The organism is Pseudomonas kitaguniensis, assembly GCF_049199985.1.
Lineage (GTDB): Bacteria > Pseudomonadota > Gammaproteobacteria > Pseudomonadales > Pseudomonadaceae > Aquipseudomonas > Aquipseudomonas kitaguniensis.
In genome coordinates, this window is record NZ_JBLZPT010000003.1 from 135,107 (window position 1) to 245,738 (window position 110,632).

106 protein-coding genes and 1 tRNA gene (1 of these 107 only partly in view) are annotated in these 110,632 nt (G+C 59.2%); 66 read left to right on the forward strand and 41 right to left on the reverse strand.

Features of this window, described 5'->3' with window-relative positions; translation table 11 throughout:
• The 17 genes from fabD to ACOZK9_RS06125 all read left to right on the forward strand — a co-directional run.
• Nucleotides 1-646 carry the 3' portion of an ACP S-malonyltransferase gene (fabD, locus tag ACOZK9_RS06045; protein WP_058412351.1) on the forward strand. 293 nt of this gene lie to the left of the window's left edge, so only the last 646 of its 939 coding nucleotides appear in the window; its start codon lies beyond the left edge, outside the window; it ends in the stop codon at nt 644-646.
• Between the two features lie 45 nt (nt 647-691).
• Nucleotides 692-1,435, forward strand: a complete 744-nt coding sequence (gene fabG, locus ACOZK9_RS06050; protein WP_058412350.1) for a 3-oxoacyl-ACP reductase FabG — start codon at nt 692-694, stop codon at nt 1,433-1,435.
• 192 nt (nt 1,436-1,627) lie between these two features.
• Nucleotides 1,628-1,864: an acyl carrier protein gene (gene acpP / locus ACOZK9_RS06055; RefSeq protein ID WP_058412349.1), complete on the forward strand. Its 237-nt coding sequence runs from the start codon at nt 1,628-1,630 to the stop codon at nt 1,862-1,864.
• A 144-nt stretch (nt 1,865-2,008) separates the two neighbouring features.
• Complete coding sequence (gene fabF / locus ACOZK9_RS06060; RefSeq protein WP_058412348.1) at nt 2,009-3,253, forward strand: beta-ketoacyl-ACP synthase II; 1,245 nt, start codon at nt 2,009-2,011, stop codon at nt 3,251-3,253.
• A complete protein-coding gene (gene pabC / locus ACOZK9_RS06065) occupies nt 3,253-4,068 on the forward strand; it encodes an aminodeoxychorismate lyase (RefSeq protein ID WP_122251027.1) in 816 nt (271 codons plus the stop codon). The genes fabF and pabC overlap by 1 nt, the downstream gene beginning before the upstream one ends.
• A 1-nt stretch (nt 4,069) precedes the next feature.
• On the forward strand, nt 4,070-5,251 hold the full coding sequence (gene mltG / locus ACOZK9_RS06070) for an endolytic transglycosylase MltG (RefSeq protein WP_421555448.1): 1,182 nt from the start codon (nt 4,070-4,072) through the stop codon (nt 5,249-5,251).
• A 19-nt stretch (nt 5,252-5,270) separates the two neighbouring features.
• Nucleotides 5,271-5,903, forward strand: coding sequence for a dTMP kinase (gene tmk / locus ACOZK9_RS06075; RefSeq protein WP_421555449.1), 633 nt, complete (start codon nt 5,271-5,273; stop codon nt 5,901-5,903).
• Nucleotides 5,896-6,885 carry a DNA polymerase III subunit delta' gene (locus tag ACOZK9_RS06080; protein WP_421555450.1) on the forward strand — a complete coding sequence of 330 codons (990 nt, stop codon included), beginning with the start codon at nt 5,896-5,898 and terminating at the stop codon, nt 6,883-6,885. The genes tmk and ACOZK9_RS06080 overlap by 8 nt, the downstream gene beginning before the upstream one ends.
• 62 nt (nt 6,886-6,947) lie before the next feature.
• Nucleotides 6,948-7,733 (forward strand): TatD family hydrolase, encoded by a 786-nt coding sequence (locus ACOZK9_RS06085; RefSeq protein ID WP_421555451.1) that lies wholly within the window; start codon nt 6,948-6,950, stop codon nt 7,731-7,733.
• 455 nt (nt 7,734-8,188) lie between these two features.
• Nucleotides 8,189-8,857, forward strand: coding sequence for a TetR/AcrR family transcriptional regulator (locus ACOZK9_RS06090; protein WP_122251023.1), 669 nt, complete (start codon nt 8,189-8,191; stop codon nt 8,855-8,857).
• Between the two features lie 139 nt (nt 8,858-8,996).
• Nucleotides 8,997-9,965: a GTP 3',8-cyclase MoaA gene (locus ACOZK9_RS06095; RefSeq protein WP_152746897.1), complete on the forward strand. Its 969-nt coding sequence runs from the start codon at nt 8,997-8,999 to the stop codon at nt 9,963-9,965.
• Between the two features lie 371 nt (nt 9,966-10,336).
• Nucleotides 10,337-10,942 carry a DUF4823 domain-containing protein gene (locus tag ACOZK9_RS06100; RefSeq protein ID WP_058412340.1) on the forward strand — a complete coding sequence of 202 codons (606 nt, stop codon included), beginning with the start codon at nt 10,337-10,339 and terminating at the stop codon, nt 10,940-10,942.
• Between the two features lie 14 nt (nt 10,943-10,956).
• Nucleotides 10,957-11,517 carry a DUF1285 domain-containing protein gene (locus tag ACOZK9_RS06105; protein ID WP_152750346.1) on the forward strand — a complete coding sequence of 187 codons (561 nt, stop codon included), beginning with the start codon at nt 10,957-10,959 and terminating at the stop codon, nt 11,515-11,517.
• A gap of 70 nt (nt 11,518-11,587) precedes the next feature.
• Entirely contained in the window at nt 11,588-12,301 is a 714-nt protein-coding gene (locus tag ACOZK9_RS06110; RefSeq protein ID WP_058412338.1) for a GntR family transcriptional regulator, read from the forward strand.
• Nucleotides 12,298-13,299, forward strand: coding sequence for an ADP-ribosylglycohydrolase family protein (locus ACOZK9_RS06115; RefSeq protein WP_152750348.1), 1,002 nt, complete (start codon nt 12,298-12,300; stop codon nt 13,297-13,299). The genes ACOZK9_RS06110 and ACOZK9_RS06115 overlap by 4 nt, the downstream gene beginning before the upstream one ends.
• A 59-nt stretch (nt 13,300-13,358) precedes the next feature.
• Nucleotides 13,359-14,825, forward strand: coding sequence for a purine-cytosine permease family protein (locus ACOZK9_RS06120; protein ID WP_152747925.1), 1,467 nt, complete (start codon nt 13,359-13,361; stop codon nt 14,823-14,825).
• Nucleotides 14,818-15,735 (forward strand): PfkB family carbohydrate kinase, encoded by a 918-nt coding sequence (locus ACOZK9_RS06125; RefSeq protein WP_152750350.1) that lies wholly within the window; start codon nt 14,818-14,820, stop codon nt 15,733-15,735. The genes ACOZK9_RS06120 and ACOZK9_RS06125 overlap by 8 nt, the downstream gene beginning before the upstream one ends.
• A gap of 99 nt (nt 15,736-15,834) precedes the next feature.
• On the opposite strand, the gene ACOZK9_RS06130 is transcribed toward ACOZK9_RS06125, so the two are convergent.
• Nucleotides 15,835-16,101, reverse strand: coding sequence for a hypothetical protein (locus tag ACOZK9_RS06130; RefSeq protein ID WP_058412334.1), 267 nt, complete (start codon nt 16,099-16,101; stop codon nt 15,835-15,837).
• A 51-nt stretch (nt 16,102-16,152) separates the two neighbouring features.
• On the reverse strand, nt 16,153-16,482 hold the full coding sequence (locus ACOZK9_RS06135; RefSeq protein WP_099240786.1) for a hypothetical protein: 330 nt from the start codon (nt 16,480-16,482) through the stop codon (nt 16,153-16,155).
• 220 nt (nt 16,483-16,702) lie between these two features.
• Here ACOZK9_RS06135 and ACOZK9_RS06140 point away from each other — a divergent pair, with 220 nt between their 5' ends.
• The 6 genes from ACOZK9_RS06140 to ACOZK9_RS06165 all read left to right on the forward strand — a co-directional run bounded on the left by ACOZK9_RS06140 (nt 16,703) and on the right by ACOZK9_RS06165 (nt 22,747).
• Nucleotides 16,703-17,182, forward strand: a complete 480-nt coding sequence (locus tag ACOZK9_RS06140; protein WP_058412332.1) for a GNAT family N-acetyltransferase — start codon at nt 16,703-16,705, stop codon at nt 17,180-17,182.
• Between the two features lie 263 nt (nt 17,183-17,445).
• Nucleotides 17,446-18,267, forward strand: a complete 822-nt coding sequence (locus ACOZK9_RS06145) for an SDR family oxidoreductase (protein WP_421555452.1) — start codon at nt 17,446-17,448, stop codon at nt 18,265-18,267.
• Between the two features lie 19 nt (nt 18,268-18,286).
• Nucleotides 18,287-19,282 carry a substrate-binding domain-containing protein gene (locus tag ACOZK9_RS06150; RefSeq protein ID WP_058412330.1) on the forward strand — a complete coding sequence of 332 codons (996 nt, stop codon included), beginning with the start codon at nt 18,287-18,289 and terminating at the stop codon, nt 19,280-19,282.
• The gene (araG, locus tag ACOZK9_RS06155; protein ID WP_058412329.1) at nt 19,279-20,778 is read left to right on the forward strand and encodes an L-arabinose ABC transporter ATP-binding protein AraG; all 1,500 of its coding nucleotides are present in this window, start codon (nt 19,279-19,281) and stop codon (nt 20,776-20,778) included. The genes ACOZK9_RS06150 and araG overlap by 4 nt, the downstream gene beginning before the upstream one ends.
• 17 nt (nt 20,779-20,795) lie before the next feature.
• Nucleotides 20,796-21,761, forward strand: coding sequence for an L-arabinose ABC transporter permease AraH (gene araH, locus ACOZK9_RS06160; RefSeq protein ID WP_058412362.1), 966 nt, complete (start codon nt 20,796-20,798; stop codon nt 21,759-21,761).
• 182 nt (nt 21,762-21,943) lie between these two features.
• Nucleotides 21,944-22,747, forward strand: coding sequence for an IclR family transcriptional regulator (locus ACOZK9_RS06165; RefSeq protein ID WP_421555453.1), 804 nt, complete (start codon nt 21,944-21,946; stop codon nt 22,745-22,747).
• Here ACOZK9_RS06165 and ACOZK9_RS06170 read toward each other — a convergent pair whose 3' ends face one another.
• The gene (locus tag ACOZK9_RS06170; RefSeq protein WP_058412327.1) at nt 22,748-23,800 is read right to left on the reverse strand and encodes an NAD(P)-dependent alcohol dehydrogenase; all 1,053 of its coding nucleotides are present in this window, start codon (nt 23,798-23,800) and stop codon (nt 22,748-22,750) included. It lies immediately after the preceding gene.
• Between the two features lie 222 nt (nt 23,801-24,022).
• Between ACOZK9_RS06170 and ACOZK9_RS06175 the strand changes: the two genes are divergently transcribed.
• Nucleotides 24,023-24,913: an AraC family transcriptional regulator gene (locus ACOZK9_RS06175; RefSeq protein ID WP_058412326.1), complete on the forward strand. Its 891-nt coding sequence runs from the start codon at nt 24,023-24,025 to the stop codon at nt 24,911-24,913.
• 98 nt (nt 24,914-25,011) lie between these two features.
• Here the strand turns inward: ACOZK9_RS06175 and ACOZK9_RS06180 are convergent, their stop codons facing one another.
• From ACOZK9_RS06180 to ACOZK9_RS06190, 3 genes are all read right to left on the reverse strand, one after another.
• Nucleotides 25,012-26,193, reverse strand: a complete 1,182-nt coding sequence (locus tag ACOZK9_RS06180) for an MFS transporter (RefSeq protein ID WP_058412325.1) — start codon at nt 26,191-26,193, stop codon at nt 25,012-25,014.
• Nucleotides 26,172-27,242: a HesA/MoeB/ThiF family protein gene (locus ACOZK9_RS06185; RefSeq protein ID WP_082649005.1), complete on the reverse strand. Its 1,071-nt coding sequence runs from the start codon at nt 27,240-27,242 to the stop codon at nt 26,172-26,174. Before ACOZK9_RS06185 ends, ACOZK9_RS06180 begins: the two co-directional genes overlap by 22 nt.
• 460 nt (nt 27,243-27,702) lie before the next feature.
• Nucleotides 27,703-29,367: an electron transfer flavoprotein-ubiquinone oxidoreductase gene (locus tag ACOZK9_RS06190; protein ID WP_058412324.1), complete on the reverse strand. Its 1,665-nt coding sequence runs from the start codon at nt 29,365-29,367 to the stop codon at nt 27,703-27,705.
• Nucleotides 29,368-29,899: 532 nt separating this feature from the next.
• Between ACOZK9_RS06190 and ACOZK9_RS06195 the strand changes: the two genes are divergently transcribed.
• The 14 genes from ACOZK9_RS06195 (at nt 29,900) to ACOZK9_RS06260 (ending at nt 41,645) form a co-directional block, all read left to right on the forward strand.
• A complete protein-coding gene (locus tag ACOZK9_RS06195) occupies nt 29,900-30,649 on the forward strand; it encodes an electron transfer flavoprotein subunit beta/FixA family protein (RefSeq protein ID WP_058412323.1) in 750 nt (249 codons plus the stop codon).
• A 2-nt stretch (nt 30,650-30,651) separates the two neighbouring features.
• Nucleotides 30,652-31,581: an electron transfer flavoprotein subunit alpha/FixB family protein gene (locus ACOZK9_RS06200; protein ID WP_122250240.1), complete on the forward strand. Its 930-nt coding sequence runs from the start codon at nt 30,652-30,654 to the stop codon at nt 31,579-31,581.
• Nucleotides 31,582-31,663: 82 nt separating this feature from the next.
• Complete coding sequence (locus ACOZK9_RS06205) at nt 31,664-32,479, forward strand: substrate-binding periplasmic protein (protein ID WP_421555454.1); 816 nt, start codon at nt 31,664-31,666, stop codon at nt 32,477-32,479.
• A 9-nt stretch (nt 32,480-32,488) separates the two neighbouring features.
• Entirely contained in the window at nt 32,489-32,851 is a 363-nt protein-coding gene (locus tag ACOZK9_RS06210; protein WP_058412320.1) for a DUF4398 domain-containing protein, read from the forward strand.
• A complete protein-coding gene (locus ACOZK9_RS06215) occupies nt 32,848-33,663 on the forward strand; it encodes an OmpA family protein (RefSeq protein ID WP_058412319.1) in 816 nt (271 codons plus the stop codon). Before ACOZK9_RS06210 ends, ACOZK9_RS06215 begins: the two co-directional genes overlap by 4 nt.
• A 389-nt stretch (nt 33,664-34,052) precedes the next feature.
• Nucleotides 34,053-35,495 (forward strand): aminotransferase-like domain-containing protein, encoded by a 1,443-nt coding sequence (locus ACOZK9_RS06220; RefSeq protein ID WP_058412318.1) that lies wholly within the window; start codon nt 34,053-34,055, stop codon nt 35,493-35,495.
• Between the two features lie 117 nt (nt 35,496-35,612).
• Nucleotides 35,613-36,104, forward strand: coding sequence for a translation initiation factor 2 (locus ACOZK9_RS06225; RefSeq protein ID WP_421555455.1), 492 nt, complete (start codon nt 35,613-35,615; stop codon nt 36,102-36,104).
• A gap of 159 nt (nt 36,105-36,263) precedes the next feature.
• Nucleotides 36,264-36,518, forward strand: a complete 255-nt coding sequence (locus ACOZK9_RS06230) for a YkgJ family cysteine cluster protein (RefSeq protein WP_058412316.1) — start codon at nt 36,264-36,266, stop codon at nt 36,516-36,518.
• A 41-nt stretch (nt 36,519-36,559) separates the two neighbouring features.
• Nucleotides 36,560-37,165, forward strand: coding sequence for an START domain-containing protein (locus ACOZK9_RS06235; RefSeq protein ID WP_058412315.1), 606 nt, complete (start codon nt 36,560-36,562; stop codon nt 37,163-37,165).
• A 103-nt stretch (nt 37,166-37,268) separates the two neighbouring features.
• Nucleotides 37,269-37,505 (forward strand): hypothetical protein, encoded by a 237-nt coding sequence (locus ACOZK9_RS06240; protein WP_058412314.1) that lies wholly within the window; start codon nt 37,269-37,271, stop codon nt 37,503-37,505.
• Between the two features lie 213 nt (nt 37,506-37,718).
• Nucleotides 37,719-38,060 carry a ribonuclease E inhibitor RraB gene (locus ACOZK9_RS06245; protein ID WP_003193463.1) on the forward strand — a complete coding sequence of 114 codons (342 nt, stop codon included), beginning with the start codon at nt 37,719-37,721 and terminating at the stop codon, nt 38,058-38,060.
• Nucleotides 38,061-38,480: 420 nt separating this feature from the next.
• A complete protein-coding gene (locus tag ACOZK9_RS06250) occupies nt 38,481-39,890 on the forward strand; it encodes a circularly permuted type 2 ATP-grasp protein (protein ID WP_058412313.1) in 1,410 nt (469 codons plus the stop codon).
• A gap of 4 nt (nt 39,891-39,894) precedes the next feature.
• Nucleotides 39,895-40,845 (forward strand): alpha-E domain-containing protein, encoded by a 951-nt coding sequence (locus tag ACOZK9_RS06255; RefSeq protein WP_058412312.1) that lies wholly within the window; start codon nt 39,895-39,897, stop codon nt 40,843-40,845.
• Entirely contained in the window at nt 40,842-41,645 is an 804-nt protein-coding gene (locus ACOZK9_RS06260) for a transglutaminase family protein (protein ID WP_421555456.1), read from the forward strand. The genes ACOZK9_RS06255 and ACOZK9_RS06260 overlap by 4 nt, the downstream gene beginning before the upstream one ends.
• 103 nt (nt 41,646-41,748) lie before the next feature.
• Here ACOZK9_RS06260 and ACOZK9_RS06265 read toward each other — a convergent pair whose 3' ends face one another.
• Nucleotides 41,749-42,555: a c-type cytochrome gene (locus ACOZK9_RS06265; protein ID WP_421555457.1), complete on the reverse strand. Its 807-nt coding sequence runs from the start codon at nt 42,553-42,555 to the stop codon at nt 41,749-41,751.
• A gap of 712 nt (nt 42,556-43,267) precedes the next feature.
• Here ACOZK9_RS06265 and ACOZK9_RS06270 point away from each other — a divergent pair.
• Nucleotides 43,268-44,011, forward strand: a complete 744-nt coding sequence (locus ACOZK9_RS06270) for an amidotransferase (protein WP_421555458.1) — start codon at nt 43,268-43,270, stop codon at nt 44,009-44,011.
• Here the strand turns inward: ACOZK9_RS06270 and ACOZK9_RS06275 are convergent.
• The 3 genes from ACOZK9_RS06275 to ACOZK9_RS06285 form a co-directional block, all read right to left on the reverse strand.
• Complete coding sequence (locus tag ACOZK9_RS06275) at nt 43,989-44,960, reverse strand: magnesium and cobalt transport protein CorA (protein ID WP_421555459.1); 972 nt, start codon at nt 44,958-44,960, stop codon at nt 43,989-43,991. The genes ACOZK9_RS06270 and ACOZK9_RS06275 overlap by 23 nt on opposite strands.
• Before the next feature lie 100 nt (nt 44,961-45,060).
• Nucleotides 45,061-45,783 (reverse strand): lysophospholipid acyltransferase family protein, encoded by a 723-nt coding sequence (locus tag ACOZK9_RS06280; protein ID WP_058412308.1) that lies wholly within the window; start codon nt 45,781-45,783, stop codon nt 45,061-45,063.
• 214 nt (nt 45,784-45,997) lie between these two features.
• Nucleotides 45,998-46,690, reverse strand: coding sequence for a crotonase/enoyl-CoA hydratase family protein (locus ACOZK9_RS06285; RefSeq protein WP_421555460.1), 693 nt, complete (start codon nt 46,688-46,690; stop codon nt 45,998-46,000).
• Nucleotides 46,691-47,026: 336 nt separating this feature from the next.
• Here ACOZK9_RS06285 and ACOZK9_RS06290 point away from each other — a divergent pair.
• Nucleotides 47,027-47,116: transfer RNA gene (locus tag ACOZK9_RS06290), tRNA-Ser, on the forward strand.
• A gap of 543 nt (nt 47,117-47,659) precedes the next feature.
• A complete protein-coding gene (locus ACOZK9_RS06295) occupies nt 47,660-49,363 on the forward strand; it encodes an ATP-dependent nuclease (protein WP_421555461.1) in 1,704 nt (567 codons plus the stop codon).
• A gap of 113 nt (nt 49,364-49,476) precedes the next feature.
• On the opposite strand, the gene ACOZK9_RS06300 is transcribed toward ACOZK9_RS06295, so the two are convergent.
• Nucleotides 49,477-50,640, reverse strand: a complete 1,164-nt coding sequence (locus ACOZK9_RS06300) for an Arm DNA-binding domain-containing protein (RefSeq protein ID WP_421555462.1) — start codon at nt 50,638-50,640, stop codon at nt 49,477-49,479.
• A gap of 256 nt (nt 50,641-50,896) precedes the next feature.
• Between ACOZK9_RS06300 and ACOZK9_RS06305 the strand changes: the two genes are divergently transcribed.
• Nucleotides 50,897-51,136: a hypothetical protein gene (locus ACOZK9_RS06305; RefSeq protein WP_058412305.1), complete on the forward strand. Its 240-nt coding sequence runs from the start codon at nt 50,897-50,899 to the stop codon at nt 51,134-51,136.
• A gap of 167 nt (nt 51,137-51,303) precedes the next feature.
• On the opposite strand, the gene ACOZK9_RS06310 is transcribed toward ACOZK9_RS06305, so the two are convergent.
• From ACOZK9_RS06310 to ACOZK9_RS06340, 7 genes are all read right to left on the reverse strand, one after another.
• Complete coding sequence (locus ACOZK9_RS06310) at nt 51,304-51,573, reverse strand: hypothetical protein (RefSeq protein ID WP_058412304.1); 270 nt, start codon at nt 51,571-51,573, stop codon at nt 51,304-51,306.
• Between the two features lie 333 nt (nt 51,574-51,906).
• The gene (locus ACOZK9_RS06315; protein WP_152748836.1) at nt 51,907-52,947 is read right to left on the reverse strand and encodes a DMT family transporter; all 1,041 of its coding nucleotides are present in this window, start codon (nt 52,945-52,947) and stop codon (nt 51,907-51,909) included.
• A gap of 68 nt (nt 52,948-53,015) precedes the next feature.
• Nucleotides 53,016-53,351, reverse strand: coding sequence for a hypothetical protein (locus ACOZK9_RS06320; protein ID WP_058412301.1), 336 nt, complete (start codon nt 53,349-53,351; stop codon nt 53,016-53,018).
• Between the two features lie 101 nt (nt 53,352-53,452).
• On the reverse strand, nt 53,453-53,806 hold the full coding sequence (locus ACOZK9_RS06325) for a gamma-glutamylcyclotransferase family protein (protein ID WP_122249715.1): 354 nt from the start codon (nt 53,804-53,806) through the stop codon (nt 53,453-53,455).
• 17 nt (nt 53,807-53,823) lie between these two features.
• Nucleotides 53,824-54,483 carry a M24 family metallopeptidase gene (locus ACOZK9_RS06330; RefSeq protein WP_172979618.1) on the reverse strand — a complete coding sequence of 220 codons (660 nt, stop codon included), beginning with the start codon at nt 54,481-54,483 and terminating at the stop codon, nt 53,824-53,826.
• Between the two features lie 165 nt (nt 54,484-54,648).
• The gene (locus ACOZK9_RS06335) at nt 54,649-55,227 is read right to left on the reverse strand and encodes a DUF4337 domain-containing protein (protein WP_058412298.1); all 579 of its coding nucleotides are present in this window, start codon (nt 55,225-55,227) and stop codon (nt 54,649-54,651) included.
• A 70-nt stretch (nt 55,228-55,297) separates the two neighbouring features.
• Nucleotides 55,298-55,654 carry a DUF2784 domain-containing protein gene (locus tag ACOZK9_RS06340; protein WP_122249716.1) on the reverse strand — a complete coding sequence of 119 codons (357 nt, stop codon included), beginning with the start codon at nt 55,652-55,654 and terminating at the stop codon, nt 55,298-55,300.
• Nucleotides 55,655-55,763: 109 nt separating this feature from the next.
• Here ACOZK9_RS06340 and ACOZK9_RS06345 point away from each other — a divergent pair, with 109 nt between their 5' ends.
• Nucleotides 55,764-56,453 carry an HAD-IA family hydrolase gene (locus ACOZK9_RS06345; RefSeq protein WP_058412296.1) on the forward strand — a complete coding sequence of 230 codons (690 nt, stop codon included), beginning with the start codon at nt 55,764-55,766 and terminating at the stop codon, nt 56,451-56,453.
• A gap of 44 nt (nt 56,454-56,497) precedes the next feature.
• Here ACOZK9_RS06345 and ACOZK9_RS06350 read toward each other — a convergent pair whose 3' ends face one another.
• Nucleotides 56,498-57,244 (reverse strand): 3-oxoacyl-ACP reductase family protein, encoded by a 747-nt coding sequence (locus ACOZK9_RS06350; RefSeq protein WP_421555463.1) that lies wholly within the window; start codon nt 57,242-57,244, stop codon nt 56,498-56,500.
• Nucleotides 57,245-57,357: 113 nt separating this feature from the next.
• Between ACOZK9_RS06350 and ACOZK9_RS06355 the strand changes: the two genes are divergently transcribed.
• Nucleotides 57,358-58,281, forward strand: coding sequence for a LysR family transcriptional regulator (locus ACOZK9_RS06355; RefSeq protein ID WP_421555464.1), 924 nt, complete (start codon nt 57,358-57,360; stop codon nt 58,279-58,281).
• A gap of 104 nt (nt 58,282-58,385) precedes the next feature.
• On the opposite strand, the gene ACOZK9_RS06360 is transcribed toward ACOZK9_RS06355, so the two are convergent.
• The 8 genes from ACOZK9_RS06360 to rloA all read right to left on the reverse strand — a co-directional run bounded on the left by ACOZK9_RS06360 (nt 58,386) and on the right by rloA (nt 65,416).
• Nucleotides 58,386-59,102: an aspartate/glutamate racemase family protein gene (locus tag ACOZK9_RS06360; protein WP_058412295.1), complete on the reverse strand. Its 717-nt coding sequence runs from the start codon at nt 59,100-59,102 to the stop codon at nt 58,386-58,388.
• Between the two features lie 31 nt (nt 59,103-59,133).
• Nucleotides 59,134-59,868, reverse strand: a complete 735-nt coding sequence (locus tag ACOZK9_RS06365; RefSeq protein ID WP_058412294.1) for a phosphoadenylyl-sulfate reductase — start codon at nt 59,866-59,868, stop codon at nt 59,134-59,136.
• Between the two features lie 164 nt (nt 59,869-60,032).
• Entirely contained in the window at nt 60,033-60,389 is a 357-nt protein-coding gene (locus ACOZK9_RS06370) for a helix-turn-helix domain-containing protein (RefSeq protein ID WP_058412293.1), read from the reverse strand.
• Complete coding sequence (locus ACOZK9_RS06375; RefSeq protein WP_058412292.1) at nt 60,389-60,691, reverse strand: type II toxin-antitoxin system HigB family toxin; 303 nt, start codon at nt 60,689-60,691, stop codon at nt 60,389-60,391. The genes ACOZK9_RS06370 and ACOZK9_RS06375 overlap by 1 nt, the downstream gene beginning before the upstream one ends.
• A gap of 221 nt (nt 60,692-60,912) precedes the next feature.
• Nucleotides 60,913-62,256, reverse strand: a complete 1,344-nt coding sequence (gene pabB, locus ACOZK9_RS06380) for an aminodeoxychorismate synthase component I (RefSeq protein WP_152745682.1) — start codon at nt 62,254-62,256, stop codon at nt 60,913-60,915.
• 90 nt (nt 62,257-62,346) lie between these two features.
• Complete coding sequence (locus ACOZK9_RS06385) at nt 62,347-63,333, reverse strand: alpha-L-glutamate ligase-like protein (RefSeq protein WP_058412290.1); 987 nt, start codon at nt 63,331-63,333, stop codon at nt 62,347-62,349.
• Nucleotides 63,333-64,865: an osmotic stress tolerance membrane protein RloB gene (gene rloB, locus ACOZK9_RS06390; RefSeq protein WP_058412289.1), complete on the reverse strand. Its 1,533-nt coding sequence runs from the start codon at nt 64,863-64,865 to the stop codon at nt 63,333-63,335. The genes ACOZK9_RS06385 and rloB overlap by 1 nt, the downstream gene beginning before the upstream one ends.
• Nucleotides 64,866-64,870: 5 nt before the next feature.
• Entirely contained in the window at nt 64,871-65,416 is a 546-nt protein-coding gene (gene rloA, locus ACOZK9_RS06395; protein ID WP_099240710.1) for a retropepsin-like aspartic peptidase RloA, read from the reverse strand.
• Nucleotides 65,417-65,685: 269 nt separating this feature from the next.
• On the opposite strand from rloA, the gene ACOZK9_RS06400 reads away from it, so the two are divergent.
• The 6 genes from ACOZK9_RS06400 (at nt 65,686) to prpD (ending at nt 74,098) form a co-directional block, all read left to right on the forward strand.
• Nucleotides 65,686-66,399, forward strand: coding sequence for a GntR family transcriptional regulator (locus tag ACOZK9_RS06400; RefSeq protein WP_421555465.1), 714 nt, complete (start codon nt 65,686-65,688; stop codon nt 66,397-66,399).
• Complete coding sequence (gene prpB, locus ACOZK9_RS06405; RefSeq protein WP_058412286.1) at nt 66,396-67,289, forward strand: methylisocitrate lyase; 894 nt, start codon at nt 66,396-66,398, stop codon at nt 67,287-67,289. The genes ACOZK9_RS06400 and prpB overlap by 4 nt, the downstream gene beginning before the upstream one ends.
• A 51-nt stretch (nt 67,290-67,340) precedes the next feature.
• On the forward strand, nt 67,341-68,468 hold the full coding sequence (gene prpC / locus ACOZK9_RS06410; RefSeq protein ID WP_152745678.1) for a bifunctional 2-methylcitrate synthase/citrate synthase: 1,128 nt from the start codon (nt 67,341-67,343) through the stop codon (nt 68,466-68,468).
• 123 nt (nt 68,469-68,591) lie between these two features.
• Nucleotides 68,592-71,186 (forward strand): Fe/S-dependent 2-methylisocitrate dehydratase AcnD, encoded by a 2,595-nt coding sequence (gene acnD, locus ACOZK9_RS06415; protein ID WP_421555466.1) that lies wholly within the window; start codon nt 68,592-68,594, stop codon nt 71,184-71,186.
• A gap of 11 nt (nt 71,187-71,197) precedes the next feature.
• Nucleotides 71,198-72,388 (forward strand): 2-methylaconitate cis-trans isomerase PrpF, encoded by a 1,191-nt coding sequence (gene prpF / locus ACOZK9_RS06420; protein ID WP_421555467.1) that lies wholly within the window; start codon nt 71,198-71,200, stop codon nt 72,386-72,388.
• Between the two features lie 225 nt (nt 72,389-72,613).
• Nucleotides 72,614-74,098, forward strand: a complete 1,485-nt coding sequence (gene prpD / locus ACOZK9_RS06425; protein ID WP_421555468.1) for a 2-methylcitrate dehydratase — start codon at nt 72,614-72,616, stop codon at nt 74,096-74,098.
• A gap of 103 nt (nt 74,099-74,201) precedes the next feature.
• On the opposite strand, the gene ACOZK9_RS06430 is transcribed toward prpD, so the two are convergent.
• Together ACOZK9_RS06430 and ACOZK9_RS06435 are read right to left on the reverse strand one after the other, a co-directional pair.
• Nucleotides 74,202-75,524: an ABC transporter ATP-binding protein gene (locus ACOZK9_RS06430; RefSeq protein WP_122249723.1), complete on the reverse strand. Its 1,323-nt coding sequence runs from the start codon at nt 75,522-75,524 to the stop codon at nt 74,202-74,204.
• Between the two features lie 14 nt (nt 75,525-75,538).
• Nucleotides 75,539-77,284, reverse strand: coding sequence for an ABC transporter permease (locus ACOZK9_RS06435; protein WP_122249724.1), 1,746 nt, complete (start codon nt 77,282-77,284; stop codon nt 75,539-75,541).
• A 358-nt stretch (nt 77,285-77,642) separates the two neighbouring features.
• Between ACOZK9_RS06435 and ACOZK9_RS06440 the strand changes: the two genes are divergently transcribed.
• Nucleotides 77,643-78,590 carry a hypothetical protein gene (locus ACOZK9_RS06440; protein ID WP_421555469.1) on the forward strand — a complete coding sequence of 316 codons (948 nt, stop codon included), beginning with the start codon at nt 77,643-77,645 and terminating at the stop codon, nt 78,588-78,590.
• Nucleotides 78,591-78,644: 54 nt separating this feature from the next.
• On the opposite strand, the gene ACOZK9_RS06445 is transcribed toward ACOZK9_RS06440, so the two are convergent.
• From ACOZK9_RS06445 to ACOZK9_RS06465, 5 genes are read right to left on the reverse strand one after another with little or no spacing between them, the layout of a single operon-like run.
• Nucleotides 78,645-79,370 (reverse strand): alanyl-tRNA editing protein, encoded by a 726-nt coding sequence (locus ACOZK9_RS06445; protein ID WP_421555511.1) that lies wholly within the window; start codon nt 79,368-79,370, stop codon nt 78,645-78,647.
• An 8-nt stretch (nt 79,371-79,378) separates the two neighbouring features.
• Entirely contained in the window at nt 79,379-80,371 is a 993-nt protein-coding gene (locus ACOZK9_RS06450; RefSeq protein WP_421555470.1) for a serine O-acetyltransferase, read from the reverse strand.
• 37 nt (nt 80,372-80,408) lie between these two features.
• Nucleotides 80,409-81,323, reverse strand: a complete 915-nt coding sequence (locus ACOZK9_RS06455; RefSeq protein WP_122249726.1) for a PLP-dependent cysteine synthase family protein — start codon at nt 81,321-81,323, stop codon at nt 80,409-80,411.
• Between the two features lie 14 nt (nt 81,324-81,337).
• Nucleotides 81,338-83,200 (reverse strand): molybdopterin-synthase adenylyltransferase MoeB, encoded by a 1,863-nt coding sequence (moeB, locus tag ACOZK9_RS06460; protein WP_421555471.1) that lies wholly within the window; start codon nt 83,198-83,200, stop codon nt 81,338-81,340.
• A 23-nt stretch (nt 83,201-83,223) separates the two neighbouring features.
• The gene (locus tag ACOZK9_RS06465; protein ID WP_161936694.1) at nt 83,224-84,117 is read right to left on the reverse strand and encodes a DMT family transporter; all 894 of its coding nucleotides are present in this window, start codon (nt 84,115-84,117) and stop codon (nt 83,224-83,226) included.
• Between the two features lie 160 nt (nt 84,118-84,277).
• On the opposite strand from ACOZK9_RS06465, the gene ACOZK9_RS06470 reads away from it, so the two are divergent.
• Complete coding sequence (locus ACOZK9_RS06470) at nt 84,278-85,702, forward strand: aminotransferase-like domain-containing protein (protein ID WP_152745666.1); 1,425 nt, start codon at nt 84,278-84,280, stop codon at nt 85,700-85,702.
• Between the two features lie 109 nt (nt 85,703-85,811).
• On the opposite strand, the gene ppsR is transcribed toward ACOZK9_RS06470, so the two are convergent.
• Entirely contained in the window at nt 85,812-86,630 is an 819-nt protein-coding gene (gene ppsR / locus ACOZK9_RS06475) for a posphoenolpyruvate synthetase regulatory kinase/phosphorylase PpsR (RefSeq protein WP_058412273.1), read from the reverse strand.
• 178 nt (nt 86,631-86,808) lie between these two features.
• Here ppsR and ppsA point away from each other — a divergent pair, with 178 nt between their 5' ends.
• The 8 genes from ppsA to ACOZK9_RS06515 all read left to right on the forward strand — a co-directional run bounded on the left by ppsA (nt 86,809) and on the right by ACOZK9_RS06515 (nt 94,950).
• Nucleotides 86,809-89,184 (forward strand): phosphoenolpyruvate synthase, encoded by a 2,376-nt coding sequence (gene ppsA / locus ACOZK9_RS06480; protein WP_421555472.1) that lies wholly within the window; start codon nt 86,809-86,811, stop codon nt 89,182-89,184.
• Between the two features lie 106 nt (nt 89,185-89,290).
• The gene (locus ACOZK9_RS06485) at nt 89,291-90,280 is read left to right on the forward strand and encodes an alpha/beta fold hydrolase (protein WP_421555473.1); all 990 of its coding nucleotides are present in this window, start codon (nt 89,291-89,293) and stop codon (nt 90,278-90,280) included.
• 230 nt (nt 90,281-90,510) lie between these two features.
• Nucleotides 90,511-91,002 carry a ribonuclease E activity regulator RraA gene (rraA, locus tag ACOZK9_RS06490; protein ID WP_058412270.1) on the forward strand — a complete coding sequence of 164 codons (492 nt, stop codon included), beginning with the start codon at nt 90,511-90,513 and terminating at the stop codon, nt 91,000-91,002.
• Nucleotides 91,003-91,029: 27 nt separating this feature from the next.
• Nucleotides 91,030-92,025 (forward strand): zinc transporter ZntB, encoded by a 996-nt coding sequence (locus ACOZK9_RS06495; RefSeq protein ID WP_058412269.1) that lies wholly within the window; start codon nt 91,030-91,032, stop codon nt 92,023-92,025.
• Between the two features lie 86 nt (nt 92,026-92,111).
• Nucleotides 92,112-92,357: a hypothetical protein gene (locus ACOZK9_RS06500; RefSeq protein ID WP_058412268.1), complete on the forward strand. Its 246-nt coding sequence runs from the start codon at nt 92,112-92,114 to the stop codon at nt 92,355-92,357.
• 2 nt (nt 92,358-92,359) lie between these two features.
• Nucleotides 92,360-93,184, forward strand: coding sequence for a mechanosensitive ion channel family protein (locus tag ACOZK9_RS06505; RefSeq protein WP_421555474.1), 825 nt, complete (start codon nt 92,360-92,362; stop codon nt 93,182-93,184).
• Between the two features lie 84 nt (nt 93,185-93,268).
• Nucleotides 93,269-93,859: an RNA polymerase sigma factor SigX gene (sigX, locus tag ACOZK9_RS06510; RefSeq protein WP_058412266.1), complete on the forward strand. Its 591-nt coding sequence runs from the start codon at nt 93,269-93,271 to the stop codon at nt 93,857-93,859.
• A 107-nt stretch (nt 93,860-93,966) separates the two neighbouring features.
• Nucleotides 93,967-94,950 (forward strand): OmpA family protein, encoded by a 984-nt coding sequence (locus ACOZK9_RS06515; RefSeq protein ID WP_058412265.1) that lies wholly within the window; start codon nt 93,967-93,969, stop codon nt 94,948-94,950.
• Between the two features lie 60 nt (nt 94,951-95,010).
• On the opposite strand, the gene cobA is transcribed toward ACOZK9_RS06515, so the two are convergent.
• From cobA to ACOZK9_RS06540, 5 genes are all read right to left on the reverse strand, one after another.
• Nucleotides 95,011-95,754 carry a uroporphyrinogen-III C-methyltransferase gene (cobA, locus tag ACOZK9_RS06520; RefSeq protein ID WP_058412264.1) on the reverse strand — a complete coding sequence of 248 codons (744 nt, stop codon included), beginning with the start codon at nt 95,752-95,754 and terminating at the stop codon, nt 95,011-95,013.
• A gap of 280 nt (nt 95,755-96,034) precedes the next feature.
• Nucleotides 96,035-97,705 carry a bifunctional protein-serine/threonine kinase/phosphatase gene (locus tag ACOZK9_RS06525; protein WP_421555475.1) on the reverse strand — a complete coding sequence of 557 codons (1,671 nt, stop codon included), beginning with the start codon at nt 97,703-97,705 and terminating at the stop codon, nt 96,035-96,037.
• Nucleotides 97,705-98,916 carry a nitrate/nitrite transporter gene (locus ACOZK9_RS06530; RefSeq protein ID WP_058412262.1) on the reverse strand — a complete coding sequence of 404 codons (1,212 nt, stop codon included), beginning with the start codon at nt 98,914-98,916 and terminating at the stop codon, nt 97,705-97,707. Before ACOZK9_RS06530 ends, ACOZK9_RS06525 begins: the two co-directional genes overlap by 1 nt.
• A gap of 221 nt (nt 98,917-99,137) precedes the next feature.
• A complete protein-coding gene (locus tag ACOZK9_RS06535) occupies nt 99,138-99,713 on the reverse strand; it encodes an ANTAR domain-containing response regulator (protein ID WP_152748845.1) in 576 nt (191 codons plus the stop codon).
• Between the two features lie 13 nt (nt 99,714-99,726).
• Nucleotides 99,727-100,953, reverse strand: coding sequence for a CmpA/NrtA family ABC transporter substrate-binding protein (locus tag ACOZK9_RS06540; protein ID WP_152748846.1), 1,227 nt, complete (start codon nt 100,951-100,953; stop codon nt 99,727-99,729).
• A gap of 246 nt (nt 100,954-101,199) precedes the next feature.
• Between ACOZK9_RS06540 and sctC the strand changes: the two genes are divergently transcribed.
• From sctC to ACOZK9_RS06560, 4 genes are all read left to right on the forward strand, one after another.
• Nucleotides 101,200-102,702 carry a type III secretion system outer membrane ring subunit SctC gene (gene sctC, locus ACOZK9_RS06545; protein ID WP_421555476.1) on the forward strand — a complete coding sequence of 501 codons (1,503 nt, stop codon included), beginning with the start codon at nt 101,200-101,202 and terminating at the stop codon, nt 102,700-102,702.
• 213 nt (nt 102,703-102,915) lie between these two features.
• A complete protein-coding gene (locus ACOZK9_RS06550; RefSeq protein WP_421555477.1) occupies nt 102,916-103,317 on the forward strand; it encodes a winged helix-turn-helix domain-containing protein in 402 nt (133 codons plus the stop codon).
• Nucleotides 103,310-103,765 carry a transglycosylase SLT domain-containing protein gene (locus ACOZK9_RS06555; RefSeq protein WP_058412258.1) on the forward strand — a complete coding sequence of 152 codons (456 nt, stop codon included), beginning with the start codon at nt 103,310-103,312 and terminating at the stop codon, nt 103,763-103,765. The genes ACOZK9_RS06550 and ACOZK9_RS06555 overlap by 8 nt, the downstream gene beginning before the upstream one ends.
• 86 nt (nt 103,766-103,851) lie before the next feature.
• Nucleotides 103,852-104,877 (forward strand): quinone-dependent dihydroorotate dehydrogenase, encoded by a 1,026-nt coding sequence (locus ACOZK9_RS06560; protein ID WP_152745660.1) that lies wholly within the window; start codon nt 103,852-103,854, stop codon nt 104,875-104,877.
• A gap of 132 nt (nt 104,878-105,009) precedes the next feature.
• Here ACOZK9_RS06560 and rmf read toward each other — a convergent pair whose 3' ends face one another.
• A complete protein-coding gene (gene rmf / locus ACOZK9_RS06565) occupies nt 105,010-105,225 on the reverse strand; it encodes a ribosome modulation factor (RefSeq protein WP_421555478.1) in 216 nt (71 codons plus the stop codon).
• Between the two features lie 529 nt (nt 105,226-105,754).
• On the opposite strand from rmf, the gene rlmKL reads away from it, so the two are divergent.
• Both rlmKL and ACOZK9_RS06575 read left to right on the forward strand, forming a co-directional pair.
• On the forward strand, nt 105,755-108,025 hold the full coding sequence (gene rlmKL, locus ACOZK9_RS06570; protein ID WP_058412256.1) for a bifunctional 23S rRNA (guanine(2069)-N(7))-methyltransferase RlmK/23S rRNA (guanine(2445)-N(2))-methyltransferase RlmL: 2,271 nt from the start codon (nt 105,755-105,757) through the stop codon (nt 108,023-108,025).
• A 138-nt stretch (nt 108,026-108,163) separates the two neighbouring features.
• Nucleotides 108,164-110,548, forward strand: a complete 2,385-nt coding sequence (locus ACOZK9_RS06575) for a sensor domain-containing diguanylate cyclase (protein ID WP_421555479.1) — start codon at nt 108,164-108,166, stop codon at nt 110,546-110,548.
• Nucleotides 110,549-110,632: the final 84 nt, after the last annotated feature.

A 110,632-nucleotide genomic window follows, 5' to 3' on the forward strand; every position in this document is an offset into this window, starting at 1 on the left:
CGCTCTGGTTGCAGCGGGCAGCCTGACCCTCGCTGAAGCGGTCAAGCTGGTCGAGCGCCGTGGTCAGTTGATGCAAGATGCGGTTCCGGCCGGGCAGGGCGGCATGGCCGCTATTCTCGGGCTGGACGACGCTGTGGTGATCGAAGCCTGTGCCGAAGCGGCGCAAGGTGAAGTGGTCAGCGCGGTGAACTTCAACTCGCCGGGCCAGGTGGTGATCGCCGGTGCCAAGGCTGCGGTTGAACGTGCCATCGAAGGCTGCAAGGCGCGTGGTGCAAAGCGCGCCTTGCCATTGCCGGTCAGCGTGCCGTCGCACTGTGAGCTGATGCGCCCGGCCGCCGAGCGGTTTGCCGAGTCGATTGCCGCCATCAACTGGCAGGCACCGCAGATCCCGCTGGTGCAGAACGTCAGCGCGGCCATTGCCGTCGACCTCGACACCCTCAAGCGCGACCTGCTGGAACAACTCTACAAGCCTGTGCGCTGGGTTGAGTCGGTTCAGGCGCTGGCCGCCAAGGGCGCTACCGAGCTGGTCGAGTGCGGCCCCGGCAAAGTCCTGGCTGGCCTGAACAAGCGCTGCGCCGACGGCGTATCGACTGCCAACCTGAATACCCCGGATGCCTTCGCTGCTGCTCGCGCGGCGCTGGTCTGAACTCTTAATCCTGAACCACGATCCCCGAACTTAGGAGAAGCCTGCATGAGTCTGCAAGGTAAAGTTGCACTGGTTACCGGCGCCAGCCGTGGCATTGGCCAGGCGATTGCCCTGGAACTGGGCCGTCAGGGTGCCGTTGTAATCGGCACCGCCACATCCGCCTCGGGTGCCGAGCGTATTGCCGCAACCTTGAAGGAAAACGGCGTTCAAGGCACCGGCCTCGAGCTGAACGTAACCAGCGACGAATCCGTTGCCGCTGTTTTGGCTGAAATCACTGCACAGTTCGGCGCACCGGCTATTCTGGTAAATAACGCCGGTATCACCCGCGATAACCTGATGATGCGCATGAAAGACGACGAGTGGTACGACGTGGTCGATACCAACTTGAACAGTCTGTTTCGCCTGTCCAAGGGCGTTTTGCGTGGCATGACCAAGGCGCGTTGGGGCCGAATTATCAATATTGGCTCCGTAGTGGGTGCCATGGGCAACGCAGGCCAAGTAAACTACGCTGCGGCCAAGGCCGGTCTGGAAGGTTTCAGCCGTGCATTGGCACGTGAAGTCGGTTCGCGTTCGATAACGGTCAACTCGGTGGCCCCTGGGTTCATCGACACCGATATGACCCGCGAGCTGCCGCAAGCACAGCGTGAAGCGTTGCTGACACAGATTCCGCTGGGCCGTCTGGGCCAGGCTCAAGAGATCGCGAATGTGGTCACTTTCCTGGCATCCGACGGTGCGGCATACGTGACTGGGGCTACAATCCCGGTTAACGGCGGGATGTACATGAGTTAAATTGTGACGGATCGCTTCAAAAAAATGTCATACGAGCTGTCTAAAATCCGTTATAAAGCTGCAACTTAATTTATAGGCAGGTGGTCGGCCGGGTACGCGGGTGAAGCTTTCAGTTGAAAAACTGAAAAGGCTTTCTATACACTTACCCACTGGCCAGCTGCCTGAATTTGTCCATTAGGAGTTAAACAAGGTATGAGCACCATCGAAGAGCGCGTCAAGAAAATCGTTGCCGAGCAACTGGGCGTTAAGGAAGAAGAAGTCAAAAACGATTCTTCCTTCGTAGAAGACCTGGGTGCCGATTCCCTTGACACCGTTGAGCTGGTGATGGCTCTGGAAGAGGAATTCGAGACCGAAATCCCGGACGAAGAAGCTGAAAAAATCACTACTGTTCAAGCTGCTATCGACTACGTTACTGCTCACCAGGCGTAATAGTTTGTAGTCGTCGCTTGTTGTTAGGGAAAACCGCACTGCTGTAACGGCGTGCGGTTTTTTCTTTAGCTCAGATGAAACTTTTGGTCTGATGAAGCGTGAGCGCTGAAGCGAAGTGTCGTCATCAAGAAAAAGGAGAGTGCTGTGTCGCGTAGACGCGTCGTAGTCACCGGTATGGGTATGCTGTCGCCACTGGGTACGGATGTGCCGAGCAGTTGGCAGGGCATTCTGGCTGGTCACAGTGGTATTGGTCTGATCGAACACACTGACCTTTCTGCCTATTCCACCCGTTTTGGCGGCTCGGTAAGGGGCTTCAATGTCGAGGAATACCTCTCGGTCAAAGAGTCCCGCAAACTCGACCTGTTCATTCAATACGGCCTGGCAGCCGGTTTTCAGGCGGTGCGTAATGCCGGCCTGGAGGTCACCGACGCCAACCGTGAGCGCATCGGCGTGGCCATGGGTTCGGGTATTGGCGGTTTGACCAATATCGAAGAAACCAGCCGCACGCTGCACGATTCCGGCCCCCGTCGAATTTCACCCTTCTTCGTGCCGGGCTCGATCATCAATATGATTTCCGGTTTCCTGTCCATCCATTTGGGGGCACAGGGGCCTAACTACGCCATTGCCACCGCCTGCACCACAGGCACGCATTGCATCGGCATGGCGGCGCGTAATATCGCCTACGACGAAGCGGACGTGATGATCGCCGGTGGCGCCGAAATGGCGGCCTGTGGTCTGGGTATGGGCGGCTTCGGCGCGTCCCGTGCACTGTCAACCCGCAACGACGAGCCAACCCGGGCCAGCCGTCCGTGGGACAAAGGCCGTGACGGTTTTGTGCTGTCCGACGGTGCCGGCGCCTTGGTACTCGAAGAGCTGGAGCACGCCAAAGCGCGTGGCGCCACTATCTACGCGGAACTGATCGGCTTCGGCATGAGTGGCGATGCTTACCACATGACCTCGCCACCGTCCGACGGTGCCGGTGCCGCGCGTTGCATTACCAACGCCCTGCGCGACGCCAAGGTCAACCCGGACCAGGTGCAGTACATCAACGCCCATGGCACGTCGACGCCGACCGGCGATTTGGCCGAAGCCGAAGCCATCAAGTCGGTGTTCGGCGAGCACGCCTACAAACTCGCAGTCAGCTCAACCAAGTCGATGACCGGTCACCTGTTGGGTGCAGCGGGCGCGGTCGAGGCGATCTTCAGCGTGATGGCCATCAAGGACCAGGTCGCTCCGCCGACCATCAACCTTGATGAACCGGACGAAGGCTGCGACCTGAACTTCGTGCCCCACGAAGCGCAGCCAATGCCGATCGACGTGGTTATCTCCAACTCGTTCGGGTTTGGCGGCACCAACGGTTCCCTGGTGTTCCGCCGGTTCGCCGAGTGATGCAAAGCTGGGTCGACGGTCAGCCAGCGGACAGCGTGCCCCTGAAAGATCGCGGCCTGGCGTACGGCGATGGCCTGTTTGAAACCATCGCCGTCAGGGCTGGGCAGCCTGTACTGCTCGACCGTCACCTGCAACGCCTCGACCAGGGTTGCAGGCGCCTCGCCTTGCTGGCGGATCACGCGTTGATCCGCGGCGAAGTGGTGGCCTATGCCGCCGCCTTGGGTGACGGTGTACTCAAGTTGATCCTCACCCGTGGCGACAGCCTGCGCGGTTATGGCATCAACCCCGGCGCCCCGGTGCGCCGTATCTTGCAGGGCAATCCGCCGGCACCTTATCCCGAAACACATGCAACCGACGGCATTCGCCTGTTTGCGTGCGCTACACGCTTGGCCGAGCAGCCGTTGCTGGCCGGTCTGAAACACCTCAACCGCCTCGAACAAGTGATCGCCCGCGCCGAATGGCAAGATGCTGAACACGCCGAAGGTTTAATGCTGGATATGTCCGGGCGTGTCATCGAAGGCGTGTTCAGCAATCTGTTTGTTGTGCGCAATGGCTTGTTACTGACCGCTGATCTGAATCGTTGCGGGGTTGCTGGCGTCATGCGCGCGGAAATTCTGGCTCAAGCGCAGGCGCTGGGCATCCCGCAGGCTGTGGTCGATATTAGCCTTGAGCAGTTGCAGCAGGCCGACGAGGTCTTTGTGTGCAACAGCGTTTATGGCATTTGGCCGGTGCGTGGCTACGCTGCGATGAGCTGGCCGGTTGGGCCGCTCACCCGTAAACTGCAGGGCATTGTTCGCGCGCTATTGGATATTTGAGTTGATACGAAAACTGGTTTTACTGCTGCAGATTGCCTTGGTTTCCGCAGGCCTGGTGCTCGGCTTCTCGGCCTGGAAGCTCAATTCTGCCTTGAAGCAGCCCTTGAACCTGCCCCAGGAACAACTGCTCGACGTGCCTGCCGGGTCGACCCCGACCGGCACCTTCAATCGTCTTGAAGCGGACGGCGTGCTCGACGATGCCTTCTGGTTGCGCCTTTACTGGCGCTTCAACCTCGACGGTCAGCCGTTGCACAGCGGTGAATACCGCATGACGCCAGGCCTTACCGCCGAAGGTTTGATTGGCCTGTGGCAACGCGGCGAAGTGGTGCAATACAGCCTGACGCTGGTAGAGGGCTGGAACTTCCGTCAAGTGCGCTCAGCGCTGGCCAAGCATGAAAAAATCGTGCAAACCCTCAGCGGCCTGAGCGACAGCGAAGTCATGGACAAACTCGGTCACCCCGGCGTGTTCCCTGAAGGGCGCTTCTTCCCTGACACTTACCGCTTCGTGCGCGGCATGACCGACGTCGACTTCCTGAAAAAAGCCTACAACCGCCTGGACGATGTGCTGGCCCAGGAGTGGAGCAAGCGCGCTGCCGATGCGCCGTACACCGACCCTTACCAAGCGCTGATCATGGCCTCCCTGGTGGAGAAAGAGACCGGTGTGCCGGAGGAACGTGGTCAGATTGCCGGCGTGTTCGTGCGCCGCCTGAAGATCGGCATGCTGCTGCAGACCGACCCCACGGTGATCTACGGCTTGGGCGAGCGCTACAACGGCAAGTTGACCCGCGCGCACCTCAAGGAAGCCAACCCTTACAACACCTACATGATTGCCGGCCTGCCGCCTACACCGATTGCCATGGTTGGCCGCGAGGCGATCCACGCAGCGTTGAACCCGGCGCCCGGCACTAGCCTGTATTTCGTCGCGCGTGGCGACGGCAGCCATATTTTCTCTGATGACCTGGATGCGCATAATGCCGCCGTGCGTGAGTTTCAACTCAAGCGCCGCGCGGATTACCGCTCCAGCCCGGCGCCGACAGCAAAGCCTGCGCAAGAGCCGGCGCCAGCTGCCGATGTGCCTGTTGACGCGCCCGCAGACAAACCTGTCGACGCACCGACCGATGCACCGGCTGAAACGCCTGCCGAACCTGCCCCGGACAGCAGCGCGCCGCAAAGCCCGCAATGACTCTGACTAAGGACTGCCCGTGACTGGCTTGTTTATAACCCTGGAAGGCCCGGAAGGCGCCGGCAAAAGCACCAACCGCGATTACCTGGCCGAGCGTTTGCGTTTGGACGGCATCGAAGTGGTGTTGACCCGTGAGCCCGGCGGTACGCCGTTGGCTGAACGCATCCGCGAGGTGTTGCTGGCGCCAGGTGAAGAGCCGATGAACCCGGACGCCGAGCTGCTCTTGGTGTTTGCCGCCCGTGCCCAGCATCTGGCCGAAGTGATTCGCCCGGCCCTGGCACGTGGTGCGGTGGTGATTTGCGACCGTTTTACCGATTCCACTTACGCTTATCAAGGCGGTGGCCGGGGCTTGTCGCTGGAACGCATCGCCACCCTGGAAACCTTCGTGCAGGGCGATTTGCGCCCCGACCTGACGCTGGTGTTCGACTTGCCGGTGGAAGTCGGCCTGGCCCGCGCGAGCGCCCGCGGTCGCCTCGACCGTTTTGAGCTCGAAGGCCAAAAATTCTTTTGCGCCGTGCGCAGCGCGTTTCTCGAACGTGCCAGGGCCGAACCTGCGCGTTATTACCTGCTCGACGCGGCCCAGCCCTTGGCGCAGGTGCAGCACGCCATTGATGCGCTGGTGCCAAACCTGTTGGAGCGCGCCCGTGGCTGAAGCCTATCCATGGCAGGCCAGCCTGTGGCAGCAATTGGCCGGGCGCGCCCAGCACGCGCATGCCTATTTGCTGCACGGGCCAATCGGTATCGGCAAACGCGCGTTGGCCGAGCGCCTGATGGCGAGCCTGTTGTGCCAGCGGCCGGTCGATCTGCAAGCCTGCGGAGCGTGTAAATCCTGCCTGTTGCTCAAAGCCGGCAGCCACCCCGACAACTATGTGCTGGAACCTGAGGAAGCCGACAAGGCGATCAAGGTCGACCAAGTGCGTGATCTCGTCAGCTTCGTGGTGCAGACCGCGCAGATGGGCGGGCGCAAGGTGGTTCTGATCGAGCCGGTGGAGGCAATGAACATTAACGCCGCCAACGCCTTGCTCAAAAGCCTGGAGGAGCCTTCGGGCGACACGGTCTTGTTGCTGGTGAGCCACCAGTCCAGCCGCTTGTTGCCGACTATTCGCAGCCGCTGCGTACAGCAAGCGTGCCCGTTGCCGAGTGAGGCGATGAGTTTGCAATGGCTGGCGCAGGCGCTACCTGAGTGTTCCAACGACGAACGCGTCGAGTTGCTGACACTGGCTGCCGGCTCACCGCTGGCCGCCGTGAAGCTGCAAGCCCAAGGCGTGCGCGAGCAACGGGCGCTGGTCGTGGACGGGGTCAAAAAGCTGCTCAAGCAAGAGCAGTCCGCCACGCAACTGGCTGAAACCGCCTGGAAAGATATTCCGTTGCTGCTGCTGTTCGACTGGTTCTGCGACTGGTCGAGCCTGATCCTGCGCTACCAGTTGACCCAGGACGAAAGCGGCCTGGGCCTGCCGGACATGCGCAAGGTGTTGCAGTACCTTGCGCAGAAGAGTGCACAAGACAAGGTGCTGAACATTCAGGACTGGATTTTGGCCCAGCGCCAGAAGGTGCTTGGCAAAGCCAACCTCAACCGCGTGCTGTTGCTTGAAGCGCTGCTGGTGCAGTGGGTCGGGCTGCTCGGCCGCCGTTAATTTTCGAGGCCTGCGGGTGTATCGTTGGCCACACACGTTGCGTAACTTAAGTCTGATTTCCTATGCTCGTAGATTCCCATTGCCACCTTGACCGTCTCGACCTTGCCCAGCATGGCGGTTCCCTTGACGCCGCGCTTGAGGCTGCCCGCCAGCGTGGGGTAGGGCACTTTCTGTGCATCGGCGTGAGCGCCGAGAACGCCGCTGACGTCAAAGCGCTGGCCGAGCGTTATGCCGACGTTGATTGCTCGGTGGGCATTCACCCGCTGGACCTCAAACCCGGTGAAGCGCCTGCGCTTGATTGGTTGTTGGGCGAACTCAACCACCCGCGCGTGGTAGCGATTGGCGAAACCGGCCTGGATTACCACTACGAGCCCGAAGCTGCCGAGCTGCAGCAAGCGTCCTTTCGCCTGCACCTGCAAGCCGCTCAGCACACCGGCAAACCGGTGATCGTGCACACCCGTGGCGCCCGTGCCGACACCTTGGCGCTGCTGCGCGAAGCCGCATTGCCGCAAGCCGGCGTGCTGCATTGCTTCACCGAAGATTGGGACATGGCCAAGGCCGCCCTGGACTTGGGGTTCTACATTTCGCTGTCGGGCATCGTCACCTTCCGCAACGCCGATGCCCTGCGCGACGTCGCGCGCCAAGTGCCGGCCGACCGCCTGCTGGTGGAAACCGACTCGCCTTACCTGGCGCCCATCCCGCATCGTGGCAAGCCCAACCTGCCCGAATACTTGCGCGACGTGGCGGACTACCTGGCGATGCTGCGCGGTGAGTCGTACGAGCGTTTTGCCCAACAGACCACCGAAAACTTCAAGCGCCTGTTCCCGCTGGCCCACGTCGGCGGTTAGCGGCGCCGGGGAATGTGCCAAACCACGCGCAAAAAAAACCCGGGTTCTGGGGGGGAATCCGGGTTAAGGCCTTTAGGAGTAAATAAAGGGTACGCAGTCCGTCGGTACCCAGGTCGACGCGTCACTTGGGGGGAGATGCCACGTCGACAGTTCAAGTATTGATCAGTATCCCATTCAGTCCAGCCGCATCTGATCGTTTTTTAAACAGATTTGGAATACGCGCGCTTCGCTTGAGTTCTCATTGAATGGGTGCACAGCGGTGGTTGTTGTGTATTGTTTCTGACTGACATCAATGAAATCGTTGGCGAGCGGAAAGTAAAACGCATAGCGGGTTCACATAGACGTTGCTCAGCGACCGTTCAGTCGGGATAATCCCGTGCATCGGGTAAATCGTATCGCCACGTATCCGTGGCCTGGCGCAACCCACCCTATTCAACTCTGCAGACCTCTTTCTCATGCACAAAGAACCCCGTAAGGTCCGTGAGTTTCGCCGCCGTGAGCAAGAAATTCTCGACACCGCGCTCAAGCTGTTCCTCGAACAAGGCGAAGACAGCGTCACCGTCGAGATGATCGCGGATGCCGTGGGCATCGGCAAAGGCACGATCTACAAGCACTTCAAATCCAAGGCCGAAATCTACCTGCGCCTGATGCTCGACTACGAGCGTGATTTGAACGAGCTGCTGCATTCGGCTGATGTCGATAAAGACAAGGAAGCGCTGTCACGGGCTTACTTCGAGTTCCGCATGCGTGACCCGCAGCGCTACCGCCTGTTCGACCGCCTGGAAGAAAAAGTGGTCAAGGGCAATCAAGTGCCGGAAATGGTCGAGGAGTTGCACAAGATTCGCGCCTCGAACTTCGAGCGTCTGACCCTGCTGATCAAAGGTCGTATCAGCGAAGGCAAGCTTGAAGATGTGCCGCCGTATTTCCACTACTGCGCCGCCTGGGCCTTGGTGCATGGCGCCGTGGCGCTGTACCACTCGCCGTTCTGGAGCAATGTGCTGGAAGATCAGGAGGGCTTCTTCCAGTTCCTGATGGACATCGGCGTGCGCATGGGCAACAAGCGCAAGCACAGCGCCGAGCTACCGGGGGCGGAGCCGAAAAACGTCGAAACCCCGGCTACTTAAGCGTTCTCCCACAGTGATGGCGCAATGATTTACTGCCAGTTGCTGTACCCCAGGAATATACTCAGGCAAGGATCTTGCTAAGAGCTGATTAATGAGTCAGCTTTTAGTGTGCCCGAACAATCCTCTGCCGGAGTGATCCATGATCGTTGATCGTCAAGGCAGGCGGTTCCGTAATTTGCGGATCAGCCTGACCTCAGCCTGCAATTACGCGTGTACTTACTGCGTGCCGGACGGCAAGCGGCTGGTGGCTGCCCAAGACGAACTCTCGGCCGATGCCATGGCCAGGGGCGTTGCGTACCTGATTGAAGCGGCCGGTATCGACCGCCTGCGCATTACCGGCGGCGAGCCGCTGGTCAGCCCCAAACTGGAAGCCTTTATGGGCGCGGTGGGGCAGATGGGCCTCAGTGATATTAGCCTGACCACCAATGGCCAACTGCTGGCGCGCAAACTGCCTTTGTTGGTGGAGGCGGGCATTCGGCGTATCAATGTGTCGCTCGACACGCTGGACGCAGATGCGTTTCGCCGTATTGCGCGGGGCGGCGATCTGGCCACGGTGCTTGACGGCATGGAGCAGGCGCGGGCGGCCGGGATAAAGATCAAGGTCAATATGGTGCCGTTGCGCGGGCAGAACCTTGATCAGGTGATGCCGCTGCTGGATTACTGCCTCGAACGTGGCTATGAGCTGCGCTTTATCGAGCTGATGCGTATGGGGCACTTGGCCAAAGACTCCAATGCGTTCTTGCAGCAATTCGTCAGTTTGCAGCAACTGCTGGGTTTGATTGGCGAACATCATGAGTATCTGCAGGCCGATGCGCCGGTGGACGCTACCGCTGTGCGCTACGAAGTGCCGGGCAAGGGTTTTTTTGGCGTGATTGCCAACGAGAGCGTGCCGTTCTGCCGTACCTGTTCACGGCTGCGGTTGTCCTCGACCGGTTGGCTGCATGGTTGTTTGTCGTCGAGCAATCGTCACTATGTCGGTGACTTGCTGGACAAACCACGCCATCAAGCGCTGCCGGCGTTGCAGGGTTTGCTGATGAAGGCGCTTGGCGACAAACAGGAAGTCGCGTTTTCGGGTGGGGCGACCGTCATGAAGATCATTGGCGGCTGAGCCGTTTCTGTGGGAGGCCCCACTGCATTCTTGATGTAGCGCTGTCGCGCAGCAAGCCTGCGTGCGGCCATCGTGGTTTAACGGGGCGCTTCTCAGATCAAAAGCAAGCGCACGGCGGCCTGAAAGCCGACCTGAGTGGTTGAAGCGGATCAAGGGCGGCTTTTGCATACACAGCAGATCTGCTTTTTTTTCTTTCTGTGGTAGGGGGCTTGCTCCCGATAGCAGTGTGTCAGTTGAAAAATACTTATCTGACACACCGCAATCGCGAGCACGCCCGCTCCCACATTTACGACGCGCACCTTTGGATGGCGCGGATTCTGCATCTCGTGCCCATTCGCCGGATTTCCGTCACCGGCTTCTGGAGGATTAGGATGCGTAGTCTGGTTTTGTTGCTGGCGTCATTGACGCTGAGTGGTTGCATGACCGTCAGCGATATGGCCGAAGGCACTCGCTATCAGATGAGTGACGCAGGCTTGCTGGACCACAGTGATACGCGCCGCACCGCCTCTGTTCGCATACAGCCGGATTCCTTTGTGTTTATCGCCCAAGGTGCCTTTGTGCCGCCGGGCAGCGCCTACCCGCGGCCTAACGTGGTGGCCGAAGAGGCCTTCAACGGCTTCGTCGAGTATTTCCCGATGGTACGCCGCGCCCGCAAGCCTGAAGGCCTGGAACAGGCAATGTCCGAAGCGCGTGGGGCAGGTGCGCATTACCTGCTGTATTGCCGCTTTGCGGCAGCTGATGACCGTATCGGCAACGCCGATGAGTGGACCGATCAACAGGCGCTGGACCGTGTTGGCCTGGACAGCGGGGTTATCCAGATCATGTTGATCGAGACCAGCACCCAGTATTTGATTGATACTGCACGTATTCGCAGTCGTGGCGGTTTACTGACGTTCCACGACAACAAGCCACAAGATCTGATTGCCCGGCCTTTGGCGCAGTACGCTCGGGGCTTGCTGGGCATGAGCGATCAGTAAGCCAGGAGCACCTCATGACCGATACCGCCAAGGCCAATGACCTATTGGCCCAACTGCCCAAAGGCAAGGGGCCGGCGCCGGTGCACTTGTGGAACCCGGACTTTTGCGGCCACATCGACATGCGCATTGCCCGCGACGGCACCTGGTTTTATCAGGGCACGCCGATCGGGCGTAAGCCGATGGTCAAGTTGTTCTCCAATATCATTCGCCGTGATGGCGATGAGTATTTCCTGGTTACTCCGGTGGAAAAAGTCGGTATCAGCGTCGATGACGCGCCGTTTGTCGCGCTGACGCTCGACGTTGAAGGGCAGGGCGAAAGCCAGGTATTGCGCTTCACCACCAACGTTGATGAGCAGGTCGAGGCTGGCCTGGAACACCCGCTGCGGGTGGTGATTGATCCTGTGACTGAGGAACCCGCGCCGTACCTGCGGGTGCGCAGCAACCTCGAAGCGCTTGTGCACCGCAACGCGTTTTACCAATTGGTCGAGCTGGCCGTCAGCCGCACGATCAACGGTCAGAACTGGCTGGGTGTATGGAGTGGCGGCGAATTTTTCCGCATTGGTCTGGAGCCCTGAGGCCGGTTTTTTCATCCTGCTGACATAATTCGCTTGCGCTGACCGGGCGCTTTCGGTTATCAGTTTGTACATGATTAGACAGGTTCGATTCGATAAAAAACAACGCGTCGTCGACGAGCTCATCCGCCGCATTGAAGGTGGGGTGATGGCCGACGGTTTCCTGCTGCCGGGCGAGCATCAGTTGGCCGAAGAGTTTGCGGTCAGCCGCGGCACCTTGCGCGAAGCCCTGGCGGAGCTCAAACGGCGCAACTACATCGCCACGCAGAGCGGCGTCGGCTCCATCGTCACCTTTGACGGCATCGTGCTCGACCAAAACAGCGGTTGGGCTCAGGCGCTGGCCGACACTGGCGCGCTGGTCACCACCGAGATCTTGCGCCTGGAGGCCGTCACCCGCCCCGACTTGCTCAGCCGCTTGGGCAGCGATCAATTCATCGCCCTCGACCGCCGCCGTCGTACCACCGATGGCACTGCGGTGTCGCTGGAACGCTCGCTGATGCCGGCTGGCGGTAACCTGGAAAGCCTGCCGCGGGTCGGCCTGATCGACAATTCCCTGACCATCACCCTGGCGGCCTACGGCTACGTGGGCGCCGACGGTGACCAATGGATCGGCGCCGAGCCCCTCAGCGCCGAAGACGCCGAGCTGCTCGGGCGGCCTGCCGGCACCGTGTTTCTCAAGGCCTCGCGTACCACGTACGACCGCCGCGAGCGCTTCATGGAGTACGTCGAAAGCTTGCTCGACCCTGTGCACTTTCGCCTGCACCTTCAGTTTGGAGCTTCAAAATGACCCCGAATACCCGCGCGCTCGGCGCCTTCTATGGCTTGGCGTTGGGCGATGCGTTGGGCATGCCTACCCAGTCCTTGAGCCGCGAGCAGGTCAGGGCACGCTTTGGCGCTATCACCGCGTTGGAAGACGCCCATGCCGACCAGCCCATTGCACCGAATATGCCGGCTGGCTCGATCACTGATGACACCGAGCAGGCAATCCTGGTCGGCCAATTGTTGGTGGACGGTCAGGGCACGATCGAACCGACGGTGCTCGCCCAACGCCTGATCGAGTGGGAAGCGCTGATGCGTGCCAAAGGCTCGCAGGACTTGTTGGGGCCATCGACCAAGCGCGCGATCGACATGATCCTCGCTGGCCACACCCCGGAGGAGTCCGGGCGCTACGGCACCACCAATGGCGCCGCCATGCGCATCACGCCGGTGGGGATCGCCGCTGATGTCAGCCACCCGGCGCAGTTTATCCAAGCGGTTATCCAGGCTTGCCAGGTCACGCATAACACCACGTTGGGCATCTCCAGCGCGGCGGCGGTGGCGGCCGTGGTGTCGGCCGGCATCAACGGCGTGGACCTGGGTGAAGCGCTGAACATCGGCACGCAGATCGCCCAGCAGGCGGAAAGCCATGGGCACTGGGTGGCGGGCGGGCGTATTTCGACCCGCATCAGTTGGGCGCGAACCTTGAGCGTCGGCAGCGGCGATGCCGCGCTGTTTGCCGACCTGCTGTACGAGCTGATTGGCACCTCCGTCGCGTCTCAGGAATCAGTGGTGGTGTCGTTTGCCCTCGCGCAGCAAGTGGCGGTCGGCGAGATGAATGCGTTCGAAAGCCTGTGCCTGGCTGCGAGCCTTGGCGGCGACACGGACACCATTGCCGCGATCCTCGGCGCTATGTTGGGCGCGTGTTTGGGCATGCAGTGCTGGCCGCAGGCGATGATTGAGCAGGTCAAGCACGTCAACCGCCTCGACTTGCAGCCACTGGTGCAGGGCTTGCTCCAATTGCGTTAAACAGAGCGCTTGATCGTTTTGCCACAACCACAACAATACAGGCACCAGGAGCACCCCTCATGAGTACCCCTTCTTCCGGCCAAAGCGCCGGGCAATTGGAAACACGCGGCATTGAGCCGGTCCCCGAAGGCGAGTGCAACGGCCATCCGCTGCAACTGTTCTGGGTGTGGTTTGCCGCCAACATCAGCATTCTCGGTTTGCCGCTCGGCGCCACCCTTGTCGCGTTTCGTGGCCTGGCCATCTGGCAGGCGATCATCGTTGCTGTCCTCGGCGCCGCCGGCTCTTTCGCGGTGGTCGGCATCATTTCCATCGCAGGCCGTCGCGGGCGCGCACCGAGCCTGACGTTATCGCGGGCCATATTCGGCGTGCGTGGCAATATCGGCCCGACGATTGTGTCGCTGATGTCGCGCCTCGGCTGGGAAACCGTCAACACCACGACGGCCGCCTTCGTGTTGCTGTCGCTGTGTTCGATTCTGTTCAACTCGCCGGTCGAGGCCAAAAGCGCTCCGATCCTGACGTTGCTGTTCATCGCGATCTTCGTGCTGCTGACGCTCTCGGTGTCGGGCCTGGGCCATGCCACGCTGCTGGTGATCCAGAAGTGGGCGACTTACGTGTTCGGCGCGTTGAACATTCTGGTCGGCGGCTTTCTCTGCGCCACCATCGACTGGAGCGCGGTGTTCAACGCCACCCCGGCACCTCTGAGTGCAATGATTATCGGCGTCGGCACCATGGCGGCCGGCACCGGTATCGGCTGGGCCAACGCCGGTGCCGACATGTCGCGCTACCAGCATCGCAGCGTCACCGCGGTGCGCCTGGTCGCGTCCGCCGCGTTCGGTGCGGGCATTCCGCTGGTGCTGTTGATCACCCTCGGCGGCTTGCTCTCGGTGGGCAACAACGACCTGGCGTCGGCCACCGACCCGATCATCGCGATACGCGACATGCTGCCGACGTGGATGGCCGTGCCGTACCTGATCACCGCGTTTGGCGGGTTGCTGCTGTCCAACAACCTGTCGGTTTACTCGGCGGGCCTCACCACGTTGACCCTCGGTTTGAAGGTCAAACGCGTGCACGCGGTGATCGTCGACATCGTGGCGATTTTTGCCGGTTCGATTTACTTCATGCTGATCGCCGACAGTTTCTACGGCCCGTTCATTACCTTCATCTCGCTGCTGGCGGTGCCGATTACCGCGTGGGTCGGGATTTTTGTGGTCGACCTGATTCACCGTCATTACTACAGCCCCACTGACCTGTTGGACGTCAGCCCAACCAGCGCCTATTGGTATCGCGGCGGCGTGGAATGGCGTGCGTTCGGCGCGTGGGCCGTGGCGATTGTGCTGGGTTTCAGCTTCACCACGCTTGGCACCACCGCTGAAAATATTTGGTTCGCCGGGCCGTTGGCTGACTCCTGGCTGGGCCATAACGGCTTGGGCTGGATTGTCACCTTCCTGGTGGCTGGCGGGATTTATGCGGTATTGGGCGGCGCGGCTGATCGCCGCCCCGCGTTGGTAGAGCGGCCTAATGTCTAGGTTACTGCACACCGGCCAGGTTATCGTCGACCTGGTGATGGCCCTCGACACGCTGCCTGCGACGGGCGGCGACGTACTCGCCAAATCCGCCAGTTTTGAAGTGGGCGGCGGTTTCAATGTCATGGCCGCCGCGCGGCGCAACGGCCTGCCCGTGGTGTATCTGGGCCGTCATGGCGAAGGGCGTTTCGGCGACTTGGCACGCGCGGCGATGCTGGCCGAAGGCGTTGAAATGGCCCAAGCGGCCAGTCAGGGCAAGGACACCGGCGTGTGCGTGGCGCTGACCGAAGCCAGCACCGAGCGCACGTTTATTTCGCATATCGGCGCGGAAGGCGATTTGAGCGCCGACGACTTGGCGCGCGTGGTGCCGCGCGCGGACGACTACGTGTACGTCAGCGGCTACAGCCTGATGCTCGAAAACAAGGCGCAGGCGTTGCTGGAGTGGTTGCTGGCGCTGCCGCGTGACATCTGTGTGGTGTTCGACCCGGGGCCAATGGTCAAGGCGGCGGATTCGGCGCTGATGCTGGCGTTGCTGCCGCGTATCGACATTTGGACCAGCAACGGGCCGGAAGCACTCGGGTTCACTGGCGCCAGTTCGCTGGCTGAGGCGCTGGTCGAGCTCAATCGTCACCTGCCTGCCGAGGCGTTGCTGTTGGTGCGCGATGGGGCGAATGGCTGTTGGGTGAGCCGCCATGGCAACGCCGAGCATGTGCCGGGGTTCAAAGTGAACGCCGTCGACAGCAATGGCGCAGGCGATGCGCACGCCGGGGTGTTTGTTGCCGGGTTGGCGAGTGGTTTACCGCCTGCTCAAGCGGCGCGCCGGGCGAATGCGGCGGCAGCGTTGGCGGTGACGCGATGGGGCCCGGCGACTTCACCAGGCACCCTCGAAGTCGACGCGTTACTCGCTCAATAGCTCAATAAACAAACACAAAAAAATGTGGGAGCAGGGCTCCCACATTGGTGTTGCAATGCCTGAAAGGCCGAGGTTGCTCGGCCTTTATCGGCACCTGGATCAGTGCGTACTCTGGCCTTCCAGCTTACGCGCCTCGTCCACGCCGGACGCGGTTAGCTTGATCGGCAAGTTCAACGCGTATTCACCGGCAGCATCGGTGGTCACATGCCCATCCTTGATAAGCCCGCGGTCCTGCAGAAACGCCAAGACACTGGCGACCTCTTTTTCGCCGCGGTAGTTGTCCAGCACCTCCTTGCCCAAACCATGCGGGTGGGCGTGCAACAGGCGGGTGAGGACTTCTTTTTCAAGGTTTCTATCGACGTTCATGCGTACCTCTTCACTGGGAAATGATCGGGTGTTGGTGCTGCAGTAGATGCCTTATGGCGCAGGCTGTTTAGGCGCGCCAGGGATGTTCGAGTCATCGCCTTTGTTAACTTTCGGGTCGTTGACCGCAGGGCCCATTTTGCCGTTGCCCACTGCTGGCGGGCTTTGACGACCGGCGTCGTGGCCTTGGGTGCGCGGGTCTGCGCCATTGGTGTTATCGATCACCGCGCCGCCATTGGTGTCCATGCCGGTGCCCATCGATTTTTGCGATTCGGACGTGGCAGGGTTAGTGGTGCCGGTCGACGAGGTCGCGGCGAAGGCGCTCAGCGAGGCAGCAGACAGCAGGCCGGTGAGGGCGAGGGCAGCAAATTTGGAATGCTTCATTGGGGTGTCTCCATATGATTAATGTCCTTACCCTTTATTGGTCAGCCCCCATTTGTGGTTGGTGCCTTGATGGCGACGAACGGTATTGGTGCACCTGTAAGATTTTGTGTGCCGAGTGCTGCGCGACCGGGCACAGCCAGCTCGCCAGGCTCAAATTGCACTGCAATCGGTGATGAATCCGCCTTAGTATGTGCGCTCTGAATTTGCCCAAGGCTCGCCCATGACCATCGAGATTCGCCCCGCCGTGCCCAGCGATGCTGCGCAGATCCTGACGTTTATCACCGAGCTTGCCGAGTACGAAAAGGCCCGCCATGAAGTGATTGCCAGTGTGGTGGATATTGAGCGCAGCCTGTTCAGCGAGGGCGCCACCGCGCATGGCCTGATCTGCTCGCGGGACGGCTTGCCGATTGGTTTTGCGGTGTTCTTTTTCAGCTATTCCACGTGGTTGGGCAGCAACTGCCTGTACCTCGAAGACCTGTACATCAACCCCGAGCAACGCGGCGGCGGGGCGGGCAAGAAGTTGCTGCGCCACTTGGCGAAAATCGCCTGCGACAACGGCTGTGGGCGTTTTGAGTGGAGCGTGCTCGACTGGAACGAACCAGCGATTGCCTTTTACAAATCCATCGGCGCCCAGCCGCAGGAAGAGTGGGTGCGCTACCGCATGGAAGGCAATGCGTTACGCGACTTCGCCGAAGGCTGAAGCCACGCGCCTGAGAACACCAAGATCAAGTGTTGAGCATCAACTGTGGGAGGGGGCTTGCTCCCGATAGCAGTGTGTCAGTCAGTACATTTTTGGCTGACCGACCGCTATCGGGAGCAAGCCCCCTCCCACAGTTTGGTCGGGGTTCTCGTTAGGTTTTTCTCATAATATGGGATGCAAATTTATATATTGAGATATTTCAAGGTCTGGGTTTATAGTCGGCTGCATCAGCACTCACTGCCAAAAATAAAACAGGTGAAGCGATGCAGCCCCAACCGTTGTTGTTACCCGCCGTGCCCGAGCCTACCTATGGCGAGCGGCTGAACAACAAAGTAGTGATCATCACCGGCGCTGCCCAAGGCATTGGCGAGGCGATTGTCGCTTGCTTCCAGGCCCAGCAGGCGCGCTTGGTGATCGCCGATATTCAGGGCGAAAAAGTCGAGAAAGTCGCCGCGCATTGGCGCGAACGCGGCGCCGACATCATTGCGCAAGCGGTCGATATCACCTCCAAAGAACAATGGCAGTCGCTGGTTAACCTGGCCATCGACCGGTTTGGCCGCGTGGACGTGCTGGTCAACTGCGCCGGGGTCAATGTGTTCTGCGACCCGTTGCAGATGACCGACGAAGACTGGCGCCGCTGCTTCGCTATCGACCTCGACGGCGCCTGGTTCGGTTGCCGCAGTGTGTTGCCACACATGATCGAGCAGGGCATCGGCAACATCATCAACATCGCCTCCACCCATTCCAGCCACATCATTCCCGGTTGCTTCCCGTACCCGGTGGCCAAACATGGCCTGCTCGGCCTGACGCGCGCCCTCGGCATCGAATACGCACCCAAGGGCATTCGCGTGAATGCCATCGCGCCGGGCTATATCGAAACCCAGCTGAATGTCGATTACTGGAACGGTTTTGCCGACCCGCACGCCGAGCGTCAGCGCGCCTTCGATTTGCACCCGCCCAAGCGCATCGGCCAGCCGATTGAGGTGGCGATGACGGCATTGTTTTTAGCCACCGACGAGGCGCCTTTTATCAACGCGACCTGCCTGATGATCGATGGCGGGCGCTCTGTGATGTACCACGACTAAAAACAACAAGAGGTGCCCCATGCTCGTAAAAAACGGGTTCAAGAAGACTCTCGGCGCGTTGGCGCTTGCGATGGCGTTCAGCGGGTTGGTATCTGCCGAAGAAGTCAAAATCGGTTTTCTGGTCAAGCAAGCCGAAGAACCGTGGTTCCAGACCGAATGGGCGTTCGCCGAAAAGGCCGGCAAGGACCAGGGCTTCAGCGTGATCAAAATCGCCGTGCCGGACGGCGAAAAAACCCTGTCCGCCATTGATACCCTCGCCGCGAATGGCGCCAAGGGCTTCGTGATTTGCCCGCCGGATGTGTCGCTCGGGCCTGCGATCATGGCCAAGGCCAAGCTCAACGGTTTGAAAGTGCTGGCGGTGGACGACCGCTTCGTCGACGCCAAAGGCAAGCCCATGGAAGACGTGCCTTACGTCGGCCTGGACGCCTACAAGATCGGCCAAAAACAGGGCGAGGCCATGGCCACCGAAGCCAAGCATCGCAACTGGGACTGGAAGGACACTTACGCCGTCATCAACACGTTTGACGAGCTGGAAACCGGCAAAAAGCGCACCGACGGTTCGGTAGAAGGTCTCAAGGCCGCAGGCTTGCCGGCGGATCACATCCTGTTCAGCGCGCAGAAAACCCTCGACGTGCCGGGCAGCATGGACGCCACCAACTCGGCGCTGGTGAAACTGCCGAGTGGCGCGAAAAACCTGATTATCGGCGGCATGAACGACAGCGCCGTACTCGGCGGCGTGCGCGCCACCGAAAGCGCAGGCTTCAAGGCGGCCAACGTGATCGGCGTCGGTATCAACGGCACCGATGCGATTGAGGAACTGAAGAAATCCGACACCGGCTTCTACGGCTCGATGCTGTTAAGCCCTGACGCGTCGGGCTACAAAACCGCCACCGCGATGTTCGAGTGGGTGACCAAGGGCGTCGAGCCCGCCAAGTTCACCGCGCTGGATAACGTGACCCTGATCACCCGCACCAACTTCAAGCAAGAGTTGAGCAAAATCGGTCTGTGGAAATGAGCGGCGCGGCCCTGCGTTTCAACGCCATCGGCAAAGAATTCCCCGGGGTTAAAGCCCTGGCGCAGATCAGCTTTGAAGCGCGGCCGCACGAAGTGCACGCGCTGATGGGCGAGAACGGCGCGGGCAAGTCGACCTTGCTGAAAATTCTCGGCGGCGCCTACATTCCGAGCAGTGGCACGGTGCAAATCGGCGAGCACACCATGGCCTTCAAGTGCGCCGCCGACAGCATCGCCAGCGGCGTCGCGGTGATCCACCAGGAGTTGCACCTGGTGCCGGAAATGACCGTGGCCGAGAACCTGTTTCTCGGGCATTTGCCTTCGCGCTTCGGCGTGGTCAACCGGGGGTTGCTGCGCCAGCAGGCGCTGGCCTGCCTCAAGGGCCTGGCCGATGAAATCGACCCTGAAGAGAAGCTTGGCCGCTTGTCACTCGGCCAACGCCAACTGGTGGAAATCGCCAAGGCGCTGTCGCGTGGCGCGCATGTGATTGCCTTTGATGAACCCACCAGCAGCTTGTCTGCGCGCGAAATCGACAGGCTGATGGCGATCATCACGCGGCTGCGCGATGAAGGCAAAGTGGTGCTCTACGTGTCGCACCGCATGGAAGAAGTGTTCCGCATCTGCAATGCCGTCACGGTGTTCAAGGACGGGCGCTACGTGCGCACCTTTGACGACATGAGCACGCTGACGCATGACCAGTTGGTGACCTGCATGGTCGGCCGCGACATTCAGGACATCTACGATTACCGCCCTCGCGAGCGCGGCGAGGTTGGGTTAAAGGTGGAGGGCTTGCTCGGCCCAGGCTTGCGCGAGCCGGTGAGTTTTCAGGTGCACAAAGGCGAGATTCTCGGCCTGTTCGGCTTGGTCGGAGCAGGGCGTACCGAGCTGTTTCGTTTGCTCAGCGGGTTGCAGCGCGCGAGCGCCGGGCAGTTGCAACTCTGTGGGCAGCCACTGCAACTGCGCTCACCGCGCGATGCGATTGCAGCGGGTGTGCTGCTGTGCCCCGAAGACCGCAAAAAAGAGGGGATTATTCCGCTGGCCAGCGTCGCCGAGAACATCAATATCAGTGCACGTGGCAGCCATTCCGCGTTTGGCTGGCTGTTGCGTGAGGGCTGGGAGAAGCGCAACGCCGACCAGCAAATTCAGGCGATGAAAGTCAAAACGCCGAACGCGCAACAAAAAATCATGTACCTGTCGGGCGGCAACCAGCAAAAGGCCATTCTCGGTCGCTGGCTGTCGATGCCGATGAAAGTGTTGCTGTTGGACGAACCCACGCGCGGCATCGACATCGGCGCCAAGTCGGAGATCTACCAAATCATTCATAACCTGGCGGCCAGTGGCATTGCGGTGATCGTGGTGTCCAGCGACTTGATGGAAGTGATGGGCATCTCCGACCGCATTCTGGTGATGAGTGAAGGCGCCCTGACCGGCGAGTTGAACCGCGATCAAGCGGATGAAGCACGGCTATTGCAATTGGCACTTCCGCGTACGCGGGCTTGAAGAATTCGAGGTGAATGATGTCGCAAATAAAAACTACAAAAAGCGTTTGGTCGGGTTTTAACCAGCGCAAGTTTCTTGATGATTGGGTGATGTTGCTCGCCGCGTTGGGCATCTTCGTGCTCAGCGCAGTGTTTATCGACAACTTCCTCTCACCGCTGAACATGCGCGGCCTTGGCCTGGCCATTTCAACGGTGGGAATCGCCGCCTGCACCATGTTGTTTTGCCTGGCGTCGGGGCACTTCGACTTGTCGGTAGGCTCGGTCATTGCCTGTTCCGGCGTAGTGGCGGGCATTGTGATTCGCGACACCGACAGCGTGGTGCTCGGCGTATCGGCAGCTTTGGCCATGGGCCTGGTAGTGGGCCTGATCAACGGCATCGTGATCGCCAAGCTGCGCATTAATGCGTTGATCGCGACCTTGGCGACCATGCAGATCGTACGCGGCCTGGCCTACATCTTCTCCAACGGCAAAGCCGTCGGCGTGATGGATGAGCGGTTCTTCGTGTTCGGCAACGGCCAACTGCTGGGCGTGCCGGTGCCGATTATCATCACCGTGCTGTGCTTCATGTTCTTTGGCTGGCTGCTCAACTACACCACCTACGGGCGCAACACCATGGCCATCGGCGGTAACCAGGAAGCGGCGTTGCTCGCCGGGGTGAATGTCGACCGCACCAAGATCATCATTTTTGCCGTGCACGGTTTGATCGGTGCCTTGGCCGGGGTGATCCTCGCCTCGCGCATGACCTCGGGCCAGCCGATGATAGGCCAGGGCTTTGAGCTGACGGTGATCTCGGCTTGCGTGCTCGGCGGGGTGTCGTTGAGCGGCGGCATCGGCATGATCCGCCATGTGATCGCCGGGGTGCTGATTCTGGCGATCATCGAGAACGCGATGAACCTGAAGAATATCGACACCTTTTACCAGTACGTGATCCGCGGTTCGATCCTGTTGCTGGCGGTGATCATCGACCGCATGAAGCAGCGCTAAAAAAGACACCACAGTCCCTTGTGGGAGGGGGCTTGCTCCCGATGGCGGTCTATCAGAGACAGATGTGCACACTGACACACCGCTATCGGGAGCAAGCCCCCTCCCACATTAGGATCTGCGCTGTATTGAGGTTCGGTATTTGCCATAATGGCGCCGTTTTCGTACTTCCCAATAGGCTCGATATGCAGGAAAACGCCCACACCCCCGTCAAAGACGCCGCGCCCACCGGCACCCAAACCCTGCTGCGTGGCCTGGGCGTGGTGCAAGCGGTGGCGGCGGGTGCGCGCGATCTGAAAGAGATTGCCCGGCGCATCGGCACCACCCGCAGCACCACCCACCGCTTGGCCAGTTGCCTGGTGGATGAGCGTTATTTGCGCGTGGTGCCGCAAGTCGGTTACCTGCTCGGGCCGAAGCTGATCGAGCTGGGGTTTCAGGCGCGCGATGAGTTGCCGCTGGTGACCTTGGCCATCCCGTATCTGGATGAGCTGTCAGGGCTGACCGGCGACACCATTCACTTGGCGATTCGCGAATACGACGACGTGCTCTACCTGCACAAAAATCCCGGCCGTAATGGCCCGGAAATGCGCTCGCGGGTTGGCCATCGCATGCCGCTGGCGCGTACCGGTATCGGCAAGGCGTTGCTGTTGGATGATTCGGTTGAGGAGTGGCAGCGGCTGTACGACGTCAGCCTGCCTGCGGGCGGAAAAAGCCTGCAGTGGCCGCAGCACCCGGAGCAATCGTGGGCGCAGTTCGAGCAGCGCATGCGCGAATACGCAGAGGGCGGGTATGCGTTCGATCTGGAAGACAACGAACCGTCGATCCGTTGTGTGGCGGCACCGGTGCGCGATGCCAGCCGGCGAATCGTCGCCGGCATCAGCATCGCCAGTACCGTGCCCTACATGCCGCTGAGCAAAATGGCCGAGCTGATCCCCGTGATCAAACAGGTCGCAGCTCGTCTGTCGGCGGAGTTGGGCGCGAAGGCCTGATCAGGCCTTCAAGGTCGCCATGTCGATGACAAAGCGGTACTTCACATCGCCGGCGATCATGCGGGTGTAAGCCTCGTTGATCTCGCGGATGTCGAGCATTTCGATGTCGCAGGTGATGCCGTGCTCGGCGCAGAAATCCAGGACTTCCTGGGTTTCAGCAATGCCACCGATCAGGGAGCCTGCCAACACTTTACGGCCCAATACCAGCTTGGCAGCGTTGACCGGCGGGTCTACCGGCTCGATCAAACCGACCAGAATATGCACGCCGTCAAAGCGCAGCACGTCGAGGTAGGGGTTCAGGTCGTGCTGCACCGGAATGGTGTCCAGCAGGAAGTCGAAATACCCGGCAGCGTCGCGCATTTGCTCGGCGTTGGTCGACACGATCACGTGATCGGCGCCCTGGCGCATGCCTTCTTCAGCCTTGCTCGCGGAGCGGGTGAACAGCGTGACTTCAGCGCCCATGGCCTTGGCAAACTTGATGCCCATGTGGCCCAGGCCACCCATGCCGAGGATGCCGACTTTATCACCAGGCTTCACGCCGTAGTGCTTGAGCGGCGAGTAAGTGGTGATGCCCGCGCACAGGATCGGCGCAGCGCTGGCCAGGTCGAGCTTGGCCGGGATCTTCACCACGAAGTGTTCGCTGACCACGATGCTGTCGGAGTAGCCGCCCATGGTGTTGCTGCCATCCACACGGTCCGGGGTGGCGTAGGTCATGGTCGGGCCTTCGAGGCAATATTGCTCGAGGTCCGCGTGGCAGGCGTCGCACGTGCGGCACGAGTCAACCATGCAGCCTACGCCGACCAGGTCGCCGATTTTGTGCGCGGTGACGTTGGCGCCGACGGCGGTAACTTTGCCGACAATTTCGTGGCCGGGCATCAGCGGGTATACAGCGATGCCCCACTCGTTGCGTGCCTGGTGAATGTCGGAGTGGCAAACGCCGCAGTACATGATTTCGATGGCCACGTCATCGGCGCGCGGGCTGCGGCGTTCGAACGACATGGGGGCGAGGGGAGTGGTAGCCGACTTGGCGGCATAACCGATGGCGGTATACATGGGGAAACCTCGCAAATGAAAATGATCACAGAGGCGGTGCATTCTCCGCGCCGAGGGTGGATGCGGCCATGGCGATTGCTCCGAGTCTCATGCCTAAAGCTCCGAAGGGCAGCCAAAAGTGTCAAGCCTTAAGCTGCAAGCTATACACTGAGCGCGCTCCTTGCAGCTTGAAGCTTTAAGCTTGCAGGCGCTGCGATTTGAAAACTTACGAGAACTGCTTTTATGTTGTTGACCCGCCATCTCGACGCCAACGCCACCCTGGTTTCCTTGGTCAAGGGGCTTACGCCTCGCGACGGGTTTTCCCCGACCAGCCTGCCGGGGGTGCAAGTTTTGCGCGCCAGTTGCAACGTCGCCCGTGGGCCGCAGATTTACGAACCCAGCCTGATGATCATCGCCCAAGGCAGTAAAGTGGCGTATTTGGGCCAGCGGACGTTGGAGTATGGCGCGGGGCATTACTTGATCCAGGCGATGCCGGTACCCTTTGAGTGCGAGACTTTTGCCATGCCTAATGCTCCGCTGTATGGCGTGGCGGTGGGGATTGACCGCGCGGTGCTGGGCGAATTGGTCATGGCGATGGGCATTCAGGCAGGCCCGCCGCCCGCCGCGCAAACCCTTGAATCGATGAGCTCGGTGGTGCTCGACAACGCCATGCGCGGCTGCGTGGAGCGGCTCTTGCAGTGCCTGCACGATCCGCTGGAAAGCCGGATCATGGGCCCGGCGCGGGTGCGCGAATTGTTGTTCACCGCCTTGCGCGGGCCACAGGCGGATGTGCTGCGTGCATTGGTGGAACAGCAGGGGCAGTTTTCGCGCATCGCCACCTCGTTGAATCACCTGCACGCGCATTACGCCGAGCCGCTGAACATCGAAACCCTCGCGGGTTATGCGCACATGAGTGCATCGACCTTTCACGAGCATTTCAAGCGCTGCACCTTATTGTCGCCGGTGCAGTACCTCAAGCGTTTGCGTTTGCTCAAGGCGCAGAAGTTGTTGTTGGCAGAAAGCATGAGCGTGGCGCAGGCGGCACACAGCGTCGGGTACCAGAGTACGTCGCAGTTCAGCCGCGAATACAAACGTTACTTCCTGCGCAACCCCGGCGAAGAGCGCGCTGCTTAGGTGCCGCCTGCCTAAACAGGGCCTGACCGCGCTGACGTATTTAGCCCGCTGGAAAGACCGTCTCGTGGCATTAAATGATGGGGTACCGCTGTTGCGCGCTATTGAACAGCTATTTCAGCCGGTTTTTTTTGATGAAATAGCCAGCGTACGCTACAAGCGCATACCGCCATCATTCCAATAAAAATCCAGGCGCCGCTGTTTTCCATAACATAGGCAATAATCGGCATGGTTATTAGCATCAAAAGTTTGCCGAAGGTTGATAGGATTGATAAATAGGTTGATCTTAAGTGTGAGGGTGAGCGTTGAATGATTGCGGCTAATCCTAAGGCGCTTAGTAAACTGACTGAAAAAAAGCAGGTTACCAAGTACGGGATGGATAAGAAGGTGTAGTCAGCGCTCAATATCATTAATGTGATTGATAGCGCTATAGACAGCAAAGCAATGCGATCTAAAGCTTCACTCTCATGCAGAGATTGCACGAGTTTACCCGAAAGCGCCTGTGCCATCAAAATGGCGAAAAATACAAACCCTAAAATCGTAGAGTGAGAAAAAATAGTCGATGTGTAGGTGACCAAGGGCTGCCAGAATTGTATTAAAGACTGTAGAGATACTCCATATGCCAGCACCCAAAGCACTAACAATCTATTGACCTTTGAGTCTTGCCCTAGCAGGCCTGATACCTCTGAAAAAAATACGCTTAGGGAGAGGGGTGAGGATTTCTGCGACTTCACATCTTTGGGCAGATACAGTGAAACTGTCCAGACTCCGAGCATTAGGCTGCCTGCGACGAACCATGCCAGACGTTCATTGAGGTTATACAAAAAAACGCCGCATAGTGAAAAAATACCCATGAAGAAAAATTGATTTTTCTGATAACTCGCTAGAATTTTCGCTGCTGTTGATCCAGGTTTTTCTCTCTGGCTTGCATCAAATAAATAGGCACTGAAGGTGCCTGAAATCAGGCCAAGTGAAAGCGCATTAAAGAATTCAGCCACGATAAAGCCCGTAAACGTGTGGCTCAATCCTGTCGTTATCAACCAGATCGCAGCACAAAATATACTGAGCGAAATCGAGAATTTTCGACTGTATCTATCCGACAGATATGACAGCGGTATGTCGATAAAAACAATAACCACTGCTTGAAAAGACTTGAGTAAACCAATCTCTGTTAGAGACACGCCTTTGCCCAGCAAGTAAATGACTGAAAACGCGCCTATCAGCATTCTCACGCATGCTGCCGCTATGCCTACGAAGTGAATCAGAAATATAGAGGTCGGCATGCTGTGCACTCAGCGTTTTGAGAGAAATCTTGAATTTCAACTTTCAATGTTTGGTCATGCAATCCAACTCTTTGATTAAATGATGGTAAGCTTTCGTATGTGCCTATTTTTCCGAGGAATTTAATAATATCGCTGGTTGCCAGTGCCGCACCGGCTGCGTTTACCGGTGGGAATGTTGCACTTTTGAACCGCGAATTTAAACGCGCTATTTTTTCGTTAAGTGCTGCTGTCGTTGAAGAAGTATCTGCTCCAAGCCCCATTCGAAGGGCGCCACACATGATGCAGCCACTTTTTCCTGGGATTACGAGGGGGCCGTAAGTAGAGATGTCATTAAGGTATCCCACGCTAATAAATGGAATGGTGTTTTTTATGCAGTAGGTGTTTATTGTGGAAAGTAGAGAAGCTGGCGAGTCTGCAGATATCACAAATAAGTCTCTGGCAGATAATTTGTCCAGATTGGAATGTTCGTCAATGAACATGTCTATTTCTACAATTTTACAAGTGGCGTTTCTTGCGCTAAGACTTTTTGAAAGTGCGGATGTCTTTTTTGCTCCGACATCCACTTCCTCAAACAGTATTTGACGAGTTAGGTTGCTCAGCTCCACGGTGTCGGCATCAACCAGGTGAATCTCGCCAACACCGCTTGTTACTAAAGCCGCGGAAATATGGTTGCCTATGCCTCCGCACCCGATAATAGAAACAGCTGCGTTTGCCAGGTTCCTGTTCGTGCTTGAAGGTGATGCACCTACGCTTTGATAATATAGTTCACTTCGGCTATAACGTCCTTCTTGCACGCTGTCATAGTACGGAACTATAAAATGATTCTCCAGCAGAAGTGAGAGTAACTCAGAGCAATTATTATCGAGACTTGTTTTTTGCATTTCTGCCAGCGACCGTGGTGAAGTCGCTTCGTCACAGAGCTCTAAAAGTTTTCTCCAGTCATCAGGGTCAGAAATTTTCTGCTGACGAGAACCTAAGCCAATTAGGCCGCCCTTTTTAAAGTTTTGAAATAGAACATGCTTTGCTAGAAGAAAATTCTTTTCGTGCATTTGATTCTTCCTTGTTAAAAACGACAGGGCAATTAGCCCTGTCGAATGACGCGCTTAATTAGTTAAATGGATTGATGCTGATCATTTTAGATCTCCTTATTAAATGTTTCGAATTGTTTCGGCATGTGAAATCTAGATGCGTATTGTTACGAATTTATTAATAAGAATTTAATATTTTATGGCGAATTTTTGACTCCAGTGGCGGGTTCCGCATTAAGTGCTTAACCACTGTGACGCCTTTTCCCAAGGTTGTGGGCGCGTTAGTAGGGAAGATGCTGTGGGCTTGAGAAGAAGTTTAGAGACGGGAAGAGGGCTGATGTTATGTGATGAGATGACTAGGTGATGTGAAATTGGCCGTTGTCGTCGCCTACTGATGAATCTAACAAAATGATCTGTATTTGATCGATGCAGGGCACAAAAAAAGGCTCCCATTCGGGAGCCTTTTGTTTAACCACCAGGCTTACATATTCGGGTAAGTCGGCCCGCCCGAGCCTTCCGGTGTTACCCACGTGATGTTCTGCGAAGGGTCCTTGATGTCACAGGTCTTGCAGTGCACGCAGTTCTGGGCGTTGATCTGGAAGCGCTTCTCGCCGTCTTCCTTGGTGACCACTTCATACACACCGGCCGGGCAGTAGCGCTGCGCCGGTTCATCATAAAGCGGCAAGTTGGTGCCGATCGGGATGCTCGGGTCTTTCAACTTCAAGTGGCACGGTTGCTCTTCTTCGTGGTTGGTGCCGGAGATGAACACCGAACTCAGCTTGTCGAAGCTCAGCTTGCCGTCAGGTTTGGGGTAGTTGATCTTCTGGCTGTCTTTGGCCAGCTTGAGGCACGCGTAATCCGGCTTGGTGTCGTGCAGAGTAAACGGCATTTTGCCGCCGAGGATGTTCTGGTCGAACCAGTTGAAACCACCGCCGATGATCGCGCCGAACTTGTGCACGGCCGGGCCGAAATTGCGGCTGGCGAACAGTTCTTCGTAGAGCCAGCTGGCTTTGAAGCTGTCGACGTAATGGGTCAGTTCATCACCGCCTTCGGAGTCTGCAAACAGGCGGTCGGCCACGGCGTCGGCGGCGAGCATGCCGGACTTCATCGCGGTGTGGCTGCCTTTGATCTTGGCGAAGTTCAGGGTGCCGAGGTCGCAACCGATCAGCGCGCCGCCGTTGAAGACCATCTTCGGCAGCGAGTTCAGGCCGCCTTTGCAGATGGCACGGGCGCCATAGCTGATGCGCTTGCCGCCTTCCAGGTATTGGGCCAGCACCGGGTGATGCTTGAGGCGCTGGAACTCATCGAACGGCGACAAAAAGGTGTTGCTGTAGGACAGGTCGACGATCAGGCCGACCACCACCTGGTTGTTTTCCAGGTGATACAGGAACGAGCCACCGGTGTTTTCGTTGCCCATGATGTCCAGCGGCCAACCGGCGGTGTGCACCACCAGGCCGGGTTGGTGCTTGGCTGGGTCGATTTCCCAGATTTCCTTCAGGCCGATGCCGTAGTGTTGGGCGTCTGCGTCGCTGGCGAGGTTGAAGCGCTCGATCAGTTGCTTGCCGATGTGCCCACGGCAACCTTCGGCAAACAGCGTGTACTTGCCGCGCAGTTCCATGCCGGGGGTGTACAGGCCTTCTTTTGGATTGCCTTCGCGGTCGACGCCGAGGTCGCCGGTGATGATCCCGCGCACCACGCCGTTCTCGTCGAACAAGGCTTCCTGGGCGGCGAAGCCCGGGTAAATTTCGACGCCGAGGTTCTCGGCCTGCTGGGCCAGCCAGCGGCACAGGTTGCCCAGGGAAATAATGTAGTTGCCTTCGTTGTGCATGGTCTTGGGCACAAAAAACTCAGGCACCTTGGTGGAGGCGTCAGCGCTGCGCAGTACATAAATGTCATCGCGCACCACGGGCGTGTTGAGCGGGGCGCCGAGTGCTTGCCAGTCCGGGAACAGTTCGTTCAGGGCGCGCGGTTCAAACACGGCACCGGAGAGGATGTGTGCGCCGACTTCGGAGCCTTTCTCGACCACGCAGACGCTGATTTCTTTACCGGCTTCGGCGGCCTTCTGCTTCAGTCGGCAGGCGGCAGACAGGCCTGCCGGGCCAGCGCCGACGATGACCACGTCGAATTCCATGTATTCGCGTTCCACAGGCTATCTCCTACTCAAGGCTCAACAGGCTTTTTTTCTAATGGGTGGAGGTTCGGTGTTGTGTCCGTCATCGCCGCATCCGGGGCAGGCGATGACCCACCTTTCTCTCTAGGTGGAGCATTATATCTACACCACTGCCAGCGTCCAATACAAACGTTTGTTTGAATTGGCCGCAGGCTAGGTAAATCAAAGCAACGCGGCTTATGACGGGCTATTTTGGCGTATTGACCAGAATAGGCGTTCCGGTCAATATACGGTCGGTTTTGCGCATACCGTAGGCATACCGCAGGTTTCAAGAGCACGTCCAAAAGCACGGCAATGGCAAAACAGGTCACGCGCGTTTAATTGATGGCGCGCAGTTTACACGCCGCGATAAAGAATGACCTCTCAGTCACCACTGACGAACGGTCATCACTTCCCGTGAGCAAGGCCACCCGCCGCGGTTTTTGGAGGTGCCCTTGTGTGCCGATGAGCATCAACCGCCAGGTTCGCCTAGGCGACTTTCTTTTCACCGGAGAGTAACGAGGAATCCATGAAGGTTCTTGTAGCTGTCAAACGCGTTGTCGATTACAACGTGAAAGTTCGCGTCAAGGCGGACAATTCCGGCGTCGACCTCGCTAACGTCAAGATGTCGATGAACCCTTTCTGCGAAATCGCTGTGGAAGAAGCCGTACGCCTGAAAGAGAAAGGCGTGGCGACTGAAATCGTCGTGGTTTCCATCGGCCCTGCCACTGCCCAAGAGCAGCTGCGTACCGCCTTGGCATTGGGCGCCGACCGCGCCATCCTGGTTGAGTCCGCTGAAGAACTGACCTCACTGGCCGTGGCCAAGTTGCTCAAAGCGGTTGTCGACAAGGAACAGCCTCAGCTGGTGATCCTTGGCAAACAAGCGATCGACAGCGACAACAACCAGACCGGCCAAATGCTGGCTGCACTGACCGGTTACGGCCAGGGCACCTTCGCGTCGAAAGTTGAAGTGAGCGGCGACAGCGTGGCGGTGACCCGTGAAATCGACGGCGGCGCGCAGACAGTTTCGCTGAAACTGCCGGCCATCGTCACCACCGACCTGCGTTTGAACGAGCCGCGCTATGCGTCCCTGCCAAACATCATGAAAGCCAAGAAGAAGCCTCTCGAAGTGCTGACTCCGGATGCTTTGGGCGTTTCCACCGCCTCCACCAACAAGACCGTAAAAGTTGAAGCGCCGGCTGCACGCAGCGCAGGCATCAAGGTCAAGTCGGTGGCTGAACTGGTCGAGAAACTGAAAAACGAAGCGAAGGTGATCTAATCATGACTATCCTCGTAATCGCCGAACACGATAACAAGGTGCTGGCCCCGGCCACCCTGAACACCGTGGCCGCTGCCGCTAAAATCGGCGGCGACATCCACGTGCTGGTTGCTGGCCAAAATGCTGGCGCCGTGGCTGACGCCGCTGCAAAAATTGCCGGCGTGAGCAAAGTACTGGCCGCCGACAACGCCGCCTACGCTCACCAGTTGCCGGAAAACGTTGCCCCGCTGGTAGCAGAGTTGGGTGCTGGCTACAGCCACATTCTGGCTGCCGCTACCTCCAACGGCAAAAACATCCTGCCGCGCGTTGCTGCGCAGTTGGACGTTGACCAGATCTCCGAGATCGTTTCGGTAGAAAGCGCCGACACGTTCAAGCGCCCGATCTACGCCGGTAACGCGATTGCCACCGTGCAATCGACTGCCGCGATCAAAGTCATCACCGTGCGTGCTACCGGTTTCGACCCGGTTGCCGCTGAAGGTGGTTCGGCTGCCGTTGAAGCGGTTTCCGCTGCCCACGACGCTGGCACTTCCAGCTTTGTCGGCGAAGAGCTGGCCAAGTCGGACCGCCCTGAGCTGACCGCTGCCAAGATCGTCGTTTCCGGCGGGCGTGGCATGCAGAACGGTGACAACTTCAAGCACCTGTACGCCCTGGCCGATAAGCTGGGCGCTGCGGTCGGCGCTTCGCGTGCTGCCGTCGACGCAGGTTTTGTACCCAACGACATGCAGGTCGGCCAGACCGGCAAAATCGTTGCGCCACAGCTGTACATCGCCGTCGGTATTTCCGGCGCGATCCAGCACTTGGCCGGCATGAAAGACTCCAAAGTGATCGTCGCGATCAACAAGGACGAAGAAGCCCCGATCTTCCAGGTAGCCGATTACGGCCTGGTGGCGGACTTGTTCGAAGCCGTTCCTGAGTTGGAGAAGCTGGTCTAATCCAGTCGCTTCACTTATAAAGAGCCCGGTCTTTGGACCGGGCTTTTTTTTGCACACTTTTTTGATTTCGGGAGAAACCGCCATGCAACTGCGCCCGTGGGCCGTACTGCTGGGCCTCACGCTGCTGCCAAGCGTTGCGCTGGCCGCCGGTAAATGTGAGCGCCTTGTAATCACCGGCAGCCCCGACGCGCCGCCGCTGTTGTGGCGTGACCCGCAAGACCCGACGCACCTGATCGGCGCCACTGCAGATGTTTTGCAACAAGTTGCCAGCGAGCTCGGGCTGAAAATCGACCTGCTTTACGGCGGCAAACGCTCCCTGGCGCTGGATGAAGTGCGCAGCGGGCGCATGGATATTCTCGCCGATGCGCCGCTGAACCTCGGCGAGCTGGACACCCTCGACTACATTCACCCGGCGCTGATGCAGATTGATTACCGGGTATGGACCCGCAAGGATTCGCCGCTGGCCTACACCACGGCCGACGACCTGCATGGGCATAAGGGCGCGGTCTCGGAGCGTGCCCGCTTGAGTGCCGATTTTGAAACCTTTGCCAGCCAGCAGCTCAGCCTGCAACGCCTGCCCAGCTTGACGCCGGCCTTTCAGAAACTGCTGCTGGGGGAGGTCGACTACGTACTGGCCGGGCGTTATTCCGGCATGGCCATGGCCCAGACGCTGGGCATGAGCAACGACCTGATCGCGCGCGACGTGCCGGTCGATCAGCCCGGTTTGTACCTGGCGATTTCGCACAACTCGGCCTGCAACGATCCGTGGCTGCGCGGACAGTTGGCGAAAAAGATGACAGAATTGCACGCGTCCGGTGTGGCGCAAGCGGCAACGCAGCGCAACCTCGAGCGCTGGAAGGCGCAATTGCAGCAACCCGTCGGCACCCCAGCAAAGTAAGGATTTACAGTGACTCTTCGACCTCTTTTCGCGGCCCTCGCCGTTGTCGCTCTGGCGGGATGTGCAGCCGATCCTGCGCCGAATGAACAAGTACGCCTGACCCAGCAAGCGCTGGAGCAAGCCAACGCGGTGGGTGCCAGCACCGACGAATCGCCTGAACTGAAGCTGGCCGAAGACAAGTTCGCCAAGGCCAAGGCCGACATGGCCGACCAATCCTACAAGCACGCGCGCATGCAGGCCGAACAAGCCGAGTTGGACGCGCGCCTCGCCGAAGCCCAAGTGCTGACCCGCAAGAGTCAGGAACAACTCAACGTGCTCAACACGCGCATCACTCGCCTGCGCAAGCAATTGCAGTTGGGAGAAGCGCAATGAGCCCGATCATGCGTGGTGTGAGCTGTGCTGTGCTGTTGGGCAGCGCGGCGTTGGGCGGTTGCGCCAGCCAGCCGAACAGTGAGCAAGCGTTGCAGCAGGCCGGCAGTGATTTCCAGAAGGTCAAGGAAGACGCTAACGTGCTGCGTTTCGCGCCCAAGGATGTGATTCGCGCCGGTGAGTCGCTGGCGCGTGCCGACCGGTTGTCGAGTTATTGGGGCAGCGGCGCCGACGTGGTGCATTACGCCTACCTGAGCCAGCGTTACAGTGCGATTGCCCGCGAACATACCCAGCAGGGCTTGAATGCAGAGCGCGGCACCCAGCTCGAACTGGAGCGTCAGCGCCTGCAACTGGCGCTGCGTGAAAACAAGCTGGCCAGTGTGCAACAGCAGGGCAAATGGCTCGAAGACCAAATCGCCAGCCTGACCACCACACAAACCGATCGCGGCCTGGTGATGACGCTGGGCGATGTGTTGTTCGACACCGGTGAAGCGCAGTTGCAAAACTCGGCCAACCGCACCGTGCTGAAAATCGTGCAGTTCCTGCAACTCAACCCCAAGCGCGTGGTGCGCATCGAGGGCTACACCGACAACACCGGTGGCGAGCAGGAAAACCTCAAACTGTCACGTGACCGCGCACAGTCTGTGGCCGACGTGCTGATGGACCTGGGTGTCGACGATAAGCGCATTCAGGTCGAAGGGTATGGCGACCAATACCCGGTAGAAGCCAACGCCTCCGAACGTGGCCGCGCGCAGAACCGCCGCGTCGAAATCGTCTTCTCCGACGCCAAAGGCCAGCTCGGCGCCGCCCGCTAGAAGCCCGCCCGTTACAAGCCCTGTGCAGGGATCATGCAGGGATCATGCAGGGCCTGTACAGGGCTTATGCAGGAAAAAATTCAGGGCCTGTGCAGGGCTCATGCAGGAAAAAAATTCAGGGCTGGTGCAGAAAAACTGTGGGAGGGGGCTTGCTCCCGATGGCGGTGGTTCAGCCAACATCTTGGGTGCCTGACACTCCGCCATCGGGAGCAAGCCCCCTCCCACAGGTCCCCTCGGTGTAGACCTGAAACGCTGTTCAACACCCTTGTAATTTTCTCTATCACTGCCGCCCGCGCTCGACTATTGTGGCAACTGTCCCCGTACACTTCTAAACTGTGCTGGTATGTTTCACACAAAAATAAAATGCCCGTGAAATCGAGTGCTGCGTCATGACCAATCTGTTGCTTTACCAACGTATCGCCCAGCAACTGGCTGAGGACATCCGGCGCGGTGTCTATCAACCCGGTGAACGTGTGCCTTCGGTACGCAAAATGAGCTCACAGCTCAACGTCAGCCATGCCACCGTGTTGCAGGCCTACGCCAACCTGGAAGACCAGGGGCTGATCCGGGCGCGGCCGCAATCGGGTTATTACGTGCACCAGACGCCTGCGCTCACGGCGCCCACGCCAGACATCGCGCGGGTCGAACGCCCGGGGTTGGTCACCCGCAGCAGCATCATTCAGCAAGTACTGGTCGAGTCGCGCCGCGAAGGCGTATTCCCATTGGGCGCCGCCGTGCCGAGTGTCGACTACCTGCCCGTGCGGGCGCTGCACCAGCAGTTGGCCAAGGTCACGCGGTTCCAGAGCCCACGGGCATTCAGTTACATGTTCAGCCCGGGGTTTGAACCACTGCGCCGCCAAGTGGCGATTCGCATGCGTGATGCCGGCGTCGTGGTAGACCCGTCTGAAGTGGTGATCACCCACGGCTGCGTCGATGCATTGCAGATGTCCTTGCGGGTACTGACCCGCCCTGGCGACTTGATCGCCGCCGAGTCTCCGACCTATTACGGCTTGCTGCAACTGGCCGACCTGTTGGGCCTCAAGGTCATTGAGATTCCCAGCGACCCGGCCACCGGCATGAGCCTTGAGGCCCTGCAACTGGCCGCCAACCAATGGTCGATCAAGGCCCTGGTATTGACCACGCGCCTGAGCAACCCGTTGGGCGCGACCATGCCCGAGGAGCGGCAGAAACAGTTGCTGCGCCTGGCCTCGGATTTCGATATCCAGATCGTCGAGGACGATATTTACGGCGAACTGATGTTTGAGCCGGGCCGCACCAAGGCCTTGAAAGCCTACGACCGCCTCGACCGGGTGATTTACTGCTCGAGTTTTTCCAAGACCTTGTCGCCCGGTGTGCGCATCGGCTGGATGATCGCCGGTAAATACCAGCAGGAAATCCAGCGGCTGCAGATGTTCAGCACCCATTCGGCGTGCAGCGTCACGCAGATGGGCGTCGCGGCTTACCTGGAGAACGGCGGTTACGACCGGCACCTGCGCCACATCCGCCAGGAATACCGCAAGAACCTCAGTGCTTTCCAACTGGCCGTGCAGCAGTACTTCCCCGAAGGTACACAAATGACCCGCCCCACCGGCGGCTTTATCTTGTGGGTCAGTTTGCCGGGGCGGGTCAATACTCAAGAACTGCACGTGCGCGCACTGCAACAAGGCATCAGCATTGCGCCGGGGGTGATTTTCAGTAACACCGAACAGTTCAACCACTGTATTCGCCTCAACTGCGGTACGCCGTGGAACCGCGAGGCGGAGCGCGCATTGATGACGTTGGGGATGCTGGCCAGCCAGCTCTGCCAGGAAACCGCAGCCACAGGCTTTTGACGCCCGGTTGAGGCGCACAACCGGGACACTGCCCAAGCGCCTGCTCAATCAACACGCTTGTCATGCCGCGCACAACAAGCGAGCATATGGCCTTCTGCCGTTAATGCTGTTGGCACTATGACCTCAATTTTTCGCGCTGCTGTGGTGGTTGGTTTACTAAGCCTGTGTAACGTCGGTACGGTGCTGGCGGCCGCTGCCGTGACTGAAAGCAAGCCTGCCGCGAGTGCCGGGCAGAAGGCCCCCGCGAAGAAACCCGCACCGGCCAAAAAGGCGCCCGAGACCAAAAAGAAAGCCACTGCGGTTAAAAAGCGCAAGCCGATAGCAAGCAAGTCCAAGTCGGCGCATGAAGTGGCCAAGACCAAGCTGCCACCGGCCCAGTTGGACCTGTCCCTGCCGTCGGATATGGTCAAGCATTTGCAACCCATCGGCACCATGCCCAAACCCAAAAGCGTGCCATTGCTGCCGCCGATGTTCGCCGAGAAGCCCTCCGACAACGGCGCGTTCCAGATCAATGGGCGCTTGTTGAGCAACGAGATGAAGCTGCAATTGCGCAGCGATGAGCGCCGTGATGTGGAAGGCGCTGCGCTGGATTTCGAATTCAAGCAATAAACTTCCGGCTAAACGTGACGCCTGCCACTGACCCTCTGTCGGAGACTGGTCAGTCACCTTGGTTTTTGCGAAAAACCCCTGTTGGACCATTTTAAAACGGCTGTTTTAGGGCGTACTCTAGCCCCGCCATCCTATTGAGTCGTCGAGGACCTGCTGGTCATGAAATGCCGTGAAGGCTGTGGCGCTTGCTGCATTGCCCCCTCTATCAGTTCGCCATTACCGGGAATGCCCATGGGCAAACCTGCGGGCGAACGCTGCCTGCACTTGTCGGTCGAACAGCTATGCCAGCTTTTCGGGCAACCGGAGCGGCCAGCGGTGTGCAGTGATTTCAAGGCCGACATTGAGGTCTGCGGCACCGATCAGCCCGATGCGATCCGGTTGATCGGCTGGTGGGAGCAGATGACGGCGGCTTGATGGGCTTTATTATCGGAACTTCAACAATAAGGAATACAACAATGGGTTCGCTGAAACGAATGGCTGTGCTGTGCGGTTTTACGCTGTTGTTCGCCGCCACCGCCCAGGCTGAAGATTGGCAAGTCGCCAAGGACGAAGACGGTATCAAAGTGTCCTTGAGCGAAATTGCCGGCTCCAAGTACAAAGCGTATCGCGGTGTGACCGTGATCAAGGCACCAATTGCAAAGATCCAGGCCCTGCAGGAAGACGTGGCCGCTGCCTGCTCCTGGATCCACGAATGCAAGTCGCAAAAACTGCTCAAGACCGAAGGCGACAAGAGCTGGACCTACACCCAGTTCAAGGCACCGTTCCCGGTGACCGACCGCGACTCGATCCTTGAGATCACCACCTCCAAGGGCGCCGATGGCAGCATCACGCGCACATTGCTCGAAGTGCCGACCTACCAGCCAGAGGTTAAAGGTTACGTGCGTGTTGCCCAGGTAGAGGGTTTTTGGAAGCTGGTGCCCAAAGGCGACAACCAGACCGAAGTGACCTATCAGGTGCACACCGAGCCAGGTGGCAGCGTGCCGTCGTGGCTGGCCAACAAGTTTGTGGTGGACGCACCGTTCAACACGCTGAAAGCCTTGAAGCAACACGCTGAAAAATAAGTCGCATTAATCAGGTGCCTCCTGACGTGAGTGGAACGTTTGCCAAACCCTCAAGGTCCAGATAGTTGTGAGCCCAAACACGGGTTTTATCGAGGAGGCACCGATGCAAAAGTGGCAGATTACCTTCGTTGATGATCACGGCGTACAGTCCGTAGAGCAGTTCACCTGCGATCAAAAGCCAACCCTCGAAGATGCGGCGCACATGATTCGCAACAAGCTGGTTCCGGTGGCTGCGGAGCTGGACCTCAATGACCTGGAAGGCCGTAAACCCGAGCCTACGGTCAAGATTCTTAAAGACCAGAACAGTATTCAGATCCTCGACATCTCACCTGCCGCCTGAACATTCCCTGTTTGCCGTTCAAGCGCCTCTGGTGGAGGTGCCAGGTTCACGCTACTCTGCAATTGAGATCAGCGAGTGATTCGCTAAGGTTTGGTCTTGTCAGCTACATGCTTGTTTTCCAGCGGTGATGTCATTGCCGTCGCACCCGCGCCAGTAGGGCGCGGGCTTCGGGAAGCACGGAAAGTCTATCCATCAGTTTGAGGAGGACGTTTCATGAGCACAGCCTATCAAGAAGACATCAGCACCAACGTTCTGCGCCGCATGAAAGAGGGCGGCTTCGACTTCTCACGTTTTCACCCCATCGAGTTCTACGCCATTTTCCCGGATGAGGAACGGGCGCGCAGGGCTGCGGGTCGATTTCGTGGAGAGTCCCTGAACGCCCAGGTCAGCGCGCGCGATGATGGCGCCTGGTACCTGGAACTGAGCAAAATCATGTTCGCAACCTACGACGGCATAGGAGACTTCGAGCAAGATTTTGAAGCGGTGGTCGAACCGCTGGGCGGGATTATCGAAGGATGGGGCGTCAAGCAAGAGGTGCGTGGGTTACCCATGTAATTCAACGCATGTTGTATGAAAACCGCAGCGTATCGGCTGACCTTCGGGTCGGCCGATTTTGTGTCTGGCGTAGCAAAAATATTCGGAACTTGCGGTGCCATTTTCTGCACCAAAAAAAAGCCACCCAAAGAGGGTGGCTGAAAGGGAAGAGCGTTGCGCTGAAGCCTCAGGACGCGTCCTGTTCAGCAGATGGTGGTGATTATCCGCAAGGGTCGTCGCGCAGTGAAATCAACTCTGACTATGCTGTTGATAGCCAAAGCTCGCATTGCAATGAAGCGCGCGGCGCAAGGGCGGGCATTCTGCGCACCAGGACGGTGCGAGCAGATCCCGGTGGTAATTCAACTAACTGATTTTTAAGTGTTTATGCCGCTGGCACGGGCCTTGCGATGGTTCTTGCGTCCGGGTGACAAGGAGTACGGCATGATCCGCACTTATTACGATGAAATGTACGACGGGGCAGGCCAGGTTCGGCCTCACTACCGCGAGTTCGCCCGCTGGTTGGCCGAAACCCCACCCGAACTGCTGGCACAGCGTCGGCGTGAGGCCGATTTACTGTTCCACCGCGCAGGCATCACCTTCACCCTCTACGGGGACGAGCAGGGCACCGAACGCCTGATTCCCTTCGACACCATCCCGCGCAGCATTCCGGCGAGTGAGTGGCGGGTGGTCGAACGTGGCTGTATTCAACGGGTCAAGGCGCTGAACCTGTTTCTCGCTGACCTGTACCACGATCAACGCATCATCAAGGCCGGGATCATTCCTGCCGAACAGGTGTTGGCCAACGAGCAATACCAATTGGCAATGCAGGGCTTGAACCTGCACCGCGGCCTGTATTCCCACGTCTCTGGGGTCGATCTGGTACGTGATGGTGACGGCACCTACTACGTGCTCGAAGACAACCTGCGTACACCGAGCGGCGTCAGCTACATGCTTGAAGACCGCAAGATGATGATGCGGCTGTTCCCCGAACTGTTCGCCGCCCAGCGCATTGCGCCGATCGACCACTACCCCAACCTGCTGCTCGACACCCTGAAAAGCTCCAGCCCGCTGGATAACCCCAGCGTGGTGGTGCTGACGCCGGGGCGTTTCAACAGCGCGTTTTTCGAACACGCGTTTCTGGCCCGCGAAATGGGTGTGGAACTGGTGGAAGGCGCCGACCTGTTCGTGCGCGATGACCGCGTGTTCATGCGCACCACTGACGGCCCCAAAGCGGTGGACGTGATCTACCGTCGCCTCGACGATGCGTTCCTCGACCCACTGGCGTTCAACCCGGATTCCATGCTCGGCGTGCCCGGCCTGCTCGCGGCGTATCGCTGCGGCAATGTGGTGCTGGCCAATGCGATTGGCACCGGGGTTGCGGACGACAAGTCGGTGTACCCGTTCGTCACCGAGATGATCCGTTTTTACCTGGACGAAGAGCCGATCCTGAAGAACGTTCCGACGTTTCAATGCCGTAAGCCCGACGAATTGTCCCACGTGCTGGCCAACCTGCCAGACCTGGTGGTCAAGGAAACCCAAGGCTCCGGCGGCTACGGCATGCTGGTGGGGCCTGCGTCTTCAAAGGCCGAAATCGAAGCCTTCCGCGCCCGCATCAAGGCCAAGCCGCATGCCTATATCGCGCAGCCGACCCTGTGTTTATCCACCTGCCCAACCTTTGTCGAAAACGGCATTGCGCCGCGCCACATCGACCTGCGCCCGTTCGTCTTGTCCGGCAAGGAAACCCGTGTGGTGCCTGGCGGCTTGACCCGCGTGGCTCTGCGCGAAGGTTCGCTGGTGGTCAACTCGTCCCAGGGCGGCGGCACCAAAGACACCTGGGTGGTCGAGGACTGATGACATGTTGAGTAGAACTGCCTCGGATTTGTACTGGATGTCGCGCTACCTGGAGCGCGCGGAAAACCTCGCGCGCATGCTCGATGTCAGCTATTCGCTGTCGCTGATGCCCCAGGATGGGCGCGGTGATGGCCTGCATGAATTGGCCATGCCGCTGTTGATCACCGGCACGCTGGAGGATTACCACGCGCGTCACGGTGAACTGCATGCCGAACGCCTGCTGCATTTTTTTGCGCTGGACGCGGCCAACCCGGCCAGCATCTACAGTTGCCTCGGCGCCGCGCGGGCCAGCGCGCATGCGGTGCGTGGGCGAATCACCGCCGACATGTGGGAAAACATCAACGCCACCTGGCTGGATATTCGCGAGATCGCCCAGCAAGGGCTTAGCCGTTATGGCATGAGCCGCTTCTGTGAGTGGGTCAAGGAGCGTTCGCACCTGTTCCGGGGCGCCACCTACGGCACCATCATGCGTAACGATGCCTTCCGTTTTATCCGTTTGGGCACGTTTATCGAGCGCGCCGACAACACCCTGCGCCTGCTCGACGCGCGCTACGAAATGGCTGGCGACCAAGCCGCAGCCGTCACCGATGGCACCGCCCACGCCTACTACCAGTGGAGCGCGTTGCTGCGCGCGTTGTCCTCGTTCGAGGCCTACACCGAGATTTATCGCGACGCCCCCGGCGCCCGGCAAGTGGCGGAACTACTGCTATTGCGCGCCGATGTGCCACGCTCGCTGCGCGCGTGCAGCGAGGAGATTGACCAGATCCTCGCCAGCCTGCCCGGCCTCAACGGCCGCCCGGCGCAGCGCCTGGCCGCCGAGATGGACGCACGCCTGCGCTTTACCGCCATCGACGAAATCCTCGAGGAAGGCCTGCACGCCTGGCTGACCGACTTCATCCCCTTGGTCCGCCAGTTGGGCGACGCCATCTACAGTTCCTACCTGGAGGCCGCATGAGACTCTCCATCAGCCACGAAACCACCTACCACTACGAAGACAAGGTGCGCGCGAGCATTCAATACCTGCGCCTCACGCCCCACGACAGCGAGCGCCAGCAAGTCATCAGTTGGCAGCTCGACCTGCCGCGCCCGGTGCGCGCGCAGGTCGACCCGTTCGGCAACATCCTGCATGTGCTGACCCTGGACGAACCCCACGATGCGATCATCATCGGCGCGCGTGGCCAAGTGGATATTGATGAGTTGCGCGAGGCCGAACACGAAAGCCAGTCGGCGTTCCCGTTCCTGCGCAGCACCCGCCTGACCGAGCCCGACGAGGCCCTGCGACGCTTCGCCGCGCAGCACTGCCATCAACGTCGCGACCGCACCGCGTTGATCGACTTGATGCATGCGCTCAACCAATCGATGGTCTACACGCCCGGCGCCACCGAAGTGGACACCTGCGCCGCCAAGGCCTTCGCCGGGCGTGCAGGCGTGTGCCAGGACCACACCCATGCGTTTTTGGCGTGCGCGCGCAGCTTGGGCATTCCTGCGCGGTATGTGTCGGGGTATTTGTACACCGAAGACAGCACCCATCTGGCCAGCCACGCCTGGGCCGAAGCCTGGTTGGATGACGCCTGGTACAGCTTTGACGTGACCAACCAACTGGCCCGGCCGGAACGGCATCTGAAACTGGCGGTGGGCCTGGATTATCTGGATGCGTGCCCGGTACGCGGCATGCGCCGTGGCGGCGGGCATGAACAGATGCACGCAAAGGTGTTCGTAGCGCCGACGCCGGTGGTATCAGTGCAGCAGCAGTAGGGCGCGGGTGCCGTGGGCAGCCGGCTTGCTGTGAAGCCCTGACGTGGTGTGAAAATCAGGCTTTTTGTGGCGAGCAAGCCCGCTCGCCACAGACTAGAACCTTTCAAGGCTGTTGCTTGCGCCCCGCCATGTGCTTCAAATACCCCAGCAACAAATCCAGCTCACCATCAGGCAGCACGCTGGCTGCGAACGCCGGCATTTTCGCCTGTGGCCACTGCCGCAGGCTTTGCGGGTCGCGGATATAGCGCTCGAGAAAGTCGCCACTGAAATACTCCGTGGGGTTATAGGGAATATTCAGGTCCGGCCCCACGTGCGCATCACCCGCACCATTCAGGCGGTGGCACGCCAGGCAGTTTTTCTGGAACACCAAAAACCCCTGGTTGACCGGATCATTCGCGGCCAACGTCGGGTCCGGCAGCAACGCCGGAAAGCGCTCTGCCACCGTCTTCAATTGCTTGATCCCCGCGATCTGGAACGGCCACTGTTCCGGGCCGATTCTGCCAGCCTGCGGATCGGTCCACACCAGATAGAACGGCCCGGCACTCGGCTTGCCCTCCGCCAGTGCCGGCCATGGGTTTGCCGGGTCTTCCACCGCCAACCAGGCACGCGCGCCGTGCGTTTGCAGCAGCGGCTCAGCCGTCAGTTCTGCCGCAAAACCGTCGGTTGCCATGGCCTGCAGATGATTGGCAGGCGTCAGGCCCGGTAACAGCGCCGCCAACGGCACTGCGCGATACGTCATATTGCGCTTGTAGGAAACGTCATCGGTGATCTGCACCGTTTGCACATCCGGGTGCGTGAGCAGGTCAGCGGTTTGCCAGGTCTTGCTGGTGTGGTCCAGCTCAATGGTCAATTGCGCGGCCCAAGCGGGCAGGGCCAGCAGGGCGGCGAACAAGGCGAGGATCAGTTTCAAGAGGGCGGCCCTTTCGACGTGGCGATGAGGCGAATGCCAGCCGAAATTTATACGTAAAAAGGCAGCCCCTGCAACAGGACCGCTATTCGCAATGTCCCGGCAGGTGCTACCAAAAGCTGCAGTCCCGGTGCACGGTGTGCACGGAATGTGAGGGGCGGGCCGTTAACCAATTATTTTGGTTAAGTTGGGCAAGATCAGAATCAGTGTGGTGGCGAAGAGAATAAGTCCCGCCTGACGTACTTTCGAATGTTTGAACATGGCTGACTGCCTTTTGTTGTTATTCCTGAGCGTCAAACGCGTGTCGGAGAATTCCAGTATCGCGATATGGCGTTGCACTTTTCTTACAGCTACTCCGGCAAAACCCGGCAGCAACTTCCTTACTGATTGAACCTTAGAGCCCTCGTTCTCCGCGCCTTAGATCCATTTCGTATCAACGGGTAAGTTTTTTCGCTAAAAAATGCATGAGGCCTATCGCCACATTGCCGCCAATGCCTCGGCTAGACAGCTAAAACGATTAATCAGCGGTTTCCGGTGGCTGCCTACCGTTCGTCCGAGTGATCAGGTCAACAGCAACCAGCGCCTTCGCCAATGAAACCGTGTCAATCGGGCCGTGGCGCCGTTTGCAAAGTGCATCCGCCGGGGTTGCGTTGGCAGGGTATTTCAAGGCAGGCTCTGAGCTGTTCATTATTCCAACCACTGTGTCAGGTATTTTATGTCGCTACGCGTCTGTATCCTGGAAACCGATATCCTGCGTCCAGGCTTGATCGATCAATACCAAGGGTATGGGCAGATGTTCAAAAGCCTGTTCTCCAAGCAGCCGATTGCCGCCGAATTTGTCATCTACAACGTGGTGCAGGGCGAATACCCGTCGGATGATGAAGTGTTTGATGCGTACCTGATCACCGGCAGCAAGGCCGATTCTTTCGGCACCGACCCGTGGATCCAGACCCTCAAGACCTACGTACTCGACCGCTATGCACGCGGTGACAAGTTGCTGGGCATCTGTTTCGGCCACCAATTATTGGCGCTGCTGCTGGGCGGTAAAACCGAACGCGCGAGCAAGGGCTGGGGCATGGGCATTCACGACTATAAGCTCAACGCCAAGGCACCCTGGATGAGCCCGGTGGTGGAAGAACTGACCCTGCTGATCAGCCACCAAGACCAAGTGACCAGCCTGCCGGAAAATGCCACGGTGATCGCCTCCAGCGATTTTTGCCCATTTGCCGCGTACCACATCGAAGACCAAGTGCTGTGCTTTCAGGGCCACCCGGAATTCATCCACGACTATTCGCGCGAACTGCTGGAGATTCTTCAGACAACGCTGGGCGAAAAGGTCTACACCAATGGTGTTGCCAGCCTGGCGCGCGACCACCACGGCGCCACCGTGGCGGAATGGATGATGCGCTTTGTCGCGCACACGCCACGCGCGGCGGCTAAAGCCAGCCCGAACGCTTGAAGCTGGCCCACAAACTGGTGCAGCCCACGCCAATAAACCCGAGCACTGCAAAATAGCCGTAGTGCCATTGCAGCTCGGGCATGTTCTGAAAATTCATCCCGTAAATACCCGCCACCGCCGTGGGGAACGCCAGGATTGCCGCCCACGCGGCGAACTTGCGTTGCACCACGCTCTGCCGCGAAGCCTCCAGTAACACACCGATCTCGATGGTTTCGCTGGCAATATCGCGCAACGTGGCCAGGTCTTCCATTTGCCGCGTGACGTGGATCTGCACATCGCGAAAATACGGGCGCATGTTCTTGTCGATAAACGGGAAACTCAGTTTCTGCAGTTCCTCGCTGATCTCCACCATCGGCGCCACATACCGGCGCAAGCGCAGCACGTCGCGGCGCAGGCCGTGGAGGTTCTGAATGTCGCGCTCGTTCAACGAATTGCACAGCACGTTGCGCTCCAGCTCATCAATCTCGGCGTGGATCGCCTCGCTGACCGGCTGGTAGTTCTCGGTGACAAAATCCAGCAGCGCATACAGTACGAAATCTTCCCCATGTTCCAGTAACAGCGGCCGCGCCTCACAACGTTGGCGCACATAGCCGTAGGACGCTGAGTGACCGTTGCGGGCGGTGATGATGTAGCCCTTGCCGGCAAAAATATGCGTTTCGATAAACACCAGTCTGCCGTTGTCGCGCACCGGTGAGTAAGTGACGATAAACAGCGCATCGCCGAAGGTTTCAAGCTTCGGGCGGCTGTGCTTTTCCAGCGCGTCTTCGATGGCCAATTCATGCAGGTTGAACTGGCGTTGCAGGTTATTCAGCTCCTGCTCATTGGGCTCTTCAAGGCCGATCCACACAAAGTGATCGGGTTTGGCGGCCCAGGCCGCGCCTTCGTCGAGGGTAATATCAGTAACTTTCTTACCGGCGCTGTACACGGCGGCCGCAACAACTCTACCCATGGTGCTGATCGCTTCTGATTGGGAGGACAAATGTTGGGCAGCTTAGCCTGAATGGCGTTCCATTGGTGCGTGTAGGTGGGCGCTTTTTGTGGCGAGCCAATCAGTCGGTTTTCAGCTCACGGTCCAGCGCTGCGATAGCCTCATTCATCTGCTCCTGGCAACTCTGCATCAAGCGTGGGACGTCATCCGACGTCAGCCCGGCAGTAGGAATTGGCGGCAACGAGCGTATGAGCACATCACCACTGTTCCAGCGATTAAGCCGCATGTGGGTCACGTAATTGCTCACGCACACCTGCACGATCGGAACGCCGGCCGTAATCGCCATATGAAACGCGCCTTTCTTGAACGGCAACAGGCCCTTGCCCACATTACGTGTGCCTTCCGGGAACACCCAGATCGAGGTGTCCTCATGCTGCAAGGTATGGGTGGTGGTGAGCATCGCGCGGCGTGCCTTGTGCGCGTTGCCACGGTCGATCAACACATTGCCCGCCAGCCAGAACAACTGGCCAAACAACGGCACCCATTTCAGGCTTTTTTTGGCGATACACACGGTGCGATAAGGCACCACGGTGCCGAGCACAAACAGGTCGTAATTGGACTGATGGTTGGCGATGATCACACACGGGCCGGGCTTGTTACGCAGGGAGTCGACATCAGCCTTGACGTTTAAACGCAACATCCACATCGCAGGAATTGCGTATAAACGAGCGCACAGGCGGCTGTTGTCCGGGTTGAACGGCCGGCAGATCCCTAACAGCACGCCCAGCACACCAGCAAGCATAAAGTGCAGGCTCATCAACAACATACGTAACAAAAAAAGCATCGATACGGCCCATCGGGACAAAAGTTGGCGCAGTGTACGGATGTGCACTGTATTCGGCAATTGGCCCTACAGACGTAGGAGATAGGCGATGTTTAAGCACATGTTTCAACGTATGCAAACACCACCCGGCCAGAGCGGCTAAAGAGGTTTCGGATTTTTTTGTAAGAAAAAGCCCAACTCAAGGTTGGGCTATGGCGCAGCGCATGCAACGGTGTCAGCTCAGGATATGGCCCTGATCCTGAATGATTGCATCATCCAACGCTTCCAACAGCGCCTTACGCACCTTCAATTTGGTGTGCTTGTGAGCGGTCATGTTGATCTTTTTCAACTGCCGCGCCGCTTCCAGCGCCGCTGCGTGTAGCGCCTCCGGTGCCACCACCTTATCGAGGAAGCCAGCGCCCAACGCGCCCTGCGGGTCAAACATCTCGGCATTGATCACCGACCGATGAAACGCCGACTTGCGCAGGCGATCACGTGCCAATTCAATACCGGCATGGTGCATGGTCATGCCAATCGCCACTTCATTCAGGCCAATGCTGAACGGGCCTTCCACACCAATCCGATAATCCGCCGACAGCAACAGGAACGCGCCCTTGGCCACCGCATGCCCAGGGCACGCCACAATCACCGGAAACGGGTACGACAACAAACGACGCGCCAACGTCGAGCCCGACGTCACCAGCCCGATCGCCTCTTTAGGGCCAGCCGTCATCACCTTCAAATCATAACCACCCGACAGAATGCCCGGCGTCCCGGTGATGATCACCACCGCCCGATCCTGCTCGGCCCGATCCAGCGCCGCATTAAACTCGCTGACCACCGCCGGAGAAATGGCATTCACCTTGCCGTTGCTCAAGGTCAGGGTCGCGATACCGTCTTCCAGGTGGTAAGCAATCAACTCACTCATGACGCGGTTCCTTGTAAGGCTTGTTATAAAGAGGCTGTTTATAGCCATGCATACACAGACGTTACCCACCACGCCCGCCCCGGTAAAGCGCCGTGACTGACTGCCCAGTCAGGCTTTCGCCGCACCCCCAACGGTAGACGGCCCGGAGCAGGGCGCAGCCGCCGCCCCAAACGCCTAACGCCGATGCCCGAGAATGGCATAATCGCCACCCCTCGCTGAGCGGGTAGCTGCATTACCGTCTAAGCGCATGAAAATTCTCAAAAAAACCTTTGCCATCAGAAAGGCTTTCGACTACATTAGCGCGCCTCGACAGACTGAACTGGTTTGACGAGATACGGTGAAGTGTCCGAGTGGCTTAAGGAGCACGCCTGGAAAGTGTGTATACAAGAAATTGTATCGAGAGTTCGAATCTCTCCTTCACCGCCATATTATGTAAACACAAACCCCTGATTTTCCTAGAGAAAGTCGGGGGTTTGTGGTTTTTGGCGTTTGAAAAATGGCCAGATGGGACAGATCTGGGACAGATTGCTGGTTCTCTTATACGAACGCGGTATCCCTATTCCTGCTTCGCTGTGCATACAATTGGCCAGCATCCCAAGAGCCTTTTGCCATCAACACGCATACCTGTCCCAGCTTTGCTGAGTGGTTCAAAGTCGTTGACCTCAGTGGCGCGTTTCCGAGAGGTAGGAGCGTGACAGCATTATCTGTCCTGCTGTGGTGCCAAGGTGAGCATTGAGGTCGCTAGTGCAGTTGTGTTCACCAAGGTTTTAAGTGCGGAAGAAAAGGTCTCGCATGAGTTTGAAGTGAGTCCTCGTTCCCCGAGTCAGAATTCAGTGCGTTTATGGTGGACAGGTTATTCCATCTGGGTATCAAGGTGCGGCGGGATACTTTATCCGGTAGCGCCAAACAAGTGATTGCGGCTACGTTTGGGCGCACACTCAATTTCAATACATTAAGAGCTGGGATTATATGGATATTAGAATAAAGAAATTCAAAAAAATTGATGATGTCTCCGTAACTTTAGCACCATTGAATATCTTTATTGGTGCGAATAATTCTGGGAAAAGTAGCTTTATACAAGGTATTCAGTTTGCTATTTCAGGTTGCCAAACATTGAATCTTAAAGGTGGCGTTTGGGGTAAGGGAGTTAAAACCTTGTCGTTGGACTCAAGTGAATACCTATATACTCCAACCAATAATATTGAGTATCTTTACCACGGAAAGAGATTGACGGGGTCGCGGACAAAGACAGCTAGGAATTGGATTGAGTTTGTTTTGACTGATGGTAAGGCTTCCACGCTAAAAATATCAAAAGGTAAAAATGGGGGGTTTACGACTAGTCTTAGTGGAAAAGACTTGGGAGAAAAGCTCAGCGATATTGAAAAACCTTACTGTGTATATGTTCCAGGGATTGCTGGGGTGCCAACACAAGAGAAGTATGAAGTAGCTATTACGGTCAAAAAGTCTGCGACGCGTGGGGATAGTAATAACTATCTGAGAAATATTTTATATTCGATTAGTAAAGATGGCGAGCGCTGGAGGGCATTTAAGGATTCAGTAAATAGTATTTATATAGATATTGATGTGGTTGCAAGGTTTGATGAGCATAAGTCGGAGTTTATTCATGTTTTTGTAATTGATGGCAAACTTGAGTTGCCTTTGGATTCCGTAGGTACAGGACTGCTTCAGGTAATCCAGATATTTGCATATATAGAGTATTTCAATCCTAGAGTGATTTTGTTGGATGAGCCCGACTCTCATATTCACCCAACAAAACAAAAGCTGCTAGCTAAAGAGCTAGCTAGAAGGGCTGATGAAAATCACGATCTGAGAATTGTTTTTTCAACCCATTCAAGATACATATTGGACGCTCTCGAAGATAAGGCGAATGTCGTTCACTTTCAGGATGGTAATGTTTTTCAAAATGTAAAAGGTAGTAATATTTTATTGGATATTGGCGCGGCGGATGCTGATTATTTGTTTGCGAAAAAAGCATTGAAGTACGTTATTGTGACGGAAGATAAGGTCGATAAGATCGATGAGAAGAAAGACTTTCTGAAAAAGTTTTTGATTGCTAACGGACTCAATGAAGAAGAGTTTGTATTGCATTCATATGAAGGCTGTACCAAAGTTGATTTTGCAAAAATACTTCAGGGTTTTGTTCGGAAGCAGATCCCGACAGTTAAGGTTATTGTACATATAGACAGGGATCAAAAAATAGATGCCGATAGGGAAGTGCTGAAGTTACTTGCCGACTGTGAAGCGCGAGACCTGATTTTTTTCATGACTAAGTATCAAGAGGTGGAATCTTATTTTTGCACGCCTCTGCATATTCATAAAGTGTATGGTGTTCCGCTACCCGAAGCAGAAAAAAAGTATAATGAATTTATAGTTGAGCTGGCGGATGAAACTAAACGGAAGCTTTCGAATTTTATCTTGAGGGATAGGCCGGAGCTTGGGTTGAACAAAGATGGTCGTACGGATATAGATGTTATAAGTAAACTCGTTGCTCAATGGTATGAGCTGTACGGTGAACAGCTCACCCCAGGTAAAGAGTTATTGGGAAAGGTTAAAAATTATGCACAAGTGGTATTGGGCAGAGATCCTAATGAGATATTGAATGTTTCGAATGGTTTGGCCTCCGATGAATTCAAAATACTGTTAGAAGTGTAAGTGAGGGATAAGCGGGTAATGCTTCTAGAGGGCTGATCTAGGCTTAGCCTGCTTATCCAAAATTAATGATTCTTCTGACCATTATCATCCGATTGTGAATGCAAAATCCACAGCTAGAGTTTTAAAGCGAGTTGTAATATTCCAACTACGTCGGGTCCATCCTCGTTGATCCAAATCCCATAATGTTGGCGGATTATGTTCCCATTGGTATGTCCCATCTGTTCTGCTATCCAGTCGATCGAAGCCACACCGGTGGTCAGCAACTGGCTAGCGTACGTGTGCCGGCATTGACCTGGTCCACGATAGCGAACCCCGGCCTCAAGCAAATGTGCCTTGAAGAATCTATCCCGCACCACGAAGTCGTTAGCGTGCGGCAGACGGCTCTTTGTATTCAGGAAGACAAAGTGTAATTTGTGTTTCCGCACCGTCTTGTTGTCCCGCTCGACGATATCAACGGTTTCCGCCTTCCTATTCCGATTCAAAGCATCAATCTTCTGCAGAGCGTCCCAAGCGGGGGCGAGCAGACGAACCTTGCGCGTTGATCGCCGGGTTTTTGTCACCCTGTAAGCCCCGCGCACCTTGGACCTGCGGAACGTCACGGTGCCTTGCTCGAGGTCGACATCCTCCCAAGCCAAGGCGATGGTCTCGGAAACCCGGGGGCCGGCCCATATCATGAACTGAACCATTAGCAGCTCTTGCGTGCGGCTGGTGTGGGTTTCTAGGATCTGTTTGATTTCCGCCCGGGTGAACGGATCCTGAGCCTCGGGATCTGGCAGGCGTACCATTAAACCTTCGGTTGGGTCGTGCGCGACTTTCATCCTGGTGCGATACAACCTAAACACTTGGCGTACGTTGCTGATGATGTCGCGGATGGTTTTGTTTTTGAGCGTTTTAGACAGGGTTCCCTGAATCCAATCCTGCAGGTCCAAGTGATCGATGTTGTGGATCTGAACCTTTCCCCAGCGCGGCCGCACATGAACTTCTGCCTTATTGGCGTAACCCCGATAGCTCGACGCCGCAACACTATTGGCTTTGATCTTTAACCATAGGTCCAGGTAGTGCCCGAAGGTGTTTTCGACCAGTTTGGCCGAGTTGGGGAAGTGCCGAGCATAGTCGAACGTGCCGTTCTGGATTTCGTATTCGATGATTTCGACCAAGCGCTTTCCCTGGGCCATGATGGCAGGCGTATTACCTCCCGGGATTGCTTCCCGGCATTTTTCCCCGTTGTATTGAAAATAGATTCTCACGGATTTCCCGCGAGCTTCGACCCCACTCATGTAAACCCCTAACGCTGTACTCGTATAGCGACAGTCTGACGATCGGAAACAAAAAGGCCCGTTTCCGGGCCAAGCCCCACTATTGAAAAGCTCTGTATCTGGCTCCCGTAGATTCGGCCAAATCAAACAGTGATTTTTAAGAATTTTCTTAAAGGATCTCACCACTGACCTTGCTACGCTTGAAAGTGAAAGCCATGTTGGAAACGCGGCTATTCATAGACTTTAATCACGCGTGAAAGGAACCACGACTTTGCCTATGATCGACAGTAAACCGCTCAAACCCGCCAGTGATGCCTATCAGTTAGCCCGCCACGCCTGGGATGACTCCATATCAGCGCTGGCCAAGGCTAATGCCGTCGAGACGCCGCCGCTGGAGATGCAACGGTTACACGACGATGCGCGGCAAACGCTGGAGGCGGTATTTGCCGCAGGTGCTGAACTGGCTGAGGAAGTGGCAAATGCCATCGGCCGAGCCGAGCGCGCCGCGAGGGAGTGACCTGCAGCATTTCTAATCGCTGGTTGTCCTTGCCACGAATCATCTTGGGCAAACGGGCAGGTTCATTTACAGCGCATCACCACCCAATATCGTATGAACAAACCCCTGGTTTCCGCAGAAATCAGGGGTTTTGTGTTTATGGATTTTGAAAGCGTGCGGTTTTTAGATCACTCGCGGGGCATATCCATCCGCCGCGCAATGACATCGAGCAAGTCGCACCCGTCGCGCAGGGGGACTGAGCAGAGCAACGCGAAATCGCTGAGTACAACGGCATCAGTACTTATTTCACTGCGCAGTGCAAGGTTCTCAAGGACTTGGGTGACCGCCCGAAGCCTGCAAGTAGCGGCGTCGAGGAGTATTTCCAGCGGCACGGTGGTGTCGATAAAAAGGGCAGGGGTGGCGCTGTCGTTGCTGGTCAGGGCGATGTATTGATTCATATGTGGAGCTCCGGCTGTCGAAGGATAGCAACCACACCTTTGTCGCCAAACAAAAGGTGGCAGCTGTACGCAGGTTGGCGAACCGGGACAATCGGAAAACCGGCAGACCCGAAGGTCTCCCGCGCACAGCTACCGTTGAGCAGCTTATTGCGTGCAGAAGCATCCCGCAAACATGCGTAGACGTTTCTGTCGATTGTCGTCGAGTCGCCAAACCCGATCGCCTTGTGGGCGACCGCGTGACTATAGGCTCGGCAATTTTGAAGCGACAGGCCGACGCTTCCGAATGGAGTGTAGGACGTTGCCCAAATCTGCTTGTTTGACGCGTTCCCAGCCTCAATGACGATGCCGATGATGCACATCCGGATAATGCGCATGGCTATGCCGCATCACACTGTGTACATGCACATGGCTATGCGGCTCTGCCGAATCCCACTCAAACCCATGCTCATGCTGATGGTGTTCATCGTGCACATGCCGATGCGCGTGCTCCGTCGCCTCGTGTTGATGCTCATGCGCGTGGCGTTCCGTCAGGTGCAGCCACACGCCCACGGCCATCAACGCCGAGGCAATCCAGAACGCCACGGTCACCGACTCGCCGAACGCCAGCAACGCCACTGCCGCACCGAGGAACGGTGCTGTCGAGAAGTACGCCCCCGTGCGCGCACTGCCCAGCCCGCGTAACGCTAGCACAAACATGACCAGGCTGATGCCATAGCCCAGAAACCCGACCAACAGGATAGGCGCCAACTGCGCCATACCTGGAATCTGCGCGCCGAGGTACAGCGCCAAACTGCAATTGACCAACCCTGCAATCAAGCCTTTGGCGCCAGCGATAAACAGCGCGTCGCCGGCGGACACTTTGCGCGTGAGGTTGTTATCAATCCCCCAGCACACACACGCCAGTGCAACGGCAAACGGCCCGGTCCAGTCCTGGTGGGTTCCGCCGCCGTCGGACCACGACAACACCACGCCGCCGAGCACGATGGCGAGCATCCCGAGGACGATTCGCCGGTCGGCGTTTTCTCTAAACACCAGCCAGGCGATTACGGCGGTCAGTACCGATTCAAGGTTGAGCATCAGGGAGGCGGTCGCGCCAGCGGTGCGGGTCAGGCCGAACATCAACGCGACCGGCCCGAGGATGCCGCCGAACGCGATGGCGCCGATCAGCCAGGGCCATTCAGAAGGTGTCAGTCCGGTTGGTTTCCAGCCGCGGTCACGCAAAAGGCGTACGCAGGCGAGGCCGATGCCGCTGCCGAGGTAAAGCAGGCCGGCGAGTAGCACGGGCGAGAGGCCCAGGCCGAGGCTTTTGGCGAGCGGGGTGCTGGCGCCGAACAGGGCGGCGGCGGCGAGTGCGTAAAGAATACTGAGGTTCATGGGCCGTCCTCGAAAGTCTGGCCCATGATACGTCGCTTGCCAGGGTCAGCGCCCTGGCAAGCTCACACTTATTGCGCGGTTTTCAGCTTGATTACGTCACCCGAAATCTTGGTGGTGTAACCGCTCAGCACCCAAGCCCAGAACCAGTTTTCCTGTACTTGGGTGTTGATCAGCGCGTCGCCGCCTTTGGCCTTGATGGCTGCAGTCTGGGCGCGTACGAAACGGCTGTTTTGGCCGATCGGGATAATCCCGAACAGCATGATGCCGGTGGCGCTGGCTTCACTGTGGCCCAAAACGGTGTATTGGCTGCTGTCGTACTGCGGGGATTTGATGGCGGTGCCGGTGCAGCCTGCGAGGGTGAAACCAAGAACGGCTGCTGCAACCACTTTACTGACGTACTTCACGGGGTAACTCCATGGGCAAAAATCGAGACTCAATTCTCGAAAGCGCGCCACTCTAATCGCCGCGCTGGCGGATTGAAATCACTTCCCCGCAATTTTCATCTTCAGGCTTGCACGTACACCCACGCGGTCAGCCCCGACGCCAGCGCCACCGACACGCGTTTGTAGTCCGACACTTCGTAGGCATCCGCCGCCGCAAGCTCCTCTTGATTGATCTGAAAGACCTTGCCTTCAACGCTGGCCGCCGGTTCGGTGGTGGGCGCGACGATAGGGTGGTGGGTTTTGCCGCTGGTGGCGAGCACCTCGGGGTCGGTGATTTCTACCCAGCTTTGCGAATAGCCGAGCATCGCGTCGTGTTGGCCGACCAGTTCGCGGCCGAAGTTGGCGAGTTGTACGGCTTTGTCTTGCAAGGTGCCGTAGGAAAACAACAGCACAGGAAATTGGGTGGAGTGTTCCATGGGGAGTCCTTAATGGGTCAGGCGAGTAAGTCTTCGTAGAAGGCGCCGTAGGGTTTGCTCGGGTGGGCGATCTGGATTTCCAGGATCCACAGCCCGGCATTCGGGCAGTGCTCGAACTGGCCGAGGTCGCCGCCGCGATGGATGGCGTGCGGGAAGTCGCTGACGCGGTGGCCTTTGATGTCGAGGTTCAGTTGCCAGCCCATGGCGTGCGCCTGCTCTTCGGCGTAGCGGTAGAGTTCGAGGCCTGCGAGCTGGTGGTTTTTCCAGCGCGATTGTACGCGGTCGAAGAGTGCTTTGGCGGCGCTGGCGCAGGCGATCATTTGCGCGTCGTTGCCGGTGCTGAACGTGGCCCCGGCGTCACCTTCGTGGCCTTGCCACACGGCGCCCATGTCGATGAAAAAAATATCGTTTTCGCCGAGCACCGGGTCGCCTTCGGAGCGTTGCTTGAAGGTCTTGAGGGTATTGGCGCCGAATCGCACCAGCAATGGGTGCCAGATGCGCTGCATGTCGAGGTCGGCGAGCACCTGCTTGCCCAGCTCGCGGGCTTCGGATTCAAGCATGCCGGGGCGGATGCGCTGGGCGAGCTGTTCGATGGCTTGCCAGGTCATCGCTTGGGCGTAACGCATAGAGTCGATGGAGTAGGCGGCGCCCACGGCTTCTTTGGGTTGTGCAGTCACCGGTATGTCCTCAAATCAGGCTGTGCTGGTCGTTATGCCTTTTACTATATAGCGATGCGATGGCAGAGCCCAACTTGAAGATAACAGCGGTCAAGGTAATAGCGCCCTTGTGGTCTTTGCTGTTGTGGCGAGCAAGCCCGCTCGCCACGGGGGAGGGTTATGCGCTTAGAGGTGCAGCCACGCCAGGCTGCCGAGCACCACGGCAACGCCGCCGGCGGTGTATGACATGCGCTTTAACCATTCCTTGCGTGTCAGCAGGGTGATTGCCGCCAACGAAATCGCGATCTGAATCGCGGTCATTGCCTGCGCCCAGCGGTGATGCTGGTGCAGCGCTTCTTCGGATTTCTCATCCCAGGCCTTTGAGGTGGCCTCAAGCTTCTCGGCTTGCTGGCGCACCTGTTCTTTCTGGCTCTTGTAGCGCTCAATCTCGTCCTTGTAATGCGCAGCATCAACCCCCGGAATATGCGTGGCCAACTCCGCCAGGTTTTGTCGGCTGGATTTGGCCTGGTAGTAGTTCCACTGGTTGGCGGCTTCGGTCTTGATGATGGCGGCGTTGTTTTTGTCCATCGCCGCTTCGCTTTCGGTGGAGCCGGCCTGGTAGCTAAGCATCGCGCCGAGGGTGGCCATCAGCGCGGTCATCACAGCAATGCGGCTGGCGAAATTGTCGCCCCGGCCGTGGGCATGCTCGGTGGTGTGTTCGATGTGTTTTTCGTGGGGGCTGGGGACTTCGAAGGCTTCGGACATGGGCGCGTCTACGAACGGAATGAGGGAGACTGATTCTTCACCAGCCAAGCTGTCTCAAACCTGTCCAGGCCTAGGCTTTTTTGATCAGTCGCGCATACACGGCGATGTTGATCACCACCACCACCGTTCCCAGCATCAATTGAATGTTCGGCGTCAGCCCAGCGGGATAAATCAGCGCGAGAATGTAGTGCTCGATAAACCCGCCGCCATAGCCGTCTTGCCCGGCGAGGTGGCGAAAGAGGTTTTCCCAGCGGGTCAGCGGGCAGGGCAGGTGGAGCATTTCGACCGCAATGCCCCACGCCACCGCCGGTAGGTGCAGCCACAGCACTGGGCGCCACTTGAGCGCAAGCAAGCCGCCGAACAGCACGAACAGAATAAAACTCAAGTGAAACAGCACCAGGCTGTCGGCGGCTAGACGGTAGAGCATCACAGGGCACTTCAAAAGGGCAGGCGCACAGTCTAAAGGGTTGCTTGCCGGTCAGCGTGGCCGTTATTGTGCTGAATCCTTTTTTTCTTCCGCTCAAGGTTTTGTTGTGATGAATGCACCGCGTACTGCAGTCGGTCCGATCAAGGCCGTGATTTTCGATATGGACGGGTTGTTGCTGGACACCGAAGGCATCTACACCGAAGTCACACAAATCATCGCCGAACGTTATGGTCGTACCTATGACTGGGGGATTAAGCAGCACATCATCGGCCGTGGTGCCCAGGACTTGGCCGAGTACGTGGTCAAGGCCCTGGATTTGCCGATCACGCCGGCTGAGTTTCTGAAAATTCGTGAGCCGTTGATGAGCGAGCGGTTCCCCAAGGCGTTGGGCATGCCCGGCGCCGAAGCGCTGGTACGCCACTTGAAGGCGCATAACATCCCCATCGCCGTGGGCACCAGTTCGTCGCGCAATTCGTTCGGCCACAAAACCACGTTGCACCGCGAGTGGTTTAGCCTGTTCGGCACCATCGTCACCGCGGACGACCCGGAAGTCGGCGCCGCCAAGCCCTCGCCGGACATCTTCCTGACCGCCGCGCGCCGCCTGGGCGTAGCGCCGCAGGATTGCCTGGTGTTCGAGGATTCGCCGTTCGGTGTAACCGCCGCGAAGGCCGCCAACATGACCGCCATCGCCGTGCCGGATGAAGCCATGGCCGACAGCAAGTACCACCACGCCGACCAGATCATCCGCAAACTCGCAGACTTTGATCTCGCAGCCTACGGCCTGCCGCCCCTGCGCTAAGGTGGAAGGGGGCTCGCGCCCCCTGTTGCCGTGCCGCTTGAAACCTAGGCGCTAAAACCGCCATCAATGGTCAGGCTGGCCCCGGTGATGTAGCTCGCTTCCGGCCCTGCGAGGTAAGCCACAAAACTGGCAATTTCCTCGACATGCCCATAGCGGCCCACCGCCATCAACCCGATCAATGTCTGTGCGAATTCACCGTTCGCCGGGTTCATATCGGTGTCCACTGGCCCCGGCTGTACGTTATTGATGGTGATGCCACGTGGCCCAAGGTCGCGTGCCAAGCCCTTGGTCAGGCCCACCAGCGCCGCTTTGCTCATCGCATACGGCCCGCCGCCGCCGAAGGGCATGCGCTCGGCGTTGGTGCTGCCGATGTTGATCACACGGCCGCCTTCACCCATGTGTTTGGCGGCTTCCTGGGTGGCGATAAACACGCTGCGCACATTGATCGCAAGGGTTTGGTCGAAGTCTTCCAGCTTGAAATCTTCCAGCGGCGCGATGGCCAGTACGCCCGCGTTGTTCACCAGAATATCCAGGCGCCCGAACGCTTCTACGGTCGCGTTGACTGCAGCACGAATCGCTGTGGCGTCGGCGCTGTCGGCCTGAATCGCCAGGGCTTTGCCGCCTTGGCTGATCACGCTGTTTTGCACGTCCAGGGCCTTGGCGGCGGAGCTGACGTAGGTGAAGGCAACGGCTGCACCCTGCGCGGCGAGGCGCTGCACGATGGCGGCGCCGATGCCGCGGGAACCGCCTTGAATCAAGGCGACTTTGCCGGTGAGGTTATGCGTGGTCATGTCGATCTCCAAAGGTGTGTCGGGGTTGGCATTGAGTATTGACCTCACCCACCCAGCCCGGTAGACCGTGATTGCTATAGTCTGTGTAAACCAAAAGTTTGGAATGGGGTGTTATGGAAAGCTTTGGCAGTATCGAATGCTTTGTGCGCAGCGCCGAAGGCGGCAGCTTCGCCGAGGCCGCCCGGCACCTGAGCCTGACCCCGGCGGCGGTCGGTAAAAGCGTTGCCAAGCTGGAGGGGCGCCTTGGCGTGCGCCTGTTCCAGCGCAGTACACGGCGCCTGACGCTGACCGAAGCCGGCAAGCTGTTCCTCGAAGAAGTCAGCGGCAGCCTTATCACCATCCAGAACGCCGTGGCCAACCTGGCAAGTGCCGAAGGGCGGCCGGTGGGCACGCTCAAGGTCAGCATGGGCACGGTGTTTGGTAATCGTTATGTGGTGCCGCTGCTGGGGGCGTTCCTGCGGCGCTTTCCGGATATACGCCCGGATTGGCATTTCGATAACCGCCAGGTCGACCTGATCGGCCAAGGCTTTGATGCCGCCATCGGCGGTGGTTTTGAACTGCCGCCGGGGGTGGTGGCGCGCAAACTGGCACCGGCGCACCGGGTGCTGGTGGCCGCGCCGGATTACCTCGCGCAATGCCCGCCAGTTGCGGTGCCCGAAGACTTGGCGCGCTGCCACGGCATCCTGATCCGTTCGCCGCAAACCGGCCGCGTACGCTCCTGGCAACTCACCAGTGTTGAGCGCGAACACAGCCCGCTGGTGCTCACACCTGGCATGACCATGAGCGACTCCGAAGCCGCCTGTTGCGCCAGCGCCCAGGGCCTGGGCGTGGCGCTGGTGAGCATGCCGATGGCCGTGCCGTTTCTCGACAGCGGTGACGTGGTGCGCGTGCTGCCCGATTGGTATGTCGACGATGGCAACATTTCGATCTATTACGCCGAGCACAAACTGCTGCCCGGCAAGACGCGAGCGTTTGTGGACTTCATCATTGAGCAGTTTGTTGTTCAGGGGCTGGTGCGGCGGTTCAGCGCGCTCTGATCACACGCCAGACCGGGTTGCCTGCATCGCGAGCAAGCCCGCTGCCACAGTTGATCGCTTTCCCCTGTGGGAGCCGGGCTTGCTCGCGATGGCCGCGCCTCGGTTCAGCGTGGCCAACCGATGATCTTTTTCGGGCGTGGCGTGGCATAGGTCCTGATCTTCGACGTCGACAACCCCAACCGCACCAGCGATTCGGCAATGGTTACCGCCGCCGTCACGCCATCCACTACCGGCACGCCGGTGCGCTGGCGAATCTGTTCATCCAGCCCGGCCATGCCGCCGCAGCCCAGGCAGATTACCTCGGCCTTGTCCTCACGGATGGCCAGTTCCGCCTGGCGCACGATGGCTTCCATCGCGGCCAGCGGGTCTTCTTCCAGTTCCAGCACCGCCATGCCGCTGGCACGCACCGAGGCGCAGCGCTGGTAGAGGCCTGCAAGTTTCAGGCGGTCCTCGATCAGCGGCACGGTGCGGTCCAGGGTGGTGACCACCGAGTAGGCATGCCCCAGAAACATGGCGGTGCTGGCGGCGGCCTCGGTGATGTCCACCACCGGCACGTTCAGCAATTCCTGCAAACCTTCACGGCCGTGTTCGCCGTAACCTGCCTGAATCACCGCATCAAAAGGCTGGTCGTAGGCCATCACCCGGTCCATCACCGCGATGGCCGCCAGGTAACTTTCAAAATTGCCCTCTACCGATTCGGCGCCGAAGTACGGCGTGAGCCCGACAATCTCGGTGCCTGGCGAGGCCACGGCCCGGGCTTGCTGGGCGATGGTTTCGGTGATGGATTCGGTAGTGTTGACGTTGACCACGAGGATGCGCATGAACTGCCCCTGGTTAATGACTGGCGTTAGCTCACGCCTTGCTGATGATATTCCCGGCGTGCAACCCGCACTCCTTTTGCGTGGCTTCTTCCCACCACCAGCGGCCTTCGCGCTCGTGCTGGTTCGGCAGCACCGGGCGGGTACAGGGCTCGCAGCCAATGCTGATAAAACCGCGCTCATGCAGGCTGTTATACGGCAGCTCCAGCATGCGGATGTAACCCCAGACTTCCTCGCTGGTCATCTGCGCCAGCGGGTTGAATTTGTACAGGGTGCGTTCCGCGGTCGAGAACGCCGTGTCGATTTCCAGCGCCGCCACCTGGCTGCGGGTGCCGGGGCTCTGGTCGCGGCGTTGGCCGGTGGCCCAGGCGCTCACGCCAGAGAGTTTGCGCCGCAGCGGCTCGATCTTGCGCACGCCGCAGCATTCGCCGTGGCCATCTTTATAGAAGCTGAACAGGCCCTTTTGCTTGACGAACGGTTCCAGTTTGCTTTGGTCCGGCGAAATCAGTTCGATGTCGATCTTGTAGAACTCGCGCACCTGCTCGATAAACCGGTAGGTTTCCGGGTGCAGGCGGCCGGTGTCGAGGCTGAAGACTTTGACCTGCTTGTTCAGCTTCCAGGCCATGTCTACCAGCACCACGTCTTCGGCACCGCTGAAGGAAATCCACAGGTCATCGCCGAACTGGCTGAACGCCAGTTTGAGAATGTCCTGGGCGGATTTGTTGGCATAAGTCGCAGCGAGTTCAGCGACGTCGAAGGCTTGGTTCATCAGCACGGTTCCTGCAGGTCAGTGGCGCTTGGCGCTCTATAGGGGAACGATGGTATCAAAAACCGCCTTGCGTTGCGGTGGCGAGCTTGAATCGGCCGTTGAGCCTGCAGGGGATGGAGTGGGGCTGAGTGGCTCATCGCGAGCAAGCCCCGCATTTGAATGTGTCAAGCCTCTGCGAGCAGGCGCTCGTAAGGGATGCGCAGGCCGGCGTGCAGGCGTTTGATCATCGACACGCTCAGCTTGCGCTTGTGGTTCAGCACTTCGGAAACGCGCCCGCTCGTGCCTATAAACGGCTCCAGGTCACGCGCGGTAAGGCCTAATTGCTCCATGCGAAATTTAATCGCTTCCACCGGGTCCGACGCCGGCATTGGAAAGTGTTCCGCCTCGTACTTCTCAATGAGCACGGCAAGAATTTCCAGCTCGTCGCCCTCGGGTGAGCCGACGGCGGCTTCCCATAGCTGCTCCACGCGCGCCAGGGCAGCGGCCAGATCTTCTTGGGAATGAATCGGTTTGATGTTCATTACACGCTCTCCGCGTTGATCTGATCGTACTGGGCATGGGTGCCTACAAAACGTATGAACCCAAGTTGTCGCTGATAATCGATCGCTATGATGACTCGATACTTGTTGCCGCCCACGTTGAATACAACCCTGCCGCTTTTAAGAATGCTCGCGGTTCTGAGCGCGGCCTTGAGTGTTTGTGGTGTCGGGTAAAGGGCCTTTTCCAGGTGACGATACAGCTCAGCCAGCGGCGTTTTCGCATCCGCATAAGCGGGGTGGCTTTCCCAGAAAATTCGTAGGGTAGACAAAGCGATTATGCGCATCGCTGGTACCTCCCAATATGGGAGATATTAGGTGTGGTTCGGAGGATATGCAATCCCGGAAATAATTTCTGACGAGTAGGCAGTCGCTTCATGTGATCCTTCACAGACGGCGGATGAACTGCCGGACGCTATCCTTCGGCTGATACTGCGTCCACCGCCGTTCTGATTCAGGCTTTTGCCAGTGTTCGGCTCAAGGTTGCACAGCCAATAAGCGCGAGGCGCTACAGGCTTTCCAACGTGTGTAACAACACGCGTACCTTGGTCAGCGACTCCTGATATTCCGCTTCCCACTGTGAGTCGGCCACAATCCCGCCGCCGCCCCAGCAACACACCTGCCCATCTTTGGCCAGCAGGCTGCGAATCGCGATGGAACTGTCCATCTCGCCGCGCACGTCCAGGTACACCAGCGAACCGCAGTACAACCCGCGTCGGGTCGGCTCCAGCTCGTCGATGATGTGCATCGCGCGAATCTTCGGGGCGCCGGTGATGGAGCCGCCGGGGAAGCTGCCGGCGATCAGGTCGAGCGCGTCTTTGTGGTCGGCCAACTCGCCGGTCACGCTGCTCACCAAGTGGTGCACGTTGGGGTAGCTTTCGAGGCTGAACAACTCCGGCACCTTCACCGAGCCCGTGCGGCAGGTGCGGCCGAGGTCGTTGCGCAGCAGGTCGACGATCATCAGGTTTTCTGCGCGATCCTTGGGGCTGGCCAGCAGTTCGGCGGCGTTGGCGGCGTCTTCTTCGGGCGTCAAGCCTCGCGGGCGAGTGCCTTTGATCGGCCGGGTTTCGACGTGGCGTTCGCTGATCTTGACGAAGCGCTCTGGCGACAGGCTCAGCACCGCGCCGTCATCCGGCAGGCTTTGGAAGCCGGAAAACGGCGTAGGGCAGGCTTCACGCAGGGCGCAATAGGCGACCCATGGATCGCCGCTGTACGGCGCGCGAAAGCGCTGCGCGAAGTTGACCTGGTAACAATCGCCCGCCTGGATGTAGTTCTGGATACGCACGATGGCTTGGCGGTAAGCCTCGGCAGTCAGGTCCGGGGCCATTGGGCCTTGCAGTTTAAACGTCGCGTGTGTGGCGACAACGCGCTGGCTGAACAACGCGATCAACCGTTGCCGTTGGCTGTCAGCCAGCGAGGGGTGAAACACCAGTTGGCTGGTCTGCGCCTGGTGATCGCTGACCAGTGCCCAAGCGTACAACCCAAAGCGCGCATCCGGCAGGTGCAAATCGTCTACGGCCGGGTGTGGCATTTGCTCCAGGTGCCGGCCAAAGTCGTAGCTCAGGTAGCCGATCAAGCCGCCGGCAAACGGAAGCTCGTAACCGGTGGGCAGCGCCGCTTCACCCAACTGCGTCAGGTTTTTGCGCAGTCGTTGCAGGAAATCACTTCCGCTTTCGTCAGGCGATACCGTCAACGTCGTTTCTGGCCACGCGCTCAGCAGGTCATAACGCCCGCGCTCGGCAACCGGGCGGCCGCTGTCGAGCAGCACGGCGCCTGGGGCATGGCGAATCGTCGCAAAGTACTCTGCGGGGTTGGCCCGGTAGGGCAGCGGGTATACGGAACAGGTCGACATGCGGGGTGGATCAGCCGTTTACGTGGGGGAGGCGATTGTAGTCCCCCGAAGGGTTTGGTCCTAGAGCCCGCTCCCACATTGGATGGCTGTTCAGCCTTCAACCGGCGGGATGTGCCCGAACATCTCTTGCACAAAATTCACCCGTTCTTGCGCGGTCTCCGTCACGCCGGCGGCTTTCAATGCCTCCAGGCGCGCTTCCACCGCATGCGTGCGCAAGGTCAGGCCGCAGTCGTTGGCGATCTGGATATTCAGCCCCGGCCGCGCATTCAGCTCAAGAATCAGCGGGCCTTTTTCCTGGTCCAACACCATGTCTACGCCAATATAACCGAGCCCGCACAGCTCGTAGCAACTGGCGGCGAGCTTCATGAAACCGTCCCAGTTGGGCAATTGCACGCCGTCCACCGCGTTGGTGGTGTCGGGGTGTTTGGTGATGATGCTGTTCAACCAGGTGCCGCGCAGGGTCAGGCCGGTGGCCAGGTCGACGCCCACGCCAATCGCGCCCTGGTGCAGGTTGGCCTTGCCGCCGGACTGGCGGGTCGGCAAGCGCAGCATGGCCATTACCGGGTAGCCCATCAGCACGATGATGCGGATGTCCGGCACGCCTTCGTAACTGATGCTCTTGAAGATCTGGTCGGGCACCACGCGGTATTCGATCAGCGCGCGGTCACGGTGGCCGCCCAACGAATACAAGCCGGTGAGGATGCTGGAAATCTGATGCTGGATTTCCTCGTGGGTCAGCAACTTGCCCGACACCGTGCGATAGCGCCCCTCAAAACGGTCGGCGATCACCAGGATGCCGTCACCGCCAGCGCCTTGCGCCGGCTTGATCACGAAGTCGGTGCGGCCTTTGAGGATGTCTTCGAGCTTGTCGATTTCTTTTTCGGTAGAAATGATCCCGTACATTTCCGGCACATGGATGCCGGCCGCGATCGCCCGTTCCTTGGTGATGATCTTGTCATCCACAATCGGGTACAGGCTGCGCTTGTTGTACTTGAGCACATAGTCGGCGTTACGCCGGTTGATGCCCATGATCCCCCGTGCTTCGAGGGCCTTCCAGGTCTTCCAGAAGCCGAACATTACTGGTCAGCCTTCAAGAAGGCTTTGAACCGCACCAGCTCGGTCAGGCGGTAGCCGCGATAACGCCCCATGGCCAGCATGAAACCCACCAGGATCAGCAGGATCGCCGGGAAGGTGAACACAAAGTAGATCAGCTCCGGCACGCTCATGATGATGTGCGCGAGCGATGCGGCGAACAGCGTACCAATCGCCACTTTCAGCGCATGGTTGGCGCCGCGTTCTTCCCAAGTGATCGACAGCCGTTCGATGGTCATGGTCAAAATCACCATCGGGAACAGCGCCACCGACAGCCCGCGCTCCAGGCCCAGCTTGTGGCTGAACAGGCTGATGGCCGCAATCAGCACCACCACGAAGGTCAGTACCACCGACAGCCTTGGCAACATCTGTAGCTTCAAGTGTTCCAGGTACGACCTGAGCGACAAGCCCAGCGCGGTAATAATCGTAAACAGCACTATCCCGAAGCCCAATTGCGTCTCGCGAAACGCCAGGGCAATCAGCACCGGAGTAAAGGTGCCCAGCGTCTGCAGGCCGATCAAGTTGCGCAGGATCAGAATCACCAGCACGCCAATCGGGATCATCACCATGATCATGAAGGTTTGCTGGGTTTGCAGCGGCAGGCCGTACAGCGAGTATTCGAGGAAGTTGGCGTCGGTGTTTTCGTCGGTCAGCTTGGCCAGGCGAATCGCGTTCATTTCGCTGTTGTTGAGGCTGAAGGTCACCATGGCTTTCTTGCCGCCGTCGACCGTGATCAGGTTTTCATCGCCGGTCCACCACAACAGGCGGTCTGACGGCAGGCCTTGCTCGCCGGTCTCCGGGTTGAAATACAGCCAGTCACTGCCATTAAAGCTGCGCAACCACAGTTCCGGGGTTTGCGGCTGGTCGGCGACCAAACGAATGGTGTGGACTTTTTCGACCGGCACATGCGCGATGGACAGCAGCAGCTCGACGATCTTGGCCTTGTGCGGTGTCGACGGGTCGCCCGCCAGCAGCAGTTTCACGTTGTCGTCGCTGAGGTTGTTGGTGCGCTTGATGGCTTCGGTGATAAAGGTTTCGACGTCGGCCGAGTGCTGGCGGATCGGCGCCAACAGGGCTTCGGCGGCGATTTTTTCGGGGCCTTCCACTGCGATGCTGTCACGGAAGGTCGGGCCTTTGATCTTGACCTTTTCGCCGCTGTAACGCTTGGTCAGCACCAGCCGGTAATACAGCGTCTGGTTGCCCTTGGCGCGGCGTGCCGACCAGGTGACCTTGCGGTTACCGTCGGTGCGGTTGACGCTCACGCCGTAATTGTTCGAGATAAAACTTTCATTGAGGCTGACGAAGTCGCGGCTCAGCGGCGGCACGAACATCGTGATTTTTACCGGGTCTTTGGGGTTGGCGACGAACTCGACCTTGGCGTCGATGTTCCACAGGTCGTCGGTGGCGTCCTCGGTGACGGGGATCCCCAGCACGAAAATCTGGTAGGCGGTGACCGAAATACCCAGCACCACCAAAATGGTGATGAGGATTTTCAGGTGCAGGGTCAGAGAGCGCATTCAGTTTACTCGGCGGTATGAGCGTCGGCGGCGCAGGCGGGTTTGCCCGCTGCGTATTTAAGACTGGGGTCAACCAGCGCATCAAAGCGTTTCAAGGCTTCGGAGCCGATCAGCAGCGGATATTGGAATGCGCTGCGGTCAGTCAAGTTCACTTCGATGCTGCGTAAAGCGCTGCCCATGCAAATGTCCAGGGCGATCACTGGGCGGGCGGTGTAGTTCTTGTCCTCATCGGGGTCGTAATCACCGGCGCGGCGCTTGATTTTGCTCACGCGTGCCAGGGGGCGTTCGATGGGGTGGGAATGGGCGGTGTCGATGGCCAGGTAAAAGCGCACCCAGGATTCGCCGTTGCGCTTGAACCGCTTGATGTCGCGGGCGCTTAACGACGCGGTTTTGGCGCCAGTGTCGAGTTTGGCCGCCACTTCCAGGTCGATGCCTGCCAGTTTGGCGTATTCGTTCAGGCCATACACGGTCTTCTCGGCGCCAACGCAGAGTGCCGGTAGCAGCGCCGGTATGGACAGTAGGCAAAACAGGGGGAAGGGCTTGAGTCTCATAGATCCCGGGGCAGTGCAGTGCGATGTTCCATTCATGGCGACTGGCATTGCTGCGCAATCTCTGGTGCGCCGGTTCATCAAATGATGTCAGGCAAAAGCGGCGGGCATTCTAACATGATGCTTTTTCGGCGCCAGCGCTGGCAGGCGGCCATGCCCGATTAAGTGCAGAAAGGGTTATTAGACGATTGTCGACAATGTGGATTTATTCTTTGACTATCGTGGGCTGATTGGCTAGTTTTTGTCGCATTGCTTTTAAAGGTGTCGACAATATGCGGGTTCAGCTGCAAACCCCAGTGGTGGCGCAAGACGATTCGCAGACCATGTCAGAGAATGTCTTCCGGCGTATCCAGGCTGCCATCGTCAAGGGTGAGATCGCGCCCGGCAGCAAAATCTCCGAGCCGGAGCTGGCGCGCACCTACGGCATCAGTCGCGGCCCGTTGCGTGAGGCGATTCACCGCCTGGAAGGCCAGCGCCTGCTGATCCGTGTGCCGCATGTGGGCGCGCGCGTGGTGTCGCTGAGCCACGCCGAGCTTGTGGAGCTCTATGAAATTCGCGAATCCCTCGAAGGCATGGCCTGTCGCTTGGCCGCCGAGCGTATGACCGACGCCGAAATCGAAGAGCTGCGCCAAGTGCTGCACACCCATGAGCGCGACGAAGCTTTTCAGGCCGGCCTCGGCTACTACCAGCAAGAAGGCGATTTCGACTTCCATTACCGGATCATTCAGGGCGCCGGCAACCGCACGCTCACCCAAATGCTCTGCGGCGACCTGTACCAATTGGTGCGCATGTACCGCATCCAGTTTTCCGCCACACCTAATCGTCCCCGCCAGGCCTTTGCCGAGCATCACCGCATTCTTGACGCGATTGCCGACCGCGACGGTGAACTGGCCGAACTGTTGATGCGCCGCCATATCGGCGCTTCCAAACGCAATATCGCCCGTCATTTCCCAGGCGGCGCGCCTTCAACACGAGGTGAGTCATGAGTTCCAACAATAACAGCACGCCCGGCCAACGTTTTCGTGACGCGGTCGCCAGCGAGCAACCGTTGCAAGTGGTCGGCGCGATCAACGCCAACCATGCGCTGCTGGCCAAGCGCGCCGGTTTCAAGGCGATCTACCTGTCGGGCGGCGGGGTGGCTGCCGGTTCCCTCGGCGTTCCGGATTTGGGCATCACCGGCCTGGATGACGTGCTGACCGACGTGCGCCGCATCACCGATGTGTGCGACCTGCCGCTGCTGGTGGACGTGGACACGGGCTTTGGCTCGTCGGCGTTCAACGTCGCGCGCACCGTCAAGTCGATGATCAAGTTCGGCGCTGCGGCCATCCACATCGAAGACCAGGTGGGCGCCAAGCGCTGCGGTCACCGCCCGAACAAAGAAATTGTGTCGCAACAGGAAATGGTCGACCGCATCAAGGCCGCTGTCGATGCACGCACCGATGACAGCTTTGTGATCATGGCGCGCACCGACGCGCTGGCGGTCGAAGGGCTGGAGTCGGCGCTGGAACGTGCCGCCGCGTGCATCGAGGCTGGCGCCGACATGGTGTTCCCGGAAGCCATCACTGAGCTGGACATGTACAAACTGTTCGCCTCCCGCGTCAACGCGCCGATCCTGGCCAACATCACCGAATTCGGCTCGACGCCGCTGTACACCGTTGATCAGTTGAAAGCGGCTGATGTTTCTATCGTGCTGTACCCGCTCTCGGCCTTCCGCGCCATGAACAAGGCCGCCGAGAATGTGTACACCGCGATTCGCCGCGACGGCACCCAACAGAACGTGATCGACACCATGCAAACGCGCATGGAGCTTTACGATCGCATCGACTACCACACCTTCGAGCAAAAGCTCGACGCGCTGTTCGCCGCGAAGAAGTAAACCTGCTCCCACACGCGGCTCCCTGAATAACCACAAAATTGGAGAAGAATGATGGCTGAAGCAAAAGTACTGAGTGGCGCCGGCCTGCGTGGTCAGGTGGCCGGGCAAACCGCGCTGTCTACCGTGGGCCAGGCGGGTGCCGGGCTGACCTACCGTGGCTACGACGTGCGCGAACTGGCTGCCGACGCACAGTTTGAAGAAGTCGCCTACCTGCTGCTCTACGGCGAACTGCCGAACAAGGCCGAACTGGCCGCCTACAGCAAAAAGCTCGGCGCATTGCGCGACCTGCCCCAAGCGCTGAAAGAGGTGCTGGAACGCATCCCTGCCGACGCCCACCCGATGGACGTGATGCGCACCGGTTGCTCGTTCCTGGGCAATATCGAGCCCGAGAAAGACTTCAGCCTGCAGCACGAGGTGACCGACCGCTTGCTCGCGGCTTTCCCGGCGATCATGTGCTACTGGTACCGCTTCAGCCACGACGGCAAACGCATTGATTGCGTGACCGACGAGCCTAGCCTCGGTGGCCACTTCCTGCACCTGTTGCACGGCAAAAAGCCGAGCGAGCTGCATGAAAAGGTCATGAACGTGTCGCTGATTCTTTACGCCGAACACGAATTCAACGCCTCGACCTTTACCGCCCGCGTGTGTGCTTCCACGCTGTCCGATTTGTACTCTTGCGTCACCGCCGCCATCGGTTCGCTGCGCGGCCCGCTGCACGGCGGCGCCAACGAAGCGGCGATGGCGATGATCGAGAAGTTTGATTCGCCGCAAGCCGCGGTCAAAGGCACCCTCGGTATGCTTGAGCGCAAAGACAAGATCATGGGCTTCGGCCATGCGATCTATAAAGACAACGACCCGCGCAATGAAGTGATCAAGGGCTGGGCCAAAAAGCTCGCTGACGAGGTGGGCGACAGCGTGTTGTTCCCGGTGTCCGAAGCCATTGATAAAACCATGTGGGAGCAGAAAAAGCTGTTCCCCAACGCTGACTTCTACCATGCCTCGGCGTACCACTTCATGGGCATCCCGACGCCGTTGTTCACGCCGATTTTTGTGTGCTCGCGCCTCACCGGCTGGGCTGCGCATGTGTTTGAGCAGCGTGCGAACAACCGCATCATCCGCCCAAGCGCCGAGTACATCGGCGTCGAGCAGCGCAAGTTCGTGCCAATCGAACGTCGCTGAAGACCGGCGATTCCAGGGTTGTAAACCCGGTCAACTGTGGGAGGGGGCTTGCTCCCACATTGGGATCGGTTTTCAACCTTGGATCAGTCGGCTCCCTGTACTTACCGTGACCGAGTCCTGACGATGAACACTGAATTTCGCAAACCGCTGCCCGGCAGCCGCCTGGATTTCTTCGACGCCCGCGCGGCAGTCGAGGCAATCACCCCAGGTGCCTATGCCACCTTGCCTTACACCTCCCGCGTACTCGCGGAAAACCTCGTGCGCCGTTGCGACCCCGCCAGCCTCAACGCGTCGCTCAGCCAATTGATCGAGCGCAAGCGTGACCTCGACTTTCCGTGGTTCCCGGCGCGCGTGGTGTGCCATGACATCCTCGGCCAAACCGCGCTGGTTGACCTCGCCGGCCTGCGCGATGCCATCGCATTGCAAGGCGGCGACCCGGCGCAAGTCAACCCGGTGGTGCCGACCCAACTGATCGTTGACCACTCGCTGGCCGTCGAAGCCGGTGGTTTTGACCCGGACGCCTTCGAAAAAAACCGTGCCATCGAAGACCGCCGCAACGAAGACCGTTTTCACTTTATCGAGTGGACCAAAAAGGCCTTCAAGAACGTCGACGTGATCCCGCCCGGCAACGGCATCATGCACCAGATCAACCTGGAGAAAATGTCCCCGGTGATTCAGGTGCGCGACGGCGTCGCCTTCCCGGATACCTGCGTCGGCACCGACAGCCACACGCCGCATGTGGATGCGTTGGGCGTGATCGCCATCGGCGTCGGCGGCCTTGAAGCTGAAAGCGTGATGCTCGGCCGCGCCTCGTGGATGCGCCTGCCGGAAATTGTCGGCGTCGAGCTGACGGGCAAGCTGCAACCGGGCATCACCGCCACCGACATGGTGCTGGCGCTGACCGAGTTCCTGCGTCAACAAAAAGTGGTGGGCGCGTGGCTGGAATTCTTCGGCGAAGGCGCATCCAGGCTGACGCTGGGTGACCGTGCGACCATCTCCAACATGGCCCCGGAATACGGCGCCACGGCAGCGATGTTTTACATCGACCAGCAGACCATCACTTACCTCAAACTCACCGGCCGCGAAGACGAACAAGTCACCCTGGTCGAGCAATACGCACGCCACACCGGCCTGTGGGCGGACGACCTGAATGGCGCGCAGTACGAGCGCGGCCTGCGCTTCGACCTCTCCAGCGTCGTGCGCAACATGGCCGGCCCGAGCAACCCGCATGCGCGCGTGGCCACCAGCGATCTGGCCGCCATGGGCATTTCCGGCCAGTGGGATGACGTGCCAGGGCAAATGCCCGATGGCGCAGTGATTATCGCGGCGATCACCAGTTGCACCAACACCAGCAACCCGCGCAACGTAATCGCCGCCGGCCTGTTGGCGCGCAACGCGAACCGGCTTGGGCTGGCGCGCAAACCGTGGGTCAAATCGTCGTTGGCGCCGGGTTCGAAAACCGTGGCCATGTACCTCGACGAAGCCGGGTTGACCACCGAGCTTGAGCAGTTGGGTTTTGGCGTGGTGGCGTTTGCCTGCACCACCTGCAACGGCATGTCCGGCGCACTCGACCCGGTGATCCAGCAAGAGATCATCGACCGCGACCTGTACGCCACCGCCGTGCTCTCGGGCAACCGCAACTTTGACGGGCGTATTCACCCGTACGCCAAGCAAGCTTTTTTGGCTTCGCCGCCGTTGGTGGTGGCCTATGCGATTGCTGGCACCATCCGTTTCGACATCGAAAAAGACGTGCTGGGCCTGGACGCCAACGGCAAGGAAATCCGCCTGAAGGACATCTGGCCGAGCGACGAAGAGATCGACGCAGTGGTCAAGGCTTCGGTCAAGCCGGAGCAGTTTCGCAAGGTCTACATTCCGATGTTCGCGATCCACCCAGACACCGGCCCCAAAGTCGCGCCGCTGTACGACTGGCGCCCGCAAAGCACGTATATCCGCCGCCCGCCGTACTGGGAAGGCGCGCTGGCCGGTGCCCGACCGCTCAAGGGCATGCGCCCGCTGGCGGTGCTGCCGGACAACATCACCACTGATCACCTCTCGCCGTCCAACGCGATCATGCTCGACAGCGCCGCTGGCGAATACCTGGCGAAGATGGGCTTGCCGGAAGTCGACTTCAACTCCTACGCAACCCACCGCGGTGACCACCTGACCGCGCAACGCGCAACCTTTGCCAACCCGAAACTGTTCAACGAAATGGTGGTTGAAAATGGCAAGGTCAAGCAAGGTTCACTGGCGCGTATCGAACCCGAAGGCCGGGTCACGCGGATGTGGGAAGCCATCGAAACCTACATGCAGCGCAAGCAGCCGCTGATCATCATTGCCGGTGCCGACTACGGCCAGGGCTCGTCGCGCGACTGGGCGGCCAAGGGCGTGCGCCTGGCCGGTGTGGAAGCGATTGCCGCCGAAGGCTTCGAGCGCATCCACCGCACCAACCTGGTGGGCATGGGCGTGTTGCCGCTGGAGTTTCTGCCGGGCACCGACCGTCACACCTTGCAGATCGATGGCAGCGAAACCTATGACGTGATCGGTGAACGCACGCCGGGTGCGACGCTGACGCTGGTGATCAACCGCAAGCACGGCGAGCGTGTCGACGTGCCGGTGACGTGCCGCCTGGACACCGCCGAAGAAGTGTCGATCTACGAGGCGGGTGGCGTGTTGCAACGTTTTGCCCAAGACTTCCTGGAATCGGCGGCAACCGCCTGAAGAGGATGACCATGGCACACGTAGCGCAAATCAAGATCCCCGCCACCTATATGCGTGGCGGCACCAGCAAGGGCGTGTTTTTCCGCCTGCAAGACTTGCCCGAATCGGCGCAGGTGCCAGGCGCCGCGCGCGATGCCTTGCTGCTGCGCGTGATCGGCAGCCCAGACCCGTACGACAAGCAAATCGACGGCATGGGCGGCGCCACATCCAGCACCAGCAAAAGCGTGATCGTGGCCAAAAGCACGCATGCCGATCACGACGTGGACTACTTGTTTGGTCAGGTGTCGATCGACAAGCCGTTTGTGGACTGGAGCGGCAACTGCGGCAACCTGTCGGCGGCGGTTGGTTCGTTCGCCATCAGCGCCGGGTTGGTCGACCCGGCGCGCGTGCCGCACAACGGGGTGGCGGTGGTGCGCGTGTGGCAGGCGAATATCGGCAAGACGATTATTGCCCACGTGCCGATCACCGACGGTGCGGTGCAGGAAACCGGCGACTTCGAACTCGACGGCGTGACCTTTGCGGCCGCCGAAGTGCAGCTGGAGTTCATCGACCCGGCCGCCGAAGAAGAGGGCGACGGTGGTTCGATGTTCCCCACCGGCAACCTGATCGACGACCTCGAAGTGCCGGGTATCGGCACCTTCAAGGCGACGCTGATCAACGCGGGCATCCCGACGATTTTCATCAATGCCGAAGACCTCGGCTACACCGGCACCGAGCTGCAAGGCGCGATCAACAGTGATCCAAAAGCCCTGGCGATGTTTGAGACGGTGCGCGCCTATGGCGCATTGCGCATGGGCTTGATCAAGCATCTTGATGAAGCCGCCCAGCGCCAGCACACACCCAAGGTCGCGTTTGTGGCCAAGCCTTTGGACTACGTGGCATCGAGTGGCAAGGCGATCCAGGCCGGTGATATTGATGTGTTGGTGCGCGCGCTGTCGATGGGCAAGCTGCACCACGCGATGATGGGCACGGCGGCCGTGGCGATTGGCACGGCGGCGGCGATTTCCGGCACCTTGGTCAACCTCGCCGCTGGCGGTGTGGAACGCAGCGCGGTGCGTTTCGGGCACCCGTCCGGCACCTTGCGCGTGGGCGCTGAAGCCAGTCAGGTCGACGGCGAATGGGTGGTGAAAAAAGCCATCATGAGCCGCAGCGCCCGAGTCCTTATGGAAGGCTTTGTGCGTGTGCCCGGCGATTCATTCTAAAACCCACCGCCGCGCTGTTGTGGGAATGGGCTTGTGTGGGAGTGGGCTTGCTCCCGATGGCGGCGTGTCAGGCACTGATAGGTCGACTGATACACCGCCATCGGGAGCAAGCCCCCTCCCACAAGGTTGAGTGGGGCCAGCAATACATAAGCGGGCAAGCAGACCTGCCAACGCGTGATCAACCCTGAGCCTGAGGATTAAACCCAACCCTTTTGGAGTACTGCCATGAGCGCCAACGTCGACCAGAACAACCGACCCGACTACGACCAGGTTCTGCAGGACATCGCCGACTACGTCCTCAATTACCGCATCGAGTCCCAGGCCGCATTGGATACTGCGCGCAACTGCCTGATGGACACCCTCGGCTGCGGCCTTCTGGCGTTGCGTTTTCCCGAGTGCACCAAGCACCTGGGGCCGATTGTCGAGGGCACGGTGGTGCCGTTCGGCGCGCGCGTGCCGGGCACCTCGTTGCGCCTGGACCCGGTAAAGGCTGCGTGGGACATCGGCTGCATCGTGCGCTGGCTTGACTACAACGACACCTGGCTCGCTGCCGAATGGGGCCATCCTTCGGATAACCTGGGCGGCATCCTCGCGGTGGCCGATCACCTGTCGCAGAAGCGCGTGGCCAATGGCGATGCGCCGTTGACCATGCGCGCGGTGCTGGAAGCGATGATCATGGCCCATGAAATTCAGGGGGTGATTGCGCTGGAAAACTCGTTCAACCGCGTCGGCCTTGACCATGTGCTGCTGGTCAAAGTCGCTTCCACCGCCGTCACCGCCAAGCTGATGGGCGCCAACCGTGAGCAGTTGCTCGCGGCGTTGTCGCATGCGTTTGTCGATGGCCAGGCGCTGCGCACTTACCGCCATGCGCCGAACGCAGGTTCGCGCAAATCCTGGGCGGCGGGCGATGCATCGAGCCGTGGCGTGCGCCTGGCGGACATCGCGCTGCGCGGCGAGATGGGCATCCCGGGCGTGTTGAGCGCGCCGCAATGGGGTTTTTATGACGTGCTGTTCAGCCACAGCAACAACGACCTGGCACTCAAACCTGCGGACAAACGCGCGTTCAGCCTGTCCCAGCCGTACGGCACCTACGTGATGGAAAACGTGCTGTTCAAGATCAGCTTTCCCGCCGAATTCCACGCGCAAACCGCCTGCGAAGCGGCGGTGACCTTGCACCCGCTGGTCAAGCACCGCCTGCATGAAATCGAGCGCATCGTGATCACCACTCACGAGTCGGCGATTCGTATCATTTCCAAGGTTGGCCCACTGGCCAACGCCGCCGACCGCGATCATTGCCTGCAATACATGACCGCCGTGCCGCTGGCCTTCGGCAACCTGGTGGCGGAGCAGTACGAAGACGCGTTTCACGCCGCGCACCCGATCATTGATGTGTTGCGCGAGAAGATGGTTGTCGTTGAGGAGCCGCGCTACAGCCGTGAATACCTGGAAGCGGATAAGCGCTCGATCGCCAATGCGCTGCAGGTGTTTTTCACTGACGGTACGAGCACCGAGCCAGTGGCGGTGGAATACCCGATTGGGCATCGGCGGCGGCGGGTGGATGGCATCCCGTTGCTGGAAGACAAGTTCAGGGCCAACCTGGCCACGCGGTTTACCGCCCAGCGCAGTGATGAGATTTTCGCGTTGTGCAAAGACCAGGCAACGCTTGAAGCGACTCCGGTGAACCGCTTCGTCGACCTGTTTGTGATCTGACAACCCCTAAAAAACTGATGTGGGTAGGAGGTTGTGTGGGAGGGAGCAAGCCCCTCCCACAAAAGCCTTATCTCACATTCGAATCGGGGTTGGCCTCAAGCAATCACATGCTGCCTTCAACATCATCCAGGCTGAACGTCTCGGTGTGGTCGTCATACGAGAAAATCTCCGCATAGCGCCCCCACGCCACCACGCTTTCGAGGGTTTTTTCGACGAACGCTTCGGTCATCGAGTCTTCCAGTTCCTGCTCGAAACGCACGCGTGGCGCGCGGTGCCCGCTGCGTTCGAGCAGTACCTGATGAATGCGCGCGGCCAATGGCACGTGCTGGATCAGGTGCTCGGCGAACAGGGTTTTGCGCTCTTGGGTGCCGTAGTCGGCGAACAGTTTGCCGGCGTCGGTGAGGGTGATGTCGGCGCCCTTGAGTTCGGCGAAGCCCAGATGCTCAAGCATCTCCGCCACCGGAAACAGGTCGTCGACTTCCAGCAGGCGCCGCTCGGCCACGGTGGGCAAACCGGCGTGGCCGTTGTAGGGCTCGGCGGCGAGGGTTTCGATCAAACCGGCCATTAAGTTTGTTGACACTTCCGGCAGCAGACTGCCCATTTTCAGCTCGGGCAAACCGCGGCTCGCATCGGCGCTGCGCCGGTCGGTCATCAGCGCATAGATGTCGTCGACCATTTGCCGAAAGACCGGGTCGAGCCGGTTGCGCGGGTGTGCGAACGGCACTTTGATCTCGGCGACCACGCGGCCGGGGTTGGATGAGAGCACCAGAATGCGGTCGCACATCAGCACCGCTTCTTCGATGTTGTGGGTCACGATCAGGATCGACTTGATCGGCAGTTGTTTGCCGCTCCACAAGTCCAGCAAGTCGGTGCGCAGGGTTTCGGCGGTGAGCACGTCGAGGGCGGAGAAGGGTTCGTCCATCAGCAGCAATGTCGGGTTAACCACCAGGCCGCGGGCAAAGCCCACACGCTGCCGCATGCCGCCGGACAACTCGCGTGGGTAGGCGTTTTCAAAGCCGTCCAGGCCGATCAGGTCGATCGCCGCCAGGGCGCGCCGGCGGGTTTCCTTGCGCTCGACTTGCAAGGCTTGCAGGCCAGCCTCTACGTTTTCGAGCACGGTCAGCCAGGGGAACAGCGCAAAGGTCTGGAACACCATGGCCACGCCTTCGGCTGGGCCGTTCAACGGCGCGCCGTTGTAAAGCACTTCGCCCGACGACGGCTGGATCAAGCCTGCAATGATGCGCAGCAGCGTGGACTTGCCGGACCCGGAGCGACCGAGCATGCCGACGATCTCGCCTTCGTGCAGGCTCAGGTCGACGCCGCTGAGTACTTGCAGTTCATCTTTGCCTTTGCCGAACACCCGGTTGACGTTTTTCAGCGAGTAGATTTCCGGCGTGGCGGCAGCGTGTGCGGTATAGGTATTCATCACGGCGAATCCCGTCAATTCAAACGAAGTTTGTTTTCAGCAATGGCGTACATCGGTCGCCATACCGCGCGGTTGAAGGCCACTACAAAGATCGACATCACCACCACGCCCAGCGCGATTTTCGGGAAGTCGCCGGCGGCGGTGGTCTGCGCGATGTAGGCGCCCAGCCCGTGGGCAACCACGTTGTCCTGGCCCCAAGACACGTACTCGGAGACGATACTGGCGTTCCACGCACCGCCCGAGGCGGTAATGGCGCCGGTCACGTAATACGGGAAAATCCCCGGCAGCATCACCTTGCGCCACCACAACCAGCCGCGAATGCGGAAGTTCGCGGCGGCTTCCTTGAAGTCATTCGGAAACGCGGTGGCCCCGGCGATCACGTTAAACAGGATGTACCACTGGGTGCCCAGCACGATCAGCGGGCTCAGCCAAATATCCGGGTTGAGGTTGTAATGCAGGATCACGATGACGAACACCGGGAACAGCAGGTTCGCCGGGAACGCCGCGAGGAACTGCGCCAGCGGCTGGATTTTTTCCGCAAGCTTTGGGCGTAAGCCGATCATCACGCCCAAAGGCACCCAGATCAGCGAGGCGATCAGAATCAACCCGACCACCCGCAGCAGCGTGATCAGGCCCAGCACACACACATGGCCGACTTCGGCGAGGGTCACCTCAGTGCCGACGTACTGCACGATGTGATACAGCGCATACGCGGCCAACAGCGCAATCAGCGTGCCCCACACCCAGTCGATCACTTTTGAGGCTGCCGGGGTTTCCACCGGCAACGCCTTGAGCGCGCCGCCGGCCAAGCTGAAGCGTTTGTTGCCGATGCGGCTGATGGTGCGCGTGACAGGGCGCAGCATGCGCTGCACCACGCGCGTGCGCTGAATCAGGTTGAGCAACCAGGATTGCGGCGCGGCGCCTTGCGAGGCGGTGGTTTCCATGCGGAACTTGTCGGCCCAAGCCACCAGCGGGCGGAACAGCAACTGGTCGTACATCAGGATCACCGCGATCATCGCGAGGATCACGTAGCCCACGGCGTGCAGGTCTTTCTGGGCAATCGCCAGGGCCAGGTACGAACCCACGCCCGGCAGGGTGATGGTCTTGTCGCCGACGGTGATCGCTTCTGAGGCAACCACAAAAAACCAGCCGCCGGACATGCTCATCATCATGTTCCACACCAGCCCGGGCATGGCGAACGGCACGTCGAGCTTCCAGAATTTTTGCCAGCCGGACAGCCGCAAGTTGGTCGACACTTCCACCAGGTCATGCGGCAGCATGCGCAGCGACTGGTAGAAACTGAACGTCATGTTCCAGGCCTGGCTGGTAAAGATCGCAAAGATTGCGGCGAACTCGGCACCCAGCACGCGCCCCGGAAACAACAACAGGAAGAAGGTCACCGTAAACGAGATGTACCCGAGCACCGGCACCGATTGCAGGATGTCGAGTACCGGCACCAGCAGTTTCTCGGCGCGCCGGCTTTTGGCGGCCAGGGTGCCGTACAACAGGGTAAAAATCAGCGCCGCGACCATTGCCGCGAGCATGCGCAAGGTGGTGCGCATCGCGTATTCCGGCAGGTTGGCCGGGTCGAGGGAGATGACTTCACTTTGCAAGGTGGCGATGGGGGCCCAGGTTTCGCGGGCGGTGATGGAAAAAAACAGTAGAAAGCCGATTACCAGAGGCAGGGCAACCAAATCCCAGCGGTTGGGTAGCAAGCGCAGTGTGGACGCCGGTAAATAGTCACGGAACACTCTGTTCATAGGCAGTCAGTCCTGCAGCGTTCAGGTTAAAAAGGCGCGGTGAGAGTGAGCTTAGCTGCTGCACGAATGCCCAACCGAGAAGGACGGGCGCTGTTTTCGTCAGTCAGCGGCAACGAGGCGTTGCTGGCGGAATTGTACGTTTCTGAATGTTACAAGCACATAAATTTGCTGTCAGTTTCCTGTACGAAACCGTGGTTTGGGCACCGGCGGATTGTGAGCCTGGCGCAGGCAAGCTGATATTTTTTGCTTCCCTGGAACTGGTTGCCGGTACAGGCCAATAAAGTAGCTGAATGACGGGTACGCCAAGTCGTCCGAAAAACCTGCACGCGGACCACGCGTGGAACTCAAGAGGCACTTTATGACGAATGTCAGCACTCAACAGTATGCGCCCCAATACGGCTACGAAATGCCGCCAACACCGCCACCTGTTCGTTCCGGCGACACCCCCGGCGCACACGCCAACACGCCTGACAGCTCGGCAGATTCAACGCCGCCTCGCCCGCCGATGGGGCCAGAGCAGCGCGGTCAGTTTTCCAGCCACAGTAAAATCGTTAACCATCCGCAGTCGCAAGGGGCTGATGCAACAGGCCAGATGGCAGAGCTGACGACCAAAAATAAAGAGCTTCACGCCAAATACGATGCGTTGCTCAGCAAATTTGATCCGATGCTCAGGCAACTTAATCAGAAAATAATAGACCTGACTGAGCACATTGACGCGTCAGAAAAAAAACCTAAAGACGCGCCGGTTGCGCCTGGACCTCAGCCTGAGAACCGCCGTGGCGATGAGCAGACTGTAGCGCCTGCCGAAACCTCTCGCCAGCAGACTGCGCCGGGTACACCTCCCGCTCCAGACACCTCGAATACGCCGGTGACGGAGCCAGGCCAGTCTGGAAGTCTTGAAGCGTTGACCCGTGTAACCAGTGAATTCAGCAGCAAGCTCGACGAACTACTCACCAAGTTCAATTCGATCGTTGAAACACTGACTAACGCCATGAATAGTTTGGTGCAACGGGTCAACGCTATGAATATTCCTGACAGCCAGACGCCTCCCGAGCAGGCGGACAGCCCCCAAGCTACCGCGGCAGACGACGTATACCCGCAAACGCCGATTGCTCCACAAAACCAACCGCCGGCCCAAGCCGATGAGCCATCAGCGCCTGCTTCCAGTACGGCCGAACAGCTCAGTCAAGAAAACGCAAAACTGGAAGCCCAGCTCACCAAGATGGATGGTTTGTTTCAGGACACAATTTCAAAACTTCAACAGCAGGTTGATAACCTGACGCGGCAACTTCAGCAACAGGGCTAGGACGCACGGAGTCGGCGAGTGTGGCGGTGAACCACACTGGCCCTTCGATTAGCGCTATGCCTCAAAGCGCAGGATCACCCGTCGGTTGTGCTTGCTCTTCTTCTCGATTTTTTCGCAGAACACCCGGCCGATTTCTTCGGTGTTGAGCACGTGGGTGCCGCCGCAGGGCTGAATATCGACCCCGGCGATTTCGATCACCCGAACCGAGCCCCCGATCGCCGGCGGCGCGACCGCCTGCGTGCGGGTGATCTGCAGCAGTGTCGAGTACTCCGAGGCGGGCATCGACAGGGTTTTCACCGTGTGGGCCTGCTCGATCAGGGCGTTAAGGTCGTGGGTGATGCGGTCTTTGTCGAGGGTCATTTCCGGCAGGTCGAAATCCAGGCGGCCCTTGTCGGCGCTGATGCTGCAACCGGTAACGGGCGCATCAATGATTGAGCACAGCAGGTGCAGGCACGTGTGCATCTTCATGTGCTGATAGCGCCGCGCCCAATCCAGGCTGGCATCCACTTGCACCCCGGCGGTCAACTGCTCAGGGCAGTGTTGCACTTGATGCCAGATGACCGAGCGCAACAACGGGTCGCGCACGGTGCCGATCACGTCCACGCGCGTGCCATCGGCCAGGGTCAGGTGCCCGGTGTCGCCAGGTTGCCCGCCGCCGGTGGGGTAGAACAGCGTGTGTTCCAGGGCGATGCCGTGTTCGCTGACGGCAATCACCCGCGCGTTAAAAGCGTTCTGGTAGGGCGCGCTGTCGAACAGCGCCAGGGTTTGCATGCTGTGCATGGGCACGTTCAACCTCCGACGATCAGTGGGCTGGCTTGCAACAGGTGGCGCACCATTGCACTCAAGCCAGGCGGGGAAAGCAGGGTGATTTCAAACTCCGGCCCGCTGACTTTCAGGTTAAGCGGCAGGCGCGGCAGGGGGTCGCAGAGGTCGAGGCGGCGCAGGCGAAATTGCAAGTGATGCCGCTCCTTCACCGTGGGTTCCAGCATCAGCCCCTGCAACGGGTGGAAGTCGGCGTCCAGCACCGTGACCTTATGGCTGGTGCTGACTTCGCCGACCACGTGCAAGCGCTCGTCCAGGGCGAACGCGCCGAGGTAATGGCCGCTGTCCGCTTCGGTGTTTTTTTGCAATTGAACCTGGTTGACTACCTTGACCTTGGTGCCGGCTGGCACATCCTGGGTGATCACACACGAGGGGCTGATAAACACGTTATCGCCGATCAACACATAACCCAGCACGCGGGCGCCGGCGCCAACCTCGACATTGTTGCCCAGGCGCGGGTGGCGCTTGCCATCCGGGTTGTTGGCAATGCCGCGGGCGCCCAACGTGACGCCGCAGAGGATGTAGCAGTCGTTGCCGATCTCGCAGGTTTCGCCGATGACGGTGCCGTAGCCGTGGTCCAGCACAAAGCGGCGGCCGATGCGTGCAGCCGGGTGAATCTCTGCGCCGGAGAGGATTTTGCCCTGGTTGCTGAGCGTCAGCGCGATGCCTGAAAACACACCGCTGGTGTGCTCTGGAAAATGCCATATAAGGTGTGCAAGCCGGTAATACAACACCGCTTTGAACGAGGCGTACGCCTCCAGAATCAACTCGCCGCGCCCACGCGATGCCGGGTCGCGATAGGCATAAGCGATCAAGTCGTCGGCCACGGCCTGGGCGGCGTTTTGGATCAGCGGCGCCAGGTGCGGTTCCAGCTGCTTCATCTGCGCAGGCGTCAGGGTCTGGATGAGGTGGGTGAGCAACTCATCATGCAGTTGTTGCATGTCGATAAAACATCCCATGGAGGCACCCCCGCATTCTGGATGGTTGGCAAACCGGTTAGTCGAAATGGGGCAGGTAGCTGTCGGCATTGTCGTAGACCAGGGTCAGTACCACGGTGTTGCGCGGCAGTTCGGGGGCGAGCTGGGCGATGGCAACCATGTTTGCGGCCGAGGACAGCCCGAGGCTGATGGCGTCGGTGCGCATGATGTGTTTGATCATGTCGGTACACGCCTGGCGTGACACTTTGAGCATGCCGTCAATCACGCCCATGTTGAGAATGCTCGGGATCAGGCCAATCGACAGGCCCTGGATATGGTGCGGCGCGTGCTGGTTCTTCAGCAGGTCACATTCCTCCGGTTCCACGCCCATCACGCGGATCGCCGGCCAGGTGGCTTTGAGGGTTTCGCCAATGCCGGTGATATGGCCGCCGGTGCCGATGCCGCTGACGAAGTAGTCCACGCGCCGCTCACCGAACGCGCGGATGATTTCCGGCGCGGTGCTGTCGCGGTGGGTTTGCGGGTTGGCGCCATTGCGCTGCTGGTTAAGCATCACGTAGCCGGGGTTTTCCAGCTGCAGCTCCATGCACTTTTCGCCGTGGGAGTTATTCCCGAGACGGCTGTCCGACAGCACCACCTCGGCGCCGTACAGGCGCAGCAGCTTCTGCTTTTCAGGGCTGTAGTTGTCGGGGATCACCAGTACCACGTTGTAGCCCAGCACATTGGCGGCCATGACCAAACCAATGCCGGTGTTGCCGCCGCTGGGTTCGATCAGGGTTTGCCCGCTATTACGCAGCAACACGCCACGGCGTTCAGCGTCGAGGATCATGCCCAAGGCGATGCGCGCCTTGTGGCTGCCGCCGGGGTTGAGCGATTCCAGCTTGGCGTAGACCTCGATGCCGAGGGCTTCGGAAAACTTCGCCAGGCGCACAATCGGCGTGTGGCCGATCACGTCGAGAATTGAGTCATGCAACATCAGTCAGCCCCCGCTCAGTACAAAGGCATGTCGGGTTCGACGTCACGAACCCAGTGTTTCATGCCGCCCTGCAGGACCTTGGTATTGGCGAAACCGGCCGCCAGCAAGGTGCTGGCGGCTTGCTCGGCGCGGGTGCCGGCGTAGCAGATCAAGTAGTGCGTATTGTCGCGGTTGAGGCTGCCGAGCTGCGCATCCAGTTCAGCGAGAGGGATATTCACCACACCCGGCAATTTGCACACTTCGAGTTCGCTGGCGTCGCGCACATCCAGCAGCACGTCGGCGCTGCGCGGGTGTTCGAGGAGTTGCTTGAGTACCCGCGGCTTGATGTAGCGTTCTTCGGCCAGCGCGGGTGCGCCGGCGATGGCATCTGCGCAAGCCGCTGGCGCCACGGCGGCGCTGTGGCGCAGCCCCGAGCAGCAGGGGCAGTCGGCGCGGCGCTTGAAGCGCACCTCGCTGAACTTCATCGCCAGTGCATCGAAGCGCATCAGGCGGCCGGACAACGGCTCACCAATGCCGATCAGCAACTTGATGGCTTCGGTGGCCTGGATCATTCCGACCACGCCCGGCAGCACACCGATCACCCCGCCAGCGTTGCAGTTGGGGGCCAGTTCGGCTGGCGGCGCCGACGGGAACAAGCAGCGGTAGCACGGCCCGCCTTTATGGTTGAACACGCTGATCTGCCCGTCAAAACGGTAGATAGCGCCGTACACCCAGGGTTTGCCGAGCTGCACGCAGGCGTCATTGACCACGTAGCGCGTGTCGAAATTGTCGGTGCCGTCGATCACCAGGTCATAGGCGCCCACCAGTTCCAGTGCGTTGTCGGCGGTGAGGGCAGTGTTGTGGGCGTTGATCTGGATATGCCGGTTGAGGTCTTGCAGGCGCTGCTTGGCGGACTCGACCTTGGGCATGCCCAACGTGCTGTTGCCGTGGACGACCTGGCGTTGCAGGTTGCTGCTTTCCACCACATCAAAATCCACCAGGCCCAGCGTGCCGACACCGGCCGCCGCCAGATACAGGCTGATCGGCGAGCCGAGGCCGCCCGTGCCGATGATCAATACTTTGGCTTTTTTAAGGTTCAACTGACCTTCGCGGCCCACGCCGGGCAGGGTGATGTGGCGCACGTAGCGCTGCACTTCTTCATTGCTCAGGGGCTCTGCGTCAATGCCGCCGGAAGTGGCGAGCAGCACTTCGATTTTGGCGTTTTCCGGTAAAGGTTCGTCGGCATCGATCAGCGCTTCCCCGACGGTAAACAGGAAGTGGTCCTTGAGCTGATTGTTGTGTGCGTGAAACAGGTGCTCGCGCAACTGCGGATGGCGGTTGCAGAGGTTTTCAATGACGTCGCGCAATGTCGATCCGGTGCCCTCAAGGGTCGATTCCGACAGCTTGGCCACGCGAACCAGAATGTCGGGGAAAGAGACAGCGTTCATGGACAGCTCCGTGTGCAGGTCGTTGAAACGGTTAAGGGCGAAATGCTTGCCATCCCAGGCAAACAGCTTTGAACCCAGCGCCTGGCCCTGGCGAACGTCCACCACCAGGTAACTGACCGGGTAAATCGGCTCGCCGAGGAACAGCGCCTTGTCTTGGTCTTCATCACTGAAATAGGCGCCAACGTCCGGGTGGGAGTGGTAGATCACCACCACCGGGTTATCACTGCGAAACGCCTTGTTCATCAGCAGCGTGTCGGCGACGCAAAAGGTGTAGCCATTCGCCGCGCTGCGCGGGTACCTGTCGGGGTTCTTGTGGTGCAACTCATTCTGAATATTGTTGCCCAGGTACACGCTGCCGTCGGCGAACACAAAACCGCAGCATTCCTCCGGGTAGCTACGGCTGGCGTGGGCGTAGATCTGTTCCAGCGCGGCGGGGCGGAGCACGTGCATGCTTCCCTCGGGTTGATGAGGCATCAGTTTTTCTTGGCCAGGAGTTTTTCGATGGGCAATTTGGTGATCGCAAAACCGGCCAGCAGAATCGCCGAGTACAGCATCAGGTCACGTGAAATCGCCACGCCTTCGTACCAGGCGCCGATGATCACCGCGAACACCGGGAAGATGATGAACACGAAGGACAAGATGATCGGGCTCAAGCGCTTGAGCAGCATGAAATACACGATGAACCCGCCCACCGACGCCACCAGGCCCAAGTAGAACAGCGCGCTCCAGGAGCGCAGGGTGATGGTTTCGAAGGTCGGTGTTTCAAACCACAGGCCGGCCATAAACAGCATCAACCCGGCGATCCCGATGGGCAAGGTGTTGTAGGTGATCACACTGATGGCGCTGCCTTTTTGCTTGGTAATCACGTAGCACAAGGCGTGCATGACCGCTGCGGTCAGAATCGCCAACACCCCGAAAAACTCGGCGTGGTCCAGGTGCAGGCCCTGGCCCCGGATGATCATGTAGAGGCTGCCGAAACCGATGCCGATGCCGATTATTTGGGAAAAGTAGATGCGTTCGCGCAGAAACAGCGCGGAAAAAATCAGGATAAACACCGGCATGCAGCTGAACAGCAGCGCGGTGAGGCCGGATGAGACATGCATCTCGCCGTAGTTGAGCAAGTAATACGGAACGCTGAAGTAGGACAGGGTCACGAACACAAAGAACCAGCGGCTTTCACGCGGGAACAGGATTGGCTCGCGGCGCGCCAGGGCAAAACACAGGAACAGCGGAAACGCGATCAAGAAGCGCAAGCCCGCAGAGGTCAGCGGTGGCACGCTTTCGACGGCGATCTTGATGCCCAGCCACGTGGTGCCCCAACTCAGGCACACGATAAGAAACATCACGCTGGTGACCAGGCCGGCCAACCACTGTTTCTGAGTTTTTGTTTTTGTAGTGTTTTCCAGAACGGCGGACATTGGCATCGTTTATTACTTCCCTGAGCCGGAATTGAACTCTATATTGACTGTGTATTAAGTTGTTTAACTGCGTGATTGAACCCGAAAAAGCACACTATTAGGGCAAAAGATGGCTGTCAAAACAAATATTGACATGGTGTCAATTATGCGTGAGGGCTTGTCCAACGGGCAGGGCGTTAAGTACAAGCGCCTGTCCGATGTGATGGAGCGGGGCATCCTCGAAGGCCTGATTGAGCCGGGACGAAAACTCCCGCCGCATCGGGTGCTCTCCGACAATTTAGGCGTCACCATCGGCACCATCAGCCGAGCCTACGGCGAGCTGGAGCGGCTGGGGTTGGTGGTGGCGCGCGTCGGTGACGGCACTTTCGTGCGCAAGCGCGGGATGGAGCGCCAGCGTGATGAAGGCTTTCGCAACGTCAGCGATGAGCCGCGCCAGTACTTCGATATGAGCCGTAACATGCATATTCCTGGGCAAGAAACGATGTTTCTGGCGCAGAGCTTCCAAACCTTGTCGAGCAACGCCAAATTCCTTCAGGACATCAGCGCCTATACCCCGGATGCGGGTTTGCCACGCTACCGTGAAGCCGGCGCGCAGTGGCTGGTACAGCGCGATTTTCATCCGATCCCCGAGCAGGTCATCTGCGTCAACGGCGGCCAGCATGGTTTGCTCTGCGCAATGATGGCGCTGTTGCGCGCGGGCGATACGGTGGTGACCGAACAGCTCACGTACCCCGGCCTGATCACCGCCGCGCGCATGCTCGGCGTGCGCTTGATTGGCCTCGAAATGGACGAAGAAGGCGTGTTGCCCAGCGCGTTGGATGAGGTCTGTCGTAATCACCGGGTTTCAGCGATGTACTGCACGCCAACCATCCAGAACCCGACCACGGCGGTGCTGTCGATCCCGCGCCGCGAAGCGCTGGCGAAAGTCTGTCGCGAACACAACCTGCTGATTCTTGAAGACGAAGCCCACGGCGTATTGGTAGAAGACCGGCCGCCGCCGATGAGTTTTTTCGCGCCCGAGCGTACGATTTTGATCAGTAGCTTGAGCAAGGCGGTGTCCGCCGGGTTACGTGTGGGGTATGTGCATGCGCCACCCGCCTTGGTCAGCCGTGTTTCGGCGGCGTTGCGCTCGACCTGCTGGATGGCCACGCCGGTGACCCTGGAACTGGCGACGCAGTGGATCGAAAACGGCACCGCGCAATACCTGTTAAGCCAGCAGATCAGCGAGATCAGCCGGCGCAAAGCCCTCGTGCGGGACCTGTTGGCGGGCCTGCAATACCGTACTCATCTGAACAGCCCGCACTTTTGGATCGAAGTGCCGGAGCCGTGGCGTGCGTCGGAAATCGAGGCGGAGCTCAAGCAGAATAATTACCTGATCGCCACCGCCGAGGCATTTGCCGTGGGGCAAACGGCCGTGCCGCAGTTTATTCGGGCGAGTATTTGTAATACGTCGGGCGATGATCAATTGCTAAGGGCGGGGTTTGATGCACTGGCCACCGCGCTGGGGCAGGGCGGCGGACGGTTCCACCTTTAAGACCGCATCATCGTTCTTCGCGAGCAAGCCCGCTCCCACAGGGGAATGAAGTGCCTTCCAAATGTGGGAGCGGGCTTGCTCGCGAAGGCGTCAGGTCAGGCAATGAAGATTATTTGAAGCGCCGCTCCACGCCTTTCTCGACCAAGATCTTCGCCGAAATCTCCTCCACCGAAAAATGCGTGGAATTGATGTGCGCAATATTCTCGCGCCGGAACAGATTTTCCACTTCACGCACTTCGAACTCGCACTGGGCGTAGCTCGAATAGCGGCTGTTGGGCTTGCGCTCGTTGCGAATCGCGGTAAGGCGGTCCGGGTCGATGGTCAGGCCGAACAGCTTGTGCTGGTGCGCGCGCAGGGCGGCGGGCAGCGTCAGGTGCTCCATGTCGTCCTCGGTCAGTGGGTAGTTGGCCGCGCGGATGCCGAATTGCATGGCCATGTACAAGCAGGTCGGGGTCTTGCCGCAGCGCGACACGCCCACCAGGATCAAGTCGGCCTTGTCGTAGTAATGCGTGCGGGCGCCGTCGTCGTTGTCGAGGGCGAAATTCACCGCCTCGATGCGCTCCATATAATTGGAGTTATGCCCAATGGAATGGGACTTGCCCACCGAGTAGGAGGAGTGTTCGCTCAGCTCTTGTTCCAGCGGCGCCAGGAACGTCGAGAAGATGTCGATCATGAAACCGTTGGAGGTCGCCAGGATCTCTCGAATGTCTTGATTGACGATGGTGTCAAAAATGATTGGACGAAAGCCGTCTTTTTCGGCCGCCAGATTGATTTGTTGTACCATGGCCCGCGCTTTATCTACGCTGTCTATGTAGGGCCGCGTGAATTTGGCGAAGGTAATGTTTTCGAACTGCGCGAGCAGGCTTTGACCCAATGTTTCGGCTGTAATGCCAGTGCCGTCCGAGATAAAGAAAGCAGATCGTTTCATTTGAGCCCTGGGCCTTAAGCTGATGGCGAATCTTGGATATGATAGGCGCGATTTTGCCGTCCCGCAGTGGGCCGCATTCTCACTTATTTTCCAGGTCCAGGCCACAAGCGCTGGCGAATGCTCCTACTGAGCAACCGGCGTCCTGAGCTTTTCCAACACAGAAAGTGGAGAGATCACCTTGGTAGAGTACGTAGTTTCCCTCGATAAGCTCGGCGTCCATGATGTAGAGCATGTGGGGGGCAAGAACGCATCCCTCGGCGAGATGATCAGTAACCTTGCAGGCGCGGGTGTTTCAGTGCCCGGTGGTTTCGCCACCACTGCCCAGGCTTACCGCGATTTCCTCGAACTGAGCGGCCTCAACGACCAGATCCACGCTGCGCTGGACGCTTTGGATGTCGACGACGTCAACGCCCTGGCCAAGACCGGCAGCCAGATCCGCCAATGGATCATGGAAGCCGAGTTCCCCGAGAAGCTCAACGAAGAAATCCGCGCAGCCTTCGCCACGCTGTCGGCCGGCAACCCGGACATGGCCGTCGCTGTGCGCTCCTCGGCCACCGCCGAAGACCTGCCGGACGCCTCGTTTGCCGGCCAGCAAGAAACCTTTCTGAATATTCGCGGCGTTGAAAACGTGATTCGCGCCGCCAAGGAAGTGTTCGCCTCGCTGTTCAACGACCGTGCGATTTCCTACCGCGTACACCAGGGTTTCGACCACAAGCTGGTGGCCTTGTCTGCCGGTGTACAGCGCATGGTGCGGTCGGAAACCGGCACTGCCGGCGTGATGTTCACCCTCGACACCGAATCCGGCTTTCGTGACGTGGTGTTTATCACCGGCGCCTACGGCCTCGGTGAAACCGTCGTACAAGGCGCGGTCAACCCGGACGAATTCTACGTACACAAACACACGCTTGAGGCCGGTCGCCCGGCGATCCTGCGCCGCAACCTGGGCAGCAAGGCGATCAAGATGATCTACGGCGACGAGGCCAAGGCCGGTCGCTCGGTAAAAACCGTTGACGTCGACAAGGCCGAACGCGCGCGCTTCTGTCTGACCGACGCTGAAGTCAGCGAGTTGGCCAAGCAAGCGATGATCATCGAAAAGCACTACAAGTGCCCGATGGACATCGAGTGGGCCAAAGACGGTGACGACGGCAAGCTGTACATCGTGCAGGCGCGCCCGGAAACCGTGAAAAGCCGCACGTCGGCCAACGTCATGGAACGCTACCTGCTCAAGGAAACCGGCACCGTGCTGGTCGAAGGCCGTGCCATCGGCCAGCGCATCGGCGCGGGCAAGGTGCGCATCATCAAGGACGTGTCCGAGATGGACAAAGTCCAGCCAGGCGACGTGTTGGTGTCCGACATGACCGACCCGGACTGGGAACCGGTGATGAAGCGCGCCAGTGCCATCGTCACCAACCGTGGCGGGCGTACCTGCCACGCGGCGATCATTGCCCGTGAGTTGGGTATTCCAGCGGTCGTCGGTTGCGGCAACGCCACCCAGCTGTTGAAAGACGGCCAGGGCGTGACGGTTTCCTGCGCTGAGGGCGACACCGGCTTCATCTTTGAAGGCGAGCTGGGCTTTGACATCAAGCAAAACTCCATCGATGCCATGCCCGAACTGCCGTTCAAGATCATGATGAACGTCGGCAACCCGGACCGTGCTTTCGACTTCGCGCAGTTGCCGAACGCCGGTGTGGGCCTGGCCCGCCTGGAGTTCATCATCAACCGCATGATCGGCGTGCACCCCAAGGCCTTGCTTAACTACGACGGCCTGCCGCTGGAGATCAAGGAAAGCGTCGACAAACGCATCGCCGGTTACAACGACCCGGTGGGCTTTTACGTCGAGAAACTGGTGGAAGGCATCAGCACTCTGGCAGCGGCGTTTTACCCGAAAAAGGTCATCGTGCGGCTGTCGGACTTCAAGTCCAATGAATACGCCAACCTGATCGGCGGCAAGCTGTATGAGCCGGAAGAAGAAAACCCGATGCTGGGCTTCCGGGGCGCCTCGCGTTACATCAGTGAAGCGTTCCGTGACTGCTTTGAGCTGGAGTGCCGCGCCCTCAAGCGCGTGCGCAACGAGATGGGCCTGACCAACGTTGAAATCATGGTGCCGTTCGTGCGCACTTTGGGCGAAGCGAGCCAGGTGGTCGATTTGCTGGCGGAGAACGGCCTTTCGCGTGGTGAAAACGGCTTGCGCGTGATCATGATGTGCGAGCTGCCTTCCAACGCGATTCTGGCCGAGGAATTCCTCGAATTCTTCGACGGTTTCTCTATCGGCTCCAACGACCTGACCCAGTTGACGCTGGGCCTGGACCGCGACTCGGGGATCATCGCCCACCTGTTTGATGAGCGTAACCCTGCGGTCAAGAAGCTGCTGTCCAACGCAATCCAGGCGTGTAACAAGGCCGGCAAGTACATCGGCATTTGCGGCCAAGGCCCTTCCGACCACCCGGACCTGGCCCTGTGGCTGATGGAACAGGGCATCGAAAGCGTCTCGCTGAACCCCGATTCCGTGCTGGAAACCTGGTTCTTCCTGGCAGAAGGCCAAACGCCCGCTTAAGGTCGACCCTTCAAAAGTGCCGGTCACCCGTCAAGGGCGACCGGCATTCTTATCTGTGCAGGGCGGAACTCCTTCCGGACGCCGCCCTTTTTTGTGCAAGAGCATTATGCAAAGCAGTAGCAACCTGTTTCCCGTCGCCCTGATCAGTGCTGAACGTCGTGGCGACCTGAGTGAAGATGTTTACCGGCTTAAACCCGGCAACAGCCCCGACGGCACCGTCGAGTTGGCCGTGACCCGTTTGGGCTTGGCCGATGTCCCGGAGAACCGGGGCACGCCGGTGATTTTATTGCACGGCAGCTTTTCCAATCGGCGTTTCTGGTACTCACCCAAGGGCATCGGCCTGGGTGCCTATTTGGCACGCCAGGGGTTTGATGTGTGGATCCCGGAGATGCGCGGGCATGGCTTGTCCAAGCGCAATCAGCACTACGCCAAAAATCGCGTTGCAGACTATGCGCGCTACGATTTGCCTGCGATTGGCGCGTTTGTGCATGAGCAAAACGGGCAGATTGCGCATTGGGTCGGCCATTCGCTCGGCGCTACCACGCTGGCTGCGGCCCTGGGTGGTGAGCATTTGGGTGCGGCGGCTGCTGCGTCCGTGGCGTTGTTTGGCTGCCAGGTCAGCCGCAGCCATTGGCCGCTGAAAATTCCGCTGGTGGAGTGGAGCGGCCGTTTCCTCCTGAAACGTTTTGCCCAGCTGTCCGGGCCGACGCTAAAGCGCGGCCCCGAAGATGAACCGGCGGGCGTACTGATCGAAGCCATGCGCTGGAATGGCCTGTTCGGACGCTTTGGCGACGCCGAACGCGATTGGTGGAAGGGCTTGGCCGACGTCGATGTGCCGTTGCTGGCCGTCAGCGCGGCGGGTGACCAGCAAGACCCGGATTGGGCGTGCCGCAAGCTGTTTGAACAAGTCGGCGCCGAGCATCGCCAATACCTGTGCCTGGGGCGCCGGCAGGGCTTTACCGGCGACTTCGGGCATGTCGAGATGCTGGTCAGTAAAGCCGCTCAGGCAGAAGTGTGGCCGTTGGTGGCGCAGTGGTTGAAAGATCCGCTGACACCTCTATTCGGAACGCAGCCGCAGGTGGCGGAAACGGCGTGATGCATGGCTCTGCTCGGGGCGTTTCACTCGCGCGTGGTTGCGGCTAAACTATGACGCGTTAAACGCTTCTGGTCATATTCAGTCGCTCAGTGCCTATTGCGTTGCGCCGGGGTGGGTCCGATCATGGCCGCCGTCAAACGCGGAACACTTAAAGAATGCCTGTTGCGACGCGTTTTTCTAATGTACACCTTGGGATGTTGGACCTCTTCTTTGATAACAGGAGTTTCTCGATGAACCATTACGTGACGCCCGACCTGTGCGACGCCTACCCGGACCTGGTGCAGGTAGTCGAGCCGATGTTCAGTAATTTCGGTGGCCGAGACTCCTTCGGTGGCGAAATCGTCACCCTCAAATGCTTCGAAGACAACTCCCTGGTCAAGGAACAGGTTGATCAGCCAGGCGCCGGCAAGGTGCTGGTGGTCGACGGTGGGGGTTCCCTGCGTCGCGCCTTGTTGGGCGATATGCTCGCCGAGAAAGCCGCCAAAAATGGCTGGGAAGGGCTGGTTATTTACGGCTGCATCCGTGATGTCGATGTCATCGCCCAAACTGACCTGGGGGTGCAGGCACTGGCGACTCACCCAATGAAAACCGACAAGCGCGGTATTGGCGACCTCAACGTGGCGGTGACTTTCGCGGGTGTGACGTTCCGCCCGGGCGAGTACCTCTACGCCGACAATAATGGCGTGATCGTCTCGCCAAGCCCGCTGAAAATGCCTGAATAAACACTGCAGTAGCCGATAGGGGTGAGGATGTTCGAGGAAGAAAACGCGCAATGGGGGCTGGTGCATGCCCTGGTGCTGGACGGTAAAGGCGGTGCGCGTTGGATTGCCCGGACTGAGCTCGACGACTTGCAATTGCAGCCGCAGGAAAGCCTGTGGCTGCATTGGGATCGCAGCCATCCGCAAACCCAGACCTGGCTGCGCAAATCCAGTGGCTTGAGCGAGTTCGCCTGTGACTTGTTGCTGGAGGAGAACACCCGCCCGCGCCTGCTGCCGCTTCCGGACGCCGAATTACTGCTGTTCCTGCGTGGGGTCAATCTCAACCCGGGCGCAGAACCTGAAGACATGGTGTCGGTGCGTATTTTTGCGGCGGCCAGCCGCGTGATTTCGCTGCGCCTGCGCCCGCTGCGCGCAACCGATGAATTGCTGGTGCAACTGGCGGACGGCAAAGGCCCAAAAACTGCGTCCGAACTCATCCTTTATATGGCGCAGTACCTGACCAATAAAGTGCAGGATCTGGTGACTGACTTGTCCGAAATCGTCGATTTTGAGGAGGAAAAACTTGATACCGACGAACGGTATACGCCAGAGCATGGCAGTGTTTTGCAGATCCGCCGGCGTGCCGCTGGCCTGAAGCGTTTCCTTGCGCCGCAGCGGGATATTTTCGCGCAACTGACGCGGATAAAATTACCGTGGTTTTGTGACGATGATGCCGATTATTGGAACGAGTTACACAACAGCCTGACCCGCTACCTGGAGGAGCTGGAATTGGCCCGGGAGCGCGTGGGGCTTGTGCTTGAGGCTGAAGATCGGCGCTTGAGCGTGCGTATGAATCGCACCATGTACCGCTTCGGGATCATCACCGGAATCTTCCTGCCGATGAGTTTTCTGACCGGCTTGCTGGGTATAAATGTGGGCGGCATTCCGTTCTCTGCAAGCCCTTATGGTTTTATGATTGCGTGCCTGATGATGGTGGCTGTAGCACTGGGGCAGTGGTGGCTGTTTCGACGATTGCGCTGGGTTTGAGCTGAATATGACCTGAACGTAGTAAAGGTCTTATGTGACCTCAGGAATTTTACCCTCGTCTTTTAAAACACTTGCGAGAGGTCTTTATGCACGATCCGTTCGAACAGTCTTTACGTGACATGCTCAATGCTTCGCCGTCCAACCGTGACGACGACGCATGCCTGGGCCGCGTGTTGAAAACCGCCAACCGTCAGGTGGGGGCGGGTGACCTGTTCGGTCTGCTCGGTCGCTGGTTGCCGGCGTTGATGATGGCTCTGAACAATGGTTCGGCCCATGTATCCCCGGTTTCCCGTCGTAAACCTGTTGCTCGCACTGCTGATAAGGCTGATTGAATATGGAAATTAATCTCTGGACCCAGAGCCTGTTCACCGCGATGACTGCGCTGTGGACGAAGGTGGCGAATTTCATTCCCAACCTGCTTGGCGCACTGGTGCTGGTGTTGTTGGGTTTTGTGGTGGCCAAGCTGCTCGACACCTTGCTCTCCAAATTACTCGCAAAACTGGGCCTTGACCGATTGATGGGAGGCACCGGCCTGACTAAGCTGTTAGGCCGCGCCGGGCTGCAAGTGCCGATCTCTACCCTGGTCGGGAAGATCGTCTATTGGTTTGTTTTGCTTATTTTTCTGGTTTCTGCAGCTCAATCGCTTGGACTTGAGCGAGTTTCAGCTACGCTCGACATGCTTGCGCTGTATTTGCCGAAAGTTTTTGGCGGCGCGCTGGTGCTGTTGGTAGGCGTTTTGCTGGCGCAACTGGCCAATGGGCTGGTGCGCGGGGCTGCCGAAGGTGTGGGGCTCGACTATGCTGCGGGCCTGGGGCGAATCGCTCAGGGGCTGGTGATCATCATCAGTATTTCCGTCGCGATCAGCCAGTTGGAGGTCAAAACCGACCTGCTCAACCACGTGATCGTGATTGTTTTGATTACCGTTGGTCTGGCTGTTGCGCTGGCCATGGGTTTGGGGAGCCGGCAAATTGCCGGTCAGATCCTTGCGGGGATCTACGTGCGTGAGCTGTATCAGGTTGGGCAACAGATACGTGTGGGCGAGGTCGAAGGGCAAATTGAGGAGATCGGCACAGTCAAGACGACGGTGCTGACCGATGACGGGGACCTGGTGTCGCTGTCCAATCGGATTCTCCTGGAACAGCAGGTCAGTAGCCGCTAACCCGGCATCCTGCTAATGTACGCCGCCGCAAACCCGGCTGACCGGGTGTAGCGCACATTGACCTGACTGTCGGCACGATTTGTTTTGAATAAAGCCCAAACGCTGTCCACGCGCTATGACCCCCGTGAGCTCTCTGATGAGGAGCTGGTCGCGCGTGCACACACGGAGCTTTTTCACGTAACCCGTGCGTACGAAGAATTAATGCGCAGGTATCAACGCACTCTGTTCAACGTTTGTTCAAGATATTTGGGGAACGATAGAGATGCGGACGATGTCTGTCAGGAAGTGATGCTTAAGGTGTTGTATGGCTTGAAGAATTTCGAGGGTAAATCGAAGTTCAAGACCTGGCTGTACAGCATCACGTACAACGAATGCATCACACAGTATCGGAAGGAACGGCGAAAGCGTCGCTTGATGGACGCTTTGAGTCTGGACCCCCTTGAGGAAGCGTCTGAAGAAAAGGCGCCGGTACCCGAGGAAAAGGCCGGACTCGATCGCTGGCTGGTGCATGTGAATCCAATTGACCGGGAAATTCTGGTGCTGCGATTCGTCGCAGAGCTCGAGTTTCAGGAGATTGCTGACATCATGCATATGGGCTTGAGTGCTACAAAAATGCGTTACAAACGTGCTCTTGATAAATTACGTGAGAAATTTGCGGGCGAGACTGAAACTTAGTGCGTGGCAAATATCTCTTACGTGTAGGCAAGTTCTGTTAGACTTGTCGCCGAGTTGTCCCCCGGTTTGTGGGACTGCTTTACAATCACCAGATGGGGATTTAACGGATGAAACTGAAAAACACCTTGGGCTTGGCCATTGGTACTCTTATTGCCGCTACTTCTTTCGGCGCACTGGCACAAGGCCAAGGCGCAGTTGAAGGCGAGCTGTTCTACAAAAAGCAGTTCAACGATAGCGTTAAGCACATCGAAGACGGCTTCAACCCAGGCGCTCGTATTGGTTACTTCTTGACCGACGACCTGGAGCTGAACCTGTCGTACGACAAGACTAACCACACCCGTTCGAACGACGGTACTGGCAACCAGAAGATCAAAGGCGACACTGGCAGCCTGACTGCTCAGTACCACTTCGGTCAGGCTGGCGTTGACAGCCTGCGTCCGTACGTTGAAGGCGGTTTCGGCCACCAGAGCCGTACCAACGTTCAAGCTGACGGCCACAGCGGTCGCGACCAGTCCACCCTGGCTATCGCTGGCGCTGGTGTGAAGTACTACTTCACCAACAACCTGTACGCTCGTGCCGGTGTTGAAGCTGACTACGCTCTGGACAACGGCAAGTGGGATTACTCCGCACTGGTCGGCCTGGGTGTGAACTTCGGCGGTAACGCTGGCGCAGTAGCTCCAGCTCCTACCCCAGCACCAGCTCCAGAGCCAACTCCAGAGCCAGAAGCTCCAGTTGCTCAGGTTGTTCGTGTTGAGCTGGACGTGAAGTTCGACTTCGACAAGTCGGTTGTTAAGCCTAACAGCTACGGCGACGTGAAAAACCTCGCTGACTTCATGAAACAGTACCCACAAACTACCACCGTTGTTGAAGGTCACACTGACTCCGTCGGTCCTGACGCTTACAACCAGAAGCTGTCCCAGCGTCGTGCTGACGCGGTCAAGCAAGTTCTGGTCAAAGACGGCATCGCTCCTAACCGTGTAAGCTCGGTTGGTTACGGCAAATCCCGCCCAGTTGCTGATAACGCAACTGAAGCTGGCCGTGCTGTTAACCGTCGCGTAGAAGCCTCGGTTGAAGCACAAGCTGCTCAGTAATTACTGAGTGGTAGAAAAAAGCCCGGCTTAGGCCGGGCTTTTTTTCGCCTGTAATTTGCCTCAGGCGCTGGCTGATGCTGCAACGCACGCTGCCTGCGCAGTGGCGGCAACACTGCCGATCACCAAAATGGCCGGGCTCTTCAGAGCGAACGCCAGTGCATCCCTATGCATGTGTGACAGGTCGCTACGGCATTCGCGCTGTTGCGGCAGCGATGCATTTTCGATCATGGCCACCGGCATGTCCGCAGCCATTCCGCCGTCGAGCAGCTGTTGACGGACCTCTTCAAGCTTCGCCACGCCCATATACACGACTAACGTGGTTCCGCCCTCGGCCAGTGCGCGCCAGTTCAGGCTGCTGTCATCCTGGGTATGCGCCGTGACCAGCGTTACGCCGCGGCTTACACCGCGCAACGTCAGCGGAATATCAAAATTCGTTGCGCCCGCCAAACCCGCTGTGATCCCGTTGACCAGTTCAACGTCAACCCCGCGTTCGCGCAGCCACATCGCCTCTTCGCCGCCGCGACCAAAAATACACGGGTCACCGCCCTTCAGGCGTACCACGCACTTGCCTTGGCGTGCGTAACGCAGCATCAGGCGGTGGATAAAATCCTGCGGCGTCGAACGGCAACCGCCGCGCTTGCCGACGGTAATCACCCGCGCGTTAACGCAGTGTTCAAGTACCGCCGCATTCACCAAATCATCGATCAGCACCACGTCGGCCTCGCGCAGCGCGCGCACTGCCTTGAGGGTCAATAACTCCGGGTCACCAGGCCCTGCGCCCACCAGCCAGACTTTTGCGTTCATGTCGTTCTCCTCGCAGCCTTCTCGCTGACGGTTATGCGAACCCTGGCGCTGTTGTCTGCGCGATGGCTCGAAAAATTACGCGCAAACAAAAAGGCGTCCCCGCTGGTTACCTAGCGAGGACGCCTTTGTCCTGGTCCCGTTATCTCGGGAAACGCGCCCCTTCGACGTTGAACGGGCGGGTATATGTATGTTGTCGGGTTAACCAATGCAGCGGCTGTGCCAAGTCAGCCGGTAGCGGTTTTATTCGGCTAGGCGTCGAAACAACCTGAGAATTTGCCTTTTAGTGGTGCAACAACCCATACAGCAGCACCAGATTGATCAACAGCGAAACCGTGGCCAGGGTTTGCCAGACCTTGAGCGGTTCACGTTCCAGCAATGGCCGTGGCCGCACGCTTAATTCGCGACGGTCTGCCTGCTCCAGCACCAGCAACCACTCTTCAGCGGTTTCATAACGGTGTCCCGGTTGCGCCGCTACCGCGCGTTCCAGGCTGAGTGGCAACCAATCCGGCAGGTCGGGGCGATAGCGACTGGCGCTGACGGGCTGGGCGAAACGCGGTCGTTGGAAGGCTTCGATTTCACCGTAGGGGTAATGCCCGGTCAGCAGGTAATACAGGCTCACGCCAACACTGTACAAATCCTGTTGCGGCGTAGGACGCTCGCCACTGAACGCCTCGGGTGCAATAAAGCTCGGAGTGCCAGGCAGCAAGTGCGCGCGGTCTTCGGAGAGCCCCGGGCAGTAGGCGAGGCCGAAATCCAGCACACGCAGTTCGCCATCGTCGCCCAGCAGCAGGTTTTCCGGTTTTATATCGCGGTGCAAGATCTGGCGTCGGTGCAGCAAACCCACGGCACGTAGCAAACGCTCGGCGATTGACTGCCATTGCGCCAAGGGCAGCGGGCCTTGGCGCTGGAACAGCGCGGCAAGGGTAAGCCCCGGGTACTCGCGCATCACATAGTACAAATGCTGACGCCCGCTGGCCGCATGCACTTCAGGGAACGCGCGCCCGGCAACCCTGCGCAAAAACCATTCTTCCGCCAGCAAGGCTTGGCCCGCATCGTTGTCGTCGTCGCGGTTGAGCGGCAAGGTTTTTAGCAGCCAAGGTTGCTGTTGGGCATCGCGCACCCGGTACAGCAGCGACTGCCGACTCTGCGCCAGCACGCTTTCAACCTGCCAGCCTTCAAAGCGTTGCCCGGCTTTCAGTGGCGGTGGCAATGGCCATTGCTGTAACTGCACCAGCGCATCGCCAAGCGTGGCGGCGCCGAGCTTGTCGATGCGCACCAGTAAGGCGCTGGCGTTATCCTGGCTGCCGGCCAAATGCGCAGCGTTAACCAGGGTTTTTACTGCCAGCTCGAGGTCAGTTTGCTCGCGCAAAATCGCGCTGATGCTGTGATCGCCCAACGCGGCCCACACACCATCGCTGAGCAGCAGGAAACACTCACCTTCGCGCAGTTCACCGTCGAGAAAATCCAGCACCAGGTGTTGGTCCAGGCCGAGGGCGCGCTTGAGCACATGCTGCATGCCCGGTTGTTCCCACACATGGTCTTCGCTGACGCGCTGCAACTCGCCGTTCAGCCAGCGATACACGCGGCAATCACCGACATGCGCCAGGGTAAAACGCTGGCCACGAAATACCAGGGCACTGAGCGTGGTCAGCAACGGCTGACCACCGCCGTTGGCCTGCAGCCAGCGATTTTGTGCGAGCAATAAACGTTCGAGTGCCTGCCCCACACCCCAGGTTTGCGGCGTGGCGTAATAGTCCAGGGCCAGCGCCTGCAAGGTCGAACGCGCGGCCAGGCCACCGTCGGCGCATTGGCTGACGCCATCGGCGATGGCGCACAGGTAGCCTTTACTCGCGGCCAGTTCCGCCACGGGGGTGACCACCCGCAGTGCATCCTGGTTTTCCGCGCGAGGGCCGATAGCGCTGGCTTGGGCGACGCTCAGTTGCAAGCTCATCAGACGCGTGCAGCAGTCACTGCGGCCGAACCCCACGTGGTTCTCCAGCGGCGTTTAACACCGTGCAGGCCGAACCAGGCCAATACACCAAGGCTGGCGAACAACCACAGGGCCATCTGATAACTGCCGGTGCTCTGCTTGATTGCGCCCATGCCTGCCGCCAGGGCGAAGCCGCCGATACCACCAGCCATACCGATCAGGCCGGTCATTACGCCGATCTCGCGGCGAAAGCGTTGCGGCACCAGTTGGAACACTGCGCCATTGCCTGCGCCGAGGCCGAGCATGGTGCAGACGAAAAGGGCCAGTGCAGCGTAAGAACTTGGCAGGTTGAAGCCCACCGCTGCGATGCACACGGCTGCTACGCCGTACATGCCGAGCAGGGTCCGAATACCGCCGAAACGGTCAGCCAGCGCGCCGCCCAGTGGGCGCATCAGGCTGCCGCCAAACACGCAAGCGGCGGTGTAGTAACCGGCGGTCACCGGGCTCAAGCCGTATTGGTCGTTGAAATAACCGGGCAGGGCACTCGCCAGGCCGATAAAGCCGCCAAAGGTCACGCTGTAGAAGAACATGAACCACCAACTGTCGCGGTCGCCCAAGGCTTTAAAATAGTCGGCCATGGATTTGGCTTTCGGGCGCTCAGGCGCATTGCGTGCCAGCCACGCGAAGACGATCAGGGTGAGAATCAACGGAATCAGCGCGAAGCCAAACACATTGCTCCAGCCATACGCCGCGGCCAATAAAGGCGCGAGCAATGCGGCAAACACGGTGCCGGAGTTGCCGGCGCCGGCGATGCCCATGGCCTTGCCTTGGTGCTCGGCCGGGTACCACTGGGAGGCCAAGGGCAGCGCGACCGCAAAAGACGCACCGGCCATGCCGAGGAATACGCCCAGCAGCAGGGCTTGCTCGTAGCTGTGCACCCCGAGTTTCCAGGCCCCGAACAAGGCTGCGATCACAATCACCTGGCCGATCAGCCCGGCGGTCTTGGGCGACAGTTTGTCGGCCAGCATGCCCATCAGAAAGCGCAGCACCGCGCCCGCCAGAATCGGCGTCGCTACCATCAGGCCACGTTGCTGGGTGGTCAGGTGCAAGTCGGCCGCGATCTGTATCGCCAGTGGGCCTAACAAGTACCAGACCATGAAGCTCAGGTCGAAATACAGGAACGCGGCAAACAGGGTCGGGGTGTGCCCGGATTTCCAGAAGCTTGATTTCATCACGCACCTCAACGGTTGGGAGTCTTGTAAGAAGGCCTGTGATGGAACAGCCGGTTGAGGCCGCCCCACCGGCCCCATGAACTGGGGCCAAAACGAAAAAACGCCGCCACCGGGTTTGCTCGGCAAACCGGGTGGGCGACGTCTTTGTCGTAGAGGGGGCAACCGCCGTTGGTTACCTGTAATGAATGCTTAGCAAGTCCTGCGCCAACGCGGCCGGTTGTTCAGCCGAGCAACTCGTTCATTGCGATGATCTGCTCTGCCACCTGGATCAGCTTCTGTTGGCGGCTCATGGCCTGGCGGCGCATCAGGGTGTAGGCCTCTTCCTCATTGCAGTGCTTCATTTTCATCAGCATGCCTTTGGCCAGCTCGATGCGTTTACGTTCGGCCAACTGCTGATCGCGTGCGTGCAGCTGCGCGCGCAACGACTGGTCGCTTTCAAAACGGGCCATGGCCACATCAAGGATCGGTTGCAGGCGCTGGGCCTGGATGCCTTCGACGATATACGCGCTGACGCCGGACTTGATCGCCTGGCGCATTACGCTGGGGTCGTGTTCGTCGGTAAACATCACGATTGGCCGTGGTTGGTCGCGGCTCACCAGCACCACTTGCTCCATCACATCGCGGCCTGGTGACTCGGTATCGATCAGAATCACGTCCGGGCGCACTGTTTCGACGCGCGCGGGCAGGTCGATGGTCAGGCCGGACTCATCGATCACCTCAAACCCGGCCTCTGTCAGCGCAGCCTTGAGGCGGCCGACCTTGCGCGGGGTGTCGTTGATCAACAGTATTCGCAACATATCGGTCGTCCTGTCAGCGCAGCGCTTGGCGGCTGGAATCGTCCACCATCGCATGCAAGCGGAAGCTGCGGGCGTAGGCGGCGGGGTCAGAGCCGTTCCAGATTTTGCCGTCGATCAATTGGCTGCTGCGCAGGTCCTGGCTGTTTGCTGGCACGCCAACGGCGTTGGCGGCCTGGCGGTACAGGTCCAATTGCTGCACCTTACGGGCGATGCCCACGTAGTCCGGGTCTTCGCGCAGCAAACCCCAACGGCGGAACTGAGTCATGAACCACATGCCGTCTGACAGGTAGGGCAGGTTCACCTCGCCATCACCGAAAAAGCGCAATGCATGCGGGTCCTGCCATTGGTTGCCCAGACCGTCATCATAGGCACCCAGCAAGCGCGGCTCGATGCAATCGAGCGGTGCGTCGAGGTATTCGCGGGCGCTCAACAACTGCGCGGTAGAACGGCGGTTTTCCTGGCTTTGTTCGATAAAACGGCTGGCTTCAAGTACCGCCATCACCAGCACGCGTGCGGTATTGGGGTATTGGTCGACAAAGGCCTGAGTGCAGCCGAGGACTTTTTCCGGATGGTCCGGCCAGATCGCCTGTGTGGTTGCCAGGGTGAAACCCTGGTTGTGTTTTACCGCGCTGGCGCACCACGGTTCGCCGGCACAGAAGCCATCGATGCGCCCCGCTTGCAGGTGCGCGACCATCTGCGGCGGCGGCACCACCACGCTGTTCACATCCTGCAATGGATGAATGCCTTGGCTTGCCAGCCAGTAATACAGCCACATGGCGTGCGTGCCGGTGGGGAATGTTTGAGCGAAAGTCAGTTTTGTACGGCTTTGGTGCACGTGGCGATCGAGTGCCTCAGGAGTGACCACCCCCTGCTGCTGCAGGCTGTTTGACAGGTTGATGCTCTGGCCGTTTTGGTTGAGCCCCATCAGCACGGCCATGTCGGTAGGCGCTACGCCGCCAATGCCCAAATGCACCGCATAAACCAGCCCATACAGGCTTTGCGCCGCGTCCAGTTCACCGCTGACCAGCTTGTCGCGCAGGTTGGCCCACGATGATTGGCGCTTGAGGTTCAAGGTCAGGCCGAACGGTTGGGCGAAGCCTTGGGTCGCGGCCACCACCAGTGAGGCGCAGTCGGTCAGCGCCATGAAGCCCAGGTCGAGGCTGCTCTTTTCCGGAGCGTCACTGCCATTTACCCAAGCCAGCGGATTGTTCACCGGGCTGTTGTCGACCGAATCGTTCATCAACACCTACCTTATCTGTCAAAAAAAAGCGTCGTTTCCCGGGATGGCGCTACAGGCCATTGCAGGATAACGACGCCTTTGTCGGTAGGCACGCTCCGACGTTGGTGCGCGCTTATGCGGAGTTCGTAGCAAGGCACATGCCACGCGCAGACAGGCGCAGTCTTCCGTCAGCTTTCCATCAAGATTCAAACGCGTCTGCCTTTCAGTATGGCCGCCTCTTTACGCCAGACTGCCAGGAACCCCATGGTGTCTATCGATTCCCCGGCCATGATGCGCCACCACTGGCTGCATTACAGGTTGCATTTCTGGTTGCATTTCTGGTTGATGTGCCTCGCATTGTTGTCAGCAAATGTTCATGCCCAGGGGGACAGCTACCTGGCGCGGGATGAAAGCTTGCACACCTTTTTTACTGCGCTGTCGGTGCCGTTGGGCTTGCCCGTGGTGGTCAGCCGCGAAGTCGCGCGTAAACGCATTTCGGGGGCCTTCGATCTGGCGGCGCCGCAGCTCACGCTTGAGGCGGTTGCGCAGCAGCAAGGGCTGATCTGGTACAGCAACGGGCAAGTGTTTTATCTCTATGACGCAGGCGAAGCGAAAAGCTCTGCGGTGGCACTGCGGCATATCTCGGTCGACAGGCTGCGAGGGTTCATGCGCCGATCGGGGCTGGATGAATCACGCTTCCCCCTGCGCGAGAGCGGTGCGCGCACGTTCTATGTGTCGGGGCCACCTGATTATGTGGACCAGGTACTGCACCTGGCCCAACTGATGGACAAGCAACCGCGCGAGGTGCGCGTGGGGGCGCAGACCTTCGGTGTGGTGCAGGTGTTCAATACCCATGTGGCCGACCGTCAGTACGCCATGGGTGACGAAAAGGTCACTGTGTCGGGCATGGCCTCGATGATCGACGCCGTGCTGGCCATCGAGCAGAAGAATGGCGCGCAGCGCCCCGTGAGTTTACTGGCCGACAAGAGCCTGTTGGTGATGGCCTACCCTGACTCCAACAGCTTGTTGGTCAAGGGCAAACCTGCCCAGGTGGCAGCGATTGAAGCGCTGGTGGAGGCGCTCGACACACCCAAGCGGCCGGTTGAAGTGTCGTTGTGGCAGGTAGACGTAGACCGCGACGAACTCCAGAAAATCGACGCGGCCTGGGCTCAGGGCAGCAACGATTCGCCGTCGCCGACGCGCGTGCTGGAACCTCTCGACGACAAGCGCCTGATGCTGCAGCTCGGTGCGCTGGAGCGTCGCCGTAAAGCCAGGGTGACCGCGTTCCCCGTGGTGCTCACAGAGGAAAACGTTCCGGCGGTTTTCCAGGACAACCATACGTTTTACCTGCAAGGCTCCGGGGACGATGACCGAGACTGGCAGCCCGTGCGGTATGGCACTGATGCCAGTGTGCTTGCGCGTTTTGTTGAATCCAATCAGATCGAAATGCTCCTGACCCTGAAGGATGACCGTCAGCTCGACAGCAAACTCAGGCCCGGTGCGGCAGGCGGGGTGGGGCGAGTCGGTATCAGCACGGTGGTGCGCGTGCCTCAGGGCAAGCGTCTTTGGCTGGGCGGTTTTCGACGTGACGACGAAGCGAGCGCGCGCGGCCGACGTGCGCAGGTACGGCTATTTGTGATCCAGGCGCGCGCGGTAGGGCTCGACACCAAGATGTTGGCCGGCGCCGTCGGCCCGCCACCGCTGACTCAAAGCCAACATGAGCGCGTGCAGCGCGCGTTTGTGCGTGAAAACCGTGAGGCCGCTGAATGAAATAGCCCGATTAAGCGCACATCTTGACGCTTGCCCAAGCGCTTGCTGCGCATGACTGCGAAAAGTCCTACGCAGTGCATGCCAAATGCCTCGATCAAATGGGTTTTTTCCTAACGTTGTTGGCGACTCAGGTTTTTATAGTCGTGATGTTGCCGTATCGGCCGTTTTTGGAAACAAGGAATTCAATGTCAGTAGTCGGATGCAGAGGTGTGTATGACCCTCGTGAATGAAGCGCTTGCGGCCTCACGGGTGTTTGCGGGCTGGACCTTGCAGAGCGATGGCCGCTTGACCGGCGAAAGCGTCGATATTCAATTGCCGCCCAAAGAGTGGCATGTGCTGCGGCTGCTGCTGGGCGCCGAGGGGGCATTGATCACCAAGGATCGTTTGCTTGAGTTGGTCTGGCCGCGTGGCGAGGTCGCAGAAGAGTCGCTCACCCGCTGCATCTATGCGTTGCGCAAGTACCTCAAGCAAGACAAAGGGTTTATCAAGACCATCTATGGCCAGGGTTATCGCTTTACCTGTGCCGTGCACACTGAGCGTCACGAACCGCGCAATCCCGAACGCGCGGTCGTGCGGCACGTTTGTTCGGCCTGTGGCCAGGTGACCCATGATTAAGCTTCTGAGCCAAGGCTTGCTGCTGTGCGTAATGATGGGCAGCCATCAGGCTTGGGCCAGTTGCTGGGATGAGGTAGCCAGCCGCTACGACATCGAACCGGAGTTGCTGCAGGCCATCGCCGCCGTGGAATCGGGTTACCGCACAGAAGCGATGAACCACAGCAACACCGATGGCTCGCGGGATATTGGCCTGATGCAGATCAACAGCATGCATCTGCCGCGTCTGCTTAAGCTGGGGATTACCGAAGACCGACTGTTGAGTGAGCCGTGTTTGTCAGTCGAAGTGGCGGCCTCGATCCTTGCCGAGTTCATTCAGCGTTTCGGCTACAACTGGACCGCCGTGGGCTCCTACAACGCAGGCGGGTCACCTGAGCGTGAGACGTTGCGCATGCGTTATGCCGAAAAAATATGGGCTCGGTATGAGGCGTTGGTTGCGCAGCGCCACTGACGATTGGGCGGCGCACCTCGCACCTGGCGCGCCACCCCGGCTATAATCGGCGCCACCTTTTGCCGCCATCCGAGTCTCGCCCGCCCATGTATACCTTGGCCCGCCAGTTGTTGTTCAAACTCTCCCCGGAAACCTCGCACGATCTGTCCCTGGACCTGATCGGTGCCGGTGGCCGCCTGGGGCTTAATGGCCTGGTATGCAAGGCGCCGGTAAAACTGCCGGTGTCGGTGATGGGGCTCGATTTTCCGAACCCGGTCGGGTTGGCGGCTGGCCTGGACAAGAACGGCACGGCCATCGACGGTTTTGCGCAACTGGGCTTCGGGTTTGTCGAAGTGGGCACCGTGACGCCCCGGCCACAACCGGGTAACCCCAAGCCACGCATCTTTCGCTTGCCGGAAGCCGAGGCGATCATTAACCGCATGGGCTTCAACAACCTGGGCGTTGACCATTTGCTGTCGCGTGTTCAAGCGGCGAAGTACACAGGCATCCTCGGTATCAATATCGGCAAGAACTTCGACACCCCGGTAGAGCGCGCGGTGGATGATTACCTGATCTGCCTGGACAAGGTTTACGCGCACGCCAGCTACGTCACGGTTAACGTCAGCTCGCCGAATACCCCGGGCCTGCGCAGCCTGCAGTTCGGCGATTCGCTTAAGCAGTTGCTCGAAGCCTTGCGTCAGCGTCAACAAGCGTTGGCGGCTCGCCATGGCAAACACGTGCCGCTGGCCATCAAGATTGCGCCGGACATGAGCGATGAAGAAACCGTGCTGGTTGCCCAGGCCCTGGTGGATTCGGGCATGGATGCGGTGATCGCGACCAACACCACCCTCAGCCGTGTCGGCGTTGAAGGGCTGGCGCAGGCCGATCAAGCGGGCGGGCTGTCGGGCGCACCGGTACGCGACAAAAGCACCCACATCGTCAAGGTACTCGCCGCTGAACTGGCGGGGCGTTTGCCGATCATCGCGGTCGGCGGCATCACCGAGGGCAAGCACGCGGCCGAGAAAATCGCTGCTGGCGCAAGCCTGGTGCAGCTCTACTCGGGCTTCATCTACAAAGGCCCGGCGCTGATTCGCCAGGCGGTGGATGCGATTGCGGCGTTGCCCAAGGCCTGAGGCGTGCGCGTTACCCATTAAAAAGGGCTCCATAAAGGAGCCCCTGGGCCGAAGCCCGCCGCCCGGATGGGGCGTGCGTGGTTAAGTCGTCACGTGGTATTCAAGCTGGTATGTCGGATTAAATGCCCTGTGTTAGCCGACGGCGTGAAGTTCGTTGAGTCTGTGGATCCCCGCAGTGCCGGTCATACCGTCCCAATTGTCGCCGCGTCCTTCTCGCCAGCCGTTGATCCAGGCTTGGCGTACCGACGGTAGAGTAAATGGGCAAAGCTCACGGGATTTGCCATGAACGCCATACTGGTATCCGCGTAACAATGCTCTTTCCAACGGATCACGCTTAAGTCTTCTCATAGGGTGTTTCCCTCACTTGTTGACTGTCTTGATATCCCTCGGCCTCGTGCGAGGCCAGGCAGAGTTTTCTGCCGTTGGTGGGCTCGCTGCCGGCGTGGCGAGCCTATGTGTCAGTGCCGTTACGGCGCTGACCTGTGTTGAGTTCTAACCAATAGGTCACATGGATTCAATGATCGTTTTGTCATAAGCACGTAACGATAACGATGCTATAGCCATAAGCTGGGATGGCTTTTCGCCCCAATTATCAGGTAAACCCAGCTATGATGTGCCCTGCAAACAGGATGGGTTTCACCCGTTAGTGAGAATGCCCGCCCGTTGCAGTCGGTTATTATTCGACGAAGGGTCGGAATATTTCTTTTTGTTGCATCAATTATTGATCTGCCCCTGCATTCAAGGCCTGAAGGCCCGGCAGCCGGGGTGGAAAGGCACATTCGTGCCACGCGAGCACTCTTCAAGAAAAGTGCTTGATTGAAAACCGAGCCGGCGATGCGTCGCCCGTTCATTTATTGCTGAAAAGCCTGGATTACCCATGTCGGACCGTTTTGAACTCTTCCTCACCTGCCCCAAGGGCCTCGAAGGCCTGCTGATCGAGGAAGCCATCGGGCTTGGCCTTGAGGAAGCCCGCGAGCACACCTCGGCCGTGCGCGGCATGGCCGACATGGAAACCGCCTACCGCCTGTGCCTCTGGTCGCGCCTGGCGAACCGCGTGTTGCTGGTGCTCAAGCGCTTTCCGATGAAAGACGCCGAAGACCTTTACCACGGCGTGCTGGACATCGAATGGGCAGACCACATGGTTGCCGACGGTTCGCTGGCGGTGGAGTTCAGTGGCCACGGCTCGGGCATCGACAACACCCACTTCGGCGCGCTGAAGGTCAAGGATGCAATCGTTGACAAGCTGCGCACGCCCACCGGCGAACGCCCGTCCATCGACAAGATCAACCCGGACCTGCGCATCCATTTGCGCCTGGACCGTGGCGAAGCAATCCTCTCCCTCGACCTCTCTGGCCACAGCCTGCACCAGCGCGGCTACCGCTTGCAGCAGGGCGCCGCGCCGTTGAAAGAAAACCTCGCGGCGGCGATTCTGATTCGTGCCGGCTGGCCACGTATTGCTGCCGAAGGCGGCGCGCTGACCGACCCGATGTGCGGCGTGGGCACCTTCCTGGTGGAAGGCGCGATGATTGCCGCCGACATGGCGCCCAACCTCAACCGTGAACTGTGGGGTTTCACCACCTGGCTCGGCCACGTCCCGGCACTGTGGAAGAAGCTGCACACCGAGGCCTCCGAGCGTGCCGCTATCGGCATGAACAAAGCGCCGTTGTGGGTGCGTGGCTATGAAGCCGACCCGCGTTTGATTCAGCCGGCACGCAACAATATCGAACGCGCCGGCTTAAGCCACTGGATCAAGGTGTACCAGGGCGAAGTCGGCACCTTCGAGCCGCGCCCTGACCAGAACCAGAAGGGCCTGGTGATCTGCAACCCACCCTACGGCGAGCGTTTGGGTGACGAAGCCAGCCTGTTGTATCTCTACCAGAACCTCGGTGAGCGTCTGCGCCAGGCCTGCATGGGCTGGGAAGCGGCGGTGTTCACCGGCGCGCCGGACCTCGGCAAGCGCATGGGCATCCGCAGCCACAAACAGTATTCGTTCTGGAACGGCGCCTTGCCGTGCAAATTGCTGCTGATCAAGGTCAACCCGGACCAGTTCGTGACCGGCGAGCGCCGCACGCCGGAGCAACGTCAGGCCGAGCGTGAGCAAGCGGCTTACGACCAGGCCCCGACCGAGCCGCAAGAGCGCCAGTACAACAAGAACGGCAACCCGATCAAACCCGCTCCGGCGCCTGCGCCCGTGGTTGAACAGGCGCGCCTGAGCGAAGGCGGGCAGATGTTCGCCAACCGCTTGCAGAAGAACCTGAAGCTGCTCGGCAAATGGGCCAAGCGCGAAGGCGTGGACTGCTACCGTGTGTACGATGCCGACATGCCGGAATACTCGATGGCCATCGACCTCTACCACGATTGGGTGCATGTGCAGGAATACGCCGCGCCTAAATCCATCGACCCGGAAAAAGCCTCCGCGCGTATGTTCGATGCCTTGGCGGCGATTCCGCAGGCGCTGAACGTCGACAAGAGCCGCGTGGTGGTCAAGCGTCGTGAGCGTCAAAGCGGCACCAAGCAATACGAGCGCCAGAGCGCGCAGGGCAAGTTCACTGAGGTCAGCGAAGGTGGCGTGAAGCTGCTGGTCAACCTCACCGACTACCTGGACACCGGCCTGTTTCTGGATCACCGCCCGATGCGCATGCGCATCCAGAAAGAAGCCGCCGGCAAGCGTTTCCTTAACCTCTATTGCTACACCGCCACCGCCAGCGTGCACGCCGCCAAGGGTGGCGCGCGCAGCACCACCAGCGTCGACTTGTCGAAGACTTACCTGGACTGGGCGCGTCGCAATTTCTCGCTCAACGGTTTCTCTGACAAAAACCGTCTGGAGCAGGGTGATGTGATGGCATGGCTGGAAGCCAGCCGCGATGAGTTCGACCTGATCTTCATCGACCCGCCGACGTTCTCCAACTCCAAGCGCATGGAAGGCATCTTCGATGTGCAGCGCGACCATGTGCAATTGCTCGACCTGGCCATGGCCCGGCTGGCACCGGGCGGCGTGCTGTACTTCTCGAACAACTTCCGCAAGTTCGTGCTTGAGGACAACCTCAGCGAACGTTACGCGGTTGAGGAAATCAGCGACAAGACCCTGGACCCGGATTTTGCGCGTAACGCGAAGATCCATCGGGCCTGGAAAATCACCGCTCGCTGATCGCCGTAACCAAAAGCCGCAACCCCGGAATATTCAGGGCTTGCGGCTTTTTTACGCTGGTCAAATGTGGGGCCGATGGCTATAACTAAGGCCTAGCCAAAGTGGCCCTCCCGCACGCTGGCGTTGTGAGTGTTGCCTATGCCAATGCAAGCCGTTCGCCCTAAAATCCTTGGCTTTATCAGTGAGCAGGCATCGGCTTGGCTGGTTGCATTGGTGGTGTTATCGGCAGGGTGCGCGCTGACCTCGATCATCGCCTGGGCGGCCGCCGACCTCTATCAGCAACAGGTTCGTCAACGTTTCCAGTTGTTGGTCAACGAGCGTTACACCCGCCTTCAAGAACGCTTCGAAGACCAGGAGCAACGCCTGGCCAGCCTGCAGCGGTTTTTCGCCAACTCCGATGAGGTGTCCAGCGCAGAGTTTGACGGTTTCGCCCAACCCTTGTTATTGCATGCCCGCGCCTACGCCTGGGCACCGCGGGTATTTCGCGATCAACGCAGCCAGTTTGAACAAGACATCGCGCGCCAACGCGGCGCACCCTTCGTCATCCGTGAACTGAACGCGCAGGGTGATTTGGCGCCTGCGGCCGAGCGGGATGAATATGTGCCGGTGTTGTACAGCCAGACCCAAAGCCTGCTGGGCTCGCCGTTGGGTTTTGACTTGCTGGCGCAGCCGCTGCGGCGTTCGACCCTCGAGCGTGCGCAACAAAGTGGCAAGCCTGCGGTGTCCCAGCCCATGCAGTTGGTGGGGGTTGAGCCTGCCTATGCCGCCGGCGTATTGCTGGTGGCGCCGGTCAGCAAGCCAACCGATACCGAGCCTTTCGGTTTTGTCATGGCGGTGATCAGCATGCGCCAACTGGTCGCCGACGGTTTGCCCAAGCCGAATCGGGACAACCTGGTGATGCAAATCGACGACACCTCCGGCAGCCAGCCGCACGTGTTGTTCGCGTCCAGCAATGCAGTTGGCATCAGCGACCTGAACGCCGTGCGCCGCCTGACCCTCGGCGACCATGTGTACGCGCTGACATTGCGTACCAGCCACATTTTCGATCAGGCCAATCACTCCTCGGTGAGCATGATTTTGGCCATGGGCGGGCTTCTCAGCCTGCTGCTCAGCGTGTTGCTGTACGTGTTGGTCAGCCAGCGCCAGCGCGCGTTAAAGATGGTCGAGCAACGCACCGTAGAGTTGCGCCAGCGCGAGAAGGAGTTGCGCGGGGCGCATGGGCAGTTGCGCAGCATGCTGAACGCCGCCACTCAGGTCGCGATCATCGCCACGGACCTGCGCGGCGTGATCAATACGTTCAATGCCGGTGCCGAGCAGATGCTTGGGTTCAAGTCCGAACAGGTATTGGGGCGCATGACCCTGGAGAGCCTGCACCTGAGCGCTGAACTCGACGCGCACGCGGCCAGTTTGAGAGTGACCATGGGCAAGCGCATCCCACCGAGCCAGGCGATGCTGGTGGAAAGCCCGGACGCCCAGCATGAGGCGCGAGAGTGGACGCTGGTGCGTCAGGATGGCAGTCATTTGACGGTCAACATGCTCGCTACCGTGTTACTCGATGACTTTGGCCTGTGGGTCGGGCACTTGGCGATTTACCTCGACATCACCGAGCAAAAGCGCGCCTACGAGGCGCTCGCAGCACGCGACCGCTTGCTCAAAAAGCTCAGCTCCCACGTACCCGGTGGCATCTTCCAGTTCATCCTTGAGCCCAAGGGCAGTGCGCGTTTTATCTACGCCAGCGATGGCATGCGCGATATTTATGAAATCGACCCCGGGGTGTTGCAGCAGGACGCGAACAGGGTTTTCCAACGCATCCACCCGCTGGACCTGGAACGGGTGCGCGAGTCGATTCGTTTGTCGGCGCTGCAGTTGAGCCATTGGCGTGAAGAGTACCGCGTGCTGTTACCGCAACGCGGCCTGCGCTGGATTCGCGGCGAGGCCACACCGGAAGAATTAGCCGGAGGCGGTACGTTGTGGCACGGTTACGTGTCGGATATTTCCGATCTCAAGCGGGTCGAGGAAGAGCTGCGTGCGCTCTCCATTACCGACTCGCTGACGGGCATCCACAACCGGCGCTACTTTCAGGATCGCCTCAGGGCCGAGATGGTCAGGCTCAACCGATTATCGGGGGCATTGTCATTGATCATGCTCGATATCGATCACTTCAAGCGCATCAACGACCAGTACGGGCACGCGGTGGGGGACGCTGTTTTGCAGGAAGTGTGCAAGCGCATTGGCCAGCGTCTGCGTCGCACCGATGTGTTCTGTCGCTTGGGTGGCGAAGAATTCGTGGTGCTGTGCCCCCAGACCAATGGCGATCAGGCGCACAACCTGGCGATGGAGTTGTGGCAGTCGCTGCGCAGTGCACCGATGGAATCCGTTGCGCGCGTTACCGCCAGTTTTGGGGTGGCCAGCTGGCGCGGGGATGAAGGCATCGACGAACTGTTGCTGCGCGCGGACTCGGCGGTGTATGCGGCCAAACAGTCGGGCAGGGACCGGGTTGAGGCGGAGCAATTGCGTGTGTGATGGTCACATTTCAAATGTGGGAGCGGGCTTGCTCGCGATAGCGGTGTGTCAGTTGAAAAATATTTATCTCACACGACGCTATCG

Bases quoted from the DNA above. Each gene is read 5' to 3' on its own strand.
- ACOZK9_RS06120 (WP_152747925.1), top strand. From the start codon at position 13,359: ATGAGTACCCCTTCTTCCGGCCAAAGCGCCGGGCAATTGGAAACACGC.
- ACOZK9_RS06205 (WP_421555454.1), top strand. From the start codon at position 31,664: ATGCAACTGCGCCCGTGGGCCGTACTGCTGGGCCTCACGCTGCTGCCA.
- ACOZK9_RS06335 (WP_058412298.1), bottom strand. From the start codon at position 55,227: ATGTCCGAAGCCTTCGAAGTCCCCAGCCCCCACGAAAAACACATCGAA.
- ACOZK9_RS06220 (WP_058412318.1), top strand. From the start codon at position 34,053: ATGACCAATCTGTTGCTTTACCAACGTATCGCCCAGCAACTGGCTGAG.
- ppsR (WP_058412273.1), bottom strand. From the start codon at position 86,630: ATGAAACGATCTGCTTTCTTTATCTCGGACGGCACTGGCATTACAGCC.
- fabG (WP_058412350.1), top strand. From the start codon at position 692: ATGAGTCTGCAAGGTAAAGTTGCACTGGTTACCGGCGCCAGCCGTGGC.
- ACOZK9_RS06365 (WP_058412294.1), bottom strand. From the start codon at position 59,868: ATGAACCAAGCCTTCGACGTCGCTGAACTCGCTGCGACTTATGCCAAC.
- rloA (WP_099240710.1), bottom strand. From the start codon at position 65,416: ATGAGACTCAAGCCCTTCCCCCTGTTTTGCCTACTGTCCATACCGGCG.
- acpP (WP_058412349.1), top strand. From the start codon at position 1,628: ATGAGCACCATCGAAGAGCGCGTCAAGAAAATCGTTGCCGAGCAACTG.
- ACOZK9_RS06255 (WP_058412312.1), top strand. From the start codon at position 39,895: ATGTTGAGTAGAACTGCCTCGGATTTGTACTGGATGTCGCGCTACCTG.
- ACOZK9_RS06400 (WP_421555465.1), top strand. From the start codon at position 65,686: ATGCGGGTTCAGCTGCAAACCCCAGTGGTGGCGCAAGACGATTCGCAG.
- pabC (WP_122251027.1), top strand. From the start codon at position 3,253: ATGCAAAGCTGGGTCGACGGTCAGCCAGCGGACAGCGTGCCCCTGAAA.
- ACOZK9_RS06355 (WP_421555464.1), top strand. From the start codon at position 57,358: ATGGAAAGCTTTGGCAGTATCGAATGCTTTGTGCGCAGCGCCGAAGGC.
- ACOZK9_RS06230 (WP_058412316.1), top strand. From the start codon at position 36,264: ATGAAATGCCGTGAAGGCTGTGGCGCTTGCTGCATTGCCCCCTCTATC.
- araH (WP_058412362.1), top strand. From the start codon at position 20,796: ATGTCGCAAATAAAAACTACAAAAAGCGTTTGGTCGGGTTTTAACCAG.
- ACOZK9_RS06185 (WP_082649005.1), bottom strand. From the start codon at position 27,242: ATGCACGAAAAGAATTTTCTTCTAGCAAAGCATGTTCTATTTCAAAAC.
- ACOZK9_RS06385 (WP_058412290.1), bottom strand. From the start codon at position 63,333: ATGTTCGGCTTCTGGAAGACCTGGAAGGCCCTCGAAGCACGGGGGATC.
- prpF (WP_421555467.1), top strand. From the start codon at position 71,198: ATGGCACACGTAGCGCAAATCAAGATCCCCGCCACCTATATGCGTGGC.
- ACOZK9_RS06455 (WP_122249726.1), bottom strand. From the start codon at position 81,323: ATGTTGCATGACTCAATTCTCGACGTGATCGGCCACACGCCGATTGTG.
- araG (WP_058412329.1), top strand. From the start codon at position 19,279: ATGAGCGGCGCGGCCCTGCGTTTCAACGCCATCGGCAAAGAATTCCCC.
- ACOZK9_RS06125 (WP_152750350.1), top strand. From the start codon at position 14,818: ATGTCTAGGTTACTGCACACCGGCCAGGTTATCGTCGACCTGGTGATG.
- ACOZK9_RS06090 (WP_122251023.1), top strand. From the start codon at position 8,189: ATGCACAAAGAACCCCGTAAGGTCCGTGAGTTTCGCCGCCGTGAGCAA.
- cobA (WP_058412264.1), bottom strand. From the start codon at position 95,754: ATGAACGCAAAAGTCTGGCTGGTGGGCGCAGGGCCTGGTGACCCGGAG.
- ACOZK9_RS06140 (WP_058412332.1), top strand. From the start codon at position 16,703: ATGACCATCGAGATTCGCCCCGCCGTGCCCAGCGATGCTGCGCAGATC.
- prpB (WP_058412286.1), top strand. From the start codon at position 66,396: ATGAGTTCCAACAATAACAGCACGCCCGGCCAACGTTTTCGTGACGCG.
- ACOZK9_RS06285 (WP_421555460.1), bottom strand. From the start codon at position 46,690: ATGAGTGAGTTGATTGCTTACCACCTGGAAGACGGTATCGCGACCCTG.
- ACOZK9_RS06575 (WP_421555479.1), top strand. From the start codon at position 108,164: ATGCCAATGCAAGCCGTTCGCCCTAAAATCCTTGGCTTTATCAGTGAG.
- ACOZK9_RS06180 (WP_058412325.1), bottom strand. From the start codon at position 26,193: ATGCCGACCTCTATATTTCTGATTCACTTCGTAGGCATAGCGGCAGCA.
- ACOZK9_RS06535 (WP_152748845.1), bottom strand. From the start codon at position 99,713: ATGTTGCGAATACTGTTGATCAACGACACCCCGCGCAAGGTCGGCCGC.
- ACOZK9_RS06360 (WP_058412295.1), bottom strand. From the start codon at position 59,102: ATGCGCATCCTCGTGGTCAACGTCAACACTACCGAATCCATCACCGAA.
- ACOZK9_RS06445 (WP_421555511.1), bottom strand. From the start codon at position 79,370: ATGCACAGCATGCAAACCCTGGCGCTGTTCGACAGCGCGCCCTACCAG.
- ACOZK9_RS06275 (WP_421555459.1), bottom strand. From the start codon at position 44,960: ATGGGTAGAGTTGTTGCGGCCGCCGTGTACAGCGCCGGTAAGAAAGTT.
- acnD (WP_421555466.1), top strand. From the start codon at position 68,592: ATGAACACTGAATTTCGCAAACCGCTGCCCGGCAGCCGCCTGGATTTC.
- moeB (WP_421555471.1), bottom strand. From the start codon at position 83,200: ATGCACGTGCTCCGCCCCGCCGCGCTGGAACAGATCTACGCCCACGCC.
- ACOZK9_RS06515 (WP_058412265.1), top strand. From the start codon at position 93,967: ATGAAACTGAAAAACACCTTGGGCTTGGCCATTGGTACTCTTATTGCC.
- ACOZK9_RS06325 (WP_122249715.1), bottom strand. From the start codon at position 53,806: ATGGAACACTCCACCCAATTTCCTGTGCTGTTGTTTTCCTACGGCACC.
- pabB (WP_152745682.1), bottom strand. From the start codon at position 62,256: ATGTCGACCTGTTCCGTATACCCGCTGCCCTACCGGGCCAACCCCGCA.
- ACOZK9_RS06100 (WP_058412340.1), top strand. From the start codon at position 10,337: ATGCGTAGTCTGGTTTTGTTGCTGGCGTCATTGACGCTGAGTGGTTGC.
- ACOZK9_RS06370 (WP_058412293.1), bottom strand. From the start codon at position 60,389: ATGAACATCAAACCGATTCATTCCCAAGAAGATCTGGCCGCTGCCCTG.
- ACOZK9_RS06315 (WP_152748836.1), bottom strand. From the start codon at position 52,947: ATGAACCTCAGTATTCTTTACGCACTCGCCGCCGCCGCCCTGTTCGGC.
- prpC (WP_152745678.1), top strand. From the start codon at position 67,341: ATGGCTGAAGCAAAAGTACTGAGTGGCGCCGGCCTGCGTGGTCAGGTG.
- ACOZK9_RS06540 (WP_152748846.1), bottom strand. From the start codon at position 100,953: ATGAACGATTCGGTCGACAACAGCCCGGTGAACAATCCGCTGGCTTGG.
- ACOZK9_RS06495 (WP_058412269.1), top strand. From the start codon at position 91,030: ATGTTCGAGGAAGAAAACGCGCAATGGGGGCTGGTGCATGCCCTGGTG.
- ACOZK9_RS06150 (WP_058412330.1), top strand. From the start codon at position 18,287: ATGCTCGTAAAAAACGGGTTCAAGAAGACTCTCGGCGCGTTGGCGCTT.
- ACOZK9_RS06450 (WP_421555470.1), bottom strand. From the start codon at position 80,371: ATGGGATGTTTTATCGACATGCAACAACTGCATGATGAGTTGCTCACC.
- ACOZK9_RS06115 (WP_152750348.1), top strand. From the start codon at position 12,298: ATGACCCCGAATACCCGCGCGCTCGGCGCCTTCTATGGCTTGGCGTTG.
- ACOZK9_RS06340 (WP_122249716.1), bottom strand. From the start codon at position 55,654: ATGCTCTACCGTCTAGCCGCCGACAGCCTGGTGCTGTTTCACTTGAGT.
- ACOZK9_RS06105 (WP_152750346.1), top strand. From the start codon at position 10,957: ATGACCGATACCGCCAAGGCCAATGACCTATTGGCCCAACTGCCCAAA.
- ACOZK9_RS06225 (WP_421555455.1), top strand. From the start codon at position 35,613: ATGACCTCAATTTTTCGCGCTGCTGTGGTGGTTGGTTTACTAAGCCTG.
- ACOZK9_RS06440 (WP_421555469.1), top strand. From the start codon at position 77,643: ATGACGAATGTCAGCACTCAACAGTATGCGCCCCAATACGGCTACGAA.
- ACOZK9_RS06310 (WP_058412304.1), bottom strand. From the start codon at position 51,573: ATGAATCAATACATCGCCCTGACCAGCAACGACAGCGCCACCCCTGCC.
- rmf (WP_421555478.1), bottom strand. From the start codon at position 105,225: ATGAGAAGACTTAAGCGTGATCCGTTGGAAAGAGCATTGTTACGCGGA.
- ACOZK9_RS06375 (WP_058412292.1), bottom strand. From the start codon at position 60,691: ATGCGCATAATCGCTTTGTCTACCCTACGAATTTTCTGGGAAAGCCAC.
- rlmKL (WP_058412256.1), top strand. From the start codon at position 105,755: ATGTCGGACCGTTTTGAACTCTTCCTCACCTGCCCCAAGGGCCTCGAA.
- ACOZK9_RS06485 (WP_421555473.1), top strand. From the start codon at position 89,291: ATGCAAAGCAGTAGCAACCTGTTTCCCGTCGCCCTGATCAGTGCTGAA.
- ACOZK9_RS06145 (WP_421555452.1), top strand. From the start codon at position 17,446: ATGCAGCCCCAACCGTTGTTGTTACCCGCCGTGCCCGAGCCTACCTAT.
- ACOZK9_RS06345 (WP_058412296.1), top strand. From the start codon at position 55,764: ATGAATGCACCGCGTACTGCAGTCGGTCCGATCAAGGCCGTGATTTTC.
- ACOZK9_RS06250 (WP_058412313.1), top strand. From the start codon at position 38,481: ATGATCCGCACTTATTACGATGAAATGTACGACGGGGCAGGCCAGGTT.
- rraA (WP_058412270.1), top strand. From the start codon at position 90,511: ATGAACCATTACGTGACGCCCGACCTGTGCGACGCCTACCCGGACCTG.
- ACOZK9_RS06200 (WP_122250240.1), top strand. From the start codon at position 30,652: ATGACTATCCTCGTAATCGCCGAACACGATAACAAGGTGCTGGCCCCG.
- ACOZK9_RS06260 (WP_421555456.1), top strand. From the start codon at position 40,842: ATGAGACTCTCCATCAGCCACGAAACCACCTACCACTACGAAGACAAG.
- ACOZK9_RS06240 (WP_058412314.1), top strand. From the start codon at position 37,269: ATGCAAAAGTGGCAGATTACCTTCGTTGATGATCACGGCGTACAGTCC.
- ACOZK9_RS06235 (WP_058412315.1), top strand. From the start codon at position 36,560: ATGGGTTCGCTGAAACGAATGGCTGTGCTGTGCGGTTTTACGCTGTTG.
- ACOZK9_RS06505 (WP_421555474.1), top strand. From the start codon at position 92,360: ATGGAAATTAATCTCTGGACCCAGAGCCTGTTCACCGCGATGACTGCG.
- ACOZK9_RS06530 (WP_058412262.1), bottom strand. From the start codon at position 98,916: ATGAAATCAAGCTTCTGGAAATCCGGGCACACCCCGACCCTGTTTGCC.
- ACOZK9_RS06550 (WP_421555477.1), top strand. From the start codon at position 102,916: ATGACCCTCGTGAATGAAGCGCTTGCGGCCTCACGGGTGTTTGCGGGC.
- ACOZK9_RS06135 (WP_099240786.1), bottom strand. From the start codon at position 16,482: ATGAAGCATTCCAAATTTGCTGCCCTCGCCCTCACCGGCCTGCTGTCT.
- ACOZK9_RS06110 (WP_058412338.1), top strand. From the start codon at position 11,588: ATGATTAGACAGGTTCGATTCGATAAAAAACAACGCGTCGTCGACGAG.
- ACOZK9_RS06435 (WP_122249724.1), bottom strand. From the start codon at position 77,284: ATGAACAGAGTGTTCCGTGACTATTTACCGGCGTCCACACTGCGCTTG.
- ACOZK9_RS06470 (WP_152745666.1), top strand. From the start codon at position 84,278: ATGGCTGTCAAAACAAATATTGACATGGTGTCAATTATGCGTGAGGGC.
- ACOZK9_RS06165 (WP_421555453.1), top strand. From the start codon at position 21,944: ATGCAGGAAAACGCCCACACCCCCGTCAAAGACGCCGCGCCCACCGGC.
- ACOZK9_RS06350 (WP_421555463.1), bottom strand. From the start codon at position 57,244: ATGACCACGCATAACCTCACCGGCAAAGTCGCCTTGATTCAAGGCGGT.
- ACOZK9_RS06280 (WP_058412308.1), bottom strand. From the start codon at position 45,783: ATGCTTTTTTTGTTACGTATGTTGTTGATGAGCCTGCACTTTATGCTT.
- prpD (WP_421555468.1), top strand. From the start codon at position 72,614: ATGAGCGCCAACGTCGACCAGAACAACCGACCCGACTACGACCAGGTT.
- ACOZK9_RS06295 (WP_421555461.1), top strand. From the start codon at position 47,660: ATGGATATTAGAATAAAGAAATTCAAAAAAATTGATGATGTCTCCGTA.
- ACOZK9_RS06175 (WP_058412326.1), top strand. From the start codon at position 24,023: ATGTTGTTGACCCGCCATCTCGACGCCAACGCCACCCTGGTTTCCTTG.
- ACOZK9_RS06305 (WP_058412305.1), top strand. From the start codon at position 50,897: ATGATCGACAGTAAACCGCTCAAACCCGCCAGTGATGCCTATCAGTTA.
- ACOZK9_RS06215 (WP_058412319.1), top strand. From the start codon at position 32,848: ATGAGCCCGATCATGCGTGGTGTGAGCTGTGCTGTGCTGTTGGGCAGC.
- ACOZK9_RS06525 (WP_421555475.1), bottom strand. From the start codon at position 97,705: ATGAGCTTGCAACTGAGCGTCGCCCAAGCCAGCGCTATCGGCCCTCGC.
- ACOZK9_RS06300 (WP_421555462.1), bottom strand. From the start codon at position 50,640: ATGAGTGGGGTCGAAGCTCGCGGGAAATCCGTGAGAATCTATTTTCAA.
- ACOZK9_RS06555 (WP_058412258.1), top strand. From the start codon at position 103,310: ATGATTAAGCTTCTGAGCCAAGGCTTGCTGCTGTGCGTAATGATGGGC.
- ACOZK9_RS06245 (WP_003193463.1), top strand. From the start codon at position 37,719: ATGAGCACAGCCTATCAAGAAGACATCAGCACCAACGTTCTGCGCCGC.
- ACOZK9_RS06085 (WP_421555451.1), top strand. From the start codon at position 6,948: ATGCTCGTAGATTCCCATTGCCACCTTGACCGTCTCGACCTTGCCCAG.
- ACOZK9_RS06270 (WP_421555458.1), top strand. From the start codon at position 43,268: ATGTCGCTACGCGTCTGTATCCTGGAAACCGATATCCTGCGTCCAGGC.
- ACOZK9_RS06095 (WP_152746897.1), top strand. From the start codon at position 8,997: ATGATCGTTGATCGTCAAGGCAGGCGGTTCCGTAATTTGCGGATCAGC.
- ACOZK9_RS06500 (WP_058412268.1), top strand. From the start codon at position 92,112: ATGCACGATCCGTTCGAACAGTCTTTACGTGACATGCTCAATGCTTCG.
- ACOZK9_RS06430 (WP_122249723.1), bottom strand. From the start codon at position 75,524: ATGAATACCTATACCGCACACGCTGCCGCCACGCCGGAAATCTACTCG.
- ACOZK9_RS06560 (WP_152745660.1), top strand. From the start codon at position 103,852: ATGTATACCTTGGCCCGCCAGTTGTTGTTCAAACTCTCCCCGGAAACC.
- ACOZK9_RS06130 (WP_058412334.1), bottom strand. From the start codon at position 16,101: ATGAACGTCGATAGAAACCTTGAAAAAGAAGTCCTCACCCGCCTGTTG.
- ACOZK9_RS06170 (WP_058412327.1), bottom strand. From the start codon at position 23,800: ATGTATACCGCCATCGGTTATGCCGCCAAGTCGGCTACCACTCCCCTC.
- ACOZK9_RS06195 (WP_058412323.1), top strand. From the start codon at position 29,900: ATGAAGGTTCTTGTAGCTGTCAAACGCGTTGTCGATTACAACGTGAAA.
- rloB (WP_058412289.1), bottom strand. From the start codon at position 64,865: ATGCGCTCTCTGACCCTGCACCTGAAAATCCTCATCACCATTTTGGTG.